76 protein-coding genes (2 of these 76 only partly in view) are annotated in these 115,343 nt (G+C 35.1%); 36 read left to right on the forward strand and 40 right to left on the reverse strand.

Annotated elements, in window-relative coordinates; genetic code table 11:
• The 5 genes from ACJJVT_RS11290 to ACJJVT_RS11310 all read right to left on the reverse strand — a co-directional run.
• On the reverse strand, positions 1–58 hold the 5' end (the start) of the coding sequence (locus tag ACJJVT_RS11290; RefSeq protein ID WP_405398734.1) for a family 16 glycosylhydrolase. 911 nt of this gene lie to the left of the window's left edge; only the first 58 of its 969 coding nucleotides appear in the window; it begins with the start codon at positions 56–58; its stop codon lies off the left edge, out of view.
• Positions 59–293: 235 nt separating this feature from the next.
• A complete protein-coding gene (locus ACJJVT_RS11295; RefSeq protein ID WP_405398735.1) occupies positions 294–1,856 on the reverse strand; it encodes a hypothetical protein in 1,563 nt (520 codons plus the stop codon).
• A gap of 10 nt (positions 1,857–1,866) precedes the next feature.
• The gene (locus tag ACJJVT_RS11300) at positions 1,867–3,606 is read right to left on the reverse strand and encodes a RagB/SusD family nutrient uptake outer membrane protein (protein WP_405398737.1); all 1,740 of its coding nucleotides are present in this window, start codon (positions 3,604–3,606) and stop codon (positions 1,867–1,869) included.
• An 18-nt stretch (positions 3,607–3,624) separates the two neighbouring features.
• Positions 3,625–6,720, reverse strand: a complete 3,096-nt coding sequence (locus tag ACJJVT_RS11305) for a SusC/RagA family TonB-linked outer membrane protein (protein WP_405398739.1) — start codon at positions 6,718–6,720, stop codon at positions 3,625–3,627.
• Positions 6,721–7,048: 328 nt separating this feature from the next.
• On the reverse strand, positions 7,049–8,659 hold the full coding sequence (locus ACJJVT_RS11310; RefSeq protein ID WP_405398740.1) for a hypothetical protein: 1,611 nt from the start codon (positions 8,657–8,659) through the stop codon (positions 7,049–7,051).
• A 439-nt stretch (positions 8,660–9,098) separates the two neighbouring features.
• On the opposite strand from ACJJVT_RS11310, the gene ACJJVT_RS11315 reads away from it, so the two are divergent.
• Complete coding sequence (locus ACJJVT_RS11315; protein ID WP_405398742.1) at positions 9,099–11,621, forward strand: glycoside hydrolase family 2 TIM barrel-domain containing protein; 2,523 nt, start codon at positions 9,099–9,101, stop codon at positions 11,619–11,621.
• 240 nt (positions 11,622–11,861) lie between these two features.
• Here the strand turns inward: ACJJVT_RS11315 and ACJJVT_RS11320 are convergent, their stop codons facing one another.
• The 7 genes from ACJJVT_RS11320 to ACJJVT_RS11350 all read right to left on the reverse strand — a co-directional run bounded on the left by ACJJVT_RS11320 (position 11,862) and on the right by ACJJVT_RS11350 (position 19,434).
• A complete protein-coding gene (locus ACJJVT_RS11320) occupies positions 11,862–12,200 on the reverse strand; it encodes an L-rhamnose mutarotase (RefSeq protein WP_405398744.1) in 339 nt (112 codons plus the stop codon).
• 18 nt (positions 12,201–12,218) lie between these two features.
• Complete coding sequence (gene fucP / locus ACJJVT_RS11325; protein ID WP_405398745.1) at positions 12,219–13,538, reverse strand: L-fucose:H+ symporter permease; 1,320 nt, start codon at positions 13,536–13,538, stop codon at positions 12,219–12,221.
• 87 nt (positions 13,539–13,625) lie between these two features.
• Positions 13,626–14,417: an SDR family oxidoreductase gene (locus ACJJVT_RS11330; protein ID WP_405398747.1), complete on the reverse strand. Its 792-nt coding sequence runs from the start codon at positions 14,415–14,417 to the stop codon at positions 13,626–13,628.
• 10 nt (positions 14,418–14,427) lie between these two features.
• Positions 14,428–15,255, reverse strand: coding sequence for an amidohydrolase family protein (locus ACJJVT_RS11335; RefSeq protein WP_405398748.1), 828 nt, complete (start codon positions 15,253–15,255; stop codon positions 14,428–14,430).
• Between the two features lie 8 nt (positions 15,256–15,263).
• Complete coding sequence (locus tag ACJJVT_RS11340) at positions 15,264–16,742, reverse strand: tagaturonate reductase (protein ID WP_405398749.1); 1,479 nt, start codon at positions 16,740–16,742, stop codon at positions 15,264–15,266.
• Between the two features lie 30 nt (positions 16,743–16,772).
• Positions 16,773–18,419: a UxaA family hydrolase gene (locus ACJJVT_RS11345; protein WP_405398751.1), complete on the reverse strand. Its 1,647-nt coding sequence runs from the start codon at positions 18,417–18,419 to the stop codon at positions 16,773–16,775.
• A gap of 4 nt (positions 18,420–18,423) precedes the next feature.
• Complete coding sequence (locus ACJJVT_RS11350; protein WP_405398752.1) at positions 18,424–19,434, reverse strand: zinc-binding alcohol dehydrogenase family protein; 1,011 nt, start codon at positions 19,432–19,434, stop codon at positions 18,424–18,426.
• Positions 19,435–19,762: 328 nt separating this feature from the next.
• Here ACJJVT_RS11350 and ACJJVT_RS11355 point away from each other — a divergent pair, with 328 nt between their 5' ends.
• The 13 genes from ACJJVT_RS11355 to ACJJVT_RS11415 all read left to right on the forward strand — a co-directional run bounded on the left by ACJJVT_RS11355 (position 19,763) and on the right by ACJJVT_RS11415 (position 42,636).
• The gene (locus tag ACJJVT_RS11355) at positions 19,763–23,995 is read left to right on the forward strand and encodes a two-component regulator propeller domain-containing protein (protein WP_405398754.1); all 4,233 of its coding nucleotides are present in this window, start codon (positions 19,763–19,765) and stop codon (positions 23,993–23,995) included.
• Positions 23,996–24,147: 152 nt separating this feature from the next.
• Positions 24,148–25,668 carry a sulfatase-like hydrolase/transferase gene (locus tag ACJJVT_RS11360; protein ID WP_405398756.1) on the forward strand — a complete coding sequence of 507 codons (1,521 nt, stop codon included), beginning with the start codon at positions 24,148–24,150 and terminating at the stop codon, positions 25,666–25,668.
• Positions 25,669–25,685: 17 nt separating this feature from the next.
• On the forward strand, positions 25,686–28,184 hold the full coding sequence (locus ACJJVT_RS11365; RefSeq protein ID WP_405398758.1) for a glycoside hydrolase family 2 TIM barrel-domain containing protein: 2,499 nt from the start codon (positions 25,686–25,688) through the stop codon (positions 28,182–28,184).
• Positions 28,184–29,572 (forward strand): sulfatase-like hydrolase/transferase, encoded by a 1,389-nt coding sequence (locus tag ACJJVT_RS11370; protein ID WP_405398759.1) that lies wholly within the window; start codon positions 28,184–28,186, stop codon positions 29,570–29,572. The genes ACJJVT_RS11365 and ACJJVT_RS11370 overlap by 1 nt, the downstream gene beginning before the upstream one ends.
• Positions 29,573–29,584: 12 nt before the next feature.
• Positions 29,585–31,174 (forward strand): arylsulfatase, encoded by a 1,590-nt coding sequence (locus ACJJVT_RS11375; protein ID WP_405398760.1) that lies wholly within the window; start codon positions 29,585–29,587, stop codon positions 31,172–31,174.
• Between the two features lie 225 nt (positions 31,175–31,399).
• Positions 31,400–34,276 (forward strand): sugar-binding domain-containing protein, encoded by a 2,877-nt coding sequence (locus ACJJVT_RS11380; RefSeq protein WP_405398762.1) that lies wholly within the window; start codon positions 31,400–31,402, stop codon positions 34,274–34,276.
• A 21-nt stretch (positions 34,277–34,297) separates the two neighbouring features.
• Positions 34,298–36,133: an arylsulfatase gene (locus tag ACJJVT_RS11385; protein WP_405398764.1), complete on the forward strand. Its 1,836-nt coding sequence runs from the start codon at positions 34,298–34,300 to the stop codon at positions 36,131–36,133.
• A gap of 108 nt (positions 36,134–36,241) precedes the next feature.
• Positions 36,242–36,829 carry a Crp/Fnr family transcriptional regulator gene (locus tag ACJJVT_RS11390; protein ID WP_405398766.1) on the forward strand — a complete coding sequence of 196 codons (588 nt, stop codon included), beginning with the start codon at positions 36,242–36,244 and terminating at the stop codon, positions 36,827–36,829.
• Positions 36,830–36,902: 73 nt separating this feature from the next.
• On the forward strand, positions 36,903–37,391 hold the full coding sequence (locus ACJJVT_RS11395) for a heme-binding protein (protein ID WP_405398767.1): 489 nt from the start codon (positions 36,903–36,905) through the stop codon (positions 37,389–37,391).
• A gap of 22 nt (positions 37,392–37,413) precedes the next feature.
• Positions 37,414–38,940, forward strand: coding sequence for a Dabb family protein (locus ACJJVT_RS11400; RefSeq protein WP_405398769.1), 1,527 nt, complete (start codon positions 37,414–37,416; stop codon positions 38,938–38,940).
• A gap of 13 nt (positions 38,941–38,953) precedes the next feature.
• Positions 38,954–39,673 carry a 3-ketoacyl-ACP reductase gene (locus tag ACJJVT_RS11405; RefSeq protein ID WP_405398771.1) on the forward strand — a complete coding sequence of 240 codons (720 nt, stop codon included), beginning with the start codon at positions 38,954–38,956 and terminating at the stop codon, positions 39,671–39,673.
• 80 nt (positions 39,674–39,753) lie between these two features.
• Positions 39,754–41,397, forward strand: a complete 1,644-nt coding sequence (locus ACJJVT_RS11410) for a sulfatase-like hydrolase/transferase (protein ID WP_405398773.1) — start codon at positions 39,754–39,756, stop codon at positions 41,395–41,397.
• A gap of 183 nt (positions 41,398–41,580) precedes the next feature.
• A complete protein-coding gene (locus ACJJVT_RS11415) occupies positions 41,581–42,636 on the forward strand; it encodes a glycoside hydrolase (RefSeq protein ID WP_405398774.1) in 1,056 nt (351 codons plus the stop codon).
• Positions 42,637–42,710: 74 nt separating this feature from the next.
• Here the strand turns inward: ACJJVT_RS11415 and ACJJVT_RS11420 are convergent, their stop codons facing one another.
• Entirely contained in the window at positions 42,711–44,432 is a 1,722-nt protein-coding gene (locus ACJJVT_RS11420) for an arylsulfatase (RefSeq protein WP_405398777.1), read from the reverse strand.
• A gap of 687 nt (positions 44,433–45,119) precedes the next feature.
• Between ACJJVT_RS11420 and ACJJVT_RS11425 the strand changes: the two genes are divergently transcribed.
• Genes ACJJVT_RS11425 through ACJJVT_RS11465 form a run of 9 tightly spaced genes read left to right on the forward strand, consistent with a single transcriptional unit; the run spans position 45,120 to position 59,130 of the window.
• Positions 45,120–46,424, forward strand: a complete 1,305-nt coding sequence (locus ACJJVT_RS11425; protein WP_405398778.1) for a sulfatase-like hydrolase/transferase — start codon at positions 45,120–45,122, stop codon at positions 46,422–46,424.
• Between the two features lies 1 nt (position 46,425).
• Positions 46,426–47,817 (forward strand): glycoside hydrolase family 28 protein, encoded by a 1,392-nt coding sequence (locus ACJJVT_RS11430; protein WP_405398779.1) that lies wholly within the window; start codon positions 46,426–46,428, stop codon positions 47,815–47,817.
• Between the two features lie 4 nt (positions 47,818–47,821).
• Positions 47,822–49,678 (forward strand): sulfatase, encoded by a 1,857-nt coding sequence (locus ACJJVT_RS11435; RefSeq protein WP_405398781.1) that lies wholly within the window; start codon positions 47,822–47,824, stop codon positions 49,676–49,678.
• 11 nt (positions 49,679–49,689) lie between these two features.
• Positions 49,690–50,577 carry a family 16 glycosylhydrolase gene (locus tag ACJJVT_RS11440; protein ID WP_405398782.1) on the forward strand — a complete coding sequence of 296 codons (888 nt, stop codon included), beginning with the start codon at positions 49,690–49,692 and terminating at the stop codon, positions 50,575–50,577.
• Positions 50,578–50,584: 7 nt separating this feature from the next.
• Positions 50,585–51,961, forward strand: a complete 1,377-nt coding sequence (locus ACJJVT_RS11445) for a glycosyl hydrolase family 28 protein (RefSeq protein ID WP_405398783.1) — start codon at positions 50,585–50,587, stop codon at positions 51,959–51,961.
• Positions 51,962–51,966: 5 nt separating this feature from the next.
• Complete coding sequence (locus tag ACJJVT_RS11450; protein WP_405398785.1) at positions 51,967–53,217, forward strand: glycoside hydrolase family 117 protein; 1,251 nt, start codon at positions 51,967–51,969, stop codon at positions 53,215–53,217.
• Positions 53,217–56,045 carry a glycoside hydrolase family 2 TIM barrel-domain containing protein gene (locus tag ACJJVT_RS11455; protein WP_405398786.1) on the forward strand — a complete coding sequence of 943 codons (2,829 nt, stop codon included), beginning with the start codon at positions 53,217–53,219 and terminating at the stop codon, positions 56,043–56,045. Before ACJJVT_RS11450 ends, ACJJVT_RS11455 begins: the two co-directional genes overlap by 1 nt.
• A gap of 10 nt (positions 56,046–56,055) precedes the next feature.
• On the forward strand, positions 56,056–57,558 hold the full coding sequence (locus tag ACJJVT_RS11460; RefSeq protein ID WP_405398788.1) for an alpha-L-fucosidase: 1,503 nt from the start codon (positions 56,056–56,058) through the stop codon (positions 57,556–57,558).
• Positions 57,559–57,573: 15 nt separating this feature from the next.
• The gene (locus ACJJVT_RS11465; RefSeq protein ID WP_405398789.1) at positions 57,574–59,130 is read left to right on the forward strand and encodes a sulfatase-like hydrolase/transferase; all 1,557 of its coding nucleotides are present in this window, start codon (positions 57,574–57,576) and stop codon (positions 59,128–59,130) included.
• Positions 59,131–59,569: 439 nt separating this feature from the next.
• Here the strand turns inward: ACJJVT_RS11465 and ACJJVT_RS11470 are convergent, their stop codons facing one another.
• From ACJJVT_RS11470 to ACJJVT_RS11495, 6 genes are all read right to left on the reverse strand, one after another.
• Positions 59,570–61,081 (reverse strand): alpha-L-fucosidase, encoded by a 1,512-nt coding sequence (locus ACJJVT_RS11470; RefSeq protein WP_405398791.1) that lies wholly within the window; start codon positions 61,079–61,081, stop codon positions 59,570–59,572.
• 20 nt (positions 61,082–61,101) lie between these two features.
• Positions 61,102–62,670, reverse strand: coding sequence for an alpha-L-fucosidase (locus ACJJVT_RS11475; RefSeq protein ID WP_405398792.1), 1,569 nt, complete (start codon positions 62,668–62,670; stop codon positions 61,102–61,104).
• 83 nt (positions 62,671–62,753) lie between these two features.
• A complete protein-coding gene (locus tag ACJJVT_RS11480) occupies positions 62,754–64,262 on the reverse strand; it encodes an arylsulfatase (RefSeq protein ID WP_405398793.1) in 1,509 nt (502 codons plus the stop codon).
• A 366-nt stretch (positions 64,263–64,628) separates the two neighbouring features.
• Positions 64,629–66,176 carry an alpha-L-fucosidase gene (locus tag ACJJVT_RS11485; protein WP_405398795.1) on the reverse strand — a complete coding sequence of 516 codons (1,548 nt, stop codon included), beginning with the start codon at positions 66,174–66,176 and terminating at the stop codon, positions 64,629–64,631.
• 122 nt (positions 66,177–66,298) lie between these two features.
• Positions 66,299–67,915, reverse strand: a complete 1,617-nt coding sequence (locus ACJJVT_RS11490) for a DUF5060 domain-containing protein (RefSeq protein WP_405398798.1) — start codon at positions 67,913–67,915, stop codon at positions 66,299–66,301.
• Between the two features lie 38 nt (positions 67,916–67,953).
• The gene (locus ACJJVT_RS11495; protein ID WP_405398800.1) at positions 67,954–69,615 is read right to left on the reverse strand and encodes a sulfatase; all 1,662 of its coding nucleotides are present in this window, start codon (positions 69,613–69,615) and stop codon (positions 67,954–67,956) included.
• A gap of 587 nt (positions 69,616–70,202) precedes the next feature.
• Here ACJJVT_RS11495 and ACJJVT_RS11500 point away from each other — a divergent pair.
• From ACJJVT_RS11500 to ACJJVT_RS11515, 4 genes are all read left to right on the forward strand, one after another.
• Positions 70,203–73,499 carry a SusC/RagA family TonB-linked outer membrane protein gene (locus tag ACJJVT_RS11500; RefSeq protein ID WP_405398802.1) on the forward strand — a complete coding sequence of 1,099 codons (3,297 nt, stop codon included), beginning with the start codon at positions 70,203–70,205 and terminating at the stop codon, positions 73,497–73,499.
• A gap of 11 nt (positions 73,500–73,510) precedes the next feature.
• A complete protein-coding gene (locus ACJJVT_RS11505; protein WP_405398804.1) occupies positions 73,511–75,058 on the forward strand; it encodes a RagB/SusD family nutrient uptake outer membrane protein in 1,548 nt (515 codons plus the stop codon).
• Positions 75,059–75,075: 17 nt separating this feature from the next.
• Complete coding sequence (locus tag ACJJVT_RS11510; protein WP_405398806.1) at positions 75,076–76,560, forward strand: PKD domain-containing protein; 1,485 nt, start codon at positions 75,076–75,078, stop codon at positions 76,558–76,560.
• Positions 76,561–76,662: 102 nt separating this feature from the next.
• Positions 76,663–79,977 carry a VCBS repeat-containing protein gene (locus tag ACJJVT_RS11515; RefSeq protein ID WP_405398807.1) on the forward strand — a complete coding sequence of 1,105 codons (3,315 nt, stop codon included), beginning with the start codon at positions 76,663–76,665 and terminating at the stop codon, positions 79,975–79,977.
• 121 nt (positions 79,978–80,098) lie between these two features.
• On the opposite strand, the gene ACJJVT_RS11520 is transcribed toward ACJJVT_RS11515, so the two are convergent.
• The 6 genes from ACJJVT_RS11520 to ACJJVT_RS11545 form a co-directional block, all read right to left on the reverse strand.
• Entirely contained in the window at positions 80,099–81,289 is a 1,191-nt protein-coding gene (locus tag ACJJVT_RS11520) for an HYR domain-containing protein (protein WP_405398809.1), read from the reverse strand.
• A 145-nt stretch (positions 81,290–81,434) separates the two neighbouring features.
• Positions 81,435–82,928 (reverse strand): alpha-L-fucosidase, encoded by a 1,494-nt coding sequence (locus tag ACJJVT_RS11525; RefSeq protein ID WP_405398811.1) that lies wholly within the window; start codon positions 82,926–82,928, stop codon positions 81,435–81,437.
• Positions 82,929–82,953: 25 nt separating this feature from the next.
• Positions 82,954–84,345, reverse strand: a complete 1,392-nt coding sequence (locus ACJJVT_RS11530; protein ID WP_405398812.1) for a c-type cytochrome domain-containing protein — start codon at positions 84,343–84,345, stop codon at positions 82,954–82,956.
• 21 nt (positions 84,346–84,366) lie between these two features.
• Positions 84,367–85,473: a twin-arginine translocation signal domain-containing protein gene (locus tag ACJJVT_RS11535; RefSeq protein WP_405398813.1), complete on the reverse strand. Its 1,107-nt coding sequence runs from the start codon at positions 85,471–85,473 to the stop codon at positions 84,367–84,369.
• 19 nt (positions 85,474–85,492) lie between these two features.
• Complete coding sequence (locus ACJJVT_RS11540; protein ID WP_405398814.1) at positions 85,493–87,007, reverse strand: DUF1501 domain-containing protein; 1,515 nt, start codon at positions 87,005–87,007, stop codon at positions 85,493–85,495.
• A gap of 26 nt (positions 87,008–87,033) precedes the next feature.
• Entirely contained in the window at positions 87,034–90,288 is a 3,255-nt protein-coding gene (locus tag ACJJVT_RS11545) for a DUF1553 domain-containing protein (RefSeq protein ID WP_405398816.1), read from the reverse strand.
• Positions 90,289–90,525: 237 nt separating this feature from the next.
• On the opposite strand from ACJJVT_RS11545, the gene ACJJVT_RS11550 reads away from it, so the two are divergent.
• Positions 90,526–91,395 (forward strand): helix-turn-helix domain-containing protein, encoded by an 870-nt coding sequence (locus ACJJVT_RS11550; RefSeq protein WP_405398817.1) that lies wholly within the window; start codon positions 90,526–90,528, stop codon positions 91,393–91,395.
• A gap of 10 nt (positions 91,396–91,405) precedes the next feature.
• Here ACJJVT_RS11550 and ACJJVT_RS11555 read toward each other — a convergent pair whose 3' ends face one another.
• A complete protein-coding gene (locus ACJJVT_RS11555; RefSeq protein WP_405398820.1) occupies positions 91,406–92,725 on the reverse strand; it encodes a Gfo/Idh/MocA family protein in 1,320 nt (439 codons plus the stop codon).
• Positions 92,726–93,124: 399 nt separating this feature from the next.
• Here ACJJVT_RS11555 and ACJJVT_RS11560 point away from each other — a divergent pair, with 399 nt between their 5' ends.
• Genes ACJJVT_RS11560 through uxuA form a run of 3 tightly spaced genes read left to right on the forward strand, consistent with a single transcriptional unit; the run spans position 93,125 to position 97,073 of the window.
• On the forward strand, positions 93,125–94,504 hold the full coding sequence (locus ACJJVT_RS11560; protein WP_405398821.1) for a DUF1080 domain-containing protein: 1,380 nt from the start codon (positions 93,125–93,127) through the stop codon (positions 94,502–94,504).
• A 5-nt stretch (positions 94,505–94,509) separates the two neighbouring features.
• Positions 94,510–95,865 carry a Gfo/Idh/MocA family protein gene (locus tag ACJJVT_RS11565; RefSeq protein WP_405398823.1) on the forward strand — a complete coding sequence of 452 codons (1,356 nt, stop codon included), beginning with the start codon at positions 94,510–94,512 and terminating at the stop codon, positions 95,863–95,865.
• Between the two features lie 32 nt (positions 95,866–95,897).
• Positions 95,898–97,073 carry a mannonate dehydratase gene (gene uxuA, locus ACJJVT_RS11570; protein ID WP_405398825.1) on the forward strand — a complete coding sequence of 392 codons (1,176 nt, stop codon included), beginning with the start codon at positions 95,898–95,900 and terminating at the stop codon, positions 97,071–97,073.
• Here the strand turns inward: uxuA and ACJJVT_RS11575 are convergent, their stop codons facing one another.
• Together ACJJVT_RS11575 and ACJJVT_RS11580 are read right to left on the reverse strand one after the other, a co-directional pair.
• Positions 97,074–99,314, reverse strand: coding sequence for a c-type cytochrome (locus ACJJVT_RS11575; protein WP_405398826.1), 2,241 nt, complete (start codon positions 99,312–99,314; stop codon positions 97,074–97,076). It abuts the gene before it with no gap.
• A 45-nt stretch (positions 99,315–99,359) separates the two neighbouring features.
• Positions 99,360–100,178, reverse strand: a complete 819-nt coding sequence (locus tag ACJJVT_RS11580; RefSeq protein WP_405398827.1) for an SDR family oxidoreductase — start codon at positions 100,176–100,178, stop codon at positions 99,360–99,362.
• Positions 100,179–100,571: 393 nt separating this feature from the next.
• Here ACJJVT_RS11580 and ACJJVT_RS11585 point away from each other — a divergent pair, with 393 nt between their 5' ends.
• Positions 100,572–101,411: a DMT family transporter gene (locus ACJJVT_RS11585; RefSeq protein WP_405398828.1), complete on the forward strand. Its 840-nt coding sequence runs from the start codon at positions 100,572–100,574 to the stop codon at positions 101,409–101,411.
• A 68-nt stretch (positions 101,412–101,479) separates the two neighbouring features.
• On the opposite strand, the gene ACJJVT_RS11590 is transcribed toward ACJJVT_RS11585, so the two are convergent.
• Positions 101,480–101,674 (reverse strand): hypothetical protein, encoded by a 195-nt coding sequence (locus ACJJVT_RS11590; protein ID WP_405398829.1) that lies wholly within the window; start codon positions 101,672–101,674, stop codon positions 101,480–101,482.
• 267 nt (positions 101,675–101,941) lie between these two features.
• Between ACJJVT_RS11590 and ACJJVT_RS11595 the strand changes: the two genes are divergently transcribed.
• Positions 101,942–102,478, forward strand: a complete 537-nt coding sequence (locus ACJJVT_RS11595; protein WP_405398830.1) for a YSC84-related protein — start codon at positions 101,942–101,944, stop codon at positions 102,476–102,478.
• Between the two features lie 60 nt (positions 102,479–102,538).
• Here the strand turns inward: ACJJVT_RS11595 and ACJJVT_RS11600 are convergent, their stop codons facing one another.
• A complete protein-coding gene (locus ACJJVT_RS11600; protein WP_405398831.1) occupies positions 102,539–103,357 on the reverse strand; it encodes an SDR family oxidoreductase in 819 nt (272 codons plus the stop codon).
• Positions 103,358–103,577: 220 nt separating this feature from the next.
• On the reverse strand, positions 103,578–104,753 hold the full coding sequence (locus tag ACJJVT_RS11605) for an aldose epimerase family protein (RefSeq protein ID WP_405398833.1): 1,176 nt from the start codon (positions 104,751–104,753) through the stop codon (positions 103,578–103,580).
• Between the two features lie 381 nt (positions 104,754–105,134).
• Here ACJJVT_RS11605 and ACJJVT_RS11610 point away from each other — a divergent pair, with 381 nt between their 5' ends.
• Both ACJJVT_RS11610 and ACJJVT_RS11615 read left to right on the forward strand, forming a co-directional pair.
• On the forward strand, positions 105,135–105,827 hold the full coding sequence (locus tag ACJJVT_RS11610; RefSeq protein ID WP_405398835.1) for an NUDIX hydrolase: 693 nt from the start codon (positions 105,135–105,137) through the stop codon (positions 105,825–105,827).
• Positions 105,828–105,900: 73 nt separating this feature from the next.
• A complete protein-coding gene (locus ACJJVT_RS11615) occupies positions 105,901–106,923 on the forward strand; it encodes a LacI family DNA-binding transcriptional regulator (protein WP_405398837.1) in 1,023 nt (340 codons plus the stop codon).
• Between the two features lie 57 nt (positions 106,924–106,980).
• Here ACJJVT_RS11615 and ACJJVT_RS11620 read toward each other — a convergent pair whose 3' ends face one another.
• The 4 genes from ACJJVT_RS11620 to uxaC form a co-directional block, all read right to left on the reverse strand.
• Positions 106,981–108,276 (reverse strand): TRAP transporter large permease, encoded by a 1,296-nt coding sequence (locus tag ACJJVT_RS11620; RefSeq protein ID WP_405398966.1) that lies wholly within the window; start codon positions 108,274–108,276, stop codon positions 106,981–106,983.
• Positions 108,276–108,734 carry a TRAP transporter small permease gene (locus ACJJVT_RS11625; RefSeq protein ID WP_405398838.1) on the reverse strand — a complete coding sequence of 153 codons (459 nt, stop codon included), beginning with the start codon at positions 108,732–108,734 and terminating at the stop codon, positions 108,276–108,278. The genes ACJJVT_RS11620 and ACJJVT_RS11625 overlap by 1 nt, the downstream gene beginning before the upstream one ends.
• 5 nt (positions 108,735–108,739) lie before the next feature.
• Complete coding sequence (locus ACJJVT_RS11630; RefSeq protein ID WP_405398839.1) at positions 108,740–109,717, reverse strand: TRAP transporter substrate-binding protein; 978 nt, start codon at positions 109,715–109,717, stop codon at positions 108,740–108,742.
• A gap of 70 nt (positions 109,718–109,787) precedes the next feature.
• Complete coding sequence (gene uxaC / locus ACJJVT_RS11635; protein ID WP_405398840.1) at positions 109,788–111,194, reverse strand: glucuronate isomerase; 1,407 nt, start codon at positions 111,192–111,194, stop codon at positions 109,788–109,790.
• Between the two features lie 554 nt (positions 111,195–111,748).
• Here uxaC and ACJJVT_RS11640 point away from each other — a divergent pair.
• Positions 111,749–111,970 carry a hypothetical protein gene (locus ACJJVT_RS11640; protein ID WP_036157855.1) on the forward strand — a complete coding sequence of 74 codons (222 nt, stop codon included), beginning with the start codon at positions 111,749–111,751 and terminating at the stop codon, positions 111,968–111,970.
• A gap of 133 nt (positions 111,971–112,103) precedes the next feature.
• On the opposite strand, the gene ACJJVT_RS11645 is transcribed toward ACJJVT_RS11640, so the two are convergent.
• The 5 genes in view from ACJJVT_RS11645 to ACJJVT_RS11665 are tightly spaced (at most 39 nt apart) and all read right to left on the reverse strand, a layout consistent with a single transcriptional unit that may run on beyond the window.
• Entirely contained in the window at positions 112,104–112,379 is a 276-nt protein-coding gene (locus ACJJVT_RS11645) for an ATP-dependent Clp protease adaptor ClpS (protein ID WP_303598247.1), read from the reverse strand.
• A gap of 20 nt (positions 112,380–112,399) precedes the next feature.
• Positions 112,400–113,236 carry a 50S ribosomal protein L11 methyltransferase gene (prmA, locus tag ACJJVT_RS11650; protein ID WP_405398842.1) on the reverse strand — a complete coding sequence of 279 codons (837 nt, stop codon included), beginning with the start codon at positions 113,234–113,236 and terminating at the stop codon, positions 112,400–112,402.
• 14 nt (positions 113,237–113,250) lie between these two features.
• The gene (gene tpiA, locus ACJJVT_RS11655) at positions 113,251–114,000 is read right to left on the reverse strand and encodes a triose-phosphate isomerase (protein WP_405398844.1); all 750 of its coding nucleotides are present in this window, start codon (positions 113,998–114,000) and stop codon (positions 113,251–113,253) included.
• A gap of 39 nt (positions 114,001–114,039) precedes the next feature.
• Positions 114,040–115,137 (reverse strand): BT_3928 family protein, encoded by a 1,098-nt coding sequence (locus tag ACJJVT_RS11660; RefSeq protein ID WP_405398846.1) that lies wholly within the window; start codon positions 115,135–115,137, stop codon positions 114,040–114,042.
• Between the two features lie 8 nt (positions 115,138–115,145).
• On the reverse strand, positions 115,146–115,343 hold the end of the coding sequence (locus tag ACJJVT_RS11665) for a DUF1599 domain-containing protein (protein ID WP_405398847.1). The gene runs 348 nt beyond the window's last position; 198 of the gene's 546 nt are visible here — the last part of the coding sequence; its start codon lies off the right edge, out of view; its stop codon occupies positions 115,146–115,148.

The following is a 115,343-nucleotide window of genomic DNA, read 5'->3' on the forward strand; positions in this document are numbered from 1 at the left end:
AACAACTACCAAGAAACAAACTTTCAATCAACACGATTAAAACAAGGGTTTTCTTCATATTTTTTTAAATTTCTAAATAATTATTTTTATTGATAAGATTATAGAACATACTATCTAAAAAAGGTTTTATACTAGACAAAGTCGTATTAGTATTTTGTAACATATTTGACATACAACATTTACTATTTAATGCATATTAAAAGAGGGAAAACAGTGCTATGCTTCCCCCCTTTTCTAACAAATGAACTAACTCAACAATTTTTACTTATTTATTTTTCTTTCATGAAGCATGTTTATGGCTTATTTACAACCTCAGTAATTGTAATATCATCAATAGTAAATAGTAGCTCTGCACCATTATTTTGATTATTACCTCTAATTAAAATTTCACTGGTTGTATCACTTAAGAAGTTAAATTCATCAGAACTAATGTAAACCCATTTATCAAGTGGTGTTGATGCATTAAATTCTGTAATAAATACTTCTTTAAAAGGAGGTACCACATAAAATCTAAGATCTGCTGTACCTGAAACCGGAGTAGTAATATAAACCCAAGCTCCTAACTTATAATTTTTACCTGCCTCGAAAGTAAACTTGGCATTATCGATAGCCTCTGGTTTATAAGCGTAAATCATTCCGCCATTTGCTTCCATTGTAGCCTGAGTAGCCATTGTACCAGTTTTAGCTCTTGCGTCGGTCACGGCTGCCGTGAATTGGCCCCAAACGCCACCCCAACCAACATCTTTCCAATCAGGACCGCCATTCTCCATACTATAATCGTAGCTGGTTCCAATTAAAAGGTTTTGCTCTATCAGTACCGCTTGTTGATCAGTGAATGAATCGGCTATAACACCATCTAAGGTTGACAAACTTCCTTTTGTGTAAGAAAGACTAATCATATCATCAGAATAAAACTGAGGTATGTCTAATTTTAACTCTACAAAATTTGCTGTATCAGGATATACCGTAATCGAAGTGATTGCTGGATTAGATATTCCGCCATTATCTATAGATACCACAAAATCTGAAGGCACACCTGTAGTTTCATCCATATCTCTACTAAAATTCAAGAAAATACTAGTCCCTACTGCCTCAATTCCATCTAACTGCACTGGCTCAGTAGAAGGTATTACAGTAATCAAATTTGATAGCGTTATTATTTCTTCTCCAACGGGTCTCGCCAATGAAGATATTAGCTCTAAACCAAAAGAACCCGTTTTTTTATAACGTACATCGTAAATTCTCTTATCTTCAGATAGGCTAAGTCCAGTACCGCCTTCTGCAGTCCACACAAAACTATCAGGACTACCTTGAGTTGACTCATCTACTATAAAACGAACCGCCTTACCTGCAGTAACTTCATTATTTGCTCCATTTGTAAGACTTAATTCATCTCCTTGTGATCCATCTTCGTCTAGTCTATATGCTTTAAGAACAGTTTTTATTTCAGGTAGTACTGTAACAATAATGGTAGTATCTATTTCTTTACCAATTACATTTCCTGATAGGTCGTAAGCATCGCCCTTAAAAACCTGAGATAAAACTACATCGTGCTCGCCTTCAGCATTAAAAATTGCCTTAACATTTTGCTCTGTTGATGTTTCGTCATTATCAGACCCAACAATATCTGCTACACCAGTTGGTAATGTCCATAATCGGGACTGTACTCCAGAAGATAAATCTCCTAAAGTAATGCTATTACCAATTCTAATCGTATTGGTAAAATTCATTTGAGATGTAGCGATAATTCTACTATTAGCTTCATTTAATTCTATATCATCGTAAATATCTTCACAAGAATACAGACCCAATATAACCGCTACAAACGCTATTAATATTTTAAATTTTGTTTTCATATCTTAAATATTATAAATCATTATTACTTTGTACTTCTCCTGCAGGAATAGGGAGATAATCATGTTGACTTGAACTATATCTATCTATACCGCCTAACGAAAGCAAATTGATTGATCCTTCGATAAAAAGAGGTGCTTGTCCTGTGATAGACTCTAAATTATCATTTCTCCAGTTCAGGTTGTCACCCATGGTTGTAAATACATCATCAACGATACCCCAACGAACTAAATCAGCCCATCTTTGTCCTTCAAAACAAAGTTCAAGAGGTCTTTCTACCATCTGAAGGTGTGTTATTAAATTATCGACTGTTGGGCTTACAAATGGCTGACTACCAAACCTTTGTTTACTGACATGTAATTGAGGAAAAGTATTACCGTTATCTGCCAAGTACTTTTGTATTGTGATTACACCTGCTCTTGAACGAACCATATCAATGTATTCGATAGCTTCATCTACATCTCCGCTTGCATTTAAAACTGCCTCTGCATACATTAAATAGACATCGGCCAAACGAATGTGTCTGAAATTAATTCCACTTCGATTCAAAGCTATTTCAGCGGTACCTTGAAACCAATTTGTATGCTTTTTCACCAAAGCTGTCAATCCTAACCCTCTATAGGTATGAACGTTTGCATCTGTATTATCAACACCAAAATAGGTTCCTTCAAAGTCTTTAGGGCAAATAGATGCCGTTAAACGTTGAGAATGCAAATTACCGCCTGCATTGATTGGATTACTTGGATCTATTTCATCGTTCGTAAATAATTCATGCAAATATAAATTTGCTACTACGGTATTAAATCCGCCAAAACCACCAATCGAAGCATAGTTACTTGACACAGCACTAGCTTCAGCACCTGAATTACCAGGTGTATCATCTACGTTATTTCCATTTGCGCCAGGGTTAGCCGTAGAACTATATGCTACTTCTAAAATTGATTCAGAATTAAATTCGTTTTGATCGGTGAAATTGTCTAAAGAATTTGGAACCAACGCATATACACCAGAATCTATAACTTCTTTAAAATCATCGGCAGCCAGTTGCCAGTTTTCAGCAAACAAATAAACTTTACCTCTTAAAGATGTTGCTGTACCAGATGTTACTCTGCCTAAATCTGAACTATCGTCCCAAACTAATGGTAGATTATCTTTTGCATAATTTAAATCTGGTAAAATTACTTGCTGTGTTACTTCTTCAATTGAACTAAGTGCTTTACTTAATTCTGTCGTAGAAACCTCGGTACGTATTACTGCTTTACCATAAGTATGAACCAATTGAAAATAGAAGAAAGCTCTTAATAATCTTGCTTGCCCTACAATAGCTTCTTTTTCGCCTGTAGCAAAAACTGTTTCATCGGCAAGTTCTATATTATTTATTATCTGATTAGCTCTAAAAATACCTATATATAATTGATTCCACTTATTAACTATTTGCTCACTATTATCTGTATAGCTCAGTTGTCTGAAAATGTTCCATCTTCCAAAAAAAGAATAGGTATCTGCAATGTCTGCTCTAATTATTTCTTGTGACAATCCACTACCACTTACTGCCTGAAACTGCATTGCGCCATATACTGTGGTTAAGGCAGTATTGAACTGAGTTGGTGTATTCCAAAACGTTGCATCTGTAATCGAATTCGGATTATCTACTGTTAAAAATTCATCCTCTGAACAACTAGCTAGAGATAATATACAGCAGGCCACTATTGCAATAGACCGCACTTTGTGTTTTAATATAACTTGTATCATTTTTTTCTTAATTAGTTATTAAAATTTAACTTTAACCCCTAGAACAAATCTTCTGGTTACAGGATAATTACCTCTATCAACACCTCTTGTGCTTATACCATTACCACCAACTTCTGGATCATAACCTGTATAATTAGTAAATGTAAAAGGGTTAAATCCTGTTAGATATAATCGTATGCTACCAATTTTGGTTTTATCTAGTAATTCTTTAGGTAATGAATAACCCAAAGTAATATTTCGAATTCTTAAATATGTACCATCTTCTATCCAATAATCTGATCTTGCTCTAATGCTTTCTGTAGCCTCACTATTTCTATAACTAGGAATATCAGAAGTAGGATTTTGTGGAGACCATTGATAATATTGATCTAAGTGTCTACCTTGAGTATAGGCGAAAAATCGTGCACCGTTAAATAACTCAGCGCCGTAAGACATATAAGTCTGAACCGACAGATCAAAGTTTTTATAGTTTAAATCAACATTTAAACCAGCTTCCCATTCTGCTTGACCAGAACCGGCATATACACGATCATTATCATCAATTGCATTATCACCATTTACATCGGCGTAACGAATATCGCCTTTTGCTGCAGATGGATTGATTTGCTGGTATTCTGCTAATTCGGTATCAGTTTTAATTACGCCTTCATTTTTCAATAAAAAGAATGATCCCGCTTCATGACCTACGGCAAAAAATGTAGTTTCATCTATACTATTACCTAAAGAAAATGTTGGTCTACCATTAGAGTACCCGCGTTCTATTCCATTAAGATCCACAATCTCATTAGTGTTTTTCGTAAACGTAGAAGAGATATTATATTTTAGTCCACTTTTAAATTCACCTTTATATCCTAAAGCTATTTCTATACCTTCATTGGTCATTTTACCCGCATTAATAAAAATTGGATTATAGACGGACTCGGCACCTGGTGCAGATGTACCTAAAGAAGGTGGTGTTTGAAATGGCAATAACATATCTTGCTTATCATTGCTATATAAATCAGCAGTTAAAGTCAATCTATTTTGAAACATAGCTAAGTCAAATCCGATGTTTTTAGAAACACTCGTTTCCCATTTCAAATCAGGATTTGCATTTCTTCTCTGGATCAAACCAGAAGCTATAGCTTCATTAGGTCCGAATAAATAATTTACACCAGTTTCAATTTGAGTAGATGCAGCATAAGGCTGAACATCTTGATTACCCAATTCTGCATAACTTGCTCTAAACTTTAAGTTATTGACAGCATCACCCAAAAATGAATTTTTAAAGAAATTTTCTTCGGCAGCATTCCATCCAATAGAAACACCTCCAAAAGTACCATATCTATTATCTGGTCCGAATTTAGAAGAACCATCTCTACGAATACTTGCAGACAATAAGTAACGCTCATCATAACTATATTGAACTCTACCCAATAAACCGGATAAAGAATAATTATTTACAAAACTCGTTGGTGTAGTTGCAGAAAAAGCCTGACCTATTTCTTGTGTAGTATTTGTCGGAAAACCGATACCGCCTATGGTAAGTTGTTCCGATGAAAAATCTTCATATGACGATACCAATGTTGTGTTTAATTTATGTCCACCGAATTTTACATCGTAGTTTATCATATTTTCAAGCACCCTTCTAGTAGACATGGTAAAATCTTTTTGAAGTTGTGCCTCAAGCGTAGAAGCCGTTGCATTTAACACCCCATCTCTACCATAAATTAAAAATGTAGGTCTAAAGAATTTTCGATTATAATCAAATCTATTATTACTTAAACTTAACTTATAAGTCAATCCTTTTGCTAATTCATACTGCATATTGAAAGCAATATTGGTAGAAGTTGTTTTTCTATCATCAATGTTCAATAATTGTTTTGCTAAAAAGCCAAAATAGATCGTATTATCTACTGGTATTGTTACCACATTATCCTCACTAATATCTAGATCACCTAAAGGTAACTGCCATGGGTTTTGACCAATACTATATTCATAATAGGCAAAAGGCTCTTGCTCTCTATTTTCTTCGGTATAGGCAACAGTAGCAAATGCCTTAAATTTTCCTTTAGTAAAATTAGCTGTCAGTCTAGAACTTAATCTATCAAAGCCAGATTTGATCAGCACACCCTCTTGGTCGTTATAACTGGTACTAAAACCTAAATTCAAACCTTTAGAACCGCCGCTTATACCTAACTCATAGTTTCTAAATAGCGCATTGTTGTTTTGTACATCTCCAACGAAATCACTATCAAGATCCAATAATTCAGGAGAAGTAATAAAATACCCTGGAAGATTACCCGCATTTAAAACATTATCTACAGAAAAATCTGCAAACAACTGTTGTTGCGTATTCATTAAAGGTGTTCCTGACGTTATATTCTGAATACCTGTGTATGTAGAAAAGTTAACATCTAACTTCCCTTCTTTACCTGATTTGGTCGTAATTAAAATAACCCCGTTTGAAGCTCTTACACCATAAATAGAAGCTGCAGCACCATCTTTTAAAATGTCTATAGTTTCTACTTGATCAGGCGCAATGTTAGGATTAGATTCATAAGGAACCCCATCTACAACATATAATGGCTCTAGACTACCAAGTAAAGATCCTACACCTCTAATTTGAATGTTGGCAGCTTCACCCGGACGCCCACTTGCAGCTTGTATATTTACACCTGCTACTCGCCCTTGTAGAGATTCACTGACATCAGATACAGGTGCAATACTAATAATATCAGACTTTACTTGTACTACAGCACCGGTTACCTCTTTTTTCTTTTGAGTACCATAACCTACAACAACTACCTCGTCTAACAGTGCTAGGTCTTCAACAAGAACTATTTTTAAATTCTTACTTGCACCTACACTTACCTTTTTAGTTTTAAAACCAATTGATGAAATCGCCAAAACATCGCCTGATGCTGCATTGATGGAAAAAATTCCATCAAAATCGGCAACGGCACCTTTAGTTGTTCCTTCAATAACAACAGTTGCACCTGGTATCGGCGTACCTTGTTCATCACTTACGGATCCGTTAATTACATCTTGCGCAAAACCTTGTTGCATTGCCAAGATTACAAATAGAGAAAACACTGAAAGCATCCTCTTCCATAATTTGTCCTTTTCCTTCATAAATAAAATTGAGTTAATTAATAATTAAGTTGTGGTGAGTTATTTTTAATGAATTCTCATTTAGATTCTTAAATTATAATCAAATGATAAATTTATTGGGTCTAAATTATTAATTTGATATTATTATTTTAAGAAATAGCACTCAACAAAAACTGAACAAACCCTTAAAAAAACACTTATTTATCAGTGTTTTAAGCAATACTAAACACAACTAGACAGTATTTTTCTGGTATTATTAGAAACAGTTGAGTAATAATTAACTAGAAGAGTGAAAATTACGCTATGAAATTAAAAACTAAAGAATATATAGAATTAGAAAAAGTCTTTCTTAGTGGTTTGCTATAAACTCGGTAAGATTATCATTACGTTCAAGTTTCAATTTTTTTCTTAAACGATAACGAGATGTGTGCATACTCTCAATTGAAATACCCAAAAGAGATGCCATTTCTTTACTAGAAAAATTAAGCTTTACCAATGCACAAAGTTTTAAATCTGTTTGACTTAAAGCAGGGTAAGCTTCTTTTAAATTTTTATAAAAACTTTGATTTACAGCCGTAAACCTAGCTTCAAATTCTTTCCAATTACCACTTGGGCTACCTTGTGCTGAACTAATAATTCTATTGAGAGCAGAAACATCTAAATTTTCTTTACTCTTGCCAATAGTATCTTTCATTTTTCTTATAAACTCTTCTTTCTCTATTAATTGCAATGCAGATGATGTAAGTTCATTATTCTTCAATTCTAATATTTCATTAGTTTTCTGTAATTCAACAACTCGCTTTTCTTCTAGAGATTTTTTTTCTAACCTATGTTTACGTCTAATATTACGAATGAATAAAGATCCAAGTATTAACAAAGAAGCTACAACAACAAACATCAATGAATACTTTAGTACCCATAGTTTTTTCTCATTTTCTAAATTAGCCAGTCGCTGCTCTTTTATTAATTCCTTTTCTTTCTCTTTCTGTAGGCGATACTGATCATTAATTTCAAACAAATGTTGATTATTCTTGCTCTTTCTTCCAAAAATTGATTCATTCAATTCATTTGCCGCCTCTAAATGACAAAAAGCGCTTTCAAAATCTTTCTCCTCCTTACTTAAAAGTGCCAAAGCTTCTTGCACCATCAACTTATAATTAGAATGATTGCTATATTCATTAGTATAAGCCAATGATTGTTCAAAATACTTTTTACTTAGTTTCAAATCACCCTTCATAAAATGAACCTGACCAATTAAGTAGTCTATTATTATTAGGTATGAAGGGTTTTCTATGATAAACTCATTTCTAGATTTATTCAATCTAAGTAAAGCCATTTCAAAATTGCCGTCAATTGCATCTTGGTAGCCCTCTTCTGCATCTAAATAACTAGATTTAATCTTAAATTGTTTTTTAATAAGGCTACTGCTGTCTAAATATTTACGAACCATTTTATTTTCTCCATTGGTTCTAAACAAAGTTATTAATGCATAATAATCGGTTAATACATTAGTAGAATCAATAACTTTTTTATCTATCATTTTATCCTTTAATCTTAGCGAAAGGTTGAAGTAATCTTTAGCTTCATTATCACGTCTATAAAATAAATAAAGCCAACCCAAGGCTTGATATAATTTAGCTCTTGCTGGGTCATTTTTTGAATTATCAGCAAGAAATAAAGCTTCCCAATAACCATCATATGAACTTCCATAATCTAAATTATGGGCATATAAATTAGAAAGCTCGTATAAACTATTTACCAAGTTAGCGGTATCTTTTTGCTCTTTATGTAAGTGTATACTTTTCTTATAGAAATCAATAGCACTATTAACATTCGTTGCCTTTAAAGACTCTGCTTTTTTAAAATACTCATCCGATTTATTAATGGTTTGTGCAGACAACATACCACATAGGCATACTAGCAACCCAAAGGTTAAATAAGAAATTAAATATCTACGCATAGTTTGTATTGAATAATTCATACCAAAAAAAATCTTCGCTCTCTTTTAAGGTTTAATTGAGAAATCAATATATACATTGTCTAGTTCATTTTTTTCAAAAACTACCATTAATTGAGATATGTTGAGTTTTTGTCTAGTTAGTCAATAAGATTAAATCCTATAATAAACACATATTTGCAAAGCTAAGAATACTGCAATTATCATTACATATAATTGCAGTATTTTGAATTATATATAATATAAAGCACAATATCAATAATTGCAAACGATTTAACTCTAGTTACTTGTCACCAACAAATGCGGTTTCTTTCTCGACAAAAGTTCAGTTAAAGTGTAATTGAAAAAAGCTTAATAAAGGTTAATTATATAACATGTTTAGTTTTCTCTAGAACTGTACAAGAATAAAATTCACCATAAACATCATTTTTAAACAAATAGAATGAAATATAAAATTTTTCTGATATACCTAATTGCGTTCACACTTTTTAGTTGTTCTACAAAAGAATATTTGACTACTAACACCGACTTTAATTTCAACTGGGAATTTAAATTAGAAGACTCCACATCGAATCGGTTCGATACCACTTGGAAAAAAATAAACCTACCACATGATTGGAGTATTGAATCTCCAATCGATTCAATCAAAGGCGAAGGTGCTACGGGTTACCTATTAGGTGGCATGGGTTATTATAAAAAAGATTTTAACTTAAACTTGAAAAATAATCAAGTTGCCTATTTGGTTTTTGATGGTGTCTATAATAATGCTACGGTAAGCTTAAATAATCAAGAACTAGGTAAACATCCTTACGGCTATGCTCCTTTCTATTATGACATTACAGAGCAACTACAACAAAATACAAATACGGTACATGTAACGGTAGATAGAACAAGATATGCAGACAGTAGATGGTATACCGGATCTGGTATCTACAGAAATGTAAACCTAATTACAAAAAACAAATTACACATTCCGGTATGGGGAACCTTCATTACCACACCGCAAGTAAATGAAGATAAAGCCACGGTTAAAATAGAAACTCAACTTAAAAACGGATACTTAGAAGATAAAAAAGCAAAGATTACTACAGATATTTTTACTGACAAGAATATTAAGGTCGGCTCAACAACTACAGCACTAACCATTTATCAAGGGAAATCAGAAAATTATACAGCCACCCTAGATATTAAAAATCCTGATTTATGGGATATAGATAAACCTACTCTTTATAAAGCCATTACTAAAGTTATTGAAAATGATAAAATTGTAGATACTGAAGAAACTATTTTCGGAATTCGCAGTATTAAGTTTGATGCCAATACCGGCTTTTATCTTAATGGCAAAAATCGCAAGATAAAAGGTGTTTGTTTACACCATGACGCTGGCTTAGTTGGTGCTGCCGTACCTAAAAGTGTTTGGAAAAGACGTTTAGAAAAACTAAAAGATGCTGGTTGTAATGCAATACGAATATCGCACAACCCTGCTTCTAATGAATTTTTAGATTTATGCGATGAAATGGGCTTTTTGGTTCAAGATGAATTCTTTGATGAATGGGACAACCCTAAAGACAAAAGAAAAAATATGAACGAAAAAAGTGTGGACTATATTACCAGGGGTTATGCCGAACATTTTCAAGATTGGGCAGAAAGAGACTTGAAAAACACCATCTTATCGCATAGAAATCACCCGTCTATATTTCAATGGAGTATTGGTAATGAAATTGAATGGACATACCCTCGTAATGCTGAAGCTACCGGTTTCTTCAATAATATGGACTGGAGTGGTAATTACTTTTGGTCTGCACCACCAAATAGCATAAAACAGATTAAAGAGAAGCTAGACACATTGCCAAAAGCAACATATGATATTGGTAAAACTGCTCAGAAGTTAGCTAAATGGACCAAAGAATTAGATACAACAAGATATGTAATTGCTAATTGCATTCTACCATCTTCTAGTTATGAATCTGGCTATGCAAATGCTCTTGATATCATTGGTTTTAGCTATAGACGCGTACTTTACGATTATGGCCATGAAAACTACCCTAACAAGCCACTTATGGGTACCGAAAATTTAGGTCAATGGCATGAATGGAAGGCTGTAATGGATAGACCTTTTATTTCAGGAACATTTTTATGGACCGGCATTGACTATATGGGAGAATCTAACGGAGGCTGGCCAAAGAAAGGAACCCCAAGCGGATTATTAGATTTGGCTGGATTTGAAAAGCCGTCGTTCTATATGTTTAAATCTTTATGGAGCGAGGCACCTAGTATTTACATTGCCACACAGACTGCTGAAAAATCAAAATATGAGCTTAATGACCATGGTAAAGTTGTTGAGAAAAAAGAAGGCGCTTGGCAAAAAGCGCTTTGGGTTTGGCAAGATGTTAATGAACATTGGAACTATGATGGTAATCAAAGCACAATAGTAGAAGTATATTCAAATACTGATGCCGTAGAACTTATCTTGAACGAAAAATCATTAGGAACAAAAAAACTAGCAGATTTTGATGATCATATTTACAAATGGGCAGTTCCGTTTAAAGCAGGTACCTTAAAGGCTGTTGGATCTAAAAATGGAAAAGTAGTCAAATCACTTATAAAAACAAGCGCTCAACCAAAAGTCTTACAACTATTTACCGATACTAAAAGCGTAGTAGCAAATGGTTATGACACCGCACATATTGTACTTCAAATTGTAGATAACGATGGTAATCCTGTTAAAACAGAAAATCAAAAAGTACTATTTACAGTGACCGGAGATGCAAAAGTACTTGGTGTAGATAATGGCAGCATAACTAATACGCAAGATTTTAATTCTCACGAATTAATAACAGATAAAGGGCGTGCTTTACTTATTGTTCAATCAATAAAAGATAGCTCAACACCAATACGTATAAAAGCAAGCTCAAATACATTAACGAGTAACGAAATAGAAATTACAATAGCCCCAAGTAAGTAAAAACAGTAGCTACAGTTGATAACTGATAGATAAATACGGCATTATCAACCTAAACTGATTAACAGCAGAAATAAGGGCTTTATAATAACTACAAGACTTAGAGATTGAAAGGTTAATTCAATGAGACGATCATTTTTGCCGACAACAATTGTCTAACTTAAAATGAAGTAAGTCTTTAAATTAAAACACATAAGCCAGACCTAAAGGTCTGGCTTATGTGTTTCTGTTACTTTTGTTGTGTTACAATTGAAATATCTGCTCTAATGCAATCCACTTCTCACCATCTTTAGCCCATGGCAACTCTTGTTGGTAATTCCACATTAAATTCTCCCATTCTTGAACTTTAGTATTATCGGCATCCATTTTTACTTTTTTCTCAGCATCGAATGTTTCATCAACTTCCATAATCATGAACATACGGTTACCGGTAAGGTAAATTTGCATATCAACAATACCGGCATCTTTAATGCTTTTAGTGATTTCTGGCCATGCCTTGCCTTCGGCATGATATGCTTTGTATTCTGCAATAAGTTTAGCGTCCTCTTTTAAATCGCAGGCGTAACAATATCTTTTTGTCATCGTTCTAGTTTTAAATAATTAAGCCTTTTGTTGTTTAGCAGCATATAAGCCATATAAACCGACAACAGCTATACATATCATTGGCATTATAAATGAAAATTTAACTTCTGGAACTCCTAAAATAAGCGTGTCTGCAAGGTTATCACCTCCTATGTCGATAATGGCACCTTGCATTAACGGAAAAATAGCTCCTCCAACAATTGCCATCACCAGAAATGCAGACCCCAACTTTGCTTCGTCACCCATATCTTTTAAAGCAATACCATAAATAGTAGGAAACATAATTGACATAAATAAAGAAATACTCACTAGAGAAATTAAACCGGGCATACCTGGTATTATAATAGCGCCTGCACAACATAAAATGGCACAGCCTGCAAAGGTGTAAAGTAATTTTGGAGCCGAGAATACACTTAACAAAGCAGTGCCAAGAAATCGACCGCCAAGAAAAATCCCCATAGCGATCATATTCATATACGTGGCATTTATATCACTATTTGTAGATTCATTTAAATATTGCACGTATTGAAAGATAGCTGTCCAACACATTATTTGTGCACCTACATAAAACATTTGAGCTATAACACCCGGTAAAAATGTCTTCTTCGAAAAGATTTTATTTAACGATTCTTTGAAGCTTAAACTTGTATGTTCTTGAACCGTCGGAATTTTGGTAAATACTATTAATATTAAAATAATTAAAACAACGACCCCTATGCCTAAATAAGGGTAGCTTATAATATTCAGGTCTTCGGTCTTAATAGACGCTTTACTTGCCGCATCTAAAGCCGCGTAGGTCTCATCATTATAAGTTGCCGATTTTATTTGACTAAGAACAACAAACTGAGCTATCAGCATACCTGATATAGACCCTATAGGATTAAATGATTGTGCCAAATTCAATCGTTGTGTGGCGGTTTCTTTTGCCCCTAGTGATAAAATCAAAGGGTTTGAAGTTGTTTCTAACAAAGCTAAGCCACAAGTGATAACATATAATGAAATTAAAAAATACGAATACTCTTCATAAACAGATGCTGGATAAAATAAAAATGCACCAACAGCATAAAGCGACAGCCCAAGAATGATACCTTTTTTATAGGTATATTTTTTAATAAAAAGTGCAGCTGGTATGGCCATACAACCATAGCCGAAATAAAATGCAAATTGTACTAAATATGCTTGTGTCCAACTTAATTCTGGCATTACTTTTTTGAATGCCGTAACCATGGGGTTAGTAACATCATTGGCAAAGCCCCATAAAGCAAAAAGTATAGTGATTATTATAAACGGAACTAGTAACTCTTTACTGACTACGGGTATTTTTTTTGGTTGATTCATATTTAGCTGGATAACTTTCATGGTTAAAATAAAAATGCTAATCTGGTACGAATTAGACTTTGGTTATACTGATAGGAAAAGTGTGAATTATTCCGTCAATAAAGATCTATCGAGATGCACATACCCGCCGTCTACGGTAATAAACTGACCGGTTGTATGAGATGATTTTTCTGAGATGGTAAATAGACATTGATCTGCTATTTCAGCCGGCATTGTCATTCTATTTTCTAAAGGAATTTTCTTAACGATAGCCTCAAGTTTTTCTTCTCCATTATCTAAAGTTTTAATCCAAGCATCATAAGCAGGAGTCCAACTTTCTGCAATAACAATGGCATTAGAACGGATACCGAATTGAATTAAATCAACCGCCCATTCTCTTGTTAAACCGAAGACACCACCTTTTGACGCCGCATACCCAGAAGTACCACCTTGACCTGTAAGTGCTACTTTCGAGCCTATATTCAAAATATTTCCTTTTGACTTTTTAAGCATTGGCAAACAGTATTTAGTCATTGCAAAATAGCTTACCATATTTAGTTTTAAGGAATACATAAAATCATCTATTGAAGCATCTAAACCTGCGCCATCGTTTACCCCAACATTATTTATTAACGCATGTATTTCGCCGTATTTCGCTTCAATTTTACGAACAGCCTTTTCAATTTGAACATGATCAGATAAATCTGTCTTTACAAACAAGGCGTCAATACCTTTTTCTCGTAATTCTTTCTCATAACCTATACCTCTATCATTTCTACAAACGATTACAGGTATTGCGCCTTCGGTTGCCAAATGCTGAACTATGGTTTCACCTATACTCCCTTTTAATCCTGCAGCACCTGTTACGACAACTACTTTATCTTTTAGTTTTAAATCCATACTGTTCCTATTATAAATTATAAAATTTCATTGCATTCAAACCCATTATTTTAGCCTGCTCTTCTTCACTTAATTGCGAAATGAAATCTGTAACTATGCTTTTTACGGTTTTGTAATTTCCTGCCACTAAACACACTGGCCAATCAGAACCGAACATAATTCTATTTGCACCAAAAGCATTTAACACCAAGGTCATATAGGGTGCTATTTGCTCAACTGTCCATTTTTTATAATCGGCTTCGGTAATCATTCCTGATAACTTGCAATACACATTTTTTTGCTTTGCTATTTCGGTCATTAATACAGCCCAACCCTCATAAAAATTGTCTTTTATATAAGGCTTAGCTATATGATCAATTACAAACTTTTGATTCGGGAATTTTTTTACAAATTCTAGAACCGCTCCCAATTGATGCGGAAACACCAATATATCGTAAGTGAAATTATACCCAGCTAGTTTTGAAACACCTGCAAGAAAATCTGGTCGCAATAAAAAATTGTAATCAGCCTCACCTTGTACAACGTGCCTAAAACCTTTTACAACTTTAAACTTGTTGTAATGTTCCAAAACCTCATCAATATCATTACCCCTTAGGTCTACCCATCCTACAACTCCCTTTATAAAATTATTTTCTGAAGCCAGTTCAATTAAAAAATCCGTTTCTGCAGTTGTTTGATCTGCCTGCACCGCAACGCAGCCATCAATATCATTTTCAAAGTATACTTGCTTTAGATCAGCTGGCATAAAATCTTTTCTGATTACTGCCATTTCATCATCTATCCAGCTATGTTTTACCGGTTCATATTTCCAAAAATGTTGATGCGAATCTATTTTCATATATTTTATTATAGTGCCTTTAAACACTCTTTTACACCTACTTCATCTATGCTGTTGATACTCTTGGTAACAAATTGAACCAGACCATTATATGTGGTTAAATTTTCGCCAACTATATAACTATTAGACAGCACGTTTGTAACCAAGTTTTCTATCGTTTGGTCTTGCTCTGTTACTTTTCGCCATTCTTCATTAAAGTAGGCCAACACCTTGGCATCATCATTTACAGGAATATGTTCCCCATCGAATTCGCCTTTATAGAAGCGAATTAAACATGCTAATGAAAATGCTATTCTCTTTGGAAAATGACCGTTAATTTGAGTGTATTCTTTAAATGCCGGTAACAAGCGAGCCTGAAATTTAGAAGTACTATTTAATGATATGGCTATTAAAAAATGTTTAAGAGTCGGATTCTTAAATCGATCAATAACTGCATTTACAAATGCGTCAATCTCCTTTTCTGAAAAATTGGTTAGGGTAGGTTTTATTTCTTCAGAGAGCACTTGCAATACATGGTTTCTAACCAAATTATCGTTCATACTTTCTAATACCGTTCTTAAACCTGCCAAATACCCTACAGGTACCAAAGAAGTATGCGCCCCATTTAAAATACGAACCTTCATTTCTCTATACTCTTTAAGATCATCAACGAACAAAACATTTAAGTCCGTTTTAGAAAAAGGCAATTCTTTTTGAACAATTGGTGCTGCTTTTATAACCCAACTATGATACACCTCACCAGCGACCAACAAATCATCTTTATAACCCGTTTGCTGTTCTATGGCAACTTTTCTATCCGTAGGAAAACCAGATACAATACGATCAACTAGTGTGCTACAGAAATAATTACAATTCTTGACCCAAGTAATAAATGCTGTTTCTAAACCCCAATGTTCAGCATATTGAATAATGGTACTCTGTAAAGCATCGCCATTATCTTCAATTAATTCGCATGGTAACAAAATGCAACCTTTATCAGCTGCACCTTTAAAATAATTAAAACGGCGATATAACCATAAGGTCAATTTAGCCGGAAATTCATGAGGTGGGTTGTCTGTCTTTTGATCTTTTTCTGAAAATTTAATTCCTGCTTCTGTAGTATTAGAAACAATAAATCTCAGTTCAGGCACCTCTGCCAATGCCAAATAAGCATTCCATTCTTTATACGGTTGAATAATAGTACTAACAGATTCTACCAATGTTACCTCTGAGACTAAATTACCGTCTTTCAATCCATCTAAAACGACATGAAACAAGCCGTCTTGATTTAAGAGTTCTGAATACTCCCCTCTTTCGGTTGGTTTAACGACAGCCACACTGCCATTGAAATCTGTTGTTTTATTTAACACATCGAACATCCAATCGCAAAATGCCCTTAAAAAATTACCGCCACCAAACTGTAGTACACGAACAGGATATTCTACAGGCTTACCTGTTGTTTTTCTGTTCAATACTTTTAGTTCTGTTATTTCCTTATTTATCGTCATGCTACTCTTACTTGTATTAAATTGAAAAGTCTATAAAGAAACTCCTCTTTTCCACGGAATAAAGTCATTATTACCATGGGCGACCGCTTTTGAAGCAATCGTACCACTGGCTACTTGAATAATATATTCAAGAATTTTCTCGCCCATTGTTTCTATAGAATCTTCACCACTTATAACCGTACCGGCATTGATATCAATAATATCATTCATACGTTCGTATAAAGAAGTATTACTTGACATTTTTAAAACTGGTGCTACCGGGTTACCTGTTGGTGTGCCTAAACCAGTAGTAAAAACAACCACATTACAGCCCGAACCAACTAAACCGGTTGTAGATTCAACATCATTACCTGGGGTACACAAAAGGTTTAAACCAGGTTTGGTTAACTGTTCTGTATAATCTAACACCTCTACAATTGGCGAAGTACCACCTTTTTTAGCTGCACCGGCAGATTTCATGGCATCTGTTATGAGACCATCTTTAATATTACCAGGAGACGGATTATTTTCAAAACCAGAACCCACGGCAACAGCTGCAGCAGAATATGCACGCATTAGATTATAAAACTTTTTAGAGTCTTCATCAGTAATACATCTATTAATCATTTCTTGCTCAACTCCATTCAACTCTGGAAATTCTGATAATACAGGACTACCCCCTAAGGCAACCAATAAATCTGATGCATACCCTAAAGCAGGGTTGGCAGAAATACCTGAAAAACCATCTGACCCACCACATTCTAAACCTAGAACCAATTTACTGAGCGGTGCCGGTTTTCTAAAGATTTCATTAGCATCGATTAACCCCAAGAAAGTTACTTTAACAGCTTCTTCAATAAAATGACGTTCGCTTAAACTTCGCTGTTGTTCTAAATAATGTACGGGCTTATCACTATCGATTGCGTTCAATGCATTTTGAAGCATTGAAATCTGTGCATTTTGGCAACCTAAACTCAGTATGGTCGCACCAGCCACATTTGGGTTGGTGATGTAACCGGCTAACAGCTTGCATAAGGTTTCAGAATCTTGCCGAATGCCTCCACAACCGCCATCATGCTTTAAAAATTTAATTCCGTCAACATTCGGGAACACCCTATTTTTCGCCATTTCTTCATGGGTAGCAATTATAGGTGTGCTTAATATTTTATCTCTTGAACTACCTAATTTATATTGTTGAATTAAAGCATCTGTATCTACAGAAAAGTCTTTCGTAGTTTGGTATCCTAATTTTTCTGATAGAGCAGCTTCAATTACATCTAAGTTTCTATTTTCGCAAAATGTAAGCGGTATAACTAGCCAATAATTGGCTGTACCTACTTTACCATCTTCTCTATGGTAGCCGTTAAAAGTTCTATTCTCAAATTTAGAAACATCTGGCGCCTGCCAATTAAACGCAACTTTAGTTTCATTAAATTCTGCAGAAGCATGTTTTACGTTTTCTATGGTGATAGCACAACCAGCAGCAATAGTGGTCATTGCTTTACCAATTAAAACGCCATACATGAAAATGTCATCACCCAAATTAAAATCGACCAAGGCAAACTTATGTTTTTGCTTAATATGCTCGATTAAAGTAACCTCTTGATCTGCAATAGTAACAACCTTACCCTTCTCTAAATTAGTGATGGCAACGATAATATTATCTTTCGGATCTATTTGAACGTAACTTTTTTGCATTATTTCAATTAAAATTAACTGTTGCTTTTATTACCCCTGTTTCTGGTTTTAACCAACTATCAAAATTTTCGATCATTTCTGTAAAGGGGACCGAATGTGTAATAAATGATGCCGTTGGAAATTGATCTAAAACATTAATAACATGTTCAAAATCTTCAGTAGTAGCATTTCTGCTACACATTAAAGTCATTTCTTTAGCATGTATTGCCGGGTGCGTATAGGTGAGTTCACCTTTTGAAAGTCCTACTAAAACAAATCTACCACCGTGCGACATATATGCCGGGCACATTTCTAATGCCCCCTTGTGACCAGAAGCATCAAATACGGCCGTACATAAATCTCCGTCAGTAATTCCAGAAATTTGTTTTACGGGATCTTCGCTTACATTAACAATATAATCTACCCCTATTTTATCTTTTGCATACTGCAAACGTTGCTCGTTCATATCTAATGCAATAACCTTTGCGCCTGCAATCTGTGCTAATTTCATAATTCCTATCCCAATTGGTCCACAACCAACAACGGCAACTGTTTCGCCAGGTACAATATTGGCTCTTCTAACAGCATGTGCACCAATTGCCAGTGGTTCTACAATAGCCATTTCATCATCGGTCAAATTATTGGCTAACAACAGAATATTGGTGGGTACGGTAATGAACTCTTGCATTCCACCATCGGTATGCACGCCCAAAACTCTAATATTAGTACAACAATTTGTTTTTCCATTTCTACATGCGATACATTCTCCGCAGCTTATGTACGGCATTACTACCACCTTATCTCCTGCTTTAATTCCACGCTCATTTTCTTCAATCTCAACAACTTCTGAAGCTAACTCATGACCTAATATTCTAGGGTATGTAAAAAATGCTTGATTACCACCGTAGGCGTGTAGATCTGTACCACAAATACCTACTTTTTTAATTCTCAATAAGGCTTCATCTTTCTTTCTTACAGGTGCTTCTTTTTCTTTTAAAATAAATTCACCTGGCTTTTCACAAACTATATATTTCATTAATGCGGTATTAGTAACGTTTGAAATTGTATTGAATATAGAATTCAACTTTCACTTTATAGACCGTAAAGTTCGTGTATAAAGCCATTTTGAATTATAGCAAATGATTTAAAAGCTAGAACATATGATGTTTAATAGGAAGTACTACTTTTAAGAATTAACAAATAACCTCTGAAAATCAAATACTTACAATAAAACACAATATAACTTATGTCTACCGTTAAAAATATCAATCATAAAATTTCATAGCTTAATTGATATATTTGTCAGTATGACCAATCTCCCCTATAAATTAAGCTCGACTAGGAGTTCGCTATATTTAATTTTTATGCTGATCTTCGGATTAGCACATACCTCTTACGCTCAAAATTCTTTAAAATTTGAGCATTTAAATACAGAGAACGGATTATCGCAAAGCGATGTAAATACAATTATTCAAGATGATAACGGTTTTATGTGGTTTGGAACACATGATGGGTTAAACAGATATGATGGTTATAATTTTACTGTTTTTAAACCAAACCCTGAAAAGCCGAACAGCATTAGCAGCAACTTAATTTGGAAAATAATTGATGATAGATCAGGTAATTTATGGATAGGAACTACTGGTGGGGGTTTAAATTACTTCGATCAAAAAACTGAAAAATTCAAACATTTTAAAAGTGACCCTGATGATGAATTTACCATAAAAAGTAATTATATCACCTTACTATTTAATGATAGTGATAACAGACTTTGGGTAGGCACCACGAAAGGAATTGATATGGCCGATCTATCAAAGCCAACAGATTCATTAAAATTTGAACATTTCAACTTATATCAAAACAGCAATTCACCTACTAGAAACAGTAATAATGTAAACACTTTTTTCGAAGACAGTATGCACCAAATCTGGATTGGTGGCATAAATGGTCTTTCTAAGCTATCTAGAGATAATAATGGAGACATGTATTTTCAAGAAGTAAACGAAAAAATCAACTTACCAAACACGCAAGTAAAATCTATTGTTGAAGACACTTATGGGCATTTAATTTTAGGTACTAGTAACGGTCTTTATCGATATTCTCCAAATAAAAAAGAGAATCAGTTACAGTTTTTCTATAGTGGCAATTTTAACACCATTTCAATAAATAACAATCATATTTGGGCAGGTACCGACGATGGTCTTTTAGAGTTTTCTAACCTATCTGAAACAAAATTACCCGAGTTGGTAGGCGAATACAAGTACGACCCTGAAAACCCTACGAACAGTTTAAGCAAAAATGCGGTTAAATCATTATATATTGATCATACTGGTATCATATGGGTGGGTGTCAATGGTGGCGGAGTCAATAAATTTGACCCTCAAAGAAAACAATTTTTACATATTAAAAAGAATCTCGAAGTAGGTAGTTTGAGTAACGATAAAGTTAGGGCTATTCATGAAGATAAAAATAAAAACCTATGGATCGGTACCGAAGGTGGTGGTTTAAACTTGTTAGGAAAAACGGATAAAGAAAGTGATTTTAATCAATTTCAACACTTTACAAAAATCAACAAGGTATTTGCCATTGAAGAAATACAATTAAAATCTAGCACCAAATTATTAGTTGGAGGAGAGAATTCACCAGGTTTATTCGAAATAGACCTTGGCACTGATAAAAAAATAACAGAAGAAGACTTAAAGGCAATATCAGAAGTACCAAGTAGTGTTTTTTCTATTTTACAAGATAAAGAGCATAATATCTGGTTAGGTTTTTATAATGGGGGCATACAACGTTGGCTCATAAAAGAAGATGGTGATACCTTCATTAAAGATAATTTTAAGCATAATACAAACAATGAAACTGGCATACCCAATAATATTATTAGAGATATTTTTCAAGATTCAAAAGGTGATATTTGGTTTGCTACCGGTAATGGTCTAGCAAAACTACCCTACAATCAAATTGATTCTAAGAATCCAAAATTTGTTAATTATAAGAATACGCCTGACGATGAAACTACCATTAGCCATAACTACATTTTATCGGTTTTCGAAAGTAAGTCTAAAGACATATGGGTAGGTACTTTTGGTGGTGGTTTAAATAAGTTTATACCTAGCAAAGATGATAAACCAGACCATTTTAAAACCTATAGTGAAAAAGAGGGGTTACCTAACAATGTTATAAAAGGAATTTTGGATGATAATCAGGGCAATCTATGGCTATCAACCAATAAAGGAATATCAAAATTTAATATTGACAAAGAGAAATTTCAAAATTACGATGTAAATGATGGCTTACAAAGCAACGAATTTAGCGAGCTAGCCGCTTATAAAACCGAAGAAGGATTGATGCTTTTTGGGGGAGTTAACGGTCTTACCGCTTTCTACCCCGAAGATATTATAAGTAATAAAATAAAACCAGAAACGGTTTTAACCAACTTTTCCATCTTTAATAAACCTGTGGCTATTGACACCAAAATAAATGGTCGCGTTATTCTTGATCAATCTATAAATTCTATAGGCGAAATTGAATTAAAACATAATGAAAACAGCTTCTCTTTCGAGTTTGCCGCCTTGCATTATGCCGCTTCCAGTAAAAATAATTTTGCATATAAGTTAGATGGGTTTGATAAAGATTGGATTTACACCTCTGCCGATAATAGGTTTGCCACATATACCAATCTTGAGCCAGGTTCTTATATCTTACGTGTAAAAGCTTCAAACAACGATAATATTTGGGACGAAACTCCTGTTGAAATTAAAATAAAAGTTACACCGCCATGGTGGCAAACCAACCTTGCCAAATTTGCTTATTTATTATTGGCAATAGCATTGTTATATGCTTTTAGAAGATTTACTATGATTAGATCTGCAGAGAAGCATCAATTAGAACTTCGAAATCTAGAAAAAGATAAGAACGAAGAAATTCACCGATTAAAACTAGAGTTCTTCACCAATATATCTCATGAGTTTAGAACCCCGCTTACACTTATAAAAGGTCCGTTAGACTATTTAATTAAAAAAGGAGAAAAAATTAGTACCAAAGAAACAAAAGACCAATATGGGCTAATGCGCAAAAACACAGATTATCTATTACGCTTAGTGAATCAATTACTAGATTTTAGAAAAATGGATCATGGGAAAATGAATCTTAATCTAAGTAAAAGTAATATTGTCGAGTTTTTAAAAGAAGTAGGTGAACCTTTTCAATTTCTTAGTAGAAAAAAGAATATTGAATTCGAAATAAAAGCTTCAAAAGATTCAATTTTATCATGGTTCGATCCAGATGCTGTTGAGAAAATTTGCAACAATCTACTTTCAAACGCCTTTAAGTTTACACCAGAAGACGGTAGTATTTTTCTTGAAATTTTCGATGGTAATGATTTCAATAAACCAAAAGACATTGAGCTTACAGTAGACCAGTCTAAATATGTTGTAATTCAGGTAAAAGATTCTGGCCCCGGTATTCCAGCCCATAGATTACAGCATATATTCGAACGTTTTTACACCGAAATAGGACTAACTACTCATGTAGATAACAAAGGAACAGGTATCGGACTCTCTTTTACCAAAAATCTGGTCGAACTACACCAGGGTATTATAAAAGTTAAGAGTGATTCTGAAACCGGCACTACGTTTTATGTTTGGTTACCCAAAGAAAAAGAAACCTTTGAAAAAACAAAAGAACTCAACTTTCATGAAGTTTTTGAGGCCAATACTTTTATCAGTAAAGATGATGCCGACTCGCATGCCATCAGTTTTATGGATGATATTATTGACCAAAACATGACACGGTCTAGATCTAAACTTCCCTTACTATTAATTGTAGACGATAATCCTGATATAAGATCTTTTATAAAAAAAGGACTGGGAGAAAGCTACTATATCTACGAAGCTGAAAACGGAGAAAAAGGTTTAGAGTTGGCGAATAAATTTATGCCAAATATTGTAATTACAGATTTGGTAATGCCTGTTATGAATGGTATAGAACTTTGTAATAAATTAAAAACAACACAAGAAACAAGTCATATACCAGTAGTAATGCTGACTGCTAAAACATCTCAAGAAAAAGAAATTGAAGGACTAAAAACTGGTGCAGACGCCTATATTAGAAAACCTTTTGATTTAGAGCTATTAGAATTGAAACTTGCTAATATTTTAAAGGATCGCGAAGAACTACGTAAAAGATTCAATAGAGAAATAACATTACAACCAAATGAAGTTACGGTAACCTCATCAGACGAAATATTTTTACAAAATGCAATTGAAATTGTAGAAAAGCACATGATGAATTCAGAATTTAGTGTTGAAATGTTAGTTAAAGAAATGAATATGAGCAGAAGTAACTTGTATTTAAAAATAAAAGAATTGACTGGTCTTTCATCAAGTGAATTTATTAGAAATATTAGATTAAAAAGAGCTGTTCAGCTTTTAGAAAAAAGTGATCTATCGGTTAAGGAAATCATGTATATGACAGGTTTTAACACCGCTTCTTACTTTTCTAAATGTTTCAAAAAACAGTTTGGCGTTATACCTAGCAAGTACATAAGACTAAAGAATACCGATAAAATTTCAAATATAGAACTAGAAGAATAAAACATATGTTATTCTCTAAAAACCATCTGTGATCTCTAGTTGAACTAATAAATGTCACATTTGTAATAAGTGTTAGCATAATGTTATTTGAGTTATTTGTGATGCTCACTTCAATTGAAGTGAGCATTTTTTTTTAAACCATCAATCTGAACATGAAAACAATTCTTCTCTTCCTACTTTTATCTATATTCATCTCTTGTGAAAGAAAGTCTAAAACAGAAAAAGAAAACTCAAAACCCAATATTGTTTTCATATTTACAGATGACCAAACTTATTCTTCAATACACGCCTTGGGTAATTCCGAAATTATCACCCCAAACATGGATGCCATGGTTCATGAGGGTACCACATTTACAAATGCGTATAACATGGGTTCATGGAGCGGAGCAGTATGTGCCGCATCTAGAGCAATGATTATATCTGGTCGTTCGGTATGGAGGGCGAATTCATTTAGACAAAACTGGATCAATAATGATTCTATTGACAAGACCTGGGGCAAGCTATTGGAAAATAACGGGTATGAGACTTATATGACCGGAAAATGGCATGTAGATGCGCCTGCAGAAAGAGTTTTTAAGTACACCACTCATATTCGACCTGGTATGCCCAGAGATGCTTGGGATCATGAAACCATGGTTGCCAAATTCGATTCACTTTCAAAACTCAATAATGCAAAATCAGAAAGCATTATGCCAAATGGGTATAATCGACCGCTTTCTATAAACGATACTACATGGTCACCTACAGATACCTCTAAAGGTGGATTCTGGCAAGGGGGTAAACATTGGAGCGAAGTTTTAAAAGACGACGCAATTGGTTTTATAAACACCGCAAAAAATAGCGAAAAACCTTTTTTCATGTATCTAGCATTCAATGCCCCACATGACCCCAGGCAGGCACCGCAAGAATACGAAGATATGTATGCAATAGATGATATATCATTACCTAAAAGCTACATGCCCGAATATACGTTTAGACATGATATTGCCAACGGAGATAACCTAAGAGATGAAGCTCTAGCACCATTCCCTAGAACAGAACTTGCCATTAAAACCCATACAAAAGAATATTACGCAAGCATTACCCATGTAGATGCTCAAATCGGTAAAATTATATCAGCTCTTAAAGATTCTGGTAAAATGAACAATACGTACATCATCTTTACGGCAGACCATGGCTTGGCTATGGGTAGACATGGCTTACTGGGCAAGCAAAGTTTATTTGACCATAGCATTAGGCCACCCATGATTATTTTAGGGCCAGATATACCTAAAAATAAGAAAAGTGATACAGATGTATATTTACAAGATGCCATGGCAACTTCATTGGATATTGCCGGCGTAGAAAAGCCAACTTATATTGATTTCCATAGTTTTTTAGATATCGCAAAAGGAAAAGAAACTAAAAGTAAATATGATGCTATTTACGGTGCCTATTTAGATGTTCAAAGAATGATTCGTAAAGATGGCTACAAGTTAATGGTCTTTCCAAAAATAAAAAAACTACTTCTTTTTAATTTGTCTACAGATCCAGAAGAAATGAACGACATTTCAGGTCTACCTGAGCAACAAGAAAGAGTTACATCGCTATTTCAAGACTTACAACAACTACAGAAAGAAATGGATGACCCACTTGACATCACCGATTGCTTTTCAGAAAACCAAACCGATTAATCATAGAAACCAAAGAAATGAAGCTATTTAAAACTGTAGTATTTCAAATAATTTTATTAGCACTTGTAGTAACCTCTTGCCAACCCAAAGAAGATAAGGTAATTGCCGACATAGAATTTAATAAAGATTGGTTATTTGTTAAGGATACAATTGAAAATGGAGAAAGTGTAACCTTAAAAGATGAAAATTGGAAAAAAGTGAACGTACCACATGATTGGGCTATAGAAATGCCTTTTGACAGTTCTAACAATGCTCGAAATGGCGGATTAACAATAGACGGAATTGCCTGGTACAGAAAACATTTTACCATAGAAAAAGAAAATAAGGACAAACAAATTTCAATTGAATTTGACGGAGTAATGGATAATTCTAAAGTATATATCAACGGTAATTTTGTTGGTAAAAGACACTACGGGTATAGCGGTTTCGAATACTATCTAACACCTTATGTTAAGTTTGGCGAAGACAATGTTATTGCTGTAGAATTAGCACCAGAAGTATTATCTGAACGCTGGTATCCTGGTGCAGGAATTTATAGGAATGTACGCTTAAAAATAAATAATGCCATACATATTCCGCAATGGGGAACTTACATCACTACCCCAATGACCACTTCAGAGAAAGCATTGATTAAGGTTGAAACCAAAATTAAAAATGCTTCAGAAAATGCTAAAGAAGTAACTTTAGAAACTACCATTCTAGACACTGAAAATAAAAGTGTTGCCTTAAGTACAACGGCTGTCTCTCTTTTAAAAAAATCTGAAAGCAAACAAGTTCAAGAGATTGAGGTCAGTAACCCAAAACTATGGAATATCGGTATTCCAAATTTGTACAAAGCGGTAAGCCGGGTCAAAATAGACGGTCAACTTGTAGATGAATATGAAACCGAGTTTGGTATACGACACATTGAATTTAAAAAAGAAGGTTTTTATTTAAACGGAAATGCCGTAGAACTAAATGGCGTTTGTATGCACCATGATTTAGGTCCATTAGGTGCTGCCGTTAATTACAGAGCGACAGAACGCCAAATGCAAATTATGCAAGAAATGGGCGCTAATGCATTACGAACAAGTCATAACCCACCATCACCAGAAATGCTGCAAGTATGTGATAGATTAGGAATCGTGGTGATAGATGAGGCTTTTGATGAATGGAAACTACCTAAAGTACCGAACGGGTATAGTAATTATTTTGATGAATGGGCAGAGACAGATTTAAGGGATATGATAAAAAGAGATCGCAATCATCCGTCTGTAATTATGTGGAGTATTGGTAATGAAATTTTAGAGCAAGCAAAACCTGATGGCTGGAAAACAGCTAAAATGCTAAATGATATTTGCCATGATGAAGATATTACAAGACCAACAACGGCTGGTTTTAATTACTATCCTGCCTCATTCACCAACAAATTAGCCTACCAAATTGATGTAGTCGGGGTAAATTACAAACCTGCTTATTATGGCGAAATAAGGGAGCAAAATCCTGAAATGATATTTTATGGTTCAGAAACCTCTTCACAAACCAGTACAAGAGGGTTTTATGAAATTCCGCAAGCCTACAATGTAAACAAAGAAACCAACCAGGTTTCTAGTTACGATGTTACTGTCGGTCCTAATTGGGCCTATGCACCAGATATAGAGTTTGCTGCACAAGAGGCAAATCCGCATTCTCTAGGCGAATTCATCTGGACAGGATTTGATTACTTAGGAGAGCCAACACCTTATGGTGGTAGAGATAATTCTACCAATGGATACTGGAACGACGATTGGCCTTCTCACGCTTCATACTTTGCGCCTGTTGATTTATGCGGTTTCGCTAAAGATCGTTTCTATCTATACCAAAGTCAATGGACAACAGAACCTATGGTACACGTTCTACCACACTGGAATTGGAAAGGAAAAGAAGGAGAAACTATACCTGTATACGCTTACACCAATGCAGATGAAGTTGAGCTATTCGTAAACGGGAAGTCTTTTGGCAAAAAAATAAAAGGCGAAGATTTAACAGATATTTTTACCGAATATAGAGGCTTTTTAGATTCAGGTTATGGCTTCAAAAGAGGTATTTACAAATCTAAATACAGATTATCTTGGAACGTACCTTATCAACCGGGCAGTTTAAAGGTGGTGGCATATAAAGATGGAAAACAAGTAGCAACAATGCAAATAAAAACAGCTGGCAAACCTGCTAAAATATCTTTAATAGCAGATAGAAGCACCATAGATTCAGATGGCAAAGACCTCTCATTCATTACAGTTAGAGTTGAAGACGAAGAAGGCAATTTATGTCCAAACGCTGATAATTTAGTAAATTTTGAAGTTACCGGCAATGGAGTTTTAGAAGCCGTAGGTAATGGGAATTCTGCCTCTTTAGAATCGTTTAAAGAAAAACATATTAAATCGTTCTACGGAAAAAGCTTGGCAATTTTAAAATCTACGGAAACAGCAGGCGAAATTAAAATTACGGCAAGTTCAGGCAATCTAAATTCAACTACCATCACCATAAAAACGAAATAATGAGTAAATACATTTTACTAACATCTATTCTTCTTTTAGTTTTTTCTAGTTACACTACCGTTTTTAGCCAAGAGCAACCAAACATTATCGTAATTCTGACAGATGATCAAGGTTGGGCAGATGTTGGCTTTAATGGTGCCACAGATATTCCCACTCCAAATTTAGACAGGCTTGCAGGCGAGGGTGTAATTTTTTCAAACGGTTATGTTTCTCATCCTTACTGCAGCCCATCAAGAGCTGGTTTGTTAACCGGTCGTTACCAAGCACGTTTTGGTCATGACTGCAATATGCCCTATGATGGGGAAAATGATGCCAGCATTGGTACACCCCTATCAGAAAAAATGATTTCCGAAGCCTTAAAAGATGAGGGCTATAGAACTAGCGCAATCGGAAAATGGCATTTAGGAGACCATCCAGATTTGTATCCTCCTGCTCAAGGTTTCGATCATTGGTTTGGTTTTCCTGGCGGTGGAATGAACTATTGGGGAGAGTCAAAAAATGAAATTCAGACTATTTATAGAAATAGAAAAGCCGTACCCGAAAATGAATTATCTTACTTAACAGATGATTTCACCGACGAAACAATAGCCTTTATTAATAAAAAAGATGACAAACCCTTTTTTATCTATTTGGCATATAACGCACCACACGCGCCTGATCATGCCACAAAAGAATATTTAGAAAAAACGAAACATATAGAATATGCGGGCAGAAGTATTTATGCGGCCATGGTAAATGCTGTTGATAACAATGTTGGTAAAATAGATTCTACATTGGTAGCTAATGGTATAAAAGAGAACACTATAATAGTATTTTTAAGTGATAATGGAGGTAGAATACAACATGCAGATAACAGACCTAACCGAGGGCATAAAGGCATGTTGTTCGAAGGAGGATTAAAAGTTCCATTCTTTATAACATGGTCGAATAAAATAAATGGAAATCAAATTTTCAGCAAACCCATATCCTCTTTAGATTTATTTCCCACACTTTTAAATGCTGCAGGTGGCGATTCAGATAATGAAAGTCAGTTAGATGGTGTTGACTTACTACCCTACATTTTAAACGTAAATAAAGAAAATCCGCATGAGACGTTATTTTGGCGATCATCTGGCAATTTTGAGTATGCCGTGAGAAAAGGAAAATACAAGTTATACAAAAGTGCCTATAAGAATAAAACACTATTATTCGATTTAGAAAATGATCAACTAGAGCGAAATGACATCGCATCGAAACATCCAGAGATTTGCTTAGTTTTAGAACAAGAATACAAAAGATGGGACGCAAAGAATATGGCACCCGGTTGGTTCGATCCTCATGCTAAAAACGTTATTAAAGAGGAAAAAAAATGGGAGAAAGACAGAAACAAATCACTAAAACAGAATTAAAACAATAAATCAATGAATAATATTTTAAAACCAAAAAGTAGTCTTTACAAAATTTGCCTATCTCTTTTAGTCTTATTTGCATTTAGTTGCAAAGAGTCGAATAAAAAAGTAGTAACAGATGGTTCTAAAGAAGTGGAAACTTCTAGCCAACCAAATATTGTGGTTATTTACCTCGATGATTTAGGTTATGGTGATATAAGTGCCAATGGCGCTACTGAAATAAACACTCCTAATATTGATAATTTAGCCAATGGTGGTGTACGCTTTACAAATGGCTATGCAACATCTGCTACATGTACGCCTAGCCGTTATGGCCTTTTAACAGGAGTTTACCCGTGGAGAAATAAAGACGCCCAAATATTACCCGGTACTGCACCATTAATTATTAGCACCGAACAGAAGACCATACCAAAGATGCTAAAGAAACAAGGCTATGCCACCGGTATTGTAGGTAAATGGCACTTAGGTTTAGGTACGGGTAATGTAAACTGGAACGAAAGAGTATCTCCGGGTCCCAATGAAGTTGGTTTTGACTATTCTTATATCATGGCAGCTACCCAAGATCGCGTACCTACAGTCTATATAAAAGATGGTCATGTAGATGGTTTAGACCCTAATGACCCAATAGAGGTAGATTATGCGAACAATTATGGCAACCAACCAACTGGTAAGGAAAATCCTGAATTAACAAGTATGAAGTGGCATCATGGCCATAATAATAGCATTGTAAACGGTATACCAAGAATTGGCTTTATGAAAGGTGGAGAAGATGCAAAATGGAGCGATGTAGATATGGCTGATCACTTTTTAGAAAAAGCACAAGCCTATGTAAAGAATCATAAAAAAGAACCTTTCTTTTTATACTATGCACTGCAACAACCACATGTACCAAGAACACCTCATCCTCGTTTTGAAGGAAAATCTGGTATGGGACCTCGTGGCGATGTCATTCTTGAGGCTGATTGGGTTATAGGTGAATTCATGAAAACAATAGAAGATGAAGGTATTTTAGAAAACACCCTAATTGTTTTTACGAGTGATAACGGTCCTGTACTAAATGATGGTTATTATGATGACGCCGTAGAAAAATTAGGCAAGCATACCCCTGCAGGTGATCTAAGAGGCGGAAAGTATAGTTTATTTGATGCCGGAACCCATGTACCATTTATTACATACTGGAAAGGTACTATTGAGCCTTCCGTTTCAGATGCGCTAGTTTGTCAAGTAGATTTTCTTAGTTCACTAGCGAGTTTAACGGGTAGTACCGAAAAAACAGATGATAGTGATCAAATAATTGATGCCCTATTAGGAAAGACAAAAACTGGTAGAACCGATTTAATTTTAGAAGCAGGCCAAAAAACAGCATTAAGAAGCGGCGATTGGATTATGATTCCGCCTTACAAAGGCAGCGCTTTTAATAATCAAGTTAAAATTGAATTGGGTGTTTCAGAATCATATCAACTTTACAATATAAAAGAAGATAGCGCACAAGAACATAACATTGCAGAATCTAATCCTGAGAAATTGAAGGAAATGATGGCAACCTACCAAAAATTAAGAGGTACCGATAAAGTTGAAATTAAAGAATTAGAATTGAAGTAACCTTTTTACTTTACCATTAACAGACAAAAGACTTTGAATATAAATTCAAAGTCTTTTTTTTATAAATGACTACCACTAATCTAAAACACTATAAACGGGCATTTTTGCCCCTTTAGTTGGTATAAAACAAATAATAAACCATATGTGGTATCATTACAAACATCTCTATTGAGATACCAGGTCAAGAATAAATAATTTTATTTTAAGAAAAATCACACACCTGAAATGAAATTAAACTATTTATTCATTTGTCTTTTAATTGGCAAATTAACACTTGCTCAAACTACACAATTACCACAAGGTTTTGAAACTGGAGACAGAACAAAAACCAATTTAAATATTGGATGGAAATTTCATTTAGGCGATGTAACAAATTCGCCTACAGCAATAGATTTTGATGATAGTAGCTGGCAAAATGTTTCCGTTCCACATGCACCACAATTAGTATCCTATGAAATGGATAGTATTAAAGAAACTTGGGTACAAGAAAAATACCTTCGAGATATTAGTTGGTATCGAAAAAAGATAAATATTAACGCCAAAAGCACAGACAAGGTATTTTTAGAATTCGAAGCAGTTCATAATGCCACAGAATTATGGGTGAATGGTATAAAAGTCGGCGAATACGCAGTCAATGGTTATGTACCTTTTCATTTCGACATTACCGATTATGTTCAATTGGGCAAAGAAAACTCCATTGCTATAAAAGCAGACAACTCGTATAGTCAAGTTATTGCTCCAGACCCACACAGAACCGATTATGTAAAATTCGGCGGAATATATAGAGATGTCTATTTAGTAACCACCAATAAACTTCATGTAAATTATAATTGGGAAGATTTTGATGCCGGCGTGCATATAACAACACCAACAGTTAATAAACATAACGGTACCGTAACAATAAAAACTACCGTGAAAAATGAAAACTCGACCGCTAAGAAAACTAAAATAGCAACCCATATCATAAATAAAGATGGCTTCGTAATTAAGAAATTAATTTCTGAAATAAACATTTCAGCAAATGCTACACATACGTTTAGGCAATCTGCAACCGTAGAAGATGATTACCATTTATGGTCTCCAAACTCTCCTTATTTGTATAGGGTACATTCGGTCATTTATGATGAAGAAACACCTGTAGATTTTGTCGAGAATAGGTTCGGATTTAGAAAGTTCTCCTTAGAAAAAGGTAAAGGGTTTGTTTTAAACGGGGAGCCTTTGTTCTTGGTCGGTGCCAATCGCCATCAAAGCTATCCTAATATTGGTGATGCGGTTCCAAACTCATTTCATTACAACGAAGCTTTACAATACAAAAAAGCTGGTATGAATATCATAAGACTTTCGCATTACACTCAAGATGATGCGTTTATTAATGCTTGTGATGAATTAGGAATCTTTATTTACGAAGAACCATCTACTTGGATAGAATGGGGCGATGATACTTGGTTTGAAAACTTAGAAGATGCAACGAGAACCATGATTCGTAATCATAGAAACCACCCTTCTATTATAGTTTGGGGTGCCGGTATAAACCACAGAGGTCCTGTACCTAGAATGCAAACCGTAGCTAAAGAAGAAGATCCTTTTAGGTTGACCGCCTCTGCCTCTGCCCCTTGGGACGGACCAAAAAATGAAGGTATAACAGATGTACATGCCACTATGGATTATAGAAGAACCGAATTTCCTGAGAGTGCTTTTACCATGGTGATGGAGCATGGTAGTTCACCAAATTCAGAAGTAAATCAATTTCATATATCAAGATACAAAGGCAATAAAAATAATTTTGCCACAATTACATGGTTGGGTGCAGATTACAACCATTTACAGCCCGATATCGTAGATGACCAATGGTCACGAGATTTTATGACCACGTACGGTGTTCTATCACCTTACAGAGTACCTAAACCTGTGTATTATTGGTATCAATCAGAACTGGTGGCAAAGCCTATTGTTCACATTGCTGATGAAACGGCTTCTAAAGATGGAAAAGTTCGTGTATTCAGCAATTGTCAAGAAGTAGCCTTATACCACAACGGTAATTTAGTGGCGAGACAAGTACCGGATAATGACATAACCAAAATCAATCTAAATCATCCGTCTTTTACTTACAAGTACAATTGGAAAGAAGGTACGTTAAAGGCCGTTGGTTATACCAATGGAGAAAAAGTAACGGAATTTACACGACAGAAAGAAGGTAAACCACACCATCTAAAAGTGACGTATAACATTACTGACCAACCTTTCTATGCAGGTGGATCAGATGTAAGATTGGTCTACGCTTCTATTTTAGATGAAAATGGAGAAGTTGTAACCAGTTCAGAAAACGAAGTTAAGTTTTCGGTTTCTGGAGCTGGAGAATTAATAGACAATGGTAAAATTTATGCCAATCCTGCACCAGCATATAATGGTATAGCAGCTATCTACGTGAAAGGAACCAACAACTCTGGCACCATTACGGTTACTGCGAAAGCCACAGGTATAAAGTCTGGAAAAGCAACAATTAGTACCGCGAAATTTAATACCGATGAAATTGCTAATAATGCCAAACCGATATATAACTTTCCCATTAGCAGAGTCGATATTGGTGGAGAAAAACAATTGGTACAATTTGAATGGGAAGAATGGACAGGAATTACCGATAATGATTTAAACTATACCACTAAAGAAACGAATACTCAGGTAGAAATAAGTGCTGACGAAAAGATAAATTGGTTAGGTAATGGCACTAGTATGTTGGGTGATTTGAGTTTTGTCGGCACAGACGGCCTATTTGTTGAGAAAGGAGAAATTCATTTTAAATTAAGCAATTTAAAAGCAGGTAGATATGCTTTAGAAACATTTCATCATGCTAGAAAATTGGATATTAAATCAACCAATGAAATAGAAGTTACGGTTAATGATGCAGATGGTAGTTTCACAAGAACATCAGACGATCATATTGTAAATTACTACGATAATAATAGTAGCGGTGAGCGTCAACCGATTTCTATTAATTCAACCTTGGTGTCAGATGGTTCCAATCTTGTTATTTTAAAATTTAAAAATAAAATCGAAAAAGGAAGCCTCTGGCTAAATGGTTTCGTTTTAAAACAAATAAAATAAATCAACTTAAATTTAAAAATGATGTGTTCTAAAGTAAAATCAACTCTCTTTGTAATTTTAAGCTTCATTTTTGTAACAGGTTGTTCCGATAAAAAACAGCTCAAAAAAGATAAAGAAGAAAAATCAAAACCCAATGTAATTCTGGTAATAACAGATGATCAAGGTTATGGAGATTTGGGCGTTCACGGTAACAAAATCATTAAAACTCCTAATATAGATTCCTTTTATACAGAGAGTGCCCATTTAACTAATTTTCATGTGGGTCCCACCTGTGCTCCTACCCGTTCAGGATTAATGACAGGCAGATATGCAAATAGTACAGGCGTTTGGCATACCGTTGGCGGTTGGTCGTTATTGCGTGAAAATGAAAAAACCTTAGCCGATATGTTTACTGAAGCAGGTTATAAAACTGGTGGTTTCGGCAAATGGCATTTAGGCGATAATTATCCTTTTAGACCAGAAGACCGCGGGTTTCAAGAAACGGTTATGCACGGTGGTGGTGGTGTACAACAAACACCAGACTACTGGAACAATACGTATTTCAACGACACCTATTTTCATAACGGAAAGCCTGAGAAATACGAGGGGTATTGTACCGATGTATTTTTTGATGAAGCTATAAAATTCATACAGACGAATAAAGACAAGCCGTTCTTTTGCTATTTAGCGCCCAATGCGCCTCATGGTCCTTACAATGTACCTACCTCGTATTATGATTTATATAAAGATTTAGATGATAGTATTTTAGCAGATACCCAAAAACGCTTTTATGGAATGATCACGAATATCGATGACAATTTCGGAAAACTTAGAGCTAAACTTAAGGAACTGGAAATAGCAGATAATACTATTTTAATATTTATGACCGATAATGGTACTTCTGCTGGTTACAAAAATAAAAATGGAAAAGTAACAGGGTTTAATAGTGGCATGCGTGGCACCAAAGGAAGCGAGTTTGATGGTGGCCATAGAGTACCGTTCTTCATCTATTGGAAAGACGGAGAAATAAGTACGTCGAAAGATATAAATACCCTTACCGCACAAATAGACATCTTACCCACATTGGCAGAACTTTGTGGTATCGCATTACCGAAAGATCACTTGGCATTGAACGGAAAAAGCATAGTGCCCATTTTAATGGGAAAAGACACGCTACAAAATAGAATGTTAGTAACCGATTCTCAAAGGATTCAAAATCCTGAGAAATGGAAAAAATCGGCAGTCATGCAAGCAAATTGGCGTTTAGTAAATGGGAAAGAGCTTTACAATATTGAAAATGATCAAGGACAAGAAAACGATATTGCATCTAAAAACCCACAAAAGGTCGACGCAATGAAAGCTTTCTATGAAGAATGGTGGACAGAAGTTTCTAAAGACTTTAACGAAGAAATCTATTTTCAGATAGGATCTAAAAAAGAAAATCCAATTACCCTTACAGCCCATGACGTACACGGACCTGAAACAATGCAACCTTGGAACCAGATTCAAATTAGAGAAGGTAAATCCGGTGCCGGTTATTGGAGTGTAAATATCGTTGAAGATGGAAATTACAAAGTATCTCTTAGAAGATATCCAATAGAATCTAATTTAGCTATAAACGTTACTACGCCCAAAATTTCAATTGCTGACGTACCTGGTTTGGAAAAAGAAATTCCTGCGGGAAAAAATTTAGAGTATACCAAAGCCAACATCACTTTTGAAAATCAGATTACAACTGAAACTTCAATCGAAGAAGGCGACACCTCAGCTGTGTTCAACGTATCATTGAAAGCAGGGAAAACAAAATTATCAGCAAACTTTATTGATGCTCAAAACCAACCGAATGTTGCCTATTATGTGTATATAAAAAAAATATAAACTAAGAATAATAAATGTTACTGCACCAATTATTTGACACGCATAAAGCTTATAATGGTACTATTACATTCGATAATTATTGTATTACTTGTGTAATTAGAATAAAATATGATTTACGATTTGTTAATTGAAAATATTACTAAAAACAAAGAAATGTCGATTGCCGAGGCTGAAAAATTTTGTAGTTTTTTTAGTGCTAAAACTATTTCAAAAAAAGAATTTTTACTCAAGCAAGGAGAGTTTTGCAAATTTGAAGCGTTTGTAACTGAAGGATGTTTTAGAGTTTTTTCATTAGATAAAAAAGGGAATGAAAACACATTATACTTTGCCGCCAAAGATTGGTGGCTTATGGATATAGATAGTTTTATGAACCACAAACCATCAGATTTAAATATTCAAGCTTTAGAAGACAGTAAGATGTTGATCATCTCTCAAGAAGACAAAACTACCCTTTATAATGAATTACCTATTGCTGAGAAATTTTTTCGAATCATGTTCCAAAAATCAATTGTGGCTTGGCAGCGAAGAGTGGTTAGAAACAATAGTTTAACAGCAAAAGAGCGGTATAATTATTTTATGACACATTATCCTGAAATTGTTTTGAAACTTACAGATAGACAAATGGCAAGTTATTTAGGCATTACGCATGAGTTTTTGAGTAAAATAAAAAAACAAGATAAAATGCAACAATCATAATCGTGTTGAACTTGTTCAACTATTTTTCAGAAGTGAATTTCAATATTTGTAAGCTTAACTAATAAACGTAATTATGAACTTATTTAAGCAAATTAAAGTGTGGGTTGTCGCACTGGCATTAACAACTATGTCAACTACAACTTATGCTCAAATTACAAATGACATTTCGCACGATGAAGCCTTTGAAATTCTTTTAGCCGCAAAGAAAAACGCTGAAGATTCAAATGTACTAGTAAACATTGCAGTGGTCGATGCAGGTGCAAATTTAAAAGCATTCATTAGAATGGATGATTCTTTTTTAGGAAGCATAGATGTAGCTATAAAAAAAGCAAAGACAGCAAGATATTTTGATATTGACACCGGTAAACTAGGAGAATTAACACAACCAGGTGGTATTATTTACAATATAGAGCATTCTAATGATGGTCTAATGACTTTTCCTGGCGGCTTACCTATTAAAAATAAAGACGGTAAAATTATTGGAGCCATCGGTGTAAGCGGTGGAACAATAGAACAAGATAGAGCAATAGCTACAGCAGGAGCAAAATCTATAGTAGACTAATTATTTACAAAGAACCTTAATCATGAAAATCATAAAATATTTTGCACTAATAATCATCGTCGCATTATCTCAATTTAGCCTTGCTCAAAATTCAGATGATTCGATGCTGTACAGAAAAGACTTCAAAAGTATCACCGGAAAAAACACAGTTTCGGTAACTAGCTACGAAAAAAACGGAATTCATCTTGTTTATGCTGGTGGCGTAGGTAATGTAGATGTATATAGTTTAAATAAAGACGGTATACTTACGCCAATTAGCAACCACGAACTTCATAAGGGAACTGGACCTTCGCGAGGTATGGTAGCCGATAATATTAATGGAACCGACTTCCTTTTTGTGGCAAACAAGCATGGCAATGTAATTGAAACCTTTAAAATTTTAGACAACGGATCTTTAGAACGTGTTTCTCTCGTTGAAGATACGAATGAAACCCATTTGGGAACGGCAATTACATTACAAGTACTACATATAAAAAATGCATCATATCTTTTCATTGGCGGCCTAGAAGAAACACCTGGCTTAAGTAGTTTTAAAATAAAGAACGATGGAAAGTTAACACATGTACAATCTATGAAAGATGATGAAACCATACACACTGATGGAATTATTGGCATGTTTACTCACAAAATAAAAGGTAAAACTTTTTTATACACAGGAGGTTTTCAAGACAATGGTGTAAGTAGTTTCAGAGTCTATGATGACGGAACTTTCAAGAACATAAATAATATTGATGATAATAACACAGATAGATATTTAACAGGAGCATACCCAGTAACAGGAGTAACTTTAGGCGATAATAAATATGTAATTGTAGGTCATAGACATCACAAATATTACGAACGAAATGGCTTTATTAAAAAAACAGACTTTGTGTATCATGGTGACGGCGTAAGTGTATTTAAAGTGAATAAAAAGGGAGCTCTAGTACCACATTTTGTTCTTAAAGATGATGAAACCACAAAACTACAAGGACAAACACGAATTGAAATAGTTTCAACCGATAATAACGAAGCTGTTTTAGCAGTTGGCACAAGAGATGATGCGAGTATTCAATTATTAAAATTAAACGAAGCTGGCATTCTTAGTCCTATCAATTATTTAGAAACAGGATTTTCAATCTATTACGGTTTAAAATCTCATAAAATTGGAGATGACAACTTCTTAATTGCTGGCTCTTTTCGTTTTGATTTAGGAAAAATAGTCTCTTATAAAATTTCACCGAAAATTAATAGAGAAGGCAAGGTTTTAAGACACATCGTAAATCTTAAATATAAAGAAGAAGCTACCGAAGCTCAAATAAATGAAGCTGCTGAAACTTTTGTAAATCTTAAAAACGAAATACCAGAAATCGCCAACATCGAATGGGGTCTTAATGATAGTGAAGAAGGTGCCAGTAATGGTTTTACGCATACGTTTACAATCACCTTTAATGATGAACATGCTAGAGAAATATATCTATTTCATAAAGCACATTTAGACTTAGTTAAAAAGGTAGGTCCAATAATAGGTGGTGCTTTTATTATGGATTATTGGACAGCAATAAATTAATTTTGAAAGAGAAATGGAAAACTTAAAAAATAAAAAAGCCATCATTACAGGTGGTGGTAGAGGTCTTGGTAAAGCGACGGCAATAGCATTTGCCAAAGAAGGTATTGATGTAGCCATTACTGGTAGAACAGAAAGTACATTAAAAGAAACCGTTTCAGAAATAGAAGCTCTGGGTGTTAGCGCTACTTATGCGGTATTCGATGTAAGCAATTATGAGGATGTTAAAACAAGTATTAAAAACCTCATAAACACATTAGGAGGTGTCGATATTTTGGTTAATAACGCAGGTATAGGGGGCTTTGGATCATTTAATGAGATGCCGATTGACCAATGGTCTCAAATTATACAGACCAATCTTATGGGTATGTATTATGTGACTAAAGAAGTTTTGCCGTATTTAATTGCTAAAAATGAAGGCGATATTATTAATGTGTCTTCTACAGCAGGATTAACCGGAAATGCAACTACATCAGCCTATTCAGCATCAAAATTTGCAGTTATTGGCATGTCTGAATCATTGATGAAAGAAGTACGTAAAAACAATATTAGGGTTGTTACATTAACCCCAAGCACCATAGAATCTGATATGTCAATTGAGGCAGGTATTGCAGAAAAGGGTTCAGAAGATAGCGTTTTACAACCCGAAGATTTTGCTGAATTGATTCTTGCAGGGTTAAAATTACCGAGAAGAGCCATGCTAAAAAGTGCATCTTTATGGTCTACGAATCCTTAAAATAATTGCAATTGGTTAAGTAATTGTCAAAATTACTTAACCAATTTCCTATGTAATAATCATCCAATAAAAAAATGAAAATGAAAAAAACGTTTCTATTACTTTTCCTATTAGCCACCATAGTTAAGGCGCAAGACCGACCCAATATTGTTTTCATTTTAACCGATGACCAATCATATGACCTGTTAGGTTGTACAGGTAACCCAATTGTTCAGACTCCTAATATTGATAACATTGCACAAGAAGGCATACTGTTTACGAATGCACATGTTACTAGCGCCATTTGTACGCCTAGTAGAATATCGATTTTATTAAGTCAATACGAACGTAAGCACGGTGTAAATTTCAATTCTGGCACAAGTGTTTCAGATACTGCTTGGGCAAACTCTTATCCTGTTATAATGCGCAATAATGGATATTATACCGGCTGGGTAGGTAAAAATCATGCGCCCGTTGGTAATGGAGGATATGACAGCGGACTCATGGAAAAAAGTTTTGATTATTGGTATGCGGGACACGGTCATTTAGGCTTTTATCCAAAAGACAATCATTCTATTTTTAATGATGCCATAGCTTTTACCCAACCCGAAATCATTAATGAAGGTGTAAATGAATTTTTAGACCCAAATGCCAGAAAACTAAAAGGTGCCGTTCATTTTTTAGAAAATAGACCTCAGAACAAACCATTTATGCTTTCCATCAATTTTAATTTACCACATGGCGCCGGTACCCGTTCTATGGAATTAAAAGAAACCGATGATGCTATTTACAAAACAATGTATCGTGACCTTGATCTTCCTCTTCCTGAAAATTATATTGCAAAGGCAGATATAAAAACACCTAAACTACCTGCAGATCTTCTTAAAACTGAAGACAGGCAAGAAGGATATAATTTTGTAGATAACCCTAAGGACAAGAAGGAACGATACATAAGAGAATTAGAGGCTATGACGGGCATTGACAGACTAGTGGGTAATCTTAGAGATAAACTTAAAGAACTTAAACTAGATAAAAATACGATTATCATTTTCACTTCTGACCATGGTTTATTTGGGGGTGAACAAGGTTTAGGCGGTAAAGCGCTTTGTTATGAGCAAACTACACATGTACCTATAATTGTTTTTGACCCAAATGCAACTAAAAAACAAAGAGGTCTAAAAAGTGATGCTTTGGTACAAAGTATTGATATCGCACCAACAATGCTTTCCTATGCAGATATTAAAGCGCCAGATACCTTTCAAGGTGCAGATATCTCTAGTTTAATAAAAGGTTCAAAAATTGAAGTTCGAGATTATGTATATACCGAAAACTTATGGTCAACACATTTTGGCAATCCTAGATGTGAATCGGTTCAGAACAAAGAATGGAAATATATTAGATACTACAAAAACAATAATTTCTCTGCCTCAAAAGAAATTAAATATGCCAAAGAAATGGGCATACCAATCAAAGAAATGCTTTATAATATGCACGACCCGCAAGTAGCCATTTACAGAGATTACATTGATGCTCCTATAAATGGAGAAGAACCGGTTTATGAAGAACTGTATAACTTAAAAGAAGATCCTAACGAGCTTTATAATTTAGCCGACAGGGATGAACATTCTAAAATTTTAGAAAACCTGAGAGCACAATGGAAAACAGAAATTACTGCAGCTAGAGGTAGCGGCAAACCACAGGTTTTGAGATACACCAATGACGCTTTTCCAAATGCAAAACATTAAAGCAAATATCGAACAATAACTATAAAATCATTCTGTACTAAAATACCGTTGAATTTATTATACTTTTAAGAAAGTACTTTATAAAATTGAACGAATACTTTATAAAACATATGTGTTATACTTCTGAACATTTAATGGTTGAACCAAAATCTATTCAGATTAATTTTATAAAAAAATCAGATAATGTCCGAAACCATCAAAGTACTATCGCTCTTTTTTGCAATTCTCATTTTTGCCTGTAGTAATTCTGATGCTAATGATATTGAAGCTGTTAAGGATATTGAAGTAACCCAAGAAGAAGAAATTGAGGCTCCGGTTGAAGAAATAGAACCAGATACAACTCTTAAACCGACTTTTGTAGCAAATCAAGATCCAAAACACGAAGATAAAAAATGGGTCAAGGTTCATGAACTTTCCGATGAATTCGATGGCGAAGAATTAGACTCCGATAAATGGAACCCAACTCCAGAATTTATTTGGAACGGACAAGATCGAGGTTGGTATGGCTCAGAGAGATCTCTTTTTGAAGCCGATAATGTTAGCACGAGCAATGGTTATTTAAGAATAGAAGGAGAGAAATTTGACAGCCCAAAACATTCACCCAAAGACAACACCAACGAACCGGCAGAACGCAGGTATGGCGGAGCATATATTTATGGTAAAACCTTAGCAGAGCCGGGCTATTATATTGAAGCTCGTATGAAAGCCAGTAAAACGGCTATGTCTGCTGCATTTTGGTTAAAATCTGAAACCAAACCATGTACAGAAAACTTTAATGATGGCGAGAATCTTGAAATAGACATCCAAGAATGTGTAGGTATTTTTACTGGTGAATTAGGTAATGTTTGGACAAAAGATGACTGGGCAGTTACTTCTAATTGGGATAAAATATTTCATTACAATACCCATCGACATAACAGCCCTTGTAACAATATTGGAGCAAGACAGACAAAAGGAGGTAAAACTAATTTTGAAAATAACAATTCTGAAGAATTTCATATTTACGCCGCCTATTGGCACGCAGAAGGTAGTAAAGTTAATTTTTATATTGATGGAGCGTTAGAAAAATCTGTAACACCTGTTATTCCTTTCAATGGATCACTACGGTTGATTATGTCAAGTAATTTCTATGATTGGATAGAAGAAACTACAGCACAAGAAATGGGTTTTGAAAAGCCTTTAGAAGAGCGCTATACAAAATTTGATTGGGTTAGGGTTTGGAAACTTGAAGACATTTAAATTAGCGTGTGTAAGAGATGGCAAGAAAAAATTAAGTATGCTATATTCGTTTTCTAAATGTATTAGATAACTTATTAATCTACTTTTTGAATGTAGGTATAGTAGACGCCATAGCTTGCTTGTTTTTCAATAAAATCATTGACTAAAAATGTTTTTCCTTTTTGTAAATGCACTTTAAAAAAGACTTCCTCAACACCCTCTAAAATAGGCTTTTCGTGTATTTGATTGGCAATAGAAATTCTGGCTTTTGTGGGTTTGATTTCTTTATATTCGAATAAACTCTTTGGATTCTCCTTTGGAATACCTAAAATAGGACCTGAACATTCTTTTGGCCATCTACGTAGAGAAATTAAATAGTCTCCTTCTTTATGGATACGTAAGGCATGTGTATTGTTTGTGTTTTTAATACCCGCTGCTACCTGCTCACATTTCCAAATACCAACATCTTCACCAATTGCGTGTTGTATAGTCAGCTTGGTCTCTAATTGTGCATTATCGCCAACTATGGTTACCGGTAATTCTCTATAAGAAGTAGAATATTTAGCATCACTGATAAAAATTTCATTTTCTTGAAGCAATTGATTCACTAGTTCCGGATATTTTTCCGTTAGATTTATTTCTTGTTTTGGATCCTTATCAATATTATACAATGCCGTACCATTAATCAATCGCCATTGATTATTGATAATACAGGTACCATCTTCATCATAAGGTGGCCTCCAATCTTGACGATTGTGTAGAAAAATAGTGCGATTAGAAGCTAAGGACGCTTTAGATAAAATGGATGATGAAAAATCAAGTCCGTCTAATGGTGTGCTTTCAGGTACATTTAAGTGACATAATGCAGCTAATGTGGGTATTAAATCTACATGCGCAGCAATTGTATTTACATCTCTTCCCCCTACTATCTTACCATCAGGCCAACGAATAAAAAACGGTACACGGTGACCTCCTTCTTCTTTATCACCTTTTATACCCCTATAGCCTTTGTTATAGCCAAATTTACCATCTCTACTATAACCATACCTAGTACCATTATCACTCATAAAGATAAGAATGGTGTTTTCTAACAAATTTTGTTCCTCTAAATACTGGTGGAATTTGCCGAAATTTTCATCTATATTGGCGATCATACCATAAAGATTTGCACTACTAATTTCTTTACCTTCGAATTGAGTATAAGGTTCTGCATATTTTTCGGCAACAATTAAAGGGTCATGTGGTGCATTTAAAGGCAAGTAAACAAAAAATGGCTCCTCTTTATTTTGACCAATAAAACGTGTAGCTTCTTCAAACCATACATCTGTACAATAGCCTTCAAATTGTTTTGACTGGTTATTTACATAATACACATCATCAAAATAACTATTACCCCAATAATCTGATAATTCTCCTACACCACCACCTAAATGCTGTACTGCTCTATCAAAACCTCTATCTGTAGGCCTTGATGGATAATTATCGCCTAGGTGCCATTTTCCAAATAAGCCTGTTTTATACCCATTCGCCTTAAAAATATCAGCTATGGTAATAGCATCTTCAGACAAGGCATCTCTTCCTTTAAACGTTGCCCAAGCCCCATTATTAATAGGATACTGCCCTGTCATTAGTGCAGCTCTCGTTGGGGTGCATAACGGACTCACATGAAAATCGGTCATGCGTACAGCTTCCATATAAAAAGCGTCTATTTCCGGTGTTGTTAGCCACGGATTACCCTGACACCCTAAATCTCCGATACCTAAATCATCTGCTAAAATTAAAATAACATTAGGAGGATTCTTTTTATTTTTTTGCATCGAAAACCCCGAAAAAAAAGTTATAAAAATTAGTAGTCCCATTAATTTATGGCTCATATCTATATTAAATTTTATGAAGCGTTACTTGTTCAACCAAGGTTCTTTAGTCCCATTTAAATAGGTAATAAACCAACCACTACCCCAACCTGCTGCCCATAGCACGTTTTCATTATACGAATCTGGTTTTACATCTACCATTTTATCTGGCTGCCCAAGACCCTTATTATTTTATTCCAATTTTTACCTGAATCCGTCGAAAAATAAATCCCCGGATTCTTAAAATTATCTGCCATAGATATTGGCTGACTTGCGACACTTATCACTAACAGCTCTGGATTAACAGGTGATGATTCTACTTGCCACACAAAAGGAGCTTTAAATAGCTGTTTTTTTTTATTTATATAGTTTGAAACCAGGCAGTTCAAAACTAAATATTCTTATTCCACAACAACACCACAAATGGTTAAACCTATAAAACAGATGTACCTGTAAACCTTAGTAATATGTATTGTCCAAAGTTTTACATGTAGTTAAGCCAATTAAAAATCATATATGGTAGTATTCTGCCTATCTCTTTCCCTCATTCATCATTTGTATAGCTACTTTTATTTATCACAAATACCTATTTCAGTAGGTGGTTTTTCATAAGCTGAAATAATAAACTAACGATTTTTACTACTCGCTAAAATGAACACAAAAAAAAGTTTCTTTTTTCTAATAGTTCTATTTTCAATCCACAGTCACGCGCAACTAAACATTCTTTTTATAGAGTCTGATGATCAGAGCAACCAAACTGTTGGCGCCTATGGTAATAAAGCTATGATTACCCCTAATATTGATGCACTTACCAAAGAGGGCACTTCTTTTACTGCCGCGTATAATATGGGTTGTTGGTCTCCCGCAGTTTGTATTCCAAGCAGAACCATGCTCATTTATGGAAAATACATTTGGGAATCTCAAAAAATAAATAAGCAAAACGCCCCAAAGTCGTTACCAGAAAAATTACACGATAACGGTTATCATACCTATATGACCGGAAAATGGCATGCCATGGGAAAAAATGCAAAAGAAATTTTTGATGAAACCGGAAGCATACAACCAGGCCAATTAAAAACCTATTACTCACCTGCCGGGCATATTACCGATATTACCGCTAACGAAGCTGTTAATTTTCTAAACACATATGATAAAGCAAAACCATTTTTCGCCTATGTAGCTTTCAACGCTCCGCATGTACCTAGGCAGACCGAGCAAAAATATTATGACATGTATCCTGCAAAAGAGATGGTGTTACCCCCAAGTGTAGTTGACAACACACCATTAAATAAAAATGTAAAGTACCAATACGCCAATGACCCATTGAGTTCTAAAACAATGCAAAAACGCGTACAGCAAAACAATGCCATGGTAACGCATATGGATACCCGTATAGGAGAAATCATACAAGTATTAAAGGACAAAGGAATTTATGATAATACCATAATAGTTTTCACTTCTGACCATGGAATTAATTTTGGTGAAAATGGTGTCGCGGGTAAGGTATGCCTCTATGAACCAAGTGTTACCGCACCATTGATTATTAAAGCACCATCGGTTAAACCTAATGCTAAAATTGCATCGCGAGTGTATTTGCAAGATGTGGTACCTACCCTATTTGATTTGCTAGACCTTGAAATGAAAGAGCCAACGGATTTCAAAAGTTTAGCTCCTTTATTAACTCATACAGGAAAAGCTAGAGCCTCTATTTATCTAGCCATGTTTGATGATCAACGCGGAATTATTTCTGAAGGCAATAAATTAATAGTCTACCCAAAAACAGGAATCTTAGAATTGTATAATTTAAAAAATGACCCTTGGGAAACTATTGATCTAACTACTAAGAAAAAATCAAAAAATACAATTTCTCATTTATTAGGACAACTTAAAACATGGCAAACTAAAACGTCTGACGAGACTAATTTATCAGCTATTTATGACAAATACCAGAGCTAAAATGAAAAAAATACTAGTACTATTTTTTATCGGGTTTCAACTGCAAGTATTTGCTACAGATTTCAATGTAATGAATTATGGAGCAAAAGCGGACGGAATTTCCAAAGACACCAAAGCTGTGCAAGCTGCCATAGATGCCTGCACTAAAAATGGAGGTGGAAACGTAATTATACCTGCCGGTAAAACCGTTGTGATCGGCACTATCTACTTGAAAAATTTTGTCACCCTTTATATTGAAAATGGCGGTGTATTATTAGGAAGTCCAGATATAGAAGATTACACCACAGACACTCATAAAAATACCTATAAAAACGAACCTCATATGGATCGTTGCTTGATTTTTGCGCGTGATGCCACATACTTTGCGATTAAAGGCTTAGGAACCATAGATGGTAATGGACATCCAAAAAATTTCACCAAGAAAAAAGGAGGAAGACCAATGCTGATGCGCTTTCTTAATTGCACCAATATTCAATTAAAAGAGGTAACGCTGATTAACCCTGCCGCTTGGACTTCTGCTTGGTTGTATTGTGATCAAATTGTGGTAGATGGTATAAAAATTATCAGCAGGGTCAACAATAATGGAGACGGACTAGATTTTGACGGCTGCACCAATGTACGCGTCGCTAATTCTTCTTTTGACACGAGTGATGATTCTATTTGTTTACAAACCTCAAGACCCGATAAACCCTGTAAAGATATTGTAATTACCAATTGTGTATTTACCAGTAAATGGGCTGCTATGCGCATTGGCCTAGCCTCTAGAGGAGACTTTGAATCTGTAACAGTGAGCAATTGCACTTTTCATGACATACAAGATTCGGGTTTAAAAATACAAATGAACGAAGGTGGTGAAATGAAAAACATGATTTTCTCCAACATTGTAATGAAGAATGTACCCAGACCAATTTTCATGACCTTTTGCCAGCAACGGGCAGGAGTAGATGCTCCAAAAACTATGTTCCCGATGAATGCAATGCATAGCTTTTCATTCAATAATATGATTATTGACAATAGGGAACTGGATAAAAACTCGGTCATTTTTTTAACGGGAATGCCCGATAATTATATAAGAGATATTCAATTAAATAACATTGAAATGACGGTTTTGGGCGGCGGAACACAAGAAGATGCAAACATAAAAAATATTAAGGAATATACTTTGGAAACTCTTAATGGCTGGTGGCCCGAATTTAGTAAAGTAGGTACATTACCTTCATCAGGGGTTTATGCTAGGCATATTGACGGGCTATATATCAACAATTTTCAACTAATCACCACTGCGGATGATAAACGAAAGCCGATAGTTTTTGACGATGTCTCAAATGGAAAGGTAAAAAATACATACTTAAACCGAAAAGAGTTAAGCACTCTTGATTTAAAATTGAATTGAAAAGATGAAGCATTTATTTAATTACACCATTTTGTTAGTGTGCTTTACATCTTATCTAAAAGCACAACAACCCAATATAGTTTGGATCGTTTCAGAAGATAACTCAAAGCACTACATGAAACTTTTTGATAAAAACGGTGTAGCAACACCCAACATTGAAAAACTAGCAAAAAAAGGAGTTCAATTCAACAGGGCATTTTCAAATGCTGCTGTTTGCAGTGCTGCAAGGTCTAGTATTATTACCGGAGTTTACGGTGCTAAATTAGCAACACACTATCATAGATCTGAACAAAAAGTAACACTCCCTCAAAATATAAAAATGTTTCCCGAATATCTGCGTGAAGCTGGTTATTACACCACCAATAATGCAAAAGAGGATTATAATATTATTAAAAGTGATAAGGTTTGGGACGATTCTTCTAATAAAGCAAGTTGGAGAAACAGAAAAAAAGGACAGCCCTTTTTTTCTGTTTTTAATATTGGAACTACTCATGAAGGGCAACTACATTTTTCTGAAAAAGATGTTGATTCTATAAAAACGGAAACAAATATTGAAACCGTCTTCGTCCAACCTAATCATCCTCAAACAAGAACATTTAAATATACCAATGCCCGTTATCTCGATTTAATCAGTAAAATGGACAAGCAGGTTGGTGAAGTCGTCAACCAATTAAAAGATGACCATCTCTTAGAGAACACTATTATTTTCTATTACGGAGATCATGGTGGAGTTTTACCTAATAGCAAAGGGTATTTAAAAGAAACTGGTTTGCAAGTTCCGTTAGTGGTCTATATTCCAGAAAAGTTCAAATATTTATCTCCTTTTACTGCTGGTACCTCAACAAAAACCTTTGTTAGCTTCATTGATTTTAGTGCAACGGTATTAAACTTAGCTGGTATTGCAATACCAGAAACTATAGACGGTAGTCCGTTTTTAGGCGCAAACGTCTCTAAAACTACCCTACAAAATAACGAGACTTACGGTTATGCAGATCGGTTCGACGAAAAGTATGACATGGTCAGAAGCTTACGCAAGGGAAACTTAAAATACATACGAAATTTTCAACCATTTACTGTTGATGCGTTAATGAACCAATATAGATATAGACAATTGGCGTATAGAGAATGGAAAACACTTTTTGATAATGGAAAACTAAACGAAATACAGTCACAATTTTTTAAACCAAAAGCCCCTGAAGAATTATATGATGTAGAAAATGACCCTTTTGAAACAACTAATCTTGCGGAGAATCCTGCGTATTACAAAAACCTAAAAGAGCTTAGAAGCAACCTGAATTCTTGGATGAAATCGATGCCCGACCTTTCATTATATCCTGAAAATTATATTATTGAAAAAGCTTTCAAAAATCCCATTGCGTTTGGACAAGCACATAAAACAGAAATTTCAAAATACCTGAAAATTGCTAATCTACAGGTAATGCCTTTTCATAAGGCGCAACACAAATTGAAAAAGTATTTAAAATCTACCGATGAATTGGAACGCTATTGGGCGTTGATATCATGCTCTAGTTTTGGAACGCAAGCAGGTGTATTTACCAATCAAATTAAACAAATAATGAAGTCTGATCCATTGTTGATTAATAAAATGCGCGCTGCAGAGTTTTTAGGTATTACCGGCGCACTAGATAGCTCTACATACTTAATTAAAATGTTGTATACATCGAGTAACGAAAAAGAGGCGCTTTTAATCATGAATACCATGGTTCTACTACAAGATTTTTACCAGCAAAACCAATTTACTATTGATAGCAATAAACTAGATAAAGCGCTAAACAACAATAACCTTATTCAAATAAGAATAGCATATTTAAATAAAAAGCACATTCTAAAAAAGAATTAAACCCTATACAAATGAAATCTATATTAACAAAATCAAAACAGTTCTTATTGACCGCTTTATTGTTGACTATGGGCACTTTGGCTGCCCAAAAATTACCACAATTTAACGAAGGCGAAGATCCAAAACCGGCAAACCAAAAATGGAAACTCGTAAAAAACATGTCAGATGAATTTGAAGGCAAAATAGTAAACGAGAAAAAATGGCAAATTTCTGGGCAAGGTTGGATCGGTAGAGCACCAGGATTATTTCAAGCAGAAAATATTAAAGTTGAAGATGGCGGTTTAAAGATTACTACAAAATTACTACCGAAACCAGTAACAAAACAAGGCAAAGAATATACCCATGGCGGTGGTTATGTAGGTTCTAGAAACGGAATGACATACGGATATTACGAGTGCGAAATGAAAGCTAATAAAACCTTCATGTCTTCTACTTTTTGGATGATAAACGAATCTAGCGAGCTTGAAGGTTGTGATAAAAGAACAGTAGAATTAGACATACAAGAAAGCGTTGGTCAAATTACCAATGATGCCGAATGGATGAAGAATTTTGACCAATCTATGAATTCGAACACACACAGCAGAAATATTCCTGAAGGGTGCAATTACGAAAAAGGTTCTAATAAATCTGGTGCTTTAGTTGGCGGCAAAGTATATGATGATTTTCATGTGTATGGTGTATGGTGGAAATCTAAAGACGAAGTACAGTTCTTTTTAGATGGTAAATTTCTTGCAAAAGTAACACCGCCTGCAGATTATGACATTGAAATGTATTTAAGAATGGTGGTAGAAACGTACAACTGGAATCCGGTTCCAGAAGATGGCGGAATGAATGGCACTGAAGCCGATAGAACCACTACTTACAATTGGGTAAGATCTTGGAAATTAGTAGAAAATTAAAAAAAATATGAACAAAATACACATGCATATTGCATCTAAAGTAATACTACTAATCCTTTTTTTTATAGCAGTTTCTTCATTTACCGTAGCCCCCAAAATCTATAATATTAAAAACTATGGGGCAAAGGGCGATAGTCTTACCATTAATACGAGCGCCATACAAAAAGCCATTGACAAATGTGCCAAAAATGGTGGTGGTATCGTATTGATTAAACAAGGTATATTCATTAGCGGTACCCTATTATTAAAAGATAACGTTAACCTACAAATAGATGAAAGCGCTAAACTTGTAGGCAGTTCAAATCCGCAAGATTATGTAAGCATAGATACGTTTACAGATGCTGTTGGTCAAGAAAGAGGTACTTGCTTGATAGGTGCTGTAAATGCAAGCAATATAAGTATTACAGGAAAAGGTGTAATCGATGGCAATGGGTCTGCATTTTTAGCTAAAAACCTTAAATTAAAAAAGAAAGTATTAAGAATCAATGATGATACATTTGGTCGTAATCGACCATTTTTGCTTCGGTTTGTAAAATCAAATGAAATAACCCTAACAGGTGTGACATTACGAGAAGCCGCTGCGTGGGCTTGTCATTTTTATCAATCACAAAACATTTTAGTCGATCAGGTTACCATTTATAATCATGCTAATAAAAACAATGATGGTATTGACCTAGATTCTAGTCATGATGTGATTATTAAAAACTGCAACATCGATTCTGGTGACGATGCCATTTGTATAAAATCTACGAGTCCGTTACCCACTTATAATGTTCAAGTTTCTAACTGTACCTTAAAAAGTGATTGGGGCGCCATAAAATTTGGCACTGAATCTATGGGAGACTTTTACAATGTAGCTATCCGCGATTGTACCATTTACGATACTAAAGGGGGCGGTATTAAAATATTGAGTGTAGACGGGGCAAACATACATGATATCACTATTGAAGATATTACGATGACCGATGTGGATATGCCTATATTCATTCGTTTAGGAGAGCGATTGAATAACTATAGAAATGCGGAAAAGCAAGCTGTAGGATCCATAGATAAGGTTATTATCAAGAACATACAGGCAAGTACAAGAAGTACCGAAAATTCTAGAGTAGCACCACCATCAGGCATATTAATTACAGGTACGCCTAACCACAAAATAGGACGACTAACACTAAAAAATATAGCTATAACATTACCTGGCGGTGGCGTCTTATCTGATATTTCAGAAGTGCCAGAAGATGAAACCAGATACCCAGAATTCAGCTTTTTTAAAGTACTACCAGCCTACGGAATGTATGCAAGACATATTAAAGAACTACAAATGGAGGCTCTGGCATTTAAAACAACATTACCAGAGCAACGACCAGAACTATTAATACAAGAATAACACACATGAAAATAAAACCATCCATTTTGCCTATTATCGCTTTACTCCTTTTACTATCCTGTAAAGCCACCTCACAATCGTTTCCATTTAAATTACCAAACGAAAAACCAGATATATCCTTAAGCACCTCTATGCAACGTAACTATGATGGTTATATGGCGCCTAGACCGAAAGACAACGAGCTTTATTCTCAATTTAAATACACCGAACTAAAAGGCTTAGATTATAATAATCATGACGGTACGATAAGTAGAAGAGATCCTTCTAAAGTCATTTTTGAAAATGGAAAATATTATGTTTGGTACACGCACCGCCATACAGAAACTCCACCTAAAGGGGCTAAATTAGCAACAGAAACTATTCCTTCTGCAGATTGGGATTTGGCTGAAATCTGGTATGCCACAAGTACAGATGGTTTTACTTGGAAAGAGCAAGGTGTTGCCATTCCACGCCCGCCAAAACCTAATTTAGGACACCGTTCTGTATCAACAGCAGATATTTTAAAATGGAAAGGCAAGTATTACATGTACTACCAAGGCTTTAGTGAAGCAAGTGGTACAAGGGGCGATGATTGCCCTGTATTAATGTCCTATGCCGATTCTCCCGATGGTCCGTGGACGGCTACGAACAAAATAGTTATTCCAAACGGAACAAAAGATGCTTGGGATCAATTCTCTATTCATGATCCATATCCATTGGTTTACAAGGGCAAAATATACCTGTATTATAAATCTGATTTTGATGGGCAACCAAACTTGGTAAGAATGCAAGGTTTAGCGACTGCCGATAGTCCTTTTGGACCCTTTACCAAAAACCCGTTGAATCCAGTGTTAACGTCTGGGCATGAAACTACACTCTTCCCTTTTAAAACAGGTATTGCCGCACTAAGTATTAGAGATGGCAATGAGCACAATACTATACAATATTCAAAAGATGGCATTAATTTCAATATTGCTTCCATTACAGAATTAATGCCAGATGCAGCAGGTCCTTTTATTCCTGATGCTTTTACTGACACCAAAGATGGTAGAGGTATTACTTGGGGTATATCACATTTTACTAATGCAACTGGTTGGGAAACAAATCATGCTATTTTAACTCGGTTTGATTGTGATTTGAGCTTAGATATAGATGATCAAGGCATGAAAAAAGCGCATGTTTATCACAAGCCCGAATTTTATTATAAGCAGGGTTTAAACAAAGAGCAGCTAGAACGTATTCGTTTGGAAAATGAAGCATTAAAAGAAAAAGAGTAGTGACAAAATTTAAATATCTCGTCGCTAGCTTCTTTGTTCTCCTACAGCATATGGTCGTTGGGCAAATCTCAAGCGTCAAATCAGAAATACAATACTTATCGGGTACCGGAAAAGATACTACTGTAGATTGGCAATTCTATTGCTCTGAAGGAATGAATAGTGGTGTCTGGACCACCATTGGGGTACCCTCTTGCTGGGAACAACAAGGTTTTGGAGGCTATAATTATGGGCAAGATAATCTTACTACACGCCATAAAGAATTTGGTCTTTATAAACATGAATTTCTGGCTACTGAAGACTGGGAAAATAAAACGATCGAGATTGTTTTTGAAGGTGTCATGACAGACGCCGAAGTTAAAATTAATGGAAAGTTAGCAGGGGAGATTCATCAAGGTGCCTTTTATGAATTTAAATATGACATAACAGACCTATTAAACTATGGAGAATCTAATTTGTTGGAAGTAAAGGTCAACAAGGTTTCTGCAAATGAATCTATCAATCATGCCGAACGAAAAGCAGATTTTTGGGTTTTTGGCGGAATATTCAGACCTGTGTACTTAAAAATCTCTCCGAAAAACTATATAGAACGAATTGCTATAGACGCACAAGCAGATGGTAGCATAAATACCGATATTTTCTCTTCATCAAAAAAGATTAAATCTGTAAACATGTTTCTATCTGACTTGGATAATAACAAAATTCAAGATTTAGCTATAACCGAAAATAATCAAGAAGAAGGAAAATGGCATGTAACTACAACAGCAAATGACATTAAAACTTGGAATCCTGAAAAACCGAACCTTTATCTATTAACTATTGAGGTGTTAGACGCAAAGAAAAAAGTGCTGCATACCACCAGCAATCGTATTGGTTTTAGAACGGTTGAAGTTCGGGAACGTGATGGAATTTATGTCAACGGAAAACAAATTAAATTCAAAGGGGTAAACAGGCATTCTTTTCATCCTTCATCAGGCAGAACCACATCAAAAGCATTGAGTATTGAGCATATTAAAATGATGAAAGACATGAATATGAACGCCGTACGGATGTCTCACTATCCGCCTGATGTTCATTTTTTAAATGCTTGTGATTCTTTGGGGCTATTTGTTATCGATGAAGTTTGCACCTGGCATTCCCCTCATTTAGATACGAAAGTTGGAAAAAAAATAGTGAAGGAAACTGTGGTTCGAGATGTTAACCACCCCTCCATTTTATTATGGGCAAATGGTAATGAAACTGGCTGGAACACCGAATTAGATAATGATTATGCACTTTGGGATATTCAGCAACGCGAGGTAATTCATCCTTGGAACATCTTTAACAAAACGAATACGCTTCATTATTTTCAATACCATGCGCTAGCAAATGATTCATATTCACAAGATAAAATACTTTTTCCTACTGAATTTTTACATGGCTTATATGACGGTGGGCATGGTGCAGGCTTGGACGATTACTGGGACAAAATGTGGAATATGCCACTTTCTGCAGGAGGTATTCTTTGGGATTTTGCAGATGAAGCCATTATTCGTACCGATAAGAATAATACCCTTGATACTGATGGTAACCATGCCGCCGACGGTATTGTAGGTCCTTATGGAGAAAAAGAAGCGAGCTATTTCACTATTAAAGATGTTTGGGCACCTATTTATATTGAACAGCGATTTATAACTCCTGATTTTAATGGAATTTTTAAAGTAGAGAACAGATATCATTTTACAAATTTGAATGAATGTAAGATGACGGCAAAATGGGTTCAGTTTAAAGGTCCTGATGAAAGCGATAATTTTAAAGTACTTTCTGGATCTGAAATTGAATTACCTGCCTTAAATCCGAATACTAAAGGAACGTTTTCGGTTACCAAACCAGACAATTGGCAATCGGCCGATGCACTTTATCTGACTGCTGTAGATGCCCAAGGCATGGAAATATTTACCTGGAGCTATCCCGTAAAAACACCCAAAACACTGAATTCTGACTATATAAATCCTTCTGAAAAAAGTAAACTCAAGAAAACCATAAAAGATAATAGTATTGCCGTAGAAGCCAATGGCATTCACTATACATTCTCAGCAAAGACAGGTCTATTAAAAGAGGTCGTCAAAAACGGAAAAGTGATTCCTTTTAATAACGGACCCATCATTTTAGCACAGCATGACAGCATAATTTCGGTTGATGTTAAAAGCTTAGAAAACAGCATAGAGATTACGACAATTTTTGAGTTAAAAGATAAATCACCTACCTGGGCGAGTCACAAAGAGTTATCGTCAGATAACTTCAAATGGACTATTCATTCTAACGGTTTACTTGATTTGGCAGTAGATTTTAAAGCCAAAAGAGTTATAAAAGGCTACAAGGGCATTTCATTCTCTTTTCCTGAGTCTGAAGTAAGTGGTATGAAATGGTTGGGCGATGGCCCGTATCGAGTTTGGAGAAATAGAATGAAAGGTACCCAATTTAAGGTTTGGGAGAATGATTACAACAATACCATTACTGGAGAAACCGAATATGTTTATCCTGAATTTAAAGGGTTTTTCTCCAGCTTATATTGGGTAAAAGTTAAAGGGAAAAATGATAATGGCTTTACCGTCTATTGCAACTCTGAATACACATTTCTACGTATGCTAACTCCCGAAAACCCATCAGAAGATCCTAATAAAAGAGTAAGTATTGAATATCCTGAGGGTGACATTTCTTTTGTAAAAAACATACCTGGTATTGGTTCCAAATTTCAAAAACCAGATACTATGGGACCACAGGGAAATCCAGAAAATTATTTTGGCAATTCAGACGAACCCATACAAATAGCATTGACTTTTGAATTTTAAAAAGACCAGAATGAACGCAACTAAGTTTTTATTGATTTCAATTCCCATCCTCCTTCTAGGTTGTAAAACTAACAAGGAGACTACTTATGAACCTGTATTTGAATCTTTAAAAAAACATGATGCCGCACCAGAATGGTTTCAAGACGCTAAATTAGGAATCTACTTTCATTGGGGTCCTTACAGTGTACCAGCATATGGTAGTGCATGGTACCCGCATAACATGTATAAAGACAATGGGCATATTCGAAAACATCATGAAGAAACTTATGGTAGTATTTATGATTTTGGATATGAAGATTTCATACCCATGTTTAAAGCAGAACAATTTGATCCCGAAGATTGGGCAGACTTGTTTGAAATGGCAGGCGCTAAATTCGCTGGCCCCGTAGCACAACATCATGATGGCTTTGCCATGTGGGATAGTGACGTAAACCCATGGAATGTAGCAGATATGGGCCCGAGAAGAGATATACTCGGTGAACTCTTTACCTCTTTAGAGAAAAGAAACATAAAAACCATTGCCACGTTTCATCATGCAAGAAATGGGCAACGAAATACTCATAAGCCTGAGGCTTGGAAAACAGCTTATGATAGTCATTATGTATATCACCCTGATCTACCGACCGCCACTACAGACCCAAAATTGCGCAAATTATTCGGAAGTTTTAAGACCATAAAAGAATTCAATCAGTATTGGTTAGATCAAGTAAATGAAGTGGTCGACAAGTACAATCCAGATATTCTATGGTACGACTCTTGGCTAAATTTAATACCTGAAGACAAGAGAATGGAAATGGCTGCGCATCATTTTAATAATGGGCTAAAACATAACAAAGAAGTAGTTACGGCACACAAACAAGATGATTTACCCTTAGACTATAGCATCTTAGATTTTGAGCAAGGTGGAAGAAGAGATATACACCCTATGCCATGGTTAACCGATATTACTCTTGGTGAAAGTAGATGGATGTACGTGAAAGATCATCCATACAAAACCCCTGATATAGTACTTAGGAACATGATTGATGTTTGGAGCAAAAACGGTATCGTTTTACTCAATGTTTCGCCAAGGGCAGACGGCGTTATCAATCAAGAACAAAGAGACATTCTAACAGAAATTGGCGATTGGCTTAAAATTCATAGTGAAGCTGTTTACGGTACTAGAACACATAGTATTTTCGGCTACGGTCCCGCCAAAGCAGTAGATGGTTCTCACGGTGGGCAATCCTCAAAAATAAAATACACAGCAGACGATGTTCGCTTTACCATTTCTAAAGACAAAAAAAAAATGTATGCTTTCTTTCTAGGAAAGCCAGAGGCAGGAAAGAAAATTCAAATGCGTGCCATTGGCGGGTATCATAGAAACATCCCTCCTTCCCCAATCAAGAACGTACGCTTACTAGGTTCTGACATTAAAGTAGAATGGGAACTTACTTCAGAGAGTTTTTATTTAACAATACCAGATACCAAAATGAATGATCTGGCTACGGTCTTTAAATTTGAATTAGAGTAACAAAAAAATTATTAAATGACGAAGTTCTTTTACACAATTAGAAATATTATCACACTATTTATAGTACTATCAAATACAATCTCTTATGGTCAAAAAAAAAGAACCAAACCAAATGTCTTAGTCATTTATACCGATGACCACAGATATTCAGGAATCCATGCGCTAGGAGGCATGGATGTTCAAACTCCAAATATGGATGCTTTAGCTAAAAACGGAGTGGTATTCACTAAGACGTACTTAATGGGTGCTTTTACAGGAGCTACCTGCGTAGCTAGTAGAGCTATGCTTTTAACAGGAACCAACGTTTTTCAATTACAAGGGGCCGGTCATACCATTCCAGAAAAAAATACGACCATTGGCGAAACTTTCAAAAATGTAGGATACAATACCCATATTATTGGAAAATGGCATCAAGACGGTGCTTCTTTAAAGCGAAGTTTTACCTCTGGTGATAAGATAATGGGCAAGGGAGTTTACCTCGTAGATCATTTTAGAATGCCTTTCTACGATTGGGATAAAGCCGGTGAATTTAAAAAAGAAGATGCTTATTTATTAGTGTATGATGAGCAAGGAAAAATAGTCAAAGCACCAATTCCCAATGATGCTCAAAGAGGACCTACAGGAACAGAAAAAAATGGCCCACATACTTCTGAGGTTTTTGCTAATGAAGCCGCTTCATATTTTAAATCCTATAAAAGCAAAAAACCATTCCTAATGTATTTGGCTTTTCATGCCCCACATGATCCGCGCCAAGCACCACAAGCTTTTAAAGACCTTTATGATATTGATAACATTCAATTACCACCCTCTTATATGGTACAACATCCGTTTGATAACGGCCATATGTTTTTACGGGATGAACAATTGGCTCCTTGGCCAAGAACTCCACTGGTCGCCAAAAAACAGATAGCAGATTATTACGCCATCATTACCCATTTAGATGCACAAATAGGCAAAGTTATTACGGCATTAAAAGAAAGTGGACAGTATGAAAATACTCTTATAGTTTTATCTGGAGACAGTGGCTTGGCAGTCGGCAACCATGGGTTGATGGGAAAGCAGAATATTTATGATGAAGATGGTGTTCATGTGCCGTTGATATTCTCGGGAAATCTAATACATAACAAAGGAACTCGGTATGATGCTTTCAGTTATATTCATGATATATACCCTACTATTTGCGATTTCACCAATGTAAAAGCACCAAATACTGTTTCAGGCAAAAGTCTATTACCTATTATAAATAATGAAGTTACAGCTATTAGAGATTACACCTACCATGCTTACCGACAATTTCAAAGAGCCTACAGAAAAGGTGATTACAAACTGATAGAGTATGTTCGTGCTAAAGATTTTTCTAAAAAGGATGGCGAGACAGAAGCAGGCTCAAAAGTTACACAGTTATTTCATATTAAAACAGACCCATGGGAAACACAAAACTTATCTTTCTTTCCTGAACACAGAGCTCTGCTTACTCTAATGCGTAACGAAATGAAAGTTAAGGCAATGGAATTAGGTGATAAAAAAGAAAATATTAAAGGTGAAAAATATGACTTTTGGGATTTTTATTAAATACAAACCCATCAATATAAATTAATAAATGAAGTTACAAAAGGTGATGCGAAGTTAGCCAAGAGATCTTAAAAAAAGAAAAGAACCATTGCATTTATCGAATACAAGAACTTAAAAGAATATACCGGTTCTGATACCGCTGAGGGCAAGAGAATATATCTAAATCAAGAGCTAGAGAAACAAGATGGAAAAAGCTGGCATTCCTATTTAGTAAAAATGTGTAACAGCTATTTTAAAGAAAAGCCAAACGAGACAGCACTTTGGAAGCTATTGACGACCATAAGAAATCATATTCAAGATAAAAGTCAGCCAAAAACACATACGTATCTATTACGTAAGACCAGATAGTTCGCCAATTACAGCGCACGTATAGTGATTTTAACGAGCAAAGGCTTTCAAATTGAAAGCCTTTGCTAATTATTATCTAGAAAAAAAATGACTACTCAAATTCAATTCTCAGTCCGATTACATGGAAGTCAGGTAGCTTTTTTGGTTTCTTAATAATCAATGCTTCTTTCTTTACCTTCCATTCTAAGACTTCATCACTTCCTAGCAGGGTAATAGAACGTATCTTTTGTGTATTCAGCTTAGCCGATTTTCCTAGCGATTTTATAGTAATATCTTTCGTGGGCTGTTCTAAGTAAAATGCATACATTAAATGATCTCCCTTTTTGGTAAAACGGATATCATCTTCACCATAAGTAATGTTCTTTTCGTTAAACTTCGCTGTTTTTACGGTTATTGCTTTTGCTGGTTGTTCTCCAAAAACTTTCCACGGGCGTGTGCCGTAAATACCTTCACCATTAATGGCAATCCAATCCCCAATTTCTTCTAAGGTATTTAATAAATCTGGTTCTACATCACCTTCAGGGGTTTGAACAATATTGATTAATAAGTTTCCATTTTTACTTACAATATCACAAAGCATCTGAATGGTATAGGTAGCTGTTTTATATTCTTGACCGGTTCTGTAATACCAATCGCCTATAGAAGTATCTGTTTGCCATGGGTGTGGGTTAATTTCATCCATTACCCCACGTTCCATATCTTGCACCCACTTGCCACCTGAAGGCTCTTTGCAGTTATAAATTGCTTCTAATGTACCATTATTAGCAGCTAAGTTTGTATTGTAAAAATTAGCAATCATTGCGCGACCAGTATCACCAAATGGCATCTTACTATCTGAATACAGTAAATCTGGCTTGTACATATTAACTACTTCATTAATACTCGCTAACCACTCTTTCTGCATCTCTTTATTCGTTGTCATCCATTCCGTATCTCCTTCAGCTGTTTTTTGGTGGTATAGCTCTTGATAATCAGGATTTGCGCCATCATAAGAAACTCCTTTATACACTCCATTTTTATCTGCTCCGTGACTAGGCTGAAACCAAGTATAGCTCGCCCCTAAATGCTCGGAAATACCAAATTTTAAACCTTCCTTTTTTGCTGCTTCTTGCCAAAGGCCAACAATATCTTTCTTAGGTCCCATTTTTACAGAATTCCAATCGTGAATTTTAGAATCCCACAAGAAAAAATTATCATGGTGTGTCCCCATACTCACAAAGTACTTGGCCCCTGCTTTCTTATATAACGCCATTAAAGCCTCTGGATTAAACCTTTCTGCTTTCCATAAAGGAATAATATCTTTGAACCCAAATTCTGATGGGTGCCCGTAGTGCTCTAGGTGATATTTATAAACATCACTACCTTCTTGGTACATTTTCTTCGCATACCAATCTCCTTGCCTTGGCACCGCTTGAGGCCCCCAGTGTGACCATATGCCAAATTTTGCATCTCGAAACCAATCTGGAAACTGATATGTTTTTAAGGAAGCATCGGTTGCTTTAAAGGGGCCTGGTGCTATAGCCGAATTTTCTTGAGCTTGGCTAATATTCATTGCTCCTAGTATACCGATAAGAACTAGTCCTAAAATGGAGTTTTTTTTCATGATTCAGTTTTTAGTTTCATTTAATCTACATGAGCATCAATGTTACCTCCAATATTATTTTCTTTATAGCCTTCTAGCAACACTTTAAAAGCGTGAGCATAATCAGAAGGTAATTTTGATGGAGCTTTTATAACCAAACCACGTTCATCTCTTGCCCACTTTATTTCCTCATCACTTCCTAAAAGAGAAATATGTTCTATTTTAGAATTTAAAACTCCAATATCAGTAGATATTGATTTCACCACAATTTCATTGTCAGGAGTGTCCATTACAATAATGTAAAATTCCTTATCCGATTTTTTAGTAAATCTGATATCCGTATTCTTATATTCTATTTTGAATTTCTCCACCTTATGTCCGCCTTCCGGTAAACGGGTAGGTCCTTCTCCGAATATCGTCCAAGGTCTGGTACCGTAGATAGCATCGCCATTAATAGCCAACCATGCTCCCATATCAGTTAATAGGCCTTGCATTTCTTGAGGAATAGAACCATCAGGATTAGGAGGTACATTCAACAGCATTAATCCATTTTTTGAAACAATGTCCACTAGAATATCTACCAACTCATTAGGTGTTTTAAATTTCGCGTTTGGCCTATAAAACCAAGCACCAGGAGAAGTATCTGTTAACCACGAAGGAGACTTTGGTTGATTTGGTCTACCACGTTCATAATCTTTAACGGCAACTGTTTCAGGAAAAGTAGTTTCTTTGTAAGATACCACAACCTCTTTGTCCCATTCTATTCCTTTGTTATAATAATAAGCTAAAAACTCAAGTCTAGACTCTTCGGTCATATTTTCTAGCCACCAATCAAACCAAATTAAATCTGGCTGATATACATCTATATACTCCTTCATTTTTGCCCACCAATCTTTATAAAATTGTTCATCTGGAGTATCAGATTCTAAAGAGTGTGGGTTGGTATACAAGTCATAATCTTCAGCGTTCACACCACCGTACTTATGGGCTGGAGCAAAATATTTCCATGTAAATGCATGGTGAAAAGAAGCCATGAATTTTAAGCCTTTAGCTTCAATTTCTTTCTTTAAGTCTGCCGAAGGATCTATTCCCCCATAATTCATAGAATTCCATCTTGTAGTTTTACTATCCCACATGGCAAAATTGTCATGGTGCATAGCCACAGGCCCTGCAAATTTAGCACCTGATTTAGCGAATAAATCGGCCCATTCTTTTGCGTCAAATGCTGATGGATCAAATTGTTCTATAATATGTTTATATCCATACTTTTTAGGGTTTCCATATTTTTTAGAATGATGTTCAAAATTAGCCGTAGGCTTGCCGTTTTTAGTTGGTACTCTTTTACCATCTTCATACATTTTCATGCCGTGCCAACCTGCGTAGAATTTATCAGGATCAGAACCTTCAAAAGCTGAAGAAACAGGACCCCAATGTGCATAAATACCAAATTTCGCATCTTGAAACCAGTTGGGAATAGCATTCACTTTTTCTAAGGATTTCCAGTTCTCTTCGAACCGAAAGCTCTTATTATTTTCTGTAGTATTACTTTGCTGACCATAACCAAGAGCGAACCCAAGAAACAAGCCTAACGTTAATTTTCCTTTTTTCATTTTATAAAGTTAAATATTGGTTGGTAAGCTATTTAAACTGCTAATTCAATCAAAAAATCTCCAACCCAATTTGTATCAAATAGTTATATTTTAGTTGCATCACCACTAGAACGCAGCGTATTGTAAGCATTAAAAAGTTCTTCTACCTTTTCTTTGTATTTAGGTTTATTTACCAAATTGAATTTTTCATTCTCTTCGCTATTATCTTTTAAATTGAATAATGCCAACGGCTTTCTTGTATTGTCGGTTTTATCTTTTTTATCAAAAGCAATTATCAATTTATAACCGTCTTTAACAATCATAGCTTCTCGACTAGTACCTGACTGATTTATTAAGTATGGATGTACTTCACTAGAAGTTTGACCTAAAAGCGTAGGTAATAAATTAGCCGAATCGTTGGCTTGGTTTTCTTTAATTTCTTGGTTCGTAATTGCAGCAAGCGTACCTAAAACATCAAGACCTAAAACTGGTGTATTAGAAATAGATCCTGGTTTAATTTTACCAGCCCAAGATGCAATAAATGGTACTCTTTGACCACCTTCATAAGGTTGGTTTTTACCACCACGATAAATATCATTCGATTGATGACCAGAGGCCATGGTTTCCTTTCTTTGCAGACCACCATTATCAGAAGTGAAAATGATTAATGTATTCTCGTATATACCTTTCTTTTTAAGAGTTTCTATTAGCATCGCCATTTGTATATCTAATTCTTTTACAAGATCTAGATGGTGCGATGGTGTCGTTTCAGCTACTTTAATTTCGTTAAGTTCTTTAGTAGGTGTATGTGGCAAATGCACGGCAAGAGAACAGTAATACATAAAAAAGGGTTGAGCTTCATTGGTATTCTCTATATAATCTATTGCTTTATGTATTAGAAGGGGTCCCATATTATGAGGATCCCAAGCGGTGTCGCCTAAACCTTCGTCTTTATCAAGCTTGACATCAAGCTTGGTCATATTCTCTTGAGAAATGTAACCTATTTCAGAATTCTCACTTAAAGGCATCCACTTTTCATCTTCATAAACTGCATACGGCACATTCTGAATTCCGGCAGGGAAAGTTAGACTATAATCAAATCCGTTTTGTATCGGACCTTTACCTGCTATTTGTCGAATGTCAACATCAAGTTCTACATGTTTACGCGGCCCTTCATGTATTTGTGTGGAATCTCCTTTTTTGTAAAAGTCCATTCCAAAACCCCATTTACCTAAAAATGCCGTTTGGTAGCCTGCATTTTTCATTAGTTTACCTAAGGTCAATTGATCTGGTTCGATAGGTGAAGGTTGATACGCGCCCCAAACACCCCAAGGCGCATAACTACGGTAACAATTATTACCTGTCATAATTGCATATCTTGAAGGAGCACAAAGGGCTGCAGGTGAATGTGCATCTGTAAAAACCATACCTTCTTTAGCAAGTTGATCTAAAGCACGTGTTTCTACGACGATATTTTCAGAGTGCATTTTTCTATAATAAGAAACATCGCCTACACCTATATCATCAGCTAAAACCACAATAATATTTGGCTTTTCTTGAGCCGATAAAATTGCTGTTATTACAAAAAGGCAAGCAGTAGCAAAATTTTTCATTCAATTATTTTATAATGGGATTACTAGAATAGTAATACACTCAAAAATAATTTAATAGCACACTATAGCTAATAACGTATGATTCTGAAACTAGAACGGATGATTAAAGGTGCGAAAAATCGGCGTTTTTTAAAGAACAGGGCAATTTTTGCTGTAGGAACTTTCGATTAATAATGATGCCTACTTTCACTACTTGAACAATAGTGCATTAGAACATTTCACTAACTATATCATTTTACTTAACCGAAAAAAAGGAAAATGAAAGAATAGGTATTTACTTATATCTCAATATTGCAAAATTGCAAAAAAAAAGCCAAGACTTCTAACAACAAAAGTCTTGGCACACAATAAAATTAAACTAACAAACTATCGTAAATCGAATTGAATAACATACGCGAATTCACCTGGTTTTTCTTTTGGCATTGTAACCAATAAACCGTCTGTCTCTTGACTCCACTTAATTATGTCTGTACTACCCAATACTTTCGCACTGGCTATTTCTATATCTTTTACATATTCTGAATCTTTAGCTAAAGACTCTATATTTACCATACCGTCTTTTGGCCAATCAAGAACAATAGCAAAAAGCTTATTATCTTTTATGGTAAACCTGATGTCTTTTGATGATAAACCTTCATTATTACCCTCAGAATGATGTCCTTTTTTTACCTCTGTCGGACCTTCACCAAAAGTTTTCCAGTATGTAGTATCATAAATAGCATCGCCATTAATATTTAGCCAATCTCCGATTTGGAATAATATAGCCTGCTGATCTTCTGGGATGGTACCGTCAGATTTAGGACCTACATTTAACAATAGATTCCCATTTTTACTTACAATATCTACTAAGTCATCTACAATTTCATTGGCTGTTTTAGACTCCCAATTCGTAACATGACTCCAAGAATTTTTACCGATTGAAGTATCTGTTTGCCATGGTAATTTGCGAATACCAGGTAGCTTACCTCTTTCTAAATCGTAAACAACCGTACCTTCAGGAAAAGCTTCATGAGAGAAGTTCTTATCCTGTAACACTACTTCTTTATTCCATTCAATACCTTTATTATAGTAGTATGCCGCTAACTTTGGTCTTTGATCTGCAAAGTCAGGAATGTCTAGATAAAAATCGAACCATAAGATATTTGGTTGATAATTATCGATAATATCTTTAGTTCTTGCCCACCACAATTCTTTAAACTCTTCAGAAACCGGTTCATTTAAGTCTTTACCTTTTGTAGAATATAAGTCTGCATTTTCAGGATCTGTAGTATCGAATTTATCTTTCTTGTTATAGAACGACCAGTTAAAGGCGAAATGTGAAGAAGCCCCCATAATCATACCTTTTTCTCTACCTGCTTTAAACAATTCTCCTAAAATATCTTTCTTAGGTCCCATGTCTAAAGAATTCCATCGGGTTACGTTAGACTTGTACATTGCAAAACCATCATGATGTTCTGCAACGGGTATTACATACTTAGCCCCAGCTTTCTTAAAAATATCGATCCATTGGTTGGCATCGAAATTTTCTCCTTTAAACATTGGTATGAAATCTTTATAACCGAATTCTTTATGGTCGCCCCATTTTTCTTTATGATGTAAATACACATCTGATGGTCCTTTTTTTCCAAGATCTAATTGAGCCGAAAAAGTTGCTGAATCCATGTACATATTTCTAGGATACCACTCTGAACTATATGCTGGTACACTATAAGCACCCCAGTGAATAAAAATTCCGAATTTCTGTTTATTAAACCATGCCGGATCTTTATAGTTAGCTTTTATAGATTCCCAATTTGCTTCGTAAACTGGTTTCGCTTGCACTACAGTTTCTTTCTTTTCTTTTTTATCAGCACAAGAAAAAAATGTTGCTGTACAGACCATAAAAGCGAATAACTTATATCTTTTTAAATTCATGGTAAATATCTCTTATTAGTTTTCTTAATTTCCCTGTGGCTAAATTCGAATTATACCTACGAAAGCATTAAAACGTATGTCTTTTATAGTAGACCAAATGATTAATATGTTCCTTTTTAGAGTTATTTAAGTCTTGAAATTAAAACTGCATCGGCTTTTCCTTGCCATGGAGAGATTAATTTCCCTGTTTTTGGAAATCCGATATTTTGACTAAACTGCCCTGTCAATGTATTGAACCATTGTAATGATCTTTTAGCACTTTCTTTTTTAAGAAAAGCTGCATCAATACCATAATTTTCTTTGTGCATATACAATAGAACAGTTTCATTTTCATCAGTTAAATTGTATGCGCTGCCATTTTGCCAAGGAGTTGGTTTTAACTTGGTAAAGTCAAATTCTGCAAACAACTTTTGCATATGCTCAAAATATTCAAACTTTGGTTTCACAAATTCATCTGGTTGCTCAAAAGGATTATAGATGATAACATTCCATGAAGCCCCTTGCCAGTAATACGTAGTATAAACACCAGCGAATAAACACATATAGTTTCTACGCAAACAAGTTTCTGCATTTACATAATCTCCAGTAAAAACAGTATATGGGGACTCTTCATAACCTCCATGTTCAATATTAAAAATCGGTTTATCTTTAAATTTAGTCTTGGCATCAAGCATTTTGTCATAGATATTATGCGACCAATTTTGAGTGGAAATAAAATCTACTTTTTCAGGAAAATTTGAGCAGTATTTAAAATCGTGAACAGAAACCAACCGATTAAACTGGTCATTTTCGCGTATTCTTTCAATTCTTCCATGAATATAATCTTCATCTGCCCTACCATAATAAAGCGCCTCTTTAGAAATGTCCCACACCATATTCGGGAAAGCCTGATACCGTTTTACCACATAATCGAAATACATATCATCCGCATCACTATTCATATCTGGCCAAGCGACCAATTTATTCCATACATAAATCATTAGGTGAGAGGCAATACGCTTGTCATGCATCATACTTATAGTACGATCTAATCTTTGAAAAAAAATAGGGTTCAAAGCAGAATAATCTGGATTCTCGTTGTTACCTAAAAAAGGAAAAATATCATCTGGTCCACCAAATTCATGCTCAGGATGTTGTTTGAGCTTTTCATCCTTTTGCCAACTAACATCATAAGAAAAGACGTTCATTACAATCTGGTTGAAGCCATTTTCTGAAATAAGGTTTAATAAATGTTCGGTTTTTGGCAAGCCTTTTTTATTATGGTAATCTAAGGCATACAACCAATCGCACTCAAATGCCAATAAAAAATATGGTGTACCATCTTCATAATAAAAATGTTGAGGATCATCATCGTTAACTACAATACCACCGTGATTATTGGTTTGGGCCGTTGTTACCGTTACCTTACCCTTTTTATTATTTAATGCCTTTATTTCTGAAGAAGTTACATATGTATAATTACCTTCTGCAGCACTTGAGAACCTAAGAATCCATTCATTTTTTCCATTAAAAAAACCAGGCACCTTCTGTTGCTTACCATTTTCATGAGTAAAAATGGCCGAAAATTCAGCCGTAAAAGGAGATGAATCTTTTGAGTTAGCTTGAAAGTTAATATCAAGAACTTCCCATTTTTGCACAGCGATAGCTTTTGTGCTATAGTTCTGCTTTTTTAATTGGGCAAAGCCATTAGTTGATACGATAATACATAAAAACACTACTGTTCTAAAAATGGCTTTCATACAAAATTGAATTATAATTAGTTTAAAAGAAGTACCGTTTAATCATTCCAGTGTTCATCTATTACCTTCTGAATATGTGGATACTTATCGCCATCCTCTTCATTTAAACTCTTTCGCTTTTGTAAAAGTTGATTTTTTAAATCTGCAATTACATCTTTGTAAACAGGGTTATCATATGCATTGTTCATTTCTTCAGGATCCTTACCTAAATCATAAAACTCCCACGCAACAGGTGTATCCATCTCAAACCTATTACCCCAACTTTTTTTATTCCACGTTGCCTTCGGACCTTTTGTATTTACCCAATACTTACCATAGAAAAAGATAAGTTTATATTGTTTTGTACGAATACCAAAATGCGCTGGGTTAGCATGCGCATGCGCCATATGCATCCAATATCTATAGTAGGTAGATTGTTGCCAGCCCTCTGGCTCTTTTCCCGTTTCTAGAATAGTTTTAAAACTATTTCCCTGCATTTGTTCAGGTGCTGTACCACCAGCCATATCAATTAAAGTAGGTGCAAAATCGGCATTATTGATAATGGCATCAGTTCTAGTACCTGCTTTTATTTTTTCAGGATAACGTACAAAGAATGGCATACGCATAGATTCTTCATACATCCATCTTTTATCAATATAATCATGTTCCCCTAGCATAAACCCTTGATCACCCGTATACACAATTATAGTATTATCATAAAGCCCCTCTTCTTTTAAAAATCTGATTAATCGCGCCACATTATCATCTACACCTTTCACACAACGTAAGTATCTTTTTAAATATTCTTGATAAGTGGCATGCGTATATTCTCTATCACTTAAGTTTAGTTTCTTTTGAAAAGAAGCATTAAACTCAGGATTAGAGATTTTCGTGAACTCATCGCTCCATAATCGCATACCAATACTTCTAATGGTATTTCGTTTAGAAACAGACGAGCCTATAACAGTTAACAACGAATCATTATTTCCTCTAGTTGCAACAGAACCATTATTACCATTTACATACAAGCTGGCCGGCTCTGGTATATATGCATCTTCTAAATAATCTTTATATCTAGGCGCATACTCAAAATCATCATGCGGCGCTTTATAGTGGTGCATTAAGAAAAATGGCTTGTCTTTATTTCTTTTATCCTTTAACCATTCAATAGTTAAATCGGTGATATTATCACTGGAGTGCCCCGTAGTTTCAATTCTATTTTTAGGCCATTCTTCCTCACCTTGTACAATAAACTCGGGATCATGGTATTTACCTTGCCCAGGTAAAACCGCATAATAATCAAATGATGCAGGTTCTTCTTCTAAGTGCCATTTACCCACAATAGCAGACTCATAACCTAACTTGCCCATTTCTTGAGGCAAATATTGCCTATCTGGTGGTATATGACCTTCTAGATCTAACACACCATTTGCTTGGCTATATTGACCTGTTATTATTGTAGCTCTACTTGGCGTACAAATCGCATTTGTAACAAAACAATTATCAAAGACCATTCCCTCATTCGCTAACTGATCTAAAGCCGGTGTCGGGTTTAAGGTCGCCAATCTACTACCATAAATACCAAAGGCCTGAGTCGTATGATCATCGGCCATTATATAAATGATGTTTGGTTTTTTAGCCTCAACAGTTTCTTTAGGAGCTTCTTCACAAGCAGAAAAAAATACACCTATCAGAAAAATAAAAAAGAGTTTTTTGAACATTTTTAAGAGAGTTTTTAAGGTCAAAATTTGCAATACATGATACGTATTATACGCTTTACAAAAGTTACCTATTTTTTAGAACTATGAAATAACAAATGATTTTATGAACAAAACATATGAGCTATATGCAATAAAATAAACACTTTATAAAGACATAATTCTCTATTTTAAAAGTGATGTTTTCTTCATTCTATTACCCAAGAGTATACTTATTAAAGGTAGCTTTTTACATATATCGATTACCAAATAGATGTAGCATAACAATTTCACAAATAAACTTACACGTAACCTATTTACATAAAAATGCTCCTTGCATTTGAGATTGTTTATACCACTACCAATAATGAATTACACGCTAAATTATTTAATACTGCAGTTGCTATCAAAAAACAAATTTCACAATAATCAAGCATGATAATTGTGAAAATGGAATTAAAAAGCCCTAAAAATGAAAAATAGTAACCACTTTAACATTTTTTTTAGACAAACACATTTGTTACCCTTTAAAAATCATTTGTAATCCCGCAATAAGATGAATAATCAAATATTTGCTGAACTAAACTTAATTACATTCACAACTTATGAAAATGAAAATCTTTTTTAAACGGAAATCAGGAACCCTACTGATAGCAATTCTAGCGCTATTGGGTATGGGTACCATGAACGCTCAAACGAGCAGCATTCGAGGAACGGTAACTTCAGATGATGGTCCTTTACCAGGTGTAAGTGTAGTCGTAAAAGGTACTACAAACGGTACTGTGACTGATTTTGACGGGCTGTATACCATTAATGTTAATAGTGATGATGTTTTGGTATTTACCTATATAGGTTATACTAAAAAAGAAATCGCTGTTAATGGAAAAACAACTATCAACACAAACTTAGCTGAAGACGTTTCTGCTCTTGACGAAGTAGTTGTTATAGGGTATGGTTCTGCAAGACGAAAAGATTTAACTGGATCAATCGTATCAATTAAGGCCGAAGAGTTAAACAGGGTAAAGCCTATTTCTTTTGAAGGTGGTATTGCCGGTAAAGCTGCAGGTGTGCAGATCGTTGCCTCAGAAGGTGGTCCAGATGCAGGTTTTAAAGTACGTGTACGTGGTGGAACATCGATCAACGCCAGTAGTGATCCATTATATGTTATCGATGGCTTTGCTTTACAGGGTGATAACCAAAGTACAGGTGTAGGTTTAGGTAACTCTACTACGAGTCCTTTATCTTCAATTGATCCAAGTACCATAGAATCTATAGAGGTATTAAAAGATGCTTCTGCCACGGCAATTTATGGTTCTAGAGGAGCTAATGGTGTTATTATAATAACAACTAAAGGCGGAAAAAAAGGAAGATCTACCTTAAACTTTGAAACGTATACATCTGTTGGTACGTTAGCAAGAAAAATAGATTTATTAAAGGGGCAAGAATTTGTTGATTGGTGGAACGAGTATTTTCCATGGGATCCTAATAACACCACTCAACCTCAAATTTCAGCTTTTAGAGATGAATTCGGTAACAACATTAGTTTAAATGACCCTAGAGTTATTCTTACCGATTGGCAAGACGAAATTGCTAGAACTGCCATAACAAGTAACTATAACCTTTCTATGACCGGTGGATCTGACACCAACTCTTACGCAGCATCTTTTTCATACTTAAATAGTGAAGGTATTATTAAGACCACAGATTTTGAAAGATATAATGCTAGTTTAAGATTGAATCAGAATATCTCTAAAAAATTAAAGGCAGGTGTAAATCTAAACATGGGTTTCACACAATCTAAAGGTATTGTAACCTCAGCGAGTTCAAATGCTAACGGGCAATCTGGTATTGTTACTAGTGCTGTTCTTTTTAGCCCAGTACAAGGTATAACACGATATGATGATGCAGAATATGATGAAGATGGTAGAATTGTATCATTACGTTCGGGCGATGTTGTTAACCCAAATAGAATATTAGAAGGAAACACCAACCGTTCATTACGTTTCAATTCTTTTGGTAATGTGTATCTAGAATATCAGTTAGCTGATGGATTAAAATTTACAACTTCACTTAGAGGTAATTTTGGATCTAGTAAAGGCCAAGCCTATTTCTCTGAGAAATTTGGATACGGTCAATCTGTAGGTGGTAGAGCTTTTACCAATAACAGCAATAACGTTGGTCTTACAACAGAACAAAACTTATCATTCAACAAAACGTACGGTAAGCACAGGTTAAATGCGACTGCAGTATACGAACAACAAGAGTCTTCTTTTGAATTTACCAATGCTAGATCTACCGGTTTTGATTTACCTGGCGTAAACTTAAATAACTTGGGTACAGCACAAGAAACCCTTGCTACATTATCAACTTTTAATAAAAACTCTTTAAGATCTGTTTTAGGTCGTGTACAATATGATTTTGACGATCGCTATGTTTTAAACCTAAGTGCACGTTATGATGGCTCATCTAGATTTGCCGAAGGTTACAAATGGGGTTTCTTTCCTTCTGCTGGTGTAGCATGGAAAGTATCTAACGAAAATTTCTTAAAGGATAACCAAACAATAAGCAACTTAAAATTTAAAGCGAGTTATGGTGAAACTGGTAATACAGCTATAGGATCTTATAGATCATTACCGCAAACAGCTACATCTTCAGCCATTTTCAATGGTAATCAATTAGCCATTGGTGTTGCAATAGGCAATTTAGTTGTCGATGGTTTAACCTGGGAAACTACCTCCCAGCTTGATGCTGGTGTATCTTTAGGTCTATTTAAGAACAGAATCTCTATAGATGCCGAATACTATAAAAAAGAAACAACAAACTTATTATTGGACAAGCCTATACCAGGTACTACAGGTTTTGAAACCGTATTTACAAATGTTGGAAGTTTAGTAAACGAAGGATTAGAATTCGCTGTAAATACAGTGAATATAGATACCGAAAATTTCTCATGGAATTCTAGCTTCAATATTAGTTTCAACGATAATGAGGTTACCGATTTAGGTGGAGCTACTGAATTCTTTACAAGAGCAATTGGTGACAATCAAATTCCAATTGATTATGTTACTCGTGTCGGAGAGCCAGTTGGTTCTATTTACGGTATCCAAAATGATGGTTTATACCAATATTCAGATTTCGTTGATTTTGACGGATTAACAGACGCTGAAGCTGCTCAAAAAATGGCGCAAGATGCATCTGATACCGGGTTACCTCTTTATGCACTCAATTACCAACTAAAAGATGGTGTAGTAGTATCTTCTGGTAGAACCGATACTGCAACATATAGACCGGGTTTACCTAAGCTTAAAGATCAAATAACCGTAGATACTGATGGTGATGGTATACCAGATAGTGCCGATGGTATAATAAACTCAGATGACAGAACAATTATAGGACGTACGGTACCAAAGCATTTTGGAGGATTCACTAATAATTTTACGTATAAAAACTTAGATCTTTCTATACTAACATCATGGTCATATGGTAATGATGTTTACAATAAAAACCTTGTAAGAGGAACTAGTCAAAACATTCCGTTCTTTAATAAATATGGTGCTATAAGAGATAGATGGACACCAGTAAACACTGATACCAATGTGCCTATTATAAATGGTTTTGGTGATGCCGGGGTAAGCGGTAATGCATACTCAGATTATGTAGAAGATGGTTCTTTCTTGAGATTAAGTAACATTACAATTGGGTATAAATTACCAAATAAGGTTACACAAAGCTTAGGTGTAAAATCATTTAGACTTTATGCTGCCGCTGACAATTTATATGTATGGACCAATTATACTGGTTATGACCCAGAAGTTAGTGTTGGTAACAACCAACTAACACCTGGCTTAGACTCAGACTCTTATCCAAGAGCCAGAACTTTTAGAGTTGGACTTAATATTGGATTTTAAAAAAAATGATTATGAAAAATTATAAAAAAAATTACCTAAAACCATTTATTTTACTCGGAGCTATTATTACACTTATTTCATGTAGTGATACTTTTTTATCAGAAGACCCAGATACCTTTGTTTCACCACCTTTACTTTTAGTAAATAAAGAAGGGGCACAAACATATCTTAACGGTGCCTATGATGCCGTACAACAATCAATTGCACCTACTGGTGGCAGTAACCCTGCACCTTGGTCCATTTTTTGGGGTACAACCGCTGCTGACGAAGTAGTTTTTCCTAACTGGGGCGGTGAGCGTAAATTGATATACTTACATCAAGTAACCCCAACAACTGGTGCAATCAACTCAGCATGGGTAAAATATTATGAGTCTTTAAATAGAATAAACAGTGTTGTAGACAGAATTGATGCGATGTCACCAGATCAAATAGAAAGTGATCTAAAAAACCAATACGTGGCTGAAGCAAAATTTCTTAGAACAACTTTAAATTTCGCTTTGGTAAGTTCATGGGAAAATGTTCCTCTACTTAAAAATGAAGTTATTTCATTAGATGACATCAATGTAACGCAAGCTGCACCTTCAGAAGTGTATGACTTTATGGTATCAGATTTAATTTCTGCTTTACCATACTTACCCACTGAGCAAGGTGGCGGTCGTGTAACGGCAGGTGCTGCAAATGCATTATTAGGGAAAATTTACCTACAAATGACTGGTTTTCCATTAAACCAGACCGATAAGTTTCCTTTAGCTGAACAAGCATTAAAAAATGTTATGGACAGTGGCGTTTATGAGCTTTTACCAGTATATCGAGATGTTTTTACATTAGATAATGAACAAAGTACAGAGATGGTATTTGCTGTAGGAATTGATGGTCCTGCCCTAGGTGAAGGCGGTCTATTAAGCACATTTTATGGTCCTCAAGGAAGCGTTCAGAATGGCGGAGGCTGGGGGACTTGCCATATAAACCATAGTTTTGCAGATAGCTATGATATTGATAATGATGTACGTATGGTCAATAACATAGCGCGACATAATGCCAATAATACAGACCCAGAAACTGCTGTAACTGACCCAACTTCATGGACGGTAGGTAAAGATGTTTGGAGAGGATGGAAATGGCATGCAGAAAGCCCAAATGGGTATGCTAACGATACTCCTTTTGATTACCCATACATTAGATATGCAGATGTTCTATTATTGTATGCAGAGGCTTTAAACGGTCAAAACAAATTAACTCAGGGTGTTATAGACAATACGGTAAATCGTTTAAGAACAAGAGCCGGACTACCAACAGCAGATATGATGGTATTAGGTTCTCAAGAAGATAATGCTATAGAGTTGTTATCTGAAAGAAGAAAAGAATTGTGTTTTGAAGGTTGGAGACGTAATGATTTGATCAGATTTGGAAAATATGCAGAGTCTATCTCAGGCATTACCCAAGCAGGTCCAAATGCTGGCGATCCTATTACTCAGTATGAAGATTTTGAAATCAGATGGCCTATACCAGATGCTCAAATGCAATTAAACCCTAACCTAGTTCAAAACCCAGGTTACTAAACAAAAACATTACAAAAATGAAAAATAAAAAATATTATAGCCTGTGGGTTTTAACACTAGCACTTTTAGCAACATTTATAAGTTGTGAAGAAGATGGTAATGTTAGAGATGGTATAAGAGATGTTAGCTTTAAAGCAACAGCAAAAAACAGAAATATAACCGAAGGAGGTACCGTTACTTATATTGATTCGTCAACAAATGTAACCAGTAGATTATGGACATTTACCGAGGGTAGTATACCTACCTCAGATCAAGCAACGGTAGATGTTGATTACCTAACTGGGCAATCTTTAAATGCAGAGGGTGTTCTACCAGGTTATCTTACATCATTATCAGTAACACATGATGATGGTACGGTTGAAGAAGGTGAATTTTTAGTTCGTGTTTATAATAAAGTAAATGTTGATTTTGAAGCTGAAGATACTGAAGTTATTATCGGTGCTAGCACTACATTTACACCTATAGTTGAGAATTTACAATCGTTATTTGAAGAAGCTAGAGAAGAAGATGGTCTAGAATGGACTTTTGAAGGTGGTACACCTGCTACCTCTAACACTGAAAACCCTACCATAACCTACAACACATTAGGTACATACAGGGTAACATTAACTGCACATAGAGAATCTCCGCTCAGTGAGGCTACTAAAAGTGTTGAAGGATTTATTACTGTTACAGAGCCTGTACCATTAGTACCTGATGCTGCTGTAGAATTAGAAGACGAAACAATAAGCATTTCTTTTAATGGAGATTTTGAACCTATTACCGGTCAAGAAGCTTTCGTTGAGGTTAAAGTGAATGGTGTTAATTTTGCTGTAGAAAGTTTATCTGTTGATGCAACTGATGCAGGTTTTTTAAACATTAAGTTACAAGATGCAATTTATCAAGATGATGAAATTACTGTATCCTTATTGCCAGGAAGTAATATTGTGGCGATGGATACAAGGACCCCAGAAACTTTTACAGACTTACCTGTAGCGTCGTTTAAAGAACAGTTTTTAATTTCTGAAGGTCAATTTGAAGAAGAATTAGATACTGATTGGATTAAATTACCTCAAAATGCTACTATTGATGGAATTACAGAGGTTCTATTAGTAGATCCTCCAACAGGTGAACCAACAGGGGTAGTTCCTTCAGGTAAGGTAATCAATTTAGCTTTAAATAGAAATGGAGGTACCACACTAGGTAATGCTAATGCTCAAACGGCTACCGCTGAAGTTAATTTAGTAGCAGGTAATAATTATGTAATTAAATTTAAACGTTATATAACAGCTAATTCTCCTAATATTTTATTCCGCTTTAATAATCAAGGTGGTGCCAATCAGCTTTCTTTTAACGCTATGGCAGGAGATCCAAATTTAGTTGACAGGTGGCTAGAATCTGAATTTAAATTTACTGCACTAGCAACACACGCTGGGAAATTTAATATAGTATCTGCTTGGGCTGCCTATGCTGATTTCTATATTGACGATATAGTAATTGAATCTGATGAAGCAAGACCATAATAAAATTTTTATATTAGAATAGATAAAAAACTGTCTGGAAAATTAATATTTCAGGCAGTTTTTTTTATTTTCCTTACCTCTAAATAAAACACCAATTAAATTATGAAATACAAGTTTGTAACTTTAATATTTGCTTGTCTCTCATTCTTTACATGCAAAAAAGATATTACCAAAGAAGATGTACTAAAAGAAGAAAATGACTCACCATTGTTTGAGTTAGTAGCTTCACAAACAAGCGGAATAACTTTTAGTAATGACATTGAAGAGAATTTCGAGCATTTTTATGAATTTTTCAACTATGTATATAACGGTGCAGGGGTCGCCGTTGGCGATATTAACAATGATGGCTTAGCAGATATTTATTTTGTGGGCAACGAAGTTGAAAACAAACTTTACCTGAACAAAGACAATTTTGAATTTGAAGATATCACCGCTAAGGCGAATATTGATAAAAATAAAGGATGGCATAACGGTGTAGTCATGGTCGACATCAATGGAGATAATCTACTTGATATTTATGTTTGCCGAGGTGGGTTTAGAAATAAAAAGGAAGACAGAGAAAATTTACTTTTTATTAATCAAGGCGATTTGACCTTCAAAGAAGACGCGGCATCATTTGGTTTAAATGATAATGGCTACTCGATTATGGCTTCTTTCTTTGATGCCGATAATGATAACGATTTAGACATGTACCTTACTAACAGACCTGAAAAATTCTTTCAAAATTACACTCAAGTACTAGAAGGTAAAGCTAACGAAGATGATTTTTATAGAGATAAATTATACATTAATAATAATGGAAAATATGAAGAAATTGGGCTAAAGTCCGGCATAAAAAATAATTACGGCTACGGTTTAGGTTTGGCTACATCAGACTTAAATAGTGACGGCAAAATAGATATCTATGTTTCTAACGATTATTTAGAAAGAGATTATGCATATATAAATCAAGGCAATAACTCGTTTAACGATGAACTTACCAAGCGCTTTAACCACGTTCCTTTTTACGCTATGGGTGTAGATATTGTAGATTTTAACAATGATGGTTTTGAAGATATCATTCAATTAGAAATGTTACCTGAAGATTACGAACGTTCTAAAACTACCATGGCGTCGATGAATACAAAATTGTTCGGTGATATGACCACGAACGGTTTTCATTACCAATACATGCACAACATGCTACACTTAAACCGGGGTAATGGTATGTATAGTGAAATCAGTGCATACGCTGACGTAGGAAAAACCGATTGGAGTTGGTCTTGTTTAGGTAGTGATTTTGATAATGATGGTTTTAATGATCTCTTTATCACTAACGGATTTAAAAGAGATATTTGGGACAAAGACACGAATGCTAAAATTGGGCAATACATGCAAAGTATGGAAGCTCGTAAAAAAACCACTCAAGAAAATGTGGCTTACATTGTAAATCAATTCAAAGAAAATAAAAAACCTAATTATATTTTTCAAAATAATGGCGACCTAACATTTACCAAAAAAACCCAAGAATGGGGTCTAGATAAAGAAAGCTTATCCAATGGTGCATCTTTAGGTGATTTAGACAACGACGGTGATCTCGATATTATTGTAAACAATATAGATGGCACTGCTTTTATCTATAAAAACACTTCTGAAGAATTAGATAACAATTACTTAAAAATAAAATTGAACGGCCCTAAGAACAACCCATCGGGCCTAGGTGCTAAAATAACTTTAAAGTACAATAACGAAATACAACATCATGAGTTTAAAACTGTAAGAGGTTATTTATCATCCATTGAACCTATCAATCATTTTGGATTGGGAAAAACAGATACTATAGATGTATTAGATATTGTATGGCCAGATGGTAAAGAATACAAGCTACAGCATGTACAGGCTAACCAAATGCTAGAAATTAATTATGATGCCGCAAAAAATAAAACAGCCCCTAAAGTCCCGGCTAAAACTATTTTTACAGAAGTCACTTATTCAAAGTTCAGTTCACCCTTTGTTCATCTAGAAAACGAATATGATGATTTTAAAAAACAGATTTTACTTCCTCATAAATTATCTCAAAACGGACCATGTATAACCGTTGGAGATGTCAATAATGATGGCTTGGAAGATTTTTATGTAGGTGGCGCGGCAAATCAGCAAGCAGCACTTTATTTACAGAATTCTAAAGGTCAATTCTCGATAAGTAAACAACCAGCTTTCGCATCGACCTCAAAATACGAAGATGTTGGTGCAGTGTTTTTTGATGCTGATGGCGACATAGATTTAGATTTGTATGTGGTAAGTGGTGGCAATGAATTTAAACAAAACTCCCCTGCCCTACAAGATCGACTCTACCTTAATAATGGTAAAGGTAATTTTGAACTAACTAATAGTTTACCAAATGCAACAGAGAGCGGTTCATGTGTTGTACCGTTAGATTTTGATAATGATGGCGATTTAGATCTGTTCGTAGGTGGTAGATTAGTTCCTAATTCTTACCCAAGCGCACCAAACAGCTTTTTGTTAGAAAACAACGATGGAATATTTACTGATGTTACCCAAAAAGTAGCCCCTGAACTATCTGAAATCGGGATGGTAACTTCGGCTACTTGGACCGATATTGATGGTGATTCTACTAGGGAACTTATTTTAGTAGGTGAATGGATGCCTATTACCATTTTCAAAAAACAAGGCCAAGAATTTGTCAACACAACAGACTCTTTCAATCTAACAAATACAAGAGGTTGGTGGAATAAGATAGTTGCAACAGATATCGATAAAGATGGAGACACTGATTTTATAATCGGAAATCTTGGACTTAATTACAAATTTACGGCTAGCGCTGAAAAACCATTTACTATTTATGCAAATGATTTTGACCGAAATGGCACCAATGATATTTTTCTGACCAAGCACTACAAAGATAGGCTTGTACCTGTGCGTGGTAAAGAATGTTCTTCTCAACAGCTACCCGAAATAAGCCGAAAATTCAGAACCTATCAACAATTTGCAAAAGCAGATATTGACGATATTTTACCAAATATTGAAAATGCATTAAAATATGAGGTCGAACTTTTTGAAAGTATCATATTAGAAAACGATAATGGCGAACTAAAGATCAAACCACTACCAAAAGAGGCGCAGTTTTCTGTTATAAATGGTATTGTTGTAGATGACTTTAATAACGATAATATTCTTGATATTTTAATAGCAGGAAATAAGTTTGAGGTTGAAGTTGAAACCACAAGAGCAGATGCATCAATAGGACAACTATTTCTAGGTACCGAAAGTGGAAATTATAAAGCTATAAATTACCTTGAAAGCGGAATTTTACTTCCATATAATGTAAAAGGAATTGAGAAAATAACTATTGATAACAAGACCGGAATTTTAAGTGCCGTTAACGATGATAAGTTACGCCTGTTTGAACTACAATAAATCATACTCAGTTCGCTTTAATACATTAGAATTATTTATAAATAAAAAAGCCGGAGTTGTTTTACCAACTCCGGCTTTTCACCTAATTCACTTTATGTTCTCGATGTATTAAGCGCGTCAGCTATTCATCTTCAAGTTTCCAAGATCTGATCCAATCATATTTTGTCGTTAGATCATCAAAAGAAGCAGTTTTAAATATGGTTTCAGAATCAATCGGGTTCCAATCATAAGTTTCTATTGCCATGGTCAAATGCCCCTCTAAATCAAAATCAGCAGGCGGATTTGTAATGGTATGTGTTAATTGTCCATCCAAGTAAAATAAAATCTCGGTTGGCGATTTCCACCAGCATCCGTATACAAAGTACCTCGAATTATTTTTCTCTTCTAAAACTGTTTTGGCGGGACTTTGTTTTGAACCGGTTACTTCGGTATCACATTCCCTTTCATGTCGCCAAGTATTAGAAGCATATATATGATCAAAATCTGCCGCCCAAGCAGCGGTCGTTGTAAGTCTGCCCACACATTCCTGTATATCTAATTCAAGCTTTCTTAAAGGACCAGTATTGCAGTTCTGTTGAAAAGCTATCCAAAAAGTAGAAGACATAATTGTTTTATTCGCTTGCATTCTACATTCATAATAATGCCCTTGTGTTGCTTTTAACTTAGAACGTACTATTGCACCGCCATGGGTAAACTCTATGCCATTAACTGTTTTAGGAGTTTCAAATTCTTCGGTAGTAACATTCATGTTGCCGTCACTAACAGATACATTATCAGACTCAAATAAGCCCGGTGGGCGACCGATCCAATTAAAGCCATCGGTCGACGGGCTTCTATGCCATTTATCATCATCAAAAGTGGTTCCATTAAATTCATCTGACATATTCTCGACCCTGATCCATTTTTTGCCTTCAGGTGTAGGGTTTGAATTAACAAAATAAGGCAGATTTGCAGTTGGGTCATTCTGTACAACGGTAACTTCAAAACTACATGTCGTTTTATTTCCTGCCGCATCTCTCGCCTCAAAAGTATTGATTGTTGTACCTATCGGAAATTTTGCTCCTGTTGCCAAACCCTCAATCTGAGATGTAATGGCGCTTACGTTATCGCTCCCTTTAGGAGTTTCATAAGTAACCTCAGCACCATCTTCAAAAGATTCAATGTTTATGCTTAAAGATTCTTGACAATTTATTGTGGGGGCTATAGCGTCTACCTCAACCTTATCAGCGGAGTCATCGCCGCTACTGCAAGAGGTCAATACACATAAAGCTAGGGAATAAAATATCCGGTAATTCAGCATATAAAACTTCATTCTTTTTGTTTTATATAAAGTTAATCGACCACTAAAGAAATATCTTTTCAAATGTTTTTTACACTATAACATATGATCTATCATCATAAAGCTTAAAAAACGTTATACCAGTAATATGAGTTGAAGTGAAACTAGTACACTATTGTTATTTTACAAACTCAATCTTATAGACCAATGCGTAATCACCAATTTTGTTTTCAGAAGGTTGAATAATTAGTTCAGTATCATTTTGTGCCCAAGAGATTTTCTCAGGATTCCCTAAAAGTTGAATACTTCTTATTTTTCGTTCCTGTTTACCTAGAGCCCTTATATGTATTTCTTCTTGTGGGCGATCTAGAACTATAGCATAAAGCGTGTCGTCTTTAGTAGTAAATCGAATATCCTCTGCGGTATTGTCTGCATTTTTATGTTCACTCAAATGACCTTCAATTACTTCTGCTTGGCCTTCTCCATAAACTTTCCAAGGTCTGGTACCATAAATAGCTTCGCCATTTGTAGTTAACCACTCTCCCATTTGCAATAAGCGTTCTTCAACTTCAGTGGGTATTTTACCTTGAGCAGTAGGTGTAATATTAAGTAATACTGCTCCATTTTTACTGACCACATCGACCAAAAAGTCAATAAGTCTATTAGTAGATTTATATTTCGGATTTTGAATATTACTCCATGCTTTCCAATCTATAGAATCGTCGGTTAACCATGTAAATTCTTTTTTCTCGCTCATTCTAGAGCGTTCTAAATCTAATACTGCAGAACCTACCGCCAAATCAGTAAATTTATAAGTAACAACTACATCTTTGCCTTTTTCAAGACCACGATTATAAAAATCTGCCAAGAATTGTTTTCTATAGTTTTCACCAATAATATCCATTTTATTATCGAACCATATAATATCTGGATCATAGGTAGTGGTTAATTCGGTAAGTCTGTTGAACCAATCTTGATTGAAATTTTCATCTGGCAACGGATCGGTTGGTTTATTCGCCATTACAAATGTACCCTCTGGAACTTTTGGACCATAGAGTCCTTTATAAAGTGGATTTGAAGCATCTGTATTTTTATCCCAAGTTGGGTACCATGCATACAACCAATGACGATGAAAGGTGGTAATAAATTTAAGTCCCCGAGATTTTACGGCTTTTTCCATAGCACCGACGACATCGATTTTTGGTCCCATATCTTTCGCATCCCATTGGGTCAGTTTGCTATCCCACATCGCAAAACCATCAGCGTGTTCGGCAATAGGGCCAGCAAACTGTGCTCCGGCTTTTACAAATAAATCTGCCCAAACATCGGCATCAAACTCTTCAGCCTTAAACATCAGTATAAAATCTTTGTAACCGAATGTATCTAATGAGCCATATGTTTCTTTATGGTAAGTATTTATTGGGTGCCCTTCAACATACATCCACCGAGAATACCATTCATTTTCATAAGCAGGCACAGAATAAGGTCCCCAGTGAAAATAGATTCCGAATTTTAAATCCTTATACCATTCAGGTACTTCATATTGTTGTAAAGATTCCCAATCGGCTGTATAATGTTGTTTATTAATTTCAGTGTTGGTAAAAACTTTTTGTACAGAACAACCTGTCAACATTAAAACAGCAATGCAACTAAAAAATATACCTTTCTTCATGTGCGTATGTACTCTAAATTAAGCTTTAATCAATTATAATTTTAGGAAAATCTTTGATTCCTTTCTTCTCTAAATCTTCTTTTTTGATATTCGTTTTCCAAACATAGGCATATTTAAGCTGCTTCATTTCAGAAAAAGAAGGGATACTTTTAGCCGTTATTTCAGTACCCAATAGATTTAAACTCGTTAAATTCTCTAGCTGCGTTAATTGAGCAACTGCTGCATCTGACAACGGATTATCGTTCAATTTCAATTTTTGAACATTTATAAACTGAGAAATCAATTTTATATGGTCATCTTTAATTTGATTATTCTCTAATGATAACCAAAGAATATTCTCTTTTATAGAAAGTAATTTTTCGAGTTTTTTGGACATGGTATCGGTTGTACCATTTTCATTTGAATTTGGCGCTAGAACAGCTTCATACAATCCAGATTCAAATGCCAGTTCACGTAATCTAAAGCCTTCTACCTGTAGTTCAGTTATTTTATCATCAGCAACTAAACTCACACTCGGAATCGGTATCTCTGAACCACCAGAAGATCCTGCTGACAAGCCAAGCATAGTGCTAGCTATACCTGTAATATTCTCATCTGTTTCTACCGACGCTACTTTAGTTTTAAAATTCGCCTGCGCATTATCGATCCAATACGTCAAAATAGCTATCTCTTCTTCGGTTAAGGGTGTTTTACCTTCGGGCGGCATAAAATCATCGTGATGCGGATCTAACAATACTCTTTTCAGCATTTCAGAATTCGATGCATCACCAGGAATTAATATATCACCGTTTTTTCCGCCACTAAGAATAGCCAGACTATCTGCAATTGAAAGTCCGCCTTTCTTTTTACTTGAATTATGGCAACTTGCGCATTTATTCTGCAAAATAGGATTTACCAGATGACCAAAAACCTCAGCATCTTCAACTTTAGTAACCGCAACCAGTTCTTGTTTTTCTGCACCACCAAAAGGCATATATTTCACCAAATAATCACTACCATGTGTAAGGTTACCACCGTAATGACCCGTAACACTTAATAGAATTACCAATAGGGTTAGAAATGAAATATTTGGCTGTAACTTTTTTAAGCTTGGTACTTTAATTTTTTCGATTCGTATACCCCATGCTAAAAATGCAATAGCAGTGGTTGCAATACCAAACCAAAAATGAGTATCTAAAGCAGCCTCTTCATAATCGCCACTTAATGATAACATATACCCTAAAATACATGCTACGGCACCACTAAGTCCTCCTAAAAATAAAGCCAACGGAATACCTGAGGTTAGCACAGGATTCTTTTTCCAACGACTAAAAACTTCCAATACAAATGCAAAAAACAAAAAGCCAATAGGTAAATGCACCACAAGCGGATGAAATCTACCTAAGAACAATACAAAATCTGGAACACTATTCTCCATAACTATTTCTTCAAAATCACTTTAAACACGTTCTAATTTAATGGGTGCCGTTTTATTGGCGTTCCATTGGCAGATGTATAAATTTTTATCTTCATCTACACATACATCATGTCCATGTAGAATAGGCTTATTCTCTAACTGATATGATTTTTGCAGTGCACCATTTTTATATTCGGGCGAAGTACCACCTGGATTAGAAACCACTTTATCACCTTCTAAGATGGTTACAAAGCCAGTATGATCTTTCCAATTTGTTTTTCCGACTTTTGGCTGAGACCAACATACACCAGCGTACAAATTAGTATCATCAAAAACAGGTCTACATACCTGCATATTGGGGAGTGTAAGTGTTTTAACATAGGTACCGTCTAGGGTAAACCATTTAAACGATTGTTCGTTTCTAGAAGTACAGACCACCATGGGGTTATTTTTATCTCTATAATCTATTGCTACACCATGTGCATTTTGAAGATTATAATTCGAATCTTCATTTTCGTGACCGCCCCACTTGCGAATAAACTCGCCTTTATAATTGTACTGTAGAATAAAATCTTGCCCATAACCGTCTGCAACGTAGATATCACCATTAGGACCCACAGCAACTTCTGTAGGGCAATAATTTAGTCCCGGTTCATAAACACCAATAGTTTGTGGGTGTCCAATATCAAAAAGCACTTTACCGTCTATCGTAGTCTTTGAAACTCTACCGTTATGCTTGATCCACTTTCCTGTTTTATTTAGGTACCACCCAGAATCAGCCAAGAACAAGAAATCTTCGCCTCCTTCATTTGAAATTGTTAATCCGTGACCACCTGGGTAGGCAGTTCCCCAATAGTCCAATAACTTACCAGATTTATCAAATATCAATACATTGTTCTGTGGGTGATCACCGATCATAATTAAACGACCTTTACTATCCATTTCCATTTCATGGCAGTTCAACAAGGGTGTTCTAACCGAACTTATTTGCGCCCAATCGTTATGCACCTTGTATTGATAATCGCCATGACCTAATATGGTATCGGCCGGTTTATTCTTTTTTAGAGTATTGAATCCGAATGTCGGTACAGCCGTTAAAGCTGCACCTGCAATAGTGGTTTTTTTTATAAAATTTCTTCTGGTTGGCATAAATGTTATTTGTTGACTACTAGGTTAATAAATCTTTAACTACGTTACCATGAACATCGGTTAAGCGGTATCGTCTGCCTTGATGTTTAAAGGTTAATCGTTCATGATCAACACCGAATAGATGTAAAAGCGTTGCATGAAAATCGTGCACATGCACTGGATCTTTAACCACGTTATAACTAAAGTCATCTGTTTCGCCATAACTAAAACCTGGCTTTACACCTGCACCTGCCATCCACATGGTAAATGCTTTTGGGTGATGATCTCGACCATAGTTTTCTTTTGTAAGTTGACCTTGAGAATAGACCGTTCTACCAAATTCACCACCCCAAACTACCAAGGTATCATCTAGCATACCACGTTGTTTTAAATCTTTGACCAATGCAGCAGTAGCTTGGTCTGTTTTCTGTGATTGACTTTTAACCCCACCCGGACAGTAGTTATGCTGATCCCAACCTTGGTGATACAGCTGCACAAATTTTACGCCCTTTTCTAATAGTTTTCTTGCCATTAGGCAATTTGCGGCATAAGTGCCTGGATCCCTACTGTCTTTACCATACATCTCAAAAGTACTGTCTGACTCGTCTGATAAATCTGAAACCTCAGGTACAGAAGTTTGCATTTTAAAAGCCATTTCGTATTGCGACATTCTAGCCTGAATTTCAGGGTCACCATAAGCATCGTGTTGAAGGTTATTAAGATCACCCAAATAATCTAACATATGCCTACGATCATTACCATCGTAATTCTCTGGATCACTTAGGTACAACACTGGGTCTTTACCCGAGCGAAATTGCACGCCTTGGTGTTCGGTAGGTAAAAATCCGTTACCCCATAAACTAGCCTTTAACGGTTGTCCTTTTCCATTTTTAGAAACTAGGGTAATAAACGTAGGTAGGTTTTCATTGTCAGAACCAAGACCATAGCTTAACCACGAGCCTATAGAAGGTCTACCCGGTAACTGATTACCCGTTTGCATAAACGTTATTGCCGGAGTGTGATTAATTTGATCCGTCTGCATTCCTTTTATAAAACACAAATCGTCAACTACCTCAGATAAATACGGCATTGCATCACTGACCCAAGCTCTAGATTCTCCGTATTGCTTAAAGTTAAAAGTTGATGGTGCAATGGGCAGTGTGCTTTGGTTACCACTCATACCTGTTAATCGCTGACCACTCATTACAGAATCTGGCAGTTCTTTACCGAACATATCTGATAGTTTTGGCTTATAATCGAACAAATCCATCTGTGACGGACCTCCACTTTGAAATAGATAAATAATTCTCTTTGCCTTAGGTAGGTGGTGTGGTAGTCCTAATCTATTCTTATTATATGCTTTTAGAATATCTTCGGGCGCACTATTCTTATCAATACCTGCGAATAATTTTTCGGTTCCCAAAAGACTACCCAATGCCAAGGCTCCGATACCCAAAGACGTTTTCTTTAAAAAATGTCTTCTGTCTAGCTGACTTTCTAATTTTTGTAAATCTTTATTATTAGACCTTAATTTATGTTGATGATCGTTACACATAGTTTTATACGTTTAAGGTTAGCCAATTATCTTTTTGTGATGGTAGCATCTGCATTCATAATTGTACTTGCCACTACGGCATTTGCTGCAATAAGCGCTTTGTCATCTGTTTGGCTTAATTTGAAAGCACCTGTATTTATCCAGCCCTTTGTTTTATCAATGTTCTTTTGAAATTTTGAATACTCTTCTTTCTGAAGGTTCATCAATAATGACAACTCCTTTTCATTGGGTGCTCTACCCGTCAATTTTATGAACGCTGAGCGAATACCTGTTTCAATAGAAGTAGCTTCAGAAATTCTTTTCCCTAGAACTCTTGAAGCCTCTATGTAAGTGGGATCGTTAAGTATAACTAGGGCTTGTAATGGCGTATTTGTTTTCTGTCGCCGAGAAGAACATAAATCTCTTGTGGGTGCATCAAATGTTGCTATAGTTGGGTTTGGAACCGTTCTCTTCCAAATGGTATACATGCTTCTTCTATAAAGTCCTTCTTCACTATCTTGAACATAGGTGTCACCGTTCACTTCCCATAACCCCTCTGGTTGATAAGGTTTTACGCTCTCCCCTCCAATTTTTTCATTTAATAACCCTGATGCGTATAGCGCGTTATCTCGAAGCATTTCACCAGATAGTCGAGTAGAAGGTCCGCGAGACAACCACTTATTTTCCCCATCGACTGCAAGAAGTTCTCCGCTTATAACCGAACTCCGTTGGTATGTTCGAGACATCATCATGGTTTTTAATAATAGTTTGACATCCCAACCAGAATCTACAAAACGAATAGCCAACCAATCTAGCAACTTAGGGTGAGTAGGTAAATCGCCTTGATTACCAAAATCTTCTGAGCTCAATACCAACCCTCTACCGAATAAATTTTGCCAGTACCTGTTCACCGTTACTCTAGCCGTCAACGGATTTTTCTCATCTGTTATCCATTTAGCCAAACCTAGCCTGTTTTTTGGCCATTCTTTTTTCCATGGTAAAATATCTTCAGGCACATTGGGAAAAACCGAATCGGTAGGTGAATCGTAATTTCCGCGATCTAAAATATAGGCTTGACGAGGCGTTTTACGCTCTTTCATTACCATTATTTGTTTAACCCTTTCTGTACTATCTACTAAAGTTCTTCTTTTAAGCTCTACCTCTTTGAGAACAGTTGCATATGCTTTAGATTTTGTATTTAAAAAGTATGCCGATAATAGCTGTTTTTCAGTTTCGCTTAGGTTTGAAAATTGCTTTTGTTGCAGCTCTTTCAACTTATCAGAATTCTTTATTTGTAGCACCTCAATAGCTGAAATTTCTCTATCGAACACCAATAAATCATCTACTACAGCCCCTCTAATACCCTTATCTCGCCAAATAGCCCCTACTCTTAAACCAGGTTCTAATTTTGGACTCTTTGCCCCATATAATTGCAAGCCATTGAATACAATATCTTTATAAAGATTATCGAACGTTGTTTTGGTTTTCAGTTTTTCGCCGTCTTGATAAATTGAAATTCCTTCAGCTTTACTAGAACCATCGTAAGTCATCGTTAACTGAACCCATTTCTCTTTAGGCACATCATTTAAAGACTCAATAACTATCGCATTATCTGGATATACATGTGCTAACAATGCTTCTATTTTATTCTCTTTTATTTTTAGATGATATCCTCTAAACGAGTGTAGTTCAGAGCTATTCATTTTATGGAATATAACCCCGTCGTCTAAGTCGGTCGGTATAAATACTTCAATAGAAATACTGAACGGTTCATTTCTTTTATAAATTCCAATTTTATCCAAATCTAGCCACGTATCACCATCCATCGCCAAGCCCATACCTGAAGCACCTTGCTTATAGGCTGCTTTTTCATTCTGCACAAACTCTTGACGCATTTGAATTTTATTGCGACCATTACCACCTACGGTATTAATTAGTTTTTGTTCATCAAAATTGAATGCGGCGACCAGCCCATTGGGTTTACTATTTACAGGAATGTTTTTATAGTCGTTACTAGCCAACCATACCTCTGCTTTCTGAACTTCGGTTGTTTCTGTTTCCGCCAGTCTTTTCTCAGTGGTTTTTACAATTTCATCTAAATATGCTAAAACACCTTCTTGCTCTTCAGTTGGTAATAACATCGCCGGTACGGGTGTAGCCAAATCCCAAGGAATCAATCCTGTTTCGTCTATATTATTGAAAAAGCTATACATCTCGTAATAGTTTTTCTGAGAGATGGGATCGTATTTATGATCATGGCATTTTGCACAGGCATAAGATAAACCTAAGATACCTTGACTTACTGTAGCTGTTCTATCGGCAACATATTCTGACCTAAATTCTTCGTCAATAATACCACCCTCTAAGTTCTGCGGATGCAATCTATTAAATGTGGTTGCCAGTTTTTGTTCTAGGGTCGGGTTCTCAAACAAATCGCCCGCCAATTGCCAAGTAAGAAATTCATCATATGGCATATTTTCATTGAATGATTTAATGACCCAATCTCGCCAGGGCGAAGTATCTCTATATCTATCATTACTATACCCATGAGTATCTGCATAGCGCGAAACATCCATCCAATCGAGGGTCATTTGTTCCCCGAAGTGCGTTGAAGCTAGCAATCTATCTATTTGTTTTTCAAATGCATTCGAAGAAGTATCTTTTAAAAACAATTCTATTTCTTCAGGTGTTGGTGGTAAACCTATTAAATCAAAAGAAGCTCTACGCAACAATACCTCTTTCGAAGCCATTTCAGATGGCTTCAGATTGACTTCACCTAACTTTGCCAATACAAAATTGTCAATTTCATTATTAACGGATTGTTTTTGGTCTACCTTAGGAATATCATATTTTTCTGGTTGCAAAAATGCCCAGTGATCCTTGTATTCGGCACCATCTTCTATCCATTTTACTAAAACCGCTTTTTCATAAGCGGTAAGGGTTAAATGAGAACTTGGTGCAGGCATTATTAAGTCTTGATCATCTGTTATTATTCGATGAAAGAATTCGCTCTTCTTTAAATTACCAGGTGTAATCGCAAACTTACCAGGCGTTTCACTCAGTTCGCCGTATGCAAATTCTGCTTCATGAAGTTGTAAACCTCCTTTAATGTTTCCTTTATCTGGACCATGGCACAAATAGCATTTATCAGATAATATAGGTTTTACATGTTGATTAAAATCTACTTCTTCAGGTAGTTTCTCATAAGCCACTGCTACCAATTCAGGAAGTTCTGGACCACCACAGGATGATAATACCACAAGAAAAAATCCGAATATTATAAGTTTGATAAGATTTGTCATAAAAAATTATAAAATAAGTACCCTTCCAAAAATAAATTATCAAAACCCTAAAGACTGTTACAAATCAGTTCATAAAATGTACATTTCCGATATGTCTATATTAAATCGAGTTGATATTAAGGGCAAATTCTTTAATTTTAAAACCTTGTAGCCGATGGCCGAAATAATATTTTAATTTCACTAATACGATAATCAAGCTTTAAAACTGGTTTGAATAAGAAATAAAGCGAACTATTTATGATTCAGATACTTCAATCTTTACGCTTAACTCTTTTGAATGTTGGTTATGCTAAGCTTAACACCTCATGGAATTTTGAGAATGTGATCAGTCCGTTCACGCGTATGTATTACATCACCAAGGGGAGTGCTAAAGTGTACCATAACAATCAGATATTTATTCTAAAGCCGGGCTATATGTACTTGATACCAAGTTATAGTTATGCTAAATTCTCTTGCGACAACTATCATGAGCAATTTTACATTAGTTTTTTAGAGGAAGTAAATAATGGAATTTCTATCTACGGCCTAAAAAATTTTAATTATGAAATTGAAGCAGATGAAAACGATAAAAAGTATTTTGAACGTTTACTTGCCTTAAACAGCAACAGAGAAATAATGAATAGTGACCCAATAACTTATGACAATAAACCTACATTGCAAGATTTCATTAAGCAGAATGAGGTGTTGAGCACAAAAGACTTTCTAGAAACCCAAGGTTTACTTACCGTACTCTTCTCCAAATTTATTACCAATTATAATGTGCAAAATAAAATACAGGTTGCTAATTATGGAATGCAAAACATACTGAACTATATCAACAATAATTTACAATTACCGATTACAGTAGTTGAGTTAGCTGAAATTTGTAATTATAGTCCTGATCATTTCTCAAGACTTTTCAAACAGGTATATAAGTCTAACCCCAATAAATTCATTCAAGAAAAAAGAATAGAGCGGTCACAATTGCTACTTCTTACCACTAATGACTCTTTAAACGAAATTGCTGAAAAAGTGGGTTTAAATAATAGCTCTTACTTCTCTAGATTATTTAAAAAGCATACAGGAAAAACACCTGCTTTTTTCAGAAAAGAGCAGGTGAATATCTAAATAAATCGTTTTAAAACTTGCGTGCTTTTCTGCCACGCATTTTGTTGGCTTCAGCATCTTTTAAGAACTTCTCTTTTGTTGGATTCCATTCTAACGGTCTACCCAAATTATAGGCGATATTGGCAATGTTACATACAGTAGCAGATCTATGCCCAGTTTCTACATCGCAAATTGGCTGCGTTCTAGTCTTCATAGCATCTAACCAATCTTTAAGATGATTACCCTCGGTATTGTATAGTTTTACTTTAGCATTAGATAAATCTGTAGTTAAAATATTTTCTGGAGTAGTTTCTAAATACGATCTACTTACATCCATAGTACCTTCAGAACCAATAAAACGCACACCCCATCCTCTACCAAAATCTTCATGTATCATTTCTACTCCGTTTTCATAATACATTTTCAATCCACGTACCGCGTTTTTATCGGTAGGCGGAACGTATTTTACAGGTCCTGATCGATCCATATCTAAAGCCCATTGAACAATATCGAACATATGCGCACCCCAATCACAAAGAATACCACCGCCAACTTCTTCAAAAAGTCGCCAATCTGGCCAAAAATCAACATCATTACGAGAAGGTGCCAAACGATGATTATAAGCCAACAAAGGAGCTGGACCGCACCAATTGTTCCAGTTAACTTCAGACGGCATTGTTTCTGCTTTTAAATTATATGGAATTGCTGGGTCACCAACATTTACAAGTACCTGTTTGATATCGCCCAAGTAACCATTACGAATTAGTTCACATGCCTTTCTAAAAGAACTCCATGATCTTTGCATACTGCCCGTCTGCAAAATTTGACCTGTCTTTTTGGTTGTCTTGACAAGTGCTATACCTTCTTCAATATTATGCGTTAAAGGCTTTTCACAATACACATCTTTACCAGCTTTCATAGCATCGATTGCCTGTATGGCATGCCAATGATCAGGCGTAGCGATGACCACGCCATCAATATCACTGCGCTCTAAAAGCTCTTTATAATTTAAATATGTTTTTACAGAGTTATAGTTTTTTTGATTTCGTTTTTCTGCGTAAGTACTTTCTACATGACCTTTAAACCAGTCATTTTTAGTAGACCAAACATCGCTGGCAGCAATAATTTGGGCACTGGTATTGCCTATAAAATTCTTAGCCAACCCATTACATTGTTTACCTAAGCCTATAAAACCTAAATTAATTCGATCGCTAGGTGCAGTAAAACCCCTGCCGAAAACATGCCTTGGCAGAATGGTAATTGCCCCAGCAGCTAGGGTTGATTTAGTCAAAAAACCTCTTCGAGAAAGGGTTTGGTCAGAAATTTTCTTAGATTTTTTAGCGTTCTTCATTCTTTTAAGTTCTGTAAGTTATGTTTGAATTTAGCGCTCTTAACGAGCTGTAAAATTTGTTGTGATTAAAACTATATAATTCATAATCGTACAGGCGATAGATATGATTAAAAAGATGCCATGTATGATTTTTATATAACTTTTTAATCCAAAAAAATTATATAAAAACAAAACGAAAAACCACAACTGTTAACATCTTGTTAATACATCGAAAAAAGGACTCAACTACAAAAAATAATATATTTTTAGGTTATCAAATTTTCAATATTTTAAACAAAAATTCAAGATATTCACAGAAGTTATCGATTACACATTACATATATCGTATTAAAATGAATTACAAGCGACATTAAATCTGAATAAAACAATCAAACCATATCTAAATTTAAAATGAACAAGATGCGAACAACAGCAAACACAATTGCTATACTAATTCTTTTGATTTTTGCGAGCTGTAAAGAAAATTCAAAAGATGACACGCCATGGGTAGACCTTTTTGACGGCGAAACTTTAAATGGTTGGCAAAAGCTCGGCGGCGAGGCCACTTACACTATAAAAGATGGTACAATAATAGGCACTACCACTCACGGTACACCGAACACATTTCTATCTACCGAAAAATTATATGATGATTTTATTTTAGAATTGGATTACAAGGTTGATTCTACCATGAATTCAGGTATTCAAATTCGAAGTAACAGCAGCCCTAATTATCAGAATGGCAGAGTGCATGGCTATCAAGTTGAAATAGACCCTACTGAAAGAGCATGGAGTGGCGGAATATATGATGAGGGCAGACGAGGATGGTTAAACCCACTGACAGATAACCCTGCTGCACAAAAAGCTTTTAAACAAAATGAGTGGAATCATTACCGAATCGAAGCTATTGGCGACACTTTAAAAACATGGGTTAATGATGTACCTGCAGCATACCTTATAGATGACAAAACCGCTAAGGGATTTATTAGTTTACAGGTGCACAGTATACACAAAGACCAAAAAGCTGGAACCGATATTATTTGGAAAAATGTAAAAATAGTAACAGATAATGTTTCTGAATATTCAAGAACCTCTCCTTTAACCCCTATCAAAACCAAAAATCAATTAACCATCGATGAAAAGAAAGATGAATGGAAATTACTTTGGGATGGAAAAACAACTAATGGATGGAAAGGTGCCAAGTTAGACCAGTTTCCAGATAAAGGTTGGGTAATTGAAGACGGCGTTTTAAGTGTATTAGCTTCTGGCGGTGCAGAATCTACTGCTGGTGGCGATATTGTTACTGAAGAATTGTATGGAGATTTTGAATTAAAAGTTGACTTCAAATTAACACCAGGTGCCAATAGCGGTATTAAATATTATGTGGACACCAATATTAACAAAGGCGAAGGCTCTTCAATTGGTTTAGAATATCAAATTTTAGACGACAACCTTCACCCCGATGCAAAACTGGGCAACCATGAAGGCAGTAGAACCGTTAGTTCTTTGTATGATTTAATACAGGCAGATATCAATAAACCAACACAACTAATTGGAGAGTGGAACACTGCGCACATTATTTCTAAAAACAATCACGTTGAGCATTGGTTAAACGGCACAAAAGTTCTTGAATACGAAAGAAAGAGCGATGCATACAAAAAGCTAGTAGCTGAAAGTAAATATGCGAAATGGCCAAATTTCGGAGAACTCGAAAAAGGTCAAATTTTACTTCAAGACCACGGCGATCTTGTGTCCTTCAAAAATGTAAAAATTCGTTCTATCAACAACACTAAAGAATAACTACCATGAGTTCAAACAGAAGAAATTTTATTAAAAAAACTGCCCTTGGTGCCGTTGGTGCTACAATCGCTAGTACTAGTGCAAATGCAATGACGGCTAAAAGTTATTCTAAAATAATCGGTGCTAATGACAGAATTCATGTAGCCATTCAAGGTTTAGGGAGAAGATATCCGGCATATATACCCGCTATAGCGCATAAGAAAAACAATGTAGAGCTTACCTATCTATGCGATGTTATGAAAAGTCAACGTGATAAAGCTTTGACTGAAGTTAGTGACAGATTAAGTAACAAGCCAAAATTAGAGAATGACATACGTAAAATTTTAGATGATAAAGAGGTAGATGCCATTTTCATGGCTACCCCAGATCATTGGCATGCACCAGGTTCATGTATGGCAATGCAAGCTGGCAAGCATGTGTATTTAGAAAAACCATGTAGCCATAATCCTCGTGAGGGCGAATTGGTAGTTGCCTATCAAAAGAAATTCAACAAGGTAGTTCAAATGGGTAATCAACAACGCTCAGCATTAGAATCACAAGAAATTATTAAAGAAATTCACAATGGTATTATTGGCGATGTGTATAAAGCAACTGCATTTTACATAAGTGGAAGAGGTCGTGTGCCGCACCAAACAAAAACCAACCCACCAGAAGGTCTAGATTGGGATCTTTTTCAAGGTCCGGCTCCACGAAGAGCGTATACTGATAACACTTGGGATTATAACTGGCATTGGTATGGATGGGATTATGGAACTGCAGAAATGGGAAACAATGCAACTCATGAGCTTGATATAGCACGTTGGGCTTTAGGTGTCACCTATCCTGAACATGTATCTGTCGACGCAGGAAAATATCATTACAAAGATGATGGTTGGGAAATGTATGATACCATGGAAGCTACTTTTAAATTTGCCGGTAATAAAACCATAAAATGGGATGGTAATAGTAGAACAGGCTATCATAAATATGGTAATAAGTATGGCAGAGGTACGATAGTATCGGGATCTGAGGGTACAGCTTACATAGATCGTGGCGGTTATAAATTATTTGATCAAAAAGGAGGCTTAATCAAAGAAAACTTATCATCTGGTAAAGAAGCTGGCACTGCACTCGGCGGTGGCGGCGATATGTCTACATTACATACTTGTAACTTTTTTGATGCTATTAGAGGAAAAGCTGAATTAACTTCACCAATTGACGAGGGTGCTATTAGCCAAATGTTAACCCATTATGCTAATATTGCATCTAGAATAGATGACTCTTTTGAAATTGATGAAACTACGGGTCGCATATTTAATAGAGAAGCGATGAAGTTATGGTCAAGATCATATGAACCAGGGTGGGAAATTAAAGATATTTAATTCCAAAACACATCTAAGAAAAATTTAAATTAATGGAAAAAACATGGCGTTGGTACGGTCCGAATGACCCCGTATCATTATCAGATATTAGACAAGCAGGTGCTACAGGCGTCGTAAGTGCATTACACAGCATACCCAATGGTGTCGTATGGTCTGTAACCGATATTATGGAACGCAAAAATATTATTGAAGCAGCAGGCTTAACTTGGTCTGTCGTAGAAAGCGTACCTATTCACGAACAAATTAAGACGCAGAAAGGCGATTATAAAAAGTACTACGAGAATTATAAGCAGACACTAACCAACTTAGGTGAATGCGGTATAGACACAGTCTGTTATAACTTTATGCCTGTGCTAGATTGGACCAGAACAAATTTAGATTACGAAGTTGAAGATGGCTCTACAGCCCTTCGTTTTGAAGCTGCTGCTTTCGCAGCGTTTGAGTTATTCCTTTTAAAAAGACCGGGTGCCGAAGAAACCTATTCAGCATCTCAAAAATTTGCCGCTAAAACGTACCATGATAATCTTTCCGAAGAAGGTAAAACGAAGTTAATAAACAATATTATAGCTGGATTACCAGGTGCTGAAGAAGGCTATTCGTTAGAAGAGTTTAATGCTATTTTAGCAACCTATGATGCAATTGGGGCAAAAGAATTAAAAGCACATTTATTTGCGTTTTTATCTGAAATTATACCCGTAGCGGAAAAGGCTGGTATACGTATGTGTATACACCCAGATGACCCACCGTTCCCGATTTTAGGCTTACCACGTGTGGTAAGTACTGAGCAAGATATAGTTGATTTGTATAATGCTGTTAACAGCCCTAACAACGGATTAACATTCTGTACGGGATCTTTTGGTGTAAGACCAGATAATGACTTACCCGGAATGATAGAGCGTTTAGGTGACCGTATTCATTTTATTCACCTACGTAGCACCCAACGTGATGCCGAAGGAAATTTTCACGAAGCAAATCATTTAGAAGGCAACGTTGACATGTTTTCTGTTATGAAAGCATTGATAGCTGAGCAAGAAAAAAGAAAATTAGCTGGTAGAAAAAATACAAGAATGCCATTACGCCCAGACCACGGACATAAAATGTTAGATGATCTTAGAAAGAAAACCAATCCTGGCTACTCGGGTATTGGTAGACTTAGGGGTTTAGCTGAATTAAGAGGACTAGAAATGGGAATTAGAAAAAGTATGTAATTAATTATCAAGTGCTTGAAGTTCTTTTTCTGTGAATTCCATACCTGTTAAAGACTTTATACTTCTCAGTTCTTGTATTCGTTTTGTACTTAGCCTTTTCGGCTCATCTGAAAAAGCATTCGTTACATATGATATAATATTGGCAATGTCGGTATCGCTTATAGTTTCATTTCTTATGAGCCCGGGCATTGCCAAATTTATATTGTACTCTTCGCCATTAACATGAACGGGACCTTCGATACCATGTAAAATAATCAATGCCAAACGTTCTGTATTTTTCACGTGTTCAGAGCTCATTAACGGTGGGGCAAGACCTTCTATTCCTTTTCCGTTTGCACCGTGGCATGAAGCACAGATCTGAAAGAACATTTTAGCTCCGCTAGTACGTGTATCTTCATGGGTAACTTTTCTTGTAAAAATAGCATTCATGTTTCCTGCTTTTTTATCTGAAATTGTTCTTGCCAGCTTATTTACAAAAGGGGTATGCTTTAGACTATCCATTACAAGTGTATTGGCATAAATATCTGAATCAACGGCGCTCAATCCAGAAATTACTGCTTCTATAATGGTAATATTGTTTTCTCTTCTATTTAAAATTTCTATCATAAAAGGTAAAAATCGTTCTTCATCAATCTTAATATAGCTACCTAACAAATTACCTAGATAAAGATCTAAACCAATAGTATCACGCTCCAAAACAGTTTTGAAAATCGATGCTGCTTTTTCTATATTTTCTTCGGATGCAAATCTTTTTAAAAGCACAAGAGCATGAGCCGCAACATTATCATTGCTATTAATAATTACATTGGTTAAAAAATCAAATGACAATTCATTCCAACCTTCCAACACATATAAAGCATGAATTTGACTCCATTGATTATCTGTATGGAGTGCAACTTCTTTTACCTCTTCAATCGTATTCTTAAGCTCTTTGAAAACTAAAAAGTGTTGGGCACGATCACGAATCCACCCATTATCATTCTTTAGTAACAAAACCAATTCACTACCGCTTAAGGCATCAAAATCTGGCATAACCTCAACTTTTGCATCTTCATGAGACACTTTTAAAATCCTACCAAAATTTACGATTGTATCTAATTCCTTCGCTTTTGCCTTATCTCTAAGGTACGGACTCATATACGCATGATGACCAATCATACCTCTATGCATGTCTACCACATACATACTACCTTCTGGACCATTTTTTAAGCTTACAGGTCTAAAACCTTCGTCGGTAGCGGTTATAAACTCTTTATCTTGCCAAGCTTGTTTAGCGATGGTAGAATCACCGGTAAAAGTCAAAAGTGTACGCTTAATTAAATTTCCTTCAGGTATGCAGACAAAAACATTTTCATCGTAGGATTGGGTAAATTCACCACCACGATATACTAAAGGACTACAGGCAGCGGTCGCATTAACCAAAATACTATCTGCATTCAAAACTCCTTTTGCATACCCTCTATTTACCGACCCGGCAAATGCAGGGTAAACCCTTTGATCAATAGTCAATAATTTATCTACGCTAGATTTAGGTGTAAAATATCTATTATCGATTAGCGTATTTGGTAGGGCATAATCTCCCAATAAAATTCTAGAATTATCATTGTAATATAGCCTCCCAAAATTATCATGGGTAATTCCCCATTGCCCCCTAAAAGTAGTTGGCTCTTTTTTCCAAACTCCCGCTACTCTTCTATATCTAAAATTCGATTTGGCATTGTAGATCCAATTATCAATATTTAATTCTAATCCGTTAGGTTGATGTTCAGGATTACCATCTACCGCATAAATAGAATCTACCATAACCTTGTTCACTGGCTTATCATCTTCAATATCTACAAACCATAAATAAGGAGGCTCAGCATATAACAATCCGCCATAGACATGAGCCAGTGCTCTTGGCATGACCAAGCTATCTATAAAAATTTTTGAATGGTCTGCGATACCATCATTATCCAAATCTTCAAGAATGACGATACTACCTGAAGGATCTTCTTCACCTGAGCCTTGTAAATCATCCATATAACCGGGCATCTGTGCTACCCAAATTCTACCTTTTGCATCAAAATCGATAGCAACAGGGGCTTTTAATAACGGTTCAGCTGCAATTAGCTCTAAATTAAATCCGGCTTCTATGGTATACTCATCTAATAAATGTATCGATTGATTAGATGTACTCTCGCAAGAGCATAAAATGTAACCAACGATTGATAGTATAAAAAGCCTGGTATATAAGAGCAACTTAGAGTTTTTAATAGGTGTAATATGGATAAATAGAAATATCAATTATACTCCAGAAAATGAAGTGAATCCGCCATCGACATCAAAAATACTTCCAGTAACAAAACTTGAAGCATCGCTTAAAAGATAATGCACCATACCATTAAGCTCAGAAGCATCGCCAAAACGACCCATTGGAGTATTCTTAATAATACTGTTACCTCTCTCTGTAAAAGACCCATCTTCGTTAGTCAATAAACGTTTATTCTGATTACCAATAAAGAATCCAGGTGCAACAGCATTCACCCTTATTTTATCACCATGTTTAGAAGCCAGTTCATTTGCCATCCATTTGGTAAAAATATCAACAGCACTTTTAGCCATTGAATACCCAAGTACTCTAGAAATTGTTTGTTTAGCAGCCATAGAAGAAATATTCACAATAGAACCATACCCCTGCTCTACCATTAACTCACTTAAAATAACTGTAGGTATAACGGTACCGAATAAATTTATATCGACTACTTTTCTAGTATCGTCCATAGCGATATCTCTAACCGTCTGATCTGGTTGCACAGTAGCACCAGGTATATTACCACCCGCTAAATTTACTAGTCCGTCTAAATGGTTAAACTCCTTTTTTATGGTGTTTCTTAAATTGGTCAGTTCGGCTTCATCCATAACATCTACTTTAAAAATAAATGTACTATTAGGAACTAGTGTATTTAACTCATTTTGTTTATTCTTCAATTTATCTTCAGACCTGCCCAAAAGTAGCACTGTCGCACCATTCTCAACTAAATATTGAGCAATTGAACCACCTAAGGTTCCTGTGCCACCAGAGAGGGCATAATTTTTATTTTTCAGGGAAAGTAACTCGTTCATTTTTATATTTTTTTAAACAATCTCAATGTGATTCAGGTCACTTAAAAAAGAGCTGAAATTCACCTATTTATTTTGTTATGGCAAGTTAAGAGATTTCTTAAAAATGACCTTTACTGTTTCTCTTTTATAACAAATACTTATGTGTTTAGTTCTAAAGCCCATCTTTGACAAGAATATTGATCTTTATAATTTTTTTACCAAAATGATGATATTAAAAACAAGGCTCTTAAATTTTCAAATTCATCTATAAACTCACATTATCTAATTGACCAGCTACATATAAATCAATTTAATTAAGAGAATGACAAAACTTATGATAGAAACACAATTATCACAAATAGATCAAGAGATATCTAAATCTGCCAAGTAACTTTGCAAAGATAATTTTGGACAATGAAGAAGGCAGTTTTATTTATGATTATAAGCACGTTTTCATTTAGTTTAATGAACTCGTTCGTAAAATATCTAGATCATTTTCCCACATTCGAAATTGTATTCTTTAGAACAATTGGTTCGTTAATACTAGGCACATCATACATCTTACTAAAGGGTATTCCTATTTTAGGAAACAATCGAAAGTTTATGATATTTAGAGCTCTTGCAGGTTTAACCGCAATGAGTTTATTCTTTATGTCGTTGAAATATTTACCCTTGGGCACCGCTGTATCTCTAAGATACCTTGCCCCTATCTATGCCGCAATTTTTGCTGTTTTTTTACTCAAAGAAAGATTAAAACCTATTCAATGGTTTCTATTTTTATTCGCCTTTGCGGGAGTTTTAGTCCTAAAAGGGTTTGATAATAATATAAATACCACTGGTTTACTATTAGTATTGGCAGCATCAGTTTTCAGCGGATTAGTATATGTGCTAATTCGAAAAATCGGGAATAGCGATCACCCTCTGGTAATCGTTAATTACTTTATGTTCACAGGTACTGTTATTGGCGGAATATTAAGTATTAATAATTGGGTCAACCCAGTAGGTGTAGATTGGATATTATTATCAAGCTTAGGTATATTCGGCTTTCTCGGTCAGGTATTTATGACTAAGGCTTTTCAGATTGCGAAGACCAATTTGGTGGCTCCTCTAAAATATATCGAAGTCATATTCACCATATCGGTGGGTATTTTTTGGTTCGGAGATATTTACTCTTTATGGAGTTTATTGGGTATAGTGATGATTGTAGCAGCTTTAATAGCAAATGTCATTATCGGTAAGAAACAACCGAATTAAATAGTACAAATAAAAAAGCTGCCAATTGCAATGAATTGACAGCCTATAGTTATGGTCAGAAATTTCAATTATTTGCGAGCAGTATCTTGCTCAGCCAAGCTATTATTTACATCTTTCAATGAACTAACAATAACAGAATTAACCTCTCCTTCAATTTCATCAGAATAGTTAAAGTAATAGATGGCAGTAATCATCAATGCAAAAGCTATTAAAAAGTTTGCAATCATCTTAGAATCTAAAAAGTTCTCGTTATTCTCCATCATCTTGAGTTTTAATATTTCATGAATATAAAACTATTACAATTAATTAACAAATTTTTAAGAAATCGATTTGTAAGACAATCTCCATTCAATGAAATAGTTATGACATCGTTTAAATTCAAATTTTCTAAATTTAACTTACAATTAACTGATTCACATATATTTAACACCTTTTTGAATCAAAATTTATAGGTTTTAAGATAATCTATACCCTTACTTAAATCTACCTTTGGTGTAGGAAAAAATAATTAATTATAAAATCTAGAACAAATGAAAATTTTAAAATCAATAACATTCGCAACCTTATTATTCTTAGCTGTTGGGGTAAACGCTCAAAGCACCAAGGACAAAAAAATAATTAAAGATTCAGAAAATGCGAAAGAAAAATTAATGACAATGGAAATTGGTTTAGACCAGTTCTTCACCAATTCTGCTGGGTATGTAATATTCCCAAATGTCGGTAAAGGCGGATTCATCATAGGCGGTGCATCTGGTAATGGTGTAGTTTACGAAAATGGTGTTATGGTAGGTATGGCTGATTTGAAAAAATTAAGTGTAGGCCTACAAGCCGGTGGACAAGCGATTACAGAAGTAATATTTTTTGAAACAGCAGATGATTTAGCTGAGTTTAAAGATGGAGATTTTGAATTCTCTGCAGAAGCTTCAGCCGTGGCTTTAAAATCTGGAGTTGCGGTAAATGCTAAATATAGAGACGGAGTTGCCGTTTTCGCTTTACCAAAAGCAGGATTAATGGCAGATGCATCTGTTGGCGGACAAAAATTTGATTACAAGCCAATGATGAAATAATTCATCTCACTTTTTGATATAAAAAAAGCCACCCAATTGGGTGGCTTTTTTAGTTTTTATTTACCCATTCGCAGTAAACCCAGGATAACACGTCATACCACCATCTACAAAAATAGTGGTACCATTTATATATTCAGATTCATCTGATGCTAACCAACTAGCCACACTACCAATATCTTCTGGCACTCCTATTTGTTTATAGGGTATTAATTTCAACATACCATCTCTGCCCTCTTGGGTACTCCACACATCTTTATTGATATCTGTTTTTATGGCACCTGGTGCGATGGAGTTACATCGAATTCTATCTGGACCATATTCTTGACAAATGGTTTGCATCAACATGACCAATCCGCCTTTTGAGGCTGAGTAGTTTGCATGACCCGCCCACGGGATAACTTCATGAACAGAACTCATATGAATTATTTTCCCTAAAGATTTAGAAACCTCTGGTCGCATTCCTCTTCTTTTAAATTCAATAATCGCTTCTTTAGCACACAGAAACTGACCCGTAAGGTTCACATCAATTACTCTTTGCCAATCTTTCAATGGCATTTCGTGAAGTGGGTGATCTAACTGTAAGCCGGCATTGGCAACACAAACATCTACAGTACCAAATTCAGATACCGTTTTTTGGAACATGTTTTTAACCTCATCTTCTTTACTAACATCACATTTAACTACAATGGCTTTACCGGCATCAGAATTCTTACTGATCCAGTCTGCAACCTCTTCAGCTTCTTCTTTACTACTATGGTAATTAACGACAATATTGGCACCTTCCATTGCCATCGCTTTTGCAACGGCTTCGCCGATACCATCGCTAGAGCCAGTGATTATGCACGTTTGCCCTTCTAATCTTTTATTCGGTTTTTGCATGATGTTTCTTTTTAGATGAATAAATATATCTTGTAATCATGGTTTTAATTATCTCAATAACCAAAATTACTAGCACAACGAATCCATGTAAAAATTACAACTTACAAAAGGAAATTATGGCAGGAACAGAAAATTTTCTCCATTTAGGTATTTCATAATACTCACTAAAATAATCGTAGTACTATAAATTACAGCAATTATCATATTTCAATTGCGCTACCTATTTCGTAGAGAATTTAAAAGTTGTTTTAGTGATATACTTCTCACCTGGTTCTAATGTAGTACTCGGAAATTGCGGTTGATTTGGAGAATCAGGATAATGTTGTGTTTCAAAACATAATCCGCTTCTTTTTGCATAAGTACCACCACCTGGCATAGGTAAAGTTCCGTCTAAAAAGTTACCGGTATATAATTGCATACCAGGTTGATCGGTCAACACTTCCATTAAGCGCCTAGACTCAGCGTGATATGCTTTTGCAACAAAACGATATCCTTTTTCTTGACTATTAAGCACCCAACAATGATCGTAACCTACCCCTAGTTTAATCTGTTCATTATCTGCATTAATTGCATCACCAATAAATCGCATCTTTCTAAAATCAAAAGGAGAATTTTCTACAGAAGCCAAATCACCTATTGGTATTAATGTTGGGTCAACAGGCACAAATTTATCTGCATCAATTTCTACTTCATGATCTAAAATTAATTCAGAGAAATTTCCTGATAAATTAAAATAAGAATGTTGCGTTAAATTGACAATTGTAGTTTTATCTGTAGTCGCTTCATACAAAACATCTAAACTATTGTCTTTGTTTAATGTATAGGTTACTGTTGTTTTCAAGTTCCCAGGAAAACCCTCTTCCATATCTTTACTTAGGTAGCTTAATTTTAAAGAGACAAACAAATCTGATTCTTTTACTTCTTCTACTTTCCAAACAACCTTATCAAAGCCCATTAATCCTCCATGTAAAGAATTTTCCCCGTTATTCATTGCCAAATTATAATCTACACCTTCTAAACTAAATTTTCCTTTTGCAATTCTATTTCCATAACGACCAACAAGAGCTCCGAAAAAAGGGTTCTCTTTTTCATATTGCTGAAGGCTGTCAAAACCAAGAGTTACATTTTTCATATTACCTTCAGAATCGGGAGTAATAATTTCTGTAATTATACCTCCGTAAGTAATAATAGTGACATCAATACCTTCTATATTTCGCAGTTTAAACTGTGTTACTTTTTCATTATTGGTGGTAGTCCCATAACTACTTTTCTCGATTTGCATGACACTTTCTTTTTTCGCGACTACGTTATTCTTCCCTTTCTCGTTACAAGACAAATACGCTATCAAAATAATTAAACTTACTATTGAAAGTATGGTATGTTTTACTAATCTCATACTATTTTGGCTTGGTGGAATTTTAAATATATCGATAAACTTTATTTTGACCTAACTACATTTAATACTTCAAGATAGTTTATAACAAGATTGTTTTAAAAAATTATAAATTAATTTGAGTTCATTATAAAATATTTGAAATAAGTTAAATTAGTGTTATGGACAGTATTACTTAAAATTTGATGCGCTCTGTATTTCACACTTACTGACGTAATATTGCAGCAGCGTTTCGTTTAGATTAAATTACGCAATACACATCAAAAAATTCATTAACATATTTAATAATAGGCAACTAAATAATAATAGTGCTCAAACCTTTTCGTATTTAAAACAGTTTTATTTGATTCAATCTTACTAATTTAGGCACGCAAAAATTAAAAAATGGTTTTGAATAATTATTGCAAAGAAGACAAAGTCTTACTTGCTGTAGATTGTATTATATTTGGATTTTATCAAGAAGAATTAAAAATTTTACTCGTTCAAAGGGACTTTGAACCAGCAAAGGGAGAATGGTCCCTTATAGGTGGTTTTCTTAAAAAAGAGGAAGATTTAGATGCAGCAGCTACAAGAATTCTTAACCATCTAACAGGTTTGAATAATATTTACATGGATCAGGTTCACTCGTATTCTAAATTAGACCGTGATCCCGAAGAAAGAACTATATCTGTATCTTATTTTGCGTTAATTGATATCGCACATCATTGTAAAGATCTTTTAAAGCAAAACCCTATTAAATGGTTTGATCTTAAAGATTGTCCTGAATTGATTTTTGACCATAATGACATGGTAAAAGATGCTCTCAAATTACTTCAAAATAAAATTAGCAATAAACCCATCGGATTCGAACTTTTACCCGAAAAGTTTACCATGCGCCAACTTCAAAAAATGTATGAGGCCATTTTAGATACTGAATTGGATAAAAGAAATTTCATCAATAAATTTAATTCTTTCGATCTTTTAAAGAAAACGAACGAAAAAGATATGAGCTCTTCTAAAAAAGGAGCTTTTCTATTTGAAGTAGATGAAGATAAATATCAAAAGAAAATTGAAGAAGGTTGTAGTTTTAAAATTTAATAAAGCTATAAATTTTATAGCCGTTTAAATATACCTTATAATTCAATAATCGTAAATTAGCCTACACTTATCTATGAGCAAGAAAGCTACCATTTACGATATTGCAAAAGAGCTGAATATTACCGCAGCCACTGTTTCTAGGGCTTTAAACAATAATCCTAAAATAAGCGAAAAAACTCGTGATCTTGTTCTTGCCGCAGCAACAAAATTAAATTACAAACAAAATAGGCTCGCAGTGGCACTTAAAAGTGGTAAGAGTAACAATGTAGGTGTCGTTGTACCTTTCATTAATAAAAACTTTTTTGCCTCTGTTATTCGCGGTATTGAAGAAGAACTCTACCCTAAAGGATTTCACGTTATCATCTCTCAAACTCATGAGGAAAATGATCGTGAAAAAAAGATTATTCAAAATTTGATAAATGCCCAGGTCGATGGCATTCTTGTGTCTACCTCTTTTACAAATGAGAATAAAAATCAATTACATCAGGTTTTAAAAAAATCTTCTCCCTTTATATTTTTTGATCGTGTTTTACATTTTGATGATATAAGTACGGTAACCATAGACGATTATCAAGGTGGCTTCGATGCAACTGAACATTTAATAAACCAAGGCTGCAAAAGAATAGCCCATTTTAATGTGAACCAAAATATTGAACTGTATAATAACAGATTTAAAGGCTATAAAGATGCACTTTCAAAACATGGTGTAGCCTACAATAGCGATTACGTAATTACCTTAAAAAGTGATATGGAAGCAGGTAAAGAAGCTGCTGAAAAACTCATGAACTTACCTGTACCACCCGATGCTATTTTCTCTTCTACAGATAATGGATTGTTGGGAGCTGTAAAATACCTACAAAGTATAGCTGTAAAAATACCAGAAGATTTTAGTGTAGTAGGATTTAGTAATGAACCCTTTACTCAATTTTTAGAACCATCTATTAGCTCTGTAGATCAGTCACCCGTAGAAATGGGAAAAATGGCTGCAAAAGTATTCTTAGAGCAGATAGAAAGTAAACAAGACGTGAAAATTCATAAAGACGTTGTGCTACCTGCTAAATTGATTGTTAGAAAATCATCTAACAAACACAAGTAAATTATAATTACATCTACCTACAATCTCAATTCAGCTTTTAATAATAATAGCGCAATGCTACAAATCAAATAAACTTGGCAACCATAAGCTTAATTGGGGAATATATGTAACTAAGAATAACGCAACAATCATTGCTATAAATAACGGTAGCAAGGGTTTAAATACCTTTTCTATAGTAGTTTTAGCCACACCTACCCCAACAAACAATACCGAACCTACAGGCGGTGTGCACAAACCTATACATAAATTCAACACCATGATGATGCCGAAATGTACAGGGTCTAGTCCTAATTTTGTAACGACAGGTAAGAATATCGGAGTAAAAATTAACACTGCAGGAGTCATGTCCATAAAAATACCTACAAACAATAAAAGCAAATTGATGATCAAAAGAATGACAATCTTGTTATCACTTAAACTTAGGAGTCCGGAGCTGATATCTTGCGGAATATTTTCATAAGACAATGCCCAAGACATACACATAGATGACCCAATCAGCAACATAACTATTGCTGTAGTAGCTGAAGAATCTAATAATATTTGTGGCAATTTCGGCAAGGTAATCTCCTTATAAATAAAGCCAAGAATTAAACTATATAATACCGCAATAGCAGATGCCTCAGTAGCTGTAAAAATTCCGGTAACAATACCACCAATTACCACAACCAGCATAAAAAGACTAGGCAGAGCATCAATAAATGTTTTACCTACTTGTTTTAAGCTGCTGCGTTTTCCTACTTTATATTTCTTTTTCTTAGCCCAAAAAGATGCGACGATCATGAGAAATAATCCTGTCATTATTCCGGGAATATATCCTGCTAAGAATAATGCTGCTATAGATGCACCACCACTTGCCAAAGAGTAAACGATTAATACATTACTTGGAGGAATTATTAAACCTGTAGTTGCCGAAGTTATATTTACTGCAGCACCAAATTCTTTGGAATACCCTTCTTTTTCCATCTCAGGACCTAAGATACTTCCCATGGCAGAGGCAGATGCCATTGCTGATCCCGCAATCGCTCCCATTAACATAGCGGCTATGACGTTTATTAAAGCTAATCCGCCAGGAAAAGAGCCTACCAATGTCTTTGCAAAGGCGATAAGTCTATGCGCAATACCTCCTTTATTCATAAGCTCTCCCGATAGTACAAAAAACGGAATTGCCAACAGGGCAAAACTATCTAACCCAGTAGCCATTCGTTGCGATACTGTTGTAAATGCTGGCATTGCAGGTATACTCACCAACATGGTCAATAAAGATGAGATTGCAATACTCCAGGCAACAGGTGTGCCTATAGATAATAAGCATATGAAGCTTAGTACTAAAACAAGAATAGGTAAATGATCCATCATGAGTTGCTGTTTTTTAGGTCAGATATTTTGTAATACATAATCAACAAACCGCTAATTGGAATTATAAGATAAACTACTGCTAGTGGTAATTGCAATGCTGGCGATTGTTGTCCTAAAACATAAGAGATATATACCAACCTTGATCCACCTATTACAAAAGCGAAAAAGACAAATAGAATAATTAAAATAGTTACAATTATCTTCAATTTTTTCTGTGTTTTCTTACTCTGCCGTAATGGTAAAATATCAATAGCAACATGTAAATTTCGCCCTGAAACGTATGCAGCTCCAAGAACTCCAATCCAAATCATAAGATAACGAGCCAGCTCATCTGTAAATGAGCTAGGGTTACCAGTTACATATCTTGTAAATACTTGCCATAGTACATTTATGACCATAACAGACATAATCAATACCAATGTTTTACCTAAAACGGAATCTATTTTGTTACGCATAGCAGCTAGTTGGTTTCTTGAATTTCTTTGATTAGCGAATACATTTCCTCATCTTCTTTATATCCTTCAAAAATGCTTTTTACTTTCTCCGCAAAAAGTGTTTTATCTGGTCTAATGATTTGCACGCCTGCTTTTTGAACTTCCCGTAAAGCTTCCTCTTCTGCTTGTGCCCAAAGAATACGCTGGTATTTTACCGATTCTTTCACTGATTCATTCAGCCACTTCTTTTCTTGTTCGTTCAGTTTATCATAGACATAAGTTCCGATTAATAAAACATCTGGTAGTACAGTATGTTCATCTAATGAATAGTATTTACAAACTTCATAATGTCTAGACAGATAAAAACTTGGTGGATTGTTCTCTGCCCCATCAACAACACCTTGCTGTAGCGATGTGTACAATTCTCCCCATGAAATAGGAGTTGGTGAACCCCCAAGTGCTTTTACCATATTTACGGCAGTAGCACTTTCCATCACTCTTATTTTTTCGCCGATAAGATCATCTGGCTTTTCAATAGGCTTGTTCATCGTATAAAAACTACGACTACCAGCATCATAATACCCTAGACCCTTTAGCCAATATTTATCGCCTTCGTTTAAAAGCATTTCACCAATTGGTCCGTCAAGCACGTCAAAAGAATGTTGACGATCTCTAAATAGAAAAGGTAAACCAAGTACTTTCATTTTAGGCGCAAAATTCTCTAATACCCCAACAGACACTTTGGTCATATCTAAACTACCTATTTGCAATAGTTCTAAACATTCTCGCTCGGTTCCTAATTGTTGACTAGGGTAAATTTCAAGTTTTAATTTCCCACCAGATCTTTCCAATAGATCTTCGCCCATTTTAACCATTGCCTTGTGTACAGAATGGCTAACATCTAAACCATGTCCCAAACGCAATGTCTTTACATTGGTCTGTATTTCACAACCTAAAAAGGTTACGACCAAAATAAAGAGCGTTAGTATTTTTATACTTTTCATAGTATTGGATTAAACGGCTTATGATTTCCGCAATTTTTAAATGAACAACTTCTCTCCTGTGAACGAGGAATTAAAATTTGAAATACTCCTTTGCGTTATTATAACTAATATCTTGTATAATTTGCGCCACCAATTCAAAATCCTGAGGTAATTCTCCCCTTTGCATTTCTTGACCAAAAAGATTACACACAATTCGTCTAAAATATTCATGCCTAGGGTATGAAAGAAAAGATCTTGAATCTGTCAACATCCCTATAAAACAACTAATTAACCCCATATTAGACAATGCATTAAGCTGCCTGGTCATACCATCTTTTTGATCCATAAACCACCAACCAGAACCAAACTGCATTTTACCTTTAACCTTACCATCATTGTAATTACCGATCATTGTCGCTAGAACTTCATTATCTGACGGATTTAGATTGTATAATATAGTTTTAGTAAGCTTATCTTTAGAATCTAAAGCATTTAAAAAGCTGGAAAGGGTTCTTGCCTGAGAATAATCTCCGATAGAATCCCAACCGGTATCGGGACCTAAAATACGGGTCATTCTGGCGTTATTATTTCGTAATGCGCCAAGGTGAAATTGCTGTATCCATCCTCGAGAATGGTATTGTTCACATAGAAATAATAAGATTGCCGTTTGAAATTTTTCATCTTCCTCTAAAGACAATTGCTTTTTCTCTTTTCTTTTTTGAAAAATATTTTCAATTTCGGCATCTGTAAATGCTCTAAACGGAACATAGCTAAGACCATGATCCGATAATGTGCATCCATTTTCAGCAAAATAATCTAATCGCACAGAAAGCGCATCGCACAAAGATTTATAAGAATCGATGTTTACGTTGCTAACAGCAGAAAGTTTTTCTAAATACTCAAGGTATGTATCATTAGAAATCACAATAGCCTTATCTGGTCTGAATGCCGTACTCACTGTTGTATTGAAATCACTATTCTTTATTTTAACGTGATGATCTAAACTATCAATAGGATCTTCAGTAGTACAAATAACCTCTACATTCATCTTTTTAATTAAACTTTGACAGCTATATTCTGAAGTTTGAAGTTTTGCTGTTGCCTCTTCATATATGTCACTAGCAGTGTCAGCATTTAACAGTAAATCAATATCAAAATAGCGTTTAAGTTCTAAATGCGTCCAATGATACAAGGGGTTTCTTAATGTATAAGGCACCGCTTTACCCCATTCAAGAAATTTCTCTTTGTCTGGAGCGTTACCGGTAATGTATTTTTCATCAATACCAAAAGTTCGCATCGCACGCCATTTATAATGGTCGCCATCATTCCAAATTTTGGTAAGATTTTCGAACTGACGATTATTTGCGATTTCATCTGGTGGCAAATGACAATGGTAATCTATAATTGGCATTTCCGAAGCATAATCATAATAGAGCCTTTGCGCAAATTTATTTTCTAATAGAAAATCATCAGTTATAAAGGTTTTGTTTTTTATCATATTATAATTCTTCAATTGTAGTTTTAAATTTTTCTATCAAGTACAACTTACCATGTATTTAAAAACATCAATAACATAAAACTAGGAACCAATTAGTTTCGATTTCGAAAAACTAATTCAATTCAGCACAAAAAGTAAACCTACATTCAAAACTCACAGTATAACAACATAGAGCGCTTAGAAGTTGCTTTACAAGTCATCTTCAATTTTATGCAATCGATTACACAAATATATCTAATTTTAGATATATTTGTGTAATTACACCTAAAATTACATTTATAAACAATTTTAGTTCTTGAAAATAAGTATATCATAATCAACTACTCAAATACACTGAATTAAACGTAATTTTTCTCATACTTTGTCAAAAAAGATTGAAAAAACACCAATCGGACAATAAAAATTAACATTCAAATTGAAAAAAAGCGCTCAAAACACCCCTATTTCGTTAAATTGTTCATAAATACTATTATCTAATAGCCTCATAACTATATACAATTGACAAAGAATTGCGTAATTTGAATATTATGTTAACTTTGAAAAAAAAGAAGCAAATGGAGTTACTTGAAAAAGCTCAGGAATTTATAGGTCGAAAAATGAGTAATATGTCTACTAGTGACCGAGTAGAGGCATCGAGAGAGGCAAAAGCACTTATTTTAAGCATTAATGAAATATATAAGGAAACTAAAGATTCTAACTTAATGGATGTAATGAAAGAAGTTACAGTCAAAAAGAAGAAAATCGAGAAGCGATTGAACGGAGTACCTTTAGTATAAGCTTAATAGATTTAAAGACTTATTGAAATTTCTTTTAAGAGTTTAATTGAAATAAAAAAATCCCTTGAACCAAGTTCAAGGGATTTTTTTATTTCAATACTATTTTACACTTCTATAATTTATGAAGCCTGATTTAAACAATTTCTGCACTCAGTCCGGCTTGTAGTAATTTAGAACATTGTGGTTTCAATTCTTCATACTCACCAGTCTTAACCGTACACTTACCTTTGTAATGCACTATTAAAGAACATTGTTCAGCCTGTTCTGGTGAATGCTCACAAACAGACATTAATGTATTTATAACATGGTCAAAAGTATTGACCTCATCATTAAAAAGAACGATTTCATTTTGTTGAACCGTTTCTTCTTCTAAAAGTAATTCTTCGGAAACTTCTTCTCTTGTGCTCATCATATTCCAATTAATACCTTCTAATTTACATATTTTGCGGCAACCCAATTATTACGTTCAAGGTTTTTTTCAAACTTTAACGCTAACTCCGTACACTTTTGCGTAATCATATCTAGGTCTTCAGTATAAAAACCACTTAATAACAAAGTACCACCTGTATTTAAAGATTTCGCATAGCTCGGTAAATCTGCCAACAAAATGTTTCTATTGATATTTGCAATGATCAAATCATACTTCTTCCCCTCTAGTAATGCCACATCACCTTCATAAACAGAAATGAAGTCCATTTTATTACGCTCAACATTCTCCTTCGCGTTTAAATAACACCAATTATCAATGTCGATGGCATCTATGGTAGTAGCACCACGCATACCCGCAAGAATCGCTAAAACCCCTGTGCCACTACCCATATCTAACACCGTTTTAGCTTTTACATCTAACTGTAAAATATGCTGTAGCATCATATGGGTTGTTTCATGATGACCTGTACCGAAACTCATTTTAGGTTCAATAACAATGTCATAATCCACATCAATTGCCTCATGAAAAGGGGCTCTTATCATACAAATATCATCAACAATAATAGGTTGAAAATTTTGCTCCCAAGTAGCGTTCCAGTTCTCTTGTTCTATTTCTTTATAGTCGTAAGTAAATGTATATCTCGGATTCTGTAGTATCGGAAGATCAGCTAACATACCTTCAGACCAATCAGTTTTTTGAATGTATGCCAACACATCATCATCTTCTTCAACAAAACTCTCAAAACCGACTTCACCCAATTCTGCAATGAGAAGGTCTGAAGCCGGATCTTTAGGTTTTACCGTAAAACGGTATTCAATATATACTGTATCGCTCATTTTAAATACTTCGCTTAAATAGCTTTAATAATCGCAATAAAATCGTCAGCAACTAATGAAGCACCACCGATTAAACCACCGTCAACATCTGGTTTAGAAAAAATCTCTTCTGCATTACCTGGCTTAACACTACCACCGTAAAGAATAGTTACATTATTCGCTATAGTAGCATCAAATGCTTCTGAAATAGTTTTACGAATAAATGCATGCATTTCTTGCGCTTGTTCAGGAGAAGCAGTCTCACCCGTACCAATTGCCCAAACTGGCTCGTATGCCAAAACAATATTAGTCCAAGCTGATGGCTCTAAATTAAATAGTACATTCTTTAACTGGCTTTCAACTAAATTAAAATGGTTACCAGATTTACGATCATCTAATTCCTCACCGAAACAGAACATAACACGAATGCCTTTATTTAAAGCTGTAGTTACTTTCTTTGAAAGAATCTCATCGCCTTCACCAAAATAAGCTCTTCTTTCAGAGTGCCCTATAATTGCAGTATCAATGCCAATATTCAATAACATATCTGCAGAAATTTCACCAGTAAAAGCACCACTTTCAGCATAATGCATGTTTTGTGCAATAACTTCGATTTTAGAACTTTCTAAAGCATGTACCGCACTAGCCAAGTTTACATATGTTGGTGCTACCATAACTTCTGCATTGGTATCTGGCAATTTTGCCGACAGCTCTGCTAAAAGTGTTTCAGTCTCTGCCAAATTCTTATTCATCTTCCAGTTACCTGCTACTATCTTTGCTCTCATGTTGTTTTATTTCTAATTATACTATTTCAGTTTATTATCTTAATTGAAGATTAAATCTTCTAAGTCGTTGTAATGTACTTTCTGTTTTATGGTTCCCTTTTCTAGAACCAACACTCCGGGGTTTGATCTTACAATAGTCTTCAGTGTCGTCTCATCGGTAAAGTAAAAATCAAAACCTAAGTTATTCTCTTTTACCAAAGCATCAGTTTGATCTGGTCCAGAGGCTGACATACCTATTACTTTATATCCAGCTTTTATAGCTTTGTCGGCTACTGTTTTAATATTCTTGAATTCTTCTAAATTCGATTTTCTTAAATCGTATGCTATGACCATAACCAATTTAGGTTCTTGTAATAAAGAAGCGGCAAAATCTTCACCTTCTTGCTCTATGGTAAAATCATGAACTGGAGGTTCATAACCAGCCTGAATCTCTTCGGTTTCAACATCTATAAACTCACCTTCTACAGTTGGGTAATCTCCATTACTAATATGAATTTCTTCAGTTCCGTTTACATCGAACTTCCATCTGTATTCAAAAATAGCTTTTGGCGCATCATCTGGTGTACTCATACCATCTTCGATGTTCTTACCTATTTCATAAGGTCTAAAATCTATTACTGGCAAGTGGTTTAATACATAATATACGTAACCAACACATGCAAAAAACGATGCTGCAAGAACTGTCGTCAAGACTTTCGAATTTACCAACGGTGTTATATATTTTCTACCGACATATATGATTAAAATAAGTACTAACAGCACTACATCTTTTGTAAAAGACTCCCAAGGTGTCAGCTTTATAGCATCACCAAAACATCCACAATCAGTTACTTTATTAAAGTAAGCCGAATAAAAGGTTAGAAATGTAAAGAACACGATCATAGCGATCAGCGTCCATATAGTAATTTTTCGTTTGTAACCCAAAATGAGCATTACACCAACCATGACCTCAAAAATCACCACAAGAATTGAAATTGATAAAGCAAAAGGAGTTAGAAAAGGTAAGTCTAACACACCCTGACTAAAATATTCTTCTAACTTAAAAGAAAATCCAACGGGATCATTCAGTTTTATAAATCCGCTTATAATAAAAAGTATACCAACAAAAATTCTTACGACACCTACTAAATACTTCATTCTTATTATTATTTTGATTCTGAACCTAAATGTATCAATGCAAAAACCGCATAATTAATCATGTCTTGATAATTAGCATCTATACCTTCGCTTACCAATGTTTTACCCTTATTATCTTCTATCTGTTTTACTCGAAGTAATTTCTGCAAAATTAAATCTGTAAGAGAACTAACTCTCATATCTCGCCAAGCTTCACCATAATCATG

It is taken from the genome of Maribacter sp. Asnod2-G09 (assembly GCF_045063795.1).
Lineage (GTDB): Bacteria > Bacteroidota > Bacteroidia > Flavobacteriales > Flavobacteriaceae > Maribacter.

What these genes read in the sequence shown, in the direction of transcription:
- ACJJVT_RS11295 (WP_405398735.1), bottom strand. Translation starts at nt 1,856, where the DNA reads ATGAAAACAAAATTTAAAATATTAATAGCGTTTGTAGCGGTTATATTG.
- ACJJVT_RS11300 (WP_405398737.1), bottom strand. Translation starts at nt 3,606, where the DNA reads ATGATACAAGTTATATTAAAACACAAAGTGCGGTCTATTGCAATAGTG.
- ACJJVT_RS11305 (WP_405398739.1), bottom strand. Translation starts at nt 6,720, where the DNA reads ATGAAGGAAAAGGACAAATTATGGAAGAGGATGCTTTCAGTGTTTTCT.
- ACJJVT_RS11310 (WP_405398740.1), bottom strand. Translation starts at nt 8,659, where the DNA reads ATGCGTAGATATTTAATTTCTTATTTAACCTTTGGGTTGCTAGTATGC.
- ACJJVT_RS11315 (WP_405398742.1), top strand. Translation starts at nt 9,099, where the DNA reads ATGAAATATAAAATTTTTCTGATATACCTAATTGCGTTCACACTTTTT.
- ACJJVT_RS11320 (WP_405398744.1), bottom strand. Translation starts at nt 12,200, where the DNA reads ATGACAAAAAGATATTGTTACGCCTGCGATTTAAAAGAGGACGCTAAA.
- fucP (WP_405398745.1), bottom strand. Translation starts at nt 13,538, where the DNA reads ATGAATCAACCAAAAAAAATACCCGTAGTCAGTAAAGAGTTACTAGTT.
- ACJJVT_RS11330 (WP_405398747.1), bottom strand. Translation starts at nt 14,417, where the DNA reads ATGGATTTAAAACTAAAAGATAAAGTAGTTGTCGTAACAGGTGCTGCA.
- ACJJVT_RS11335 (WP_405398748.1), bottom strand. Translation starts at nt 15,255, where the DNA reads ATGAAAATAGATTCGCATCAACATTTTTGGAAATATGAACCGGTAAAA.
- ACJJVT_RS11340 (WP_405398749.1), bottom strand. Translation starts at nt 16,742, where the DNA reads ATGACGATAAATAAGGAAATAACAGAACTAAAAGTATTGAACAGAAAA.
- ACJJVT_RS11345 (WP_405398751.1), bottom strand. Translation starts at nt 18,419, where the DNA reads ATGCAAAAAAGTTACGTTCAAATAGATCCGAAAGATAATATTATCGTT.
- ACJJVT_RS11350 (WP_405398752.1), bottom strand. Translation starts at nt 19,434, where the DNA reads ATGAAATATATAGTTTGTGAAAAGCCAGGTGAATTTATTTTAAAAGAA.
- ACJJVT_RS11355 (WP_405398754.1), top strand. Translation starts at nt 19,763, where the DNA reads ATGCTGATCTTCGGATTAGCACATACCTCTTACGCTCAAAATTCTTTA.
- ACJJVT_RS11360 (WP_405398756.1), top strand. Translation starts at nt 24,148, where the DNA reads ATGAAAACAATTCTTCTCTTCCTACTTTTATCTATATTCATCTCTTGT.
- ACJJVT_RS11365 (WP_405398758.1), top strand. Translation starts at nt 25,686, where the DNA reads ATGAAGCTATTTAAAACTGTAGTATTTCAAATAATTTTATTAGCACTT.
- ACJJVT_RS11370 (WP_405398759.1), top strand. Translation starts at nt 28,184, where the DNA reads ATGAGTAAATACATTTTACTAACATCTATTCTTCTTTTAGTTTTTTCT.
- ACJJVT_RS11375 (WP_405398760.1), top strand. Translation starts at nt 29,585, where the DNA reads ATGAATAATATTTTAAAACCAAAAAGTAGTCTTTACAAAATTTGCCTA.
- ACJJVT_RS11380 (WP_405398762.1), top strand. Translation starts at nt 31,400, where the DNA reads ATGAAATTAAACTATTTATTCATTTGTCTTTTAATTGGCAAATTAACA.
- ACJJVT_RS11385 (WP_405398764.1), top strand. Translation starts at nt 34,298, where the DNA reads ATGTGTTCTAAAGTAAAATCAACTCTCTTTGTAATTTTAAGCTTCATT.
- ACJJVT_RS11390 (WP_405398766.1), top strand. Translation starts at nt 36,242, where the DNA reads ATGATTTACGATTTGTTAATTGAAAATATTACTAAAAACAAAGAAATG.
- ACJJVT_RS11395 (WP_405398767.1), top strand. Translation starts at nt 36,903, where the DNA reads ATGAACTTATTTAAGCAAATTAAAGTGTGGGTTGTCGCACTGGCATTA.
- ACJJVT_RS11400 (WP_405398769.1), top strand. Translation starts at nt 37,414, where the DNA reads ATGAAAATCATAAAATATTTTGCACTAATAATCATCGTCGCATTATCT.
- ACJJVT_RS11405 (WP_405398771.1), top strand. Translation starts at nt 38,954, where the DNA reads ATGGAAAACTTAAAAAATAAAAAAGCCATCATTACAGGTGGTGGTAGA.
- ACJJVT_RS11410 (WP_405398773.1), top strand. Translation starts at nt 39,754, where the DNA reads ATGAAAAAAACGTTTCTATTACTTTTCCTATTAGCCACCATAGTTAAG.
- ACJJVT_RS11415 (WP_405398774.1), top strand. Translation starts at nt 41,581, where the DNA reads ATGTCCGAAACCATCAAAGTACTATCGCTCTTTTTTGCAATTCTCATT.
- ACJJVT_RS11420 (WP_405398777.1), bottom strand. Translation starts at nt 44,432, where the DNA reads ATGCAAAAAAATAAAAAGAATCCTCCTAATGTTATTTTAATTTTAGCA.
- ACJJVT_RS11425 (WP_405398778.1), top strand. Translation starts at nt 45,120, where the DNA reads ATGAACACAAAAAAAAGTTTCTTTTTTCTAATAGTTCTATTTTCAATC.
- ACJJVT_RS11430 (WP_405398779.1), top strand. Translation starts at nt 46,426, where the DNA reads ATGAAAAAAATACTAGTACTATTTTTTATCGGGTTTCAACTGCAAGTA.
- ACJJVT_RS11435 (WP_405398781.1), top strand. Translation starts at nt 47,822, where the DNA reads ATGAAGCATTTATTTAATTACACCATTTTGTTAGTGTGCTTTACATCT.
- ACJJVT_RS11440 (WP_405398782.1), top strand. Translation starts at nt 49,690, where the DNA reads ATGAAATCTATATTAACAAAATCAAAACAGTTCTTATTGACCGCTTTA.
- ACJJVT_RS11445 (WP_405398783.1), top strand. Translation starts at nt 50,585, where the DNA reads ATGAACAAAATACACATGCATATTGCATCTAAAGTAATACTACTAATC.
- ACJJVT_RS11450 (WP_405398785.1), top strand. Translation starts at nt 51,967, where the DNA reads ATGAAAATAAAACCATCCATTTTGCCTATTATCGCTTTACTCCTTTTA.
- ACJJVT_RS11460 (WP_405398788.1), top strand. Translation starts at nt 56,056, where the DNA reads ATGAACGCAACTAAGTTTTTATTGATTTCAATTCCCATCCTCCTTCTA.
- ACJJVT_RS11465 (WP_405398789.1), top strand. Translation starts at nt 57,574, where the DNA reads ATGACGAAGTTCTTTTACACAATTAGAAATATTATCACACTATTTATA.
- ACJJVT_RS11470 (WP_405398791.1), bottom strand. Translation starts at nt 61,081, where the DNA reads ATGAAAAAAAACTCCATTTTAGGACTAGTTCTTATCGGTATACTAGGA.
- ACJJVT_RS11475 (WP_405398792.1), bottom strand. Translation starts at nt 62,670, where the DNA reads ATGAAAAAAGGAAAATTAACGTTAGGCTTGTTTCTTGGGTTCGCTCTT.
- ACJJVT_RS11480 (WP_405398793.1), bottom strand. Translation starts at nt 64,262, where the DNA reads ATGAAAAATTTTGCTACTGCTTGCCTTTTTGTAATAACAGCAATTTTA.
- ACJJVT_RS11485 (WP_405398795.1), bottom strand. Translation starts at nt 66,176, where the DNA reads ATGAATTTAAAAAGATATAAGTTATTCGCTTTTATGGTCTGTACAGCA.
- ACJJVT_RS11490 (WP_405398798.1), bottom strand. Translation starts at nt 67,915, where the DNA reads ATGAAAGCCATTTTTAGAACAGTAGTGTTTTTATGTATTATCGTATCA.
- ACJJVT_RS11495 (WP_405398800.1), bottom strand. Translation starts at nt 69,615, where the DNA reads ATGTTCAAAAAACTCTTTTTTATTTTTCTGATAGGTGTATTTTTTTCT.
- ACJJVT_RS11500 (WP_405398802.1), top strand. Translation starts at nt 70,203, where the DNA reads ATGAAAATCTTTTTTAAACGGAAATCAGGAACCCTACTGATAGCAATT.
- ACJJVT_RS11505 (WP_405398804.1), top strand. Translation starts at nt 73,511, where the DNA reads ATGAAAAATTATAAAAAAAATTACCTAAAACCATTTATTTTACTCGGA.
- ACJJVT_RS11510 (WP_405398806.1), top strand. Translation starts at nt 75,076, where the DNA reads ATGAAAAATAAAAAATATTATAGCCTGTGGGTTTTAACACTAGCACTT.
- ACJJVT_RS11515 (WP_405398807.1), top strand. Translation starts at nt 76,663, where the DNA reads ATGAAATACAAGTTTGTAACTTTAATATTTGCTTGTCTCTCATTCTTT.
- ACJJVT_RS11520 (WP_405398809.1), bottom strand. Translation starts at nt 81,289, where the DNA reads ATGAAGTTTTATATGCTGAATTACCGGATATTTTATTCCCTAGCTTTA.
- ACJJVT_RS11525 (WP_405398811.1), bottom strand. Translation starts at nt 82,928, where the DNA reads ATGAAGAAAGGTATATTTTTTAGTTGCATTGCTGTTTTAATGTTGACA.
- ACJJVT_RS11530 (WP_405398812.1), bottom strand. Translation starts at nt 84,345, where the DNA reads ATGGAGAATAGTGTTCCAGATTTTGTATTGTTCTTAGGTAGATTTCAT.
- ACJJVT_RS11535 (WP_405398813.1), bottom strand. Translation starts at nt 85,473, where the DNA reads ATGCCAACCAGAAGAAATTTTATAAAAAAAACCACTATTGCAGGTGCA.
- ACJJVT_RS11540 (WP_405398814.1), bottom strand. Translation starts at nt 87,007, where the DNA reads ATGTGTAACGATCATCAACATAAATTAAGGTCTAATAATAAAGATTTA.
- ACJJVT_RS11545 (WP_405398816.1), bottom strand. Translation starts at nt 90,288, where the DNA reads ATGACAAATCTTATCAAACTTATAATATTCGGATTTTTTCTTGTGGTA.
- ACJJVT_RS11550 (WP_405398817.1), top strand. Translation starts at nt 90,526, where the DNA reads ATGATTCAGATACTTCAATCTTTACGCTTAACTCTTTTGAATGTTGGT.
- ACJJVT_RS11555 (WP_405398820.1), bottom strand. Translation starts at nt 92,725, where the DNA reads ATGAAGAACGCTAAAAAATCTAAGAAAATTTCTGACCAAACCCTTTCT.
- ACJJVT_RS11560 (WP_405398821.1), top strand. Translation starts at nt 93,125, where the DNA reads ATGCGAACAACAGCAAACACAATTGCTATACTAATTCTTTTGATTTTT.
- ACJJVT_RS11565 (WP_405398823.1), top strand. Translation starts at nt 94,510, where the DNA reads ATGAGTTCAAACAGAAGAAATTTTATTAAAAAAACTGCCCTTGGTGCC.
- uxuA (WP_405398825.1), top strand. Translation starts at nt 95,898, where the DNA reads ATGGAAAAAACATGGCGTTGGTACGGTCCGAATGACCCCGTATCATTA.
- ACJJVT_RS11580 (WP_405398827.1), bottom strand. Translation starts at nt 100,178, where the DNA reads ATGAACGAGTTACTTTCCCTGAAAAATAAAAATTATGCCCTCTCTGGT.
- ACJJVT_RS11585 (WP_405398828.1), top strand. Translation starts at nt 100,572, where the DNA reads ATGAAGAAGGCAGTTTTATTTATGATTATAAGCACGTTTTCATTTAGT.
- ACJJVT_RS11590 (WP_405398829.1), bottom strand. Translation starts at nt 101,674, where the DNA reads ATGATGGAGAATAACGAGAACTTTTTAGATTCTAAGATGATTGCAAAC.
- ACJJVT_RS11595 (WP_405398830.1), top strand. Translation starts at nt 101,942, where the DNA reads ATGAAAATTTTAAAATCAATAACATTCGCAACCTTATTATTCTTAGCT.
- ACJJVT_RS11600 (WP_405398831.1), bottom strand. Translation starts at nt 103,357, where the DNA reads ATGCAAAAACCGAATAAAAGATTAGAAGGGCAAACGTGCATAATCACT.
- ACJJVT_RS11605 (WP_405398833.1), bottom strand. Translation starts at nt 104,753, where the DNA reads ATGAGATTAGTAAAACATACCATACTTTCAATAGTAAGTTTAATTATT.
- ACJJVT_RS11610 (WP_405398835.1), top strand. Translation starts at nt 105,135, where the DNA reads ATGGTTTTGAATAATTATTGCAAAGAAGACAAAGTCTTACTTGCTGTA.
- ACJJVT_RS11615 (WP_405398837.1), top strand. Translation starts at nt 105,901, where the DNA reads ATGAGCAAGAAAGCTACCATTTACGATATTGCAAAAGAGCTGAATATT.
- ACJJVT_RS11620 (WP_405398966.1), bottom strand. Translation starts at nt 108,276, where the DNA reads ATGGATCATTTACCTATTCTTGTTTTAGTACTAAGCTTCATATGCTTA.
- ACJJVT_RS11625 (WP_405398838.1), bottom strand. Translation starts at nt 108,734, where the DNA reads ATGCGTAACAAAATAGATTCCGTTTTAGGTAAAACATTGGTATTGATT.
- ACJJVT_RS11630 (WP_405398839.1), bottom strand. Translation starts at nt 109,717, where the DNA reads ATGAAAAGTATAAAAATACTAACGCTCTTTATTTTGGTCGTAACCTTT.
- uxaC (WP_405398840.1), bottom strand. Translation starts at nt 111,194, where the DNA reads ATGATAAAAAACAAAACCTTTATAACTGATGATTTTCTATTAGAAAAT.
- ACJJVT_RS11640 (WP_036157855.1), top strand. Translation starts at nt 111,749, where the DNA reads ATGGAGTTACTTGAAAAAGCTCAGGAATTTATAGGTCGAAAAATGAGT.
- ACJJVT_RS11645 (WP_303598247.1), bottom strand. Translation starts at nt 112,379, where the DNA reads ATGAGCACAAGAGAAGAAGTTTCCGAAGAATTACTTTTAGAAGAAGAA.
- prmA (WP_405398842.1), bottom strand. Translation starts at nt 113,236, where the DNA reads ATGAGCGATACAGTATATATTGAATACCGTTTTACGGTAAAACCTAAA.
- tpiA (WP_405398844.1), bottom strand. Translation starts at nt 114,000, where the DNA reads ATGAGAGCAAAGATAGTAGCAGGTAACTGGAAGATGAATAAGAATTTG.
- ACJJVT_RS11660 (WP_405398846.1), bottom strand. Translation starts at nt 115,137, where the DNA reads ATGAAGTATTTAGTAGGTGTCGTAAGAATTTTTGTTGGTATACTTTTT.